The sequence below is a fragment of the Sporolactobacillus mangiferae genome (assembly GCF_023336505.1).
Taxonomy (GTDB): domain Bacteria; phylum Bacillota; class Bacilli; order Bacillales; family Sporolactobacillaceae; genus Sporolactobacillus; species Sporolactobacillus mangiferae.
In genome coordinates, this window is sequence record NZ_JAMAST010000002.1 from 173015 (window position 1) to 288357 (window position 115343).

Annotated in this window: 104 protein-coding genes, 2 pseudogenes and 2 other annotated features (2 of these 108 running past the window's edge); of the genes and pseudogenes, 31 read left to right on the forward strand and 75 right to left on the reverse strand. The window is 44.0% G+C overall.

Annotated features, from left to right (window positions below; all coding sequences use genetic code 11):
- The 8 genes from rsmD to cyoE all read right to left on the reverse strand — a co-directional run.
- Window positions 1-380 carry the 5' portion of a 16S rRNA (guanine(966)-N(2))-methyltransferase RsmD gene (rsmD, locus tag M3N64_RS03250; RefSeq protein WP_249097646.1) on the reverse strand. 190 nt of this gene lie to the left of the window's left edge, so only the first 380 of its 570 coding nucleotides appear in the window; the start codon lies at window positions 378-380; its stop codon lies off the left edge, out of view.
- A 412-nt stretch (window positions 381-792) separates the two neighbouring features.
- Complete coding sequence (locus M3N64_RS03255; protein WP_249098555.1) at window positions 793-1059, reverse strand: YlbG family protein; 267 nt, start codon at window positions 1057-1059, stop codon at window positions 793-795.
- A 46-nt stretch (window positions 1060-1105) separates the two neighbouring features.
- Window positions 1106-1594 carry a YlbF/YmcA family competence regulator gene (locus M3N64_RS03260; RefSeq protein ID WP_249097663.1) on the reverse strand — a complete coding sequence of 163 codons (489 nt, stop codon included), beginning with the start codon at window positions 1592-1594 and terminating at the stop codon, window positions 1106-1108.
- Between the two features lie 52 nt (window positions 1595-1646).
- The gene (locus M3N64_RS03265; RefSeq protein ID WP_249097666.1) at window positions 1647-1931 is read right to left on the reverse strand and encodes a YlbE-like family protein; all 285 of its coding nucleotides are present in this window, start codon (window positions 1929-1931) and stop codon (window positions 1647-1649) included.
- Between the two features lie 2 nt (window positions 1932-1933).
- Complete coding sequence (gene ylbD / locus M3N64_RS03270) at window positions 1934-2380, reverse strand: spore coat protein YlbD (protein ID WP_249097669.1); 447 nt, start codon at window positions 2378-2380, stop codon at window positions 1934-1936.
- 216 nt (window positions 2381-2596) lie between these two features.
- Window positions 2597-3649 carry a CAP domain-containing protein gene (locus tag M3N64_RS03275; RefSeq protein ID WP_249097673.1) on the reverse strand — a complete coding sequence of 351 codons (1053 nt, stop codon included), beginning with the start codon at window positions 3647-3649 and terminating at the stop codon, window positions 2597-2599.
- 98 nt (window positions 3650-3747) lie between these two features.
- Window positions 3748-4287: a CAP domain-containing protein gene (locus M3N64_RS03280; protein ID WP_249097676.1), complete on the reverse strand. Its 540-nt coding sequence runs from the start codon at window positions 4285-4287 to the stop codon at window positions 3748-3750.
- A gap of 315 nt (window positions 4288-4602) precedes the next feature.
- The gene (gene cyoE, locus M3N64_RS03285) at window positions 4603-5526 is read right to left on the reverse strand and encodes a heme o synthase (protein WP_249097696.1); all 924 of its coding nucleotides are present in this window, start codon (window positions 5524-5526) and stop codon (window positions 4603-4605) included.
- 379 nt (window positions 5527-5905) lie between these two features.
- Here cyoE and M3N64_RS03290 point away from each other — a divergent pair, with 379 nt between their 5' ends.
- Complete coding sequence (locus M3N64_RS03290; RefSeq protein ID WP_249097700.1) at window positions 5906-6826, forward strand: COX15/CtaA family protein; 921 nt, start codon at window positions 5906-5908, stop codon at window positions 6824-6826.
- Window positions 6827-7049: 223 nt separating this feature from the next.
- Here the strand turns inward: M3N64_RS03290 and M3N64_RS03295 are convergent, their stop codons facing one another.
- The 3 genes from M3N64_RS03295 to M3N64_RS03305 all read right to left on the reverse strand — a co-directional run bounded on the left by M3N64_RS03295 (window position 7050) and on the right by M3N64_RS03305 (window position 12354).
- Window positions 7050-10493, reverse strand: a complete 3444-nt coding sequence (locus M3N64_RS03295) for a pyruvate carboxylase (RefSeq protein WP_249097717.1) — start codon at window positions 10491-10493, stop codon at window positions 7050-7052.
- Entirely contained in the window at window positions 10474-11640 is a 1167-nt protein-coding gene (locus M3N64_RS03300) for an FtsW/RodA/SpoVE family cell cycle protein (protein WP_249097722.1), read from the reverse strand. Before M3N64_RS03300 ends, M3N64_RS03295 begins: the two co-directional genes overlap by 20 nt.
- Before the next feature lie 411 nt (window positions 11641-12051).
- Complete coding sequence (locus M3N64_RS03305; RefSeq protein ID WP_438270990.1) at window positions 12052-12354, reverse strand: Fpa/YlaN family protein; 303 nt, start codon at window positions 12352-12354, stop codon at window positions 12052-12054.
- Window positions 12355-12510: 156 nt separating this feature from the next.
- On the opposite strand from M3N64_RS03305, the gene M3N64_RS03310 reads away from it, so the two are divergent.
- Window positions 12511-12732, forward strand: coding sequence for a YlaI family protein (locus tag M3N64_RS03310; protein ID WP_249097728.1), 222 nt, complete (start codon window positions 12511-12513; stop codon window positions 12730-12732).
- A gap of 167 nt (window positions 12733-12899) precedes the next feature.
- Here M3N64_RS03310 and typA read toward each other — a convergent pair whose 3' ends face one another.
- A complete protein-coding gene (typA, locus tag M3N64_RS03315) occupies window positions 12900-14753 on the reverse strand; it encodes a translational GTPase TypA (protein ID WP_249097747.1) in 1854 nt (617 codons plus the stop codon).
- A gap of 745 nt (window positions 14754-15498) precedes the next feature.
- On the opposite strand from typA, the gene M3N64_RS03320 reads away from it, so the two are divergent.
- Complete coding sequence (locus M3N64_RS03320; RefSeq protein WP_249097753.1) at window positions 15499-15672, forward strand: hypothetical protein; 174 nt, start codon at window positions 15499-15501, stop codon at window positions 15670-15672.
- Between the two features lie 17 nt (window positions 15673-15689).
- On the opposite strand, the gene M3N64_RS03325 is transcribed toward M3N64_RS03320, so the two are convergent.
- Together M3N64_RS03325 and M3N64_RS14280 are read right to left on the reverse strand one after the other, a co-directional pair.
- Complete coding sequence (locus M3N64_RS03325) at window positions 15690-16520, reverse strand: inositol monophosphatase family protein (RefSeq protein WP_249097768.1); 831 nt, start codon at window positions 16518-16520, stop codon at window positions 15690-15692.
- 124 nt (window positions 16521-16644) lie between these two features.
- Window positions 16645-16854 carry a YkzI domain-containing protein gene (locus tag M3N64_RS14280; protein WP_497007932.1) on the reverse strand — a complete coding sequence of 70 codons (210 nt, stop codon included), beginning with the start codon at window positions 16852-16854 and terminating at the stop codon, window positions 16645-16647.
- Between the two features lie 201 nt (window positions 16855-17055).
- Between M3N64_RS14280 and M3N64_RS03330 the strand changes: the two genes are divergently transcribed.
- On the forward strand, window positions 17056-17730 hold the full coding sequence (locus tag M3N64_RS03330; protein ID WP_249097770.1) for a DUF1054 domain-containing protein: 675 nt from the start codon (window positions 17056-17058) through the stop codon (window positions 17728-17730).
- A 112-nt stretch (window positions 17731-17842) separates the two neighbouring features.
- Here M3N64_RS03330 and lpdA read toward each other — a convergent pair whose 3' ends face one another.
- The 4 genes from lpdA to pdhA all read right to left on the reverse strand — a co-directional run bounded on the left by lpdA (window position 17843) and on the right by pdhA (window position 22738).
- On the reverse strand, window positions 17843-19252 hold the full coding sequence (gene lpdA / locus M3N64_RS03335) for a dihydrolipoyl dehydrogenase (RefSeq protein ID WP_249097800.1): 1410 nt from the start codon (window positions 19250-19252) through the stop codon (window positions 17843-17845).
- A gap of 2 nt (window positions 19253-19254) precedes the next feature.
- Window positions 19255-20541: a dihydrolipoamide acetyltransferase family protein gene (locus tag M3N64_RS03340; protein WP_249097818.1), complete on the reverse strand. Its 1287-nt coding sequence runs from the start codon at window positions 20539-20541 to the stop codon at window positions 19255-19257.
- A gap of 125 nt (window positions 20542-20666) precedes the next feature.
- Window positions 20667-21647, reverse strand: coding sequence for an alpha-ketoacid dehydrogenase subunit beta (locus tag M3N64_RS03345; RefSeq protein WP_249097821.1), 981 nt, complete (start codon window positions 21645-21647; stop codon window positions 20667-20669).
- Window positions 21644-22738 (reverse strand): pyruvate dehydrogenase (acetyl-transferring) E1 component subunit alpha, encoded by a 1095-nt coding sequence (pdhA, locus tag M3N64_RS03350; RefSeq protein ID WP_249097824.1) that lies wholly within the window; start codon window positions 22736-22738, stop codon window positions 21644-21646. The genes M3N64_RS03345 and pdhA overlap by 4 nt, the downstream gene beginning before the upstream one ends.
- A gap of 365 nt (window positions 22739-23103) precedes the next feature.
- Between pdhA and def the strand changes: the two genes are divergently transcribed.
- Window positions 23104-23661, forward strand: coding sequence for a peptide deformylase (gene def / locus M3N64_RS03355; RefSeq protein ID WP_249097843.1), 558 nt, complete (start codon window positions 23104-23106; stop codon window positions 23659-23661).
- Between the two features lie 97 nt (window positions 23662-23758).
- Here def and M3N64_RS03360 read toward each other — a convergent pair whose 3' ends face one another.
- Window positions 23759-24547, reverse strand: coding sequence for a Cof-type HAD-IIB family hydrolase (locus M3N64_RS03360; protein WP_249097861.1), 789 nt, complete (start codon window positions 24545-24547; stop codon window positions 23759-23761).
- A gap of 250 nt (window positions 24548-24797) precedes the next feature.
- Here M3N64_RS03360 and M3N64_RS03365 point away from each other — a divergent pair, with 250 nt between their 5' ends.
- Together M3N64_RS03365 and rnjA are read left to right on the forward strand one after the other, a co-directional pair.
- Complete coding sequence (locus M3N64_RS03365) at window positions 24798-25007, forward strand: DNA-dependent RNA polymerase subunit epsilon (RefSeq protein ID WP_249097863.1); 210 nt, start codon at window positions 24798-24800, stop codon at window positions 25005-25007.
- 4 nt (window positions 25008-25011) lie between these two features.
- Window positions 25012-26721 (forward strand): ribonuclease J1, encoded by a 1710-nt coding sequence (gene rnjA, locus M3N64_RS03370; protein ID WP_249097866.1) that lies wholly within the window; start codon window positions 25012-25014, stop codon window positions 26719-26721.
- 127 nt (window positions 26722-26848) lie between these two features.
- Here the strand turns inward: rnjA and M3N64_RS03375 are convergent, their stop codons facing one another.
- The 5 genes from M3N64_RS03375 to ccpC all read right to left on the reverse strand — a co-directional run bounded on the left by M3N64_RS03375 (window position 26849) and on the right by ccpC (window position 31959).
- Entirely contained in the window at window positions 26849-27859 is a 1011-nt protein-coding gene (locus M3N64_RS03375; RefSeq protein ID WP_249097881.1) for a cytochrome d ubiquinol oxidase subunit II, read from the reverse strand.
- A gap of 395 nt (window positions 27860-28254) precedes the next feature.
- Entirely contained in the window at window positions 28255-28803 is a 549-nt protein-coding gene (locus M3N64_RS03380; RefSeq protein WP_249097900.1) for a peroxiredoxin, read from the reverse strand.
- A gap of 346 nt (window positions 28804-29149) precedes the next feature.
- Window positions 29150-30259, reverse strand: coding sequence for an N-acetyldiaminopimelate deacetylase (locus M3N64_RS03385; protein WP_249097902.1), 1110 nt, complete (start codon window positions 30257-30259; stop codon window positions 29150-29152).
- Window positions 30260-30297: 38 nt separating this feature from the next.
- Entirely contained in the window at window positions 30298-30999 is a 702-nt protein-coding gene (gene dapD, locus M3N64_RS03390; protein WP_249098558.1) for a 2,3,4,5-tetrahydropyridine-2,6-dicarboxylate N-acetyltransferase, read from the reverse strand.
- 84 nt (window positions 31000-31083) lie between these two features.
- Window positions 31084-31959 (reverse strand): transcriptional regulator CcpC, encoded by an 876-nt coding sequence (ccpC, locus tag M3N64_RS03395; RefSeq protein ID WP_249097905.1) that lies wholly within the window; start codon window positions 31957-31959, stop codon window positions 31084-31086.
- Window positions 31960-32109: 150 nt separating this feature from the next.
- On the opposite strand from ccpC, the gene M3N64_RS03400 reads away from it, so the two are divergent.
- A complete protein-coding gene (locus tag M3N64_RS03400; protein WP_249097908.1) occupies window positions 32110-32319 on the forward strand; it encodes an aspartyl-phosphate phosphatase Spo0E family protein in 210 nt (69 codons plus the stop codon).
- 332 nt (window positions 32320-32651) lie between these two features.
- Here the strand turns inward: M3N64_RS03400 and M3N64_RS03405 are convergent, their stop codons facing one another.
- The 6 genes and pseudogenes from M3N64_RS03405 to M3N64_RS03430 form a co-directional block, all read right to left on the reverse strand.
- A complete protein-coding gene (locus M3N64_RS03405) occupies window positions 32652-33659 on the reverse strand; it encodes an inorganic phosphate transporter (RefSeq protein WP_249097911.1) in 1008 nt (335 codons plus the stop codon).
- A 203-nt stretch (window positions 33660-33862) separates the two neighbouring features.
- Window positions 33863-34483: a DUF47 domain-containing protein gene (locus M3N64_RS03410; protein ID WP_249097914.1), complete on the reverse strand. Its 621-nt coding sequence runs from the start codon at window positions 34481-34483 to the stop codon at window positions 33863-33865.
- A 452-nt stretch (window positions 34484-34935) separates the two neighbouring features.
- On the reverse strand, window positions 34936-36066 hold the full coding sequence (gene yfkAB / locus M3N64_RS03415) for a radical SAM/CxCxxxxC motif protein YfkAB (protein ID WP_249097917.1): 1131 nt from the start codon (window positions 36064-36066) through the stop codon (window positions 34936-34938).
- A gap of 107 nt (window positions 36067-36173) precedes the next feature.
- Entirely contained in the window at window positions 36174-36440 is a 267-nt protein-coding gene (locus tag M3N64_RS03420; RefSeq protein WP_249097920.1) for a hypothetical protein, read from the reverse strand.
- A 257-nt stretch (window positions 36441-36697) separates the two neighbouring features.
- Window positions 36698-36766 (reverse strand): annotated as a pseudogene (locus M3N64_RS03425) (YjcZ family sporulation protein); the annotation flags it as partial.
- 578 nt (window positions 36767-37344) lie between these two features.
- Window positions 37345-38571, reverse strand: a complete 1227-nt coding sequence (locus tag M3N64_RS03430) for a coiled-coil domain-containing protein (protein WP_249097922.1) — start codon at window positions 38569-38571, stop codon at window positions 37345-37347.
- A 330-nt stretch (window positions 38572-38901) separates the two neighbouring features.
- Here M3N64_RS03430 and M3N64_RS03435 point away from each other — a divergent pair, with 330 nt between their 5' ends.
- From M3N64_RS03435 to M3N64_RS03445, 3 genes are all read left to right on the forward strand, one after another.
- Complete coding sequence (locus M3N64_RS03435; protein WP_249097925.1) at window positions 38902-39405, forward strand: hypothetical protein; 504 nt, start codon at window positions 38902-38904, stop codon at window positions 39403-39405.
- A gap of 560 nt (window positions 39406-39965) precedes the next feature.
- Entirely contained in the window at window positions 39966-41930 is a 1965-nt protein-coding gene (ltaS, locus tag M3N64_RS03440) for a lipoteichoic acid synthase (RefSeq protein ID WP_249098561.1), read from the forward strand.
- A gap of 330 nt (window positions 41931-42260) precedes the next feature.
- Window positions 42261-42926, forward strand: coding sequence for a metallophosphoesterase family protein (locus tag M3N64_RS03445; RefSeq protein ID WP_249098565.1), 666 nt, complete (start codon window positions 42261-42263; stop codon window positions 42924-42926).
- Between the two features lie 88 nt (window positions 42927-43014).
- On the opposite strand, the gene M3N64_RS03450 is transcribed toward M3N64_RS03445, so the two are convergent.
- From M3N64_RS03450 to M3N64_RS03495, 10 genes and pseudogenes are all read right to left on the reverse strand, one after another.
- A complete protein-coding gene (locus M3N64_RS03450) occupies window positions 43015-43248 on the reverse strand; it encodes a YtxH domain-containing protein (protein ID WP_249097956.1) in 234 nt (77 codons plus the stop codon).
- Window positions 43249-43394: 146 nt separating this feature from the next.
- Complete coding sequence (gene tyrS, locus M3N64_RS03455; protein WP_249097974.1) at window positions 43395-44645, reverse strand: tyrosine--tRNA ligase; 1251 nt, start codon at window positions 44643-44645, stop codon at window positions 43395-43397.
- A 67-nt stretch (window positions 44646-44712) separates the two neighbouring features.
- Window positions 44713-44931, reverse strand: a binding site (T-box leader).
- 275 nt (window positions 44932-45206) lie between these two features.
- Window positions 45207-47405: an ATP-dependent Clp protease ATP-binding subunit gene (locus M3N64_RS03460; RefSeq protein WP_249097977.1), complete on the reverse strand. Its 2199-nt coding sequence runs from the start codon at window positions 47403-47405 to the stop codon at window positions 45207-45209.
- Window positions 47406-47570: 165 nt separating this feature from the next.
- Window positions 47571-48008 (reverse strand): universal stress protein, encoded by a 438-nt coding sequence (locus tag M3N64_RS03465; protein WP_249098568.1) that lies wholly within the window; start codon window positions 48006-48008, stop codon window positions 47571-47573.
- Between the two features lie 142 nt (window positions 48009-48150).
- Window positions 48151-49359, reverse strand: a pseudogene (locus tag M3N64_RS03470) (CDP-glycerol glycerophosphotransferase family protein); the annotation flags it as partial.
- A gap of 273 nt (window positions 49360-49632) precedes the next feature.
- Window positions 49633-50796, reverse strand: a complete 1164-nt coding sequence (locus tag M3N64_RS03475) for a CDP-glycerol glycerophosphotransferase family protein (protein ID WP_249098007.1) — start codon at window positions 50794-50796, stop codon at window positions 49633-49635.
- Complete coding sequence (gene tagD / locus M3N64_RS03480; protein WP_249098009.1) at window positions 50789-51187, reverse strand: glycerol-3-phosphate cytidylyltransferase; 399 nt, start codon at window positions 51185-51187, stop codon at window positions 50789-50791. The genes M3N64_RS03475 and tagD overlap by 8 nt, the downstream gene beginning before the upstream one ends.
- A 190-nt stretch (window positions 51188-51377) precedes the next feature.
- Window positions 51378-51806 (reverse strand): GtrA family protein, encoded by a 429-nt coding sequence (locus tag M3N64_RS03485; RefSeq protein ID WP_249098025.1) that lies wholly within the window; start codon window positions 51804-51806, stop codon window positions 51378-51380.
- Window positions 51807-51824: 18 nt separating this feature from the next.
- Window positions 51825-52787, reverse strand: a complete 963-nt coding sequence (locus M3N64_RS03490) for a glycosyltransferase family 2 protein (RefSeq protein WP_249098042.1) — start codon at window positions 52785-52787, stop codon at window positions 51825-51827.
- A gap of 228 nt (window positions 52788-53015) precedes the next feature.
- Entirely contained in the window at window positions 53016-53651 is a 636-nt protein-coding gene (locus M3N64_RS03495) for a hypothetical protein (protein ID WP_249098570.1), read from the reverse strand.
- A gap of 345 nt (window positions 53652-53996) precedes the next feature.
- Between M3N64_RS03495 and M3N64_RS03500 the strand changes: the two genes are divergently transcribed.
- Together M3N64_RS03500 and M3N64_RS03505 are read left to right on the forward strand one after the other, a co-directional pair.
- Window positions 53997-54173, forward strand: a complete 177-nt coding sequence (locus tag M3N64_RS03500) for a YjcZ family sporulation protein (RefSeq protein ID WP_249098057.1) — start codon at window positions 53997-53999, stop codon at window positions 54171-54173.
- A gap of 149 nt (window positions 54174-54322) precedes the next feature.
- Window positions 54323-55645 (forward strand): hemolysin family protein, encoded by a 1323-nt coding sequence (locus tag M3N64_RS03505; RefSeq protein WP_249098061.1) that lies wholly within the window; start codon window positions 54323-54325, stop codon window positions 55643-55645.
- Between the two features lie 208 nt (window positions 55646-55853).
- Here the strand turns inward: M3N64_RS03505 and cydC are convergent, their stop codons facing one another.
- The 5 genes from cydC to M3N64_RS03530 all read right to left on the reverse strand — a co-directional run bounded on the left by cydC (window position 55854) and on the right by M3N64_RS03530 (window position 62857).
- Entirely contained in the window at window positions 55854-57632 is a 1779-nt protein-coding gene (gene cydC / locus M3N64_RS03510) for a thiol reductant ABC exporter subunit CydC (RefSeq protein WP_249098078.1), read from the reverse strand.
- Window positions 57629-59356, reverse strand: a complete 1728-nt coding sequence (gene cydD, locus M3N64_RS03515; RefSeq protein ID WP_249098573.1) for a thiol reductant ABC exporter subunit CydD — start codon at window positions 59354-59356, stop codon at window positions 57629-57631. Before cydD ends, cydC begins: the two co-directional genes overlap by 4 nt.
- A 76-nt stretch (window positions 59357-59432) precedes the next feature.
- Window positions 59433-60449 carry a cytochrome d ubiquinol oxidase subunit II gene (cydB, locus tag M3N64_RS03520; protein WP_249098082.1) on the reverse strand — a complete coding sequence of 339 codons (1017 nt, stop codon included), beginning with the start codon at window positions 60447-60449 and terminating at the stop codon, window positions 59433-59435.
- Window positions 60433-61836: a cytochrome ubiquinol oxidase subunit I gene (locus M3N64_RS03525; RefSeq protein WP_249098101.1), complete on the reverse strand. Its 1404-nt coding sequence runs from the start codon at window positions 61834-61836 to the stop codon at window positions 60433-60435. Before M3N64_RS03525 ends, cydB begins: the two co-directional genes overlap by 17 nt.
- A 688-nt stretch (window positions 61837-62524) precedes the next feature.
- Complete coding sequence (locus tag M3N64_RS03530; protein WP_249098103.1) at window positions 62525-62857, reverse strand: MerR family transcriptional regulator; 333 nt, start codon at window positions 62855-62857, stop codon at window positions 62525-62527.
- A gap of 190 nt (window positions 62858-63047) precedes the next feature.
- Between M3N64_RS03530 and M3N64_RS03535 the strand changes: the two genes are divergently transcribed.
- Window positions 63048-63206: a Fur-regulated basic protein FbpA gene (locus tag M3N64_RS03535; protein WP_249098107.1), complete on the forward strand. Its 159-nt coding sequence runs from the start codon at window positions 63048-63050 to the stop codon at window positions 63204-63206.
- Between the two features lie 108 nt (window positions 63207-63314).
- On the opposite strand, the gene M3N64_RS03540 is transcribed toward M3N64_RS03535, so the two are convergent.
- Both M3N64_RS03540 and M3N64_RS03545 read right to left on the reverse strand, forming a co-directional pair.
- Complete coding sequence (locus tag M3N64_RS03540; protein WP_249098122.1) at window positions 63315-63887, reverse strand: RBBP9/YdeN family alpha/beta hydrolase; 573 nt, start codon at window positions 63885-63887, stop codon at window positions 63315-63317.
- Window positions 63888-63994: 107 nt separating this feature from the next.
- Window positions 63995-64600: a phosphatidylglycerophosphatase A family protein gene (locus tag M3N64_RS03545; RefSeq protein WP_249098125.1), complete on the reverse strand. Its 606-nt coding sequence runs from the start codon at window positions 64598-64600 to the stop codon at window positions 63995-63997.
- Between the two features lie 373 nt (window positions 64601-64973).
- On the opposite strand from M3N64_RS03545, the gene M3N64_RS03550 reads away from it, so the two are divergent.
- Window positions 64974-65660 carry a DUF421 domain-containing protein gene (locus M3N64_RS03550; RefSeq protein WP_249098128.1) on the forward strand — a complete coding sequence of 229 codons (687 nt, stop codon included), beginning with the start codon at window positions 64974-64976 and terminating at the stop codon, window positions 65658-65660.
- Window positions 65661-65902: 242 nt separating this feature from the next.
- Here the strand turns inward: M3N64_RS03550 and fabI are convergent, their stop codons facing one another.
- Window positions 65903-66679 (reverse strand): enoyl-ACP reductase FabI, encoded by a 777-nt coding sequence (gene fabI, locus M3N64_RS03555; RefSeq protein ID WP_249098131.1) that lies wholly within the window; start codon window positions 66677-66679, stop codon window positions 65903-65905.
- 284 nt (window positions 66680-66963) lie between these two features.
- Between fabI and M3N64_RS03560 the strand changes: the two genes are divergently transcribed.
- Window positions 66964-68130: an FtsW/RodA/SpoVE family cell cycle protein gene (locus tag M3N64_RS03560; protein WP_249098134.1), complete on the forward strand. Its 1167-nt coding sequence runs from the start codon at window positions 66964-66966 to the stop codon at window positions 68128-68130.
- A gap of 146 nt (window positions 68131-68276) precedes the next feature.
- The gene (gene prpE, locus M3N64_RS03565) at window positions 68277-69017 is read left to right on the forward strand and encodes a bis(5'-nucleosyl)-tetraphosphatase PrpE (RefSeq protein ID WP_249098137.1); all 741 of its coding nucleotides are present in this window, start codon (window positions 68277-68279) and stop codon (window positions 69015-69017) included.
- Here the strand turns inward: prpE and M3N64_RS03570 are convergent.
- From M3N64_RS03570 to yjbM, 3 genes are read right to left on the reverse strand one after another with little or no spacing between them, the layout of a single operon-like run.
- Window positions 68998-69921 carry an RluA family pseudouridine synthase gene (locus M3N64_RS03570; RefSeq protein WP_249098139.1) on the reverse strand — a complete coding sequence of 308 codons (924 nt, stop codon included), beginning with the start codon at window positions 69919-69921 and terminating at the stop codon, window positions 68998-69000. The two genes, prpE and M3N64_RS03570, sit on opposite strands and share 20 nt — an antisense overlap.
- A 48-nt stretch (window positions 69922-69969) precedes the next feature.
- Window positions 69970-70812, reverse strand: coding sequence for an NAD kinase (locus M3N64_RS03575; protein ID WP_249098152.1), 843 nt, complete (start codon window positions 70810-70812; stop codon window positions 69970-69972).
- Window positions 70813-70868: 56 nt separating this feature from the next.
- Complete coding sequence (yjbM, locus tag M3N64_RS03580) at window positions 70869-71495, reverse strand: GTP diphosphokinase (protein WP_249098155.1); 627 nt, start codon at window positions 71493-71495, stop codon at window positions 70869-70871.
- A gap of 165 nt (window positions 71496-71660) precedes the next feature.
- On the opposite strand from yjbM, the gene M3N64_RS03585 reads away from it, so the two are divergent.
- The 3 genes from M3N64_RS03585 to M3N64_RS03595 are packed head-to-tail and all read left to right on the forward strand — an operon-like array spanning window position 71661 to window position 73157.
- On the forward strand, window positions 71661-72245 hold the full coding sequence (locus tag M3N64_RS03585; protein WP_249098157.1) for a CYTH domain-containing protein: 585 nt from the start codon (window positions 71661-71663) through the stop codon (window positions 72243-72245).
- Between the two features lie 5 nt (window positions 72246-72250).
- Window positions 72251-72973, forward strand: coding sequence for a lytic transglycosylase domain-containing protein (locus M3N64_RS03590; protein ID WP_249098161.1), 723 nt, complete (start codon window positions 72251-72253; stop codon window positions 72971-72973).
- A gap of 31 nt (window positions 72974-73004) precedes the next feature.
- Window positions 73005-73157, forward strand: a complete 153-nt coding sequence (locus M3N64_RS03595) for a hypothetical protein (RefSeq protein WP_249098163.1) — start codon at window positions 73005-73007, stop codon at window positions 73155-73157.
- Between the two features lie 236 nt (window positions 73158-73393).
- Here the strand turns inward: M3N64_RS03595 and M3N64_RS03600 are convergent, their stop codons facing one another.
- A complete protein-coding gene (locus tag M3N64_RS03600) occupies window positions 73394-75088 on the reverse strand; it encodes a M3 family oligoendopeptidase (protein ID WP_249098166.1) in 1695 nt (564 codons plus the stop codon).
- Window positions 75089-75578: 490 nt separating this feature from the next.
- Between M3N64_RS03600 and M3N64_RS03605 the strand changes: the two genes are divergently transcribed.
- Complete coding sequence (locus tag M3N64_RS03605; RefSeq protein ID WP_249098168.1) at window positions 75579-76457, forward strand: LysR family transcriptional regulator; 879 nt, start codon at window positions 75579-75581, stop codon at window positions 76455-76457.
- 41 nt (window positions 76458-76498) lie between these two features.
- Here M3N64_RS03605 and M3N64_RS03610 read toward each other — a convergent pair whose 3' ends face one another.
- Window positions 76499-77479: a YitT family protein gene (locus M3N64_RS03610; protein WP_249098170.1), complete on the reverse strand. Its 981-nt coding sequence runs from the start codon at window positions 77477-77479 to the stop codon at window positions 76499-76501.
- Between the two features lie 518 nt (window positions 77480-77997).
- Here M3N64_RS03610 and M3N64_RS03615 point away from each other — a divergent pair.
- Complete coding sequence (locus M3N64_RS03615; RefSeq protein ID WP_249098172.1) at window positions 77998-78903, forward strand: DsbA family protein; 906 nt, start codon at window positions 77998-78000, stop codon at window positions 78901-78903.
- Window positions 78904-79707: 804 nt separating this feature from the next.
- Here M3N64_RS03615 and pepF read toward each other — a convergent pair.
- From pepF to mecA, 3 genes are all read right to left on the reverse strand, one after another.
- The gene (gene pepF / locus M3N64_RS03620; protein WP_249098175.1) at window positions 79708-81522 is read right to left on the reverse strand and encodes an oligoendopeptidase F; all 1815 of its coding nucleotides are present in this window, start codon (window positions 81520-81522) and stop codon (window positions 79708-79710) included.
- 101 nt (window positions 81523-81623) lie between these two features.
- Complete coding sequence (locus M3N64_RS03625; RefSeq protein WP_249098178.1) at window positions 81624-82841, reverse strand: competence protein CoiA; 1218 nt, start codon at window positions 82839-82841, stop codon at window positions 81624-81626.
- 564 nt (window positions 82842-83405) lie between these two features.
- Complete coding sequence (gene mecA, locus M3N64_RS03630) at window positions 83406-84095, reverse strand: adaptor protein MecA (RefSeq protein ID WP_249098180.1); 690 nt, start codon at window positions 84093-84095, stop codon at window positions 83406-83408.
- 783 nt (window positions 84096-84878) lie between these two features.
- On the opposite strand from mecA, the gene M3N64_RS03635 reads away from it, so the two are divergent.
- Window positions 84879-85562 carry a TerC family protein gene (locus M3N64_RS03635; RefSeq protein ID WP_249098183.1) on the forward strand — a complete coding sequence of 228 codons (684 nt, stop codon included), beginning with the start codon at window positions 84879-84881 and terminating at the stop codon, window positions 85560-85562.
- Window positions 85563-85618: 56 nt separating this feature from the next.
- Here M3N64_RS03635 and spxA read toward each other — a convergent pair whose 3' ends face one another.
- On the reverse strand, window positions 85619-86014 hold the full coding sequence (gene spxA / locus M3N64_RS03640) for a transcriptional regulator SpxA (RefSeq protein ID WP_249098186.1): 396 nt from the start codon (window positions 86012-86014) through the stop codon (window positions 85619-85621).
- Between the two features lie 390 nt (window positions 86015-86404).
- Entirely contained in the window at window positions 86405-86530 is a 126-nt protein-coding gene (locus tag M3N64_RS14085) for a hypothetical protein (RefSeq protein ID WP_283163281.1), read from the reverse strand.
- 307 nt (window positions 86531-86837) lie between these two features.
- On the opposite strand from M3N64_RS14085, the gene M3N64_RS03645 reads away from it, so the two are divergent.
- Entirely contained in the window at window positions 86838-87005 is a 168-nt protein-coding gene (locus M3N64_RS03645) for a hypothetical protein (protein WP_249098187.1), read from the forward strand.
- Window positions 87006-87281: 276 nt separating this feature from the next.
- Here the strand turns inward: M3N64_RS03645 and M3N64_RS03650 are convergent, their stop codons facing one another.
- From M3N64_RS03650 to M3N64_RS03670, 5 genes are all read right to left on the reverse strand, one after another.
- Window positions 87282-88277 (reverse strand): ABC transporter ATP-binding protein, encoded by a 996-nt coding sequence (locus M3N64_RS03650; RefSeq protein WP_249098190.1) that lies wholly within the window; start codon window positions 88275-88277, stop codon window positions 87282-87284.
- The gene (locus tag M3N64_RS03655) at window positions 88270-89298 is read right to left on the reverse strand and encodes an ABC transporter ATP-binding protein (RefSeq protein WP_249098194.1); all 1029 of its coding nucleotides are present in this window, start codon (window positions 89296-89298) and stop codon (window positions 88270-88272) included. The genes M3N64_RS03650 and M3N64_RS03655 overlap by 8 nt, the downstream gene beginning before the upstream one ends.
- Before the next feature lie 15 nt (window positions 89299-89313).
- Entirely contained in the window at window positions 89314-90321 is a 1008-nt protein-coding gene (gene opp3C / locus M3N64_RS03660; RefSeq protein WP_249098197.1) for an oligopeptide ABC transporter permease, read from the reverse strand.
- Window positions 90322-91248, reverse strand: a complete 927-nt coding sequence (locus M3N64_RS03665; RefSeq protein WP_368389886.1) for an ABC transporter permease — start codon at window positions 91246-91248, stop codon at window positions 90322-90324.
- Window positions 91249-91441: 193 nt separating this feature from the next.
- Window positions 91442-93127 (reverse strand): peptide ABC transporter substrate-binding protein, encoded by a 1686-nt coding sequence (locus tag M3N64_RS03670; RefSeq protein ID WP_249098202.1) that lies wholly within the window; start codon window positions 93125-93127, stop codon window positions 91442-91444.
- Window positions 93128-93407: 280 nt separating this feature from the next.
- On the opposite strand from M3N64_RS03670, the gene M3N64_RS03675 reads away from it, so the two are divergent.
- Complete coding sequence (locus M3N64_RS03675; RefSeq protein ID WP_249098205.1) at window positions 93408-93797, forward strand: DUF3899 domain-containing protein; 390 nt, start codon at window positions 93408-93410, stop codon at window positions 93795-93797.
- A gap of 93 nt (window positions 93798-93890) precedes the next feature.
- Window positions 93891-94148: a binding site (T-box leader), on the forward strand.
- Window positions 94149-94196: 48 nt separating this feature from the next.
- Window positions 94197-95189, forward strand: a complete 993-nt coding sequence (trpS, locus tag M3N64_RS03680; RefSeq protein ID WP_249098206.1) for a tryptophan--tRNA ligase — start codon at window positions 94197-94199, stop codon at window positions 95187-95189.
- A gap of 64 nt (window positions 95190-95253) precedes the next feature.
- Here trpS and M3N64_RS03685 read toward each other — a convergent pair whose 3' ends face one another.
- From M3N64_RS03685 to M3N64_RS03700, 4 genes are all read right to left on the reverse strand, one after another.
- Entirely contained in the window at window positions 95254-96123 is an 870-nt protein-coding gene (locus M3N64_RS03685) for a helix-turn-helix domain-containing protein (protein WP_249098209.1), read from the reverse strand.
- A gap of 343 nt (window positions 96124-96466) precedes the next feature.
- Entirely contained in the window at window positions 96467-97216 is a 750-nt protein-coding gene (locus M3N64_RS03690; RefSeq protein WP_249098212.1) for a DUF3603 family protein, read from the reverse strand.
- Window positions 97217-97586: 370 nt separating this feature from the next.
- Entirely contained in the window at window positions 97587-98825 is a 1239-nt protein-coding gene (fabF, locus tag M3N64_RS03695; protein ID WP_249098215.1) for a beta-ketoacyl-ACP synthase II, read from the reverse strand.
- Between the two features lie 71 nt (window positions 98826-98896).
- Window positions 98897-99832, reverse strand: coding sequence for a beta-ketoacyl-ACP synthase III (locus M3N64_RS03700; protein ID WP_249098217.1), 936 nt, complete (start codon window positions 99830-99832; stop codon window positions 98897-98899).
- Between the two features lie 193 nt (window positions 99833-100025).
- Between M3N64_RS03700 and M3N64_RS03705 the strand changes: the two genes are divergently transcribed.
- Window positions 100026-100376, forward strand: a complete 351-nt coding sequence (locus tag M3N64_RS03705) for a YppG family protein (RefSeq protein WP_249098220.1) — start codon at window positions 100026-100028, stop codon at window positions 100374-100376.
- 109 nt (window positions 100377-100485) lie between these two features.
- Here the strand turns inward: M3N64_RS03705 and M3N64_RS03710 are convergent, their stop codons facing one another.
- Together M3N64_RS03710 and M3N64_RS03715 are read right to left on the reverse strand one after the other, a co-directional pair.
- Window positions 100486-101139: a hypothetical protein gene (locus M3N64_RS03710; protein WP_249098222.1), complete on the reverse strand. Its 654-nt coding sequence runs from the start codon at window positions 101137-101139 to the stop codon at window positions 100486-100488.
- 215 nt (window positions 101140-101354) lie between these two features.
- Complete coding sequence (locus M3N64_RS03715) at window positions 101355-101684, reverse strand: metal-sulfur cluster assembly factor (protein WP_249098223.1); 330 nt, start codon at window positions 101682-101684, stop codon at window positions 101355-101357.
- Window positions 101685-101842: 158 nt separating this feature from the next.
- Here M3N64_RS03715 and M3N64_RS03720 point away from each other — a divergent pair, with 158 nt between their 5' ends.
- Window positions 101843-102100: a NifU N-terminal domain-containing protein gene (locus M3N64_RS03720; RefSeq protein WP_249098226.1), complete on the forward strand. Its 258-nt coding sequence runs from the start codon at window positions 101843-101845 to the stop codon at window positions 102098-102100.
- 338 nt (window positions 102101-102438) lie between these two features.
- Here the strand turns inward: M3N64_RS03720 and nagE are convergent, their stop codons facing one another.
- Entirely contained in the window at window positions 102439-104349 is a 1911-nt protein-coding gene (gene nagE, locus M3N64_RS03725) for an N-acetylglucosamine-specific PTS transporter subunit IIBC (RefSeq protein WP_249098229.1), read from the reverse strand.
- Between the two features lie 616 nt (window positions 104350-104965).
- Here nagE and M3N64_RS03730 point away from each other — a divergent pair.
- On the forward strand, window positions 104966-106885 hold the full coding sequence (locus tag M3N64_RS03730) for a S53 family peptidase (RefSeq protein ID WP_249098232.1): 1920 nt from the start codon (window positions 104966-104968) through the stop codon (window positions 106883-106885).
- 91 nt (window positions 106886-106976) lie between these two features.
- On the opposite strand, the gene asnB is transcribed toward M3N64_RS03730, so the two are convergent.
- Window positions 106977-108827, reverse strand: coding sequence for an asparagine synthase (glutamine-hydrolyzing) (asnB, locus tag M3N64_RS03735; protein ID WP_249098236.1), 1851 nt, complete (start codon window positions 108825-108827; stop codon window positions 106977-106979).
- Window positions 108828-109025: 198 nt separating this feature from the next.
- On the opposite strand from asnB, the gene M3N64_RS03740 reads away from it, so the two are divergent.
- Window positions 109026-109625: a lysozyme family protein gene (locus M3N64_RS03740; RefSeq protein WP_249098239.1), complete on the forward strand. Its 600-nt coding sequence runs from the start codon at window positions 109026-109028 to the stop codon at window positions 109623-109625.
- A 34-nt stretch (window positions 109626-109659) separates the two neighbouring features.
- On the opposite strand, the gene abc-f is transcribed toward M3N64_RS03740, so the two are convergent.
- The 3 genes from abc-f to M3N64_RS03750 form a co-directional block, all read right to left on the reverse strand.
- Window positions 109660-111264: a ribosomal protection-like ABC-F family protein gene (gene abc-f / locus M3N64_RS03745; protein WP_249098242.1), complete on the reverse strand. Its 1605-nt coding sequence runs from the start codon at window positions 111262-111264 to the stop codon at window positions 109660-109662.
- A 235-nt stretch (window positions 111265-111499) separates the two neighbouring features.
- Entirely contained in the window at window positions 111500-111646 is a 147-nt protein-coding gene (locus M3N64_RS14170) for an RAxF-45 family protein (protein WP_368389887.1), read from the reverse strand.
- A 162-nt stretch (window positions 111647-111808) separates the two neighbouring features.
- Complete coding sequence (locus tag M3N64_RS03750) at window positions 111809-112669, reverse strand: YitT family protein (RefSeq protein WP_249098244.1); 861 nt, start codon at window positions 112667-112669, stop codon at window positions 111809-111811.
- 334 nt (window positions 112670-113003) lie between these two features.
- On the opposite strand from M3N64_RS03750, the gene M3N64_RS03755 reads away from it, so the two are divergent.
- Window positions 113004-113534, forward strand: a complete 531-nt coding sequence (locus M3N64_RS03755) for a hypothetical protein (RefSeq protein WP_249098247.1) — start codon at window positions 113004-113006, stop codon at window positions 113532-113534.
- Window positions 113535-113702: 168 nt separating this feature from the next.
- On the opposite strand, the gene M3N64_RS03760 is transcribed toward M3N64_RS03755, so the two are convergent.
- On the reverse strand, window positions 113703-115343 hold the 3' portion of the coding sequence (locus M3N64_RS03760) for an efflux RND transporter permease subunit (RefSeq protein WP_249098249.1). It continues 1572 nt past the right edge of the window; only the last 1641 of its 3213 coding nucleotides appear in the window; its start codon lies off the right edge, out of view; the stop codon is at window positions 113703-113705.

Sequence of the window (115343 nt, forward strand, 5' to 3'; positions counted from 1 at the left end):
TGCTGTTTTGCATAGGGCGGATCAATAAAGACAAGTGTGAACTCTCGATTTTCCACGCTCAACTGTTCCAATGCGCGAGCCGCCTCAAGCTTCATGATTTTTGCACGCTCTTTATAACCGCACGCGGCCACATTTTCACGGATGATGTTACAAGCCGCCGCTGCGCGGTCAACAAACACAGAAAACGCACAACCTCTGCTCAATGCTTCAATACCAAGCCCGCCGCTTCCTCCATATAAATCCAAAACCATTCCCCCATCAAAAAAAGGGCCGATCATATTAAAAATGGTTTCTTTAACTTTATCTGTTGTTGGCCGCGTCATTCTGCTATTAACTGTTTTTAATTTTCTTCCTTTATTTTCCCCTGAAATTACCCTCATCGCTTGTCCTCCCAGAAGATGCCTGTGCAAAACAGGTGACATGGCCCGCAATGCTTTCAATCAGACAGCATCTTGGGTTCAATTTGCTGATCAAATGTATAGAATTCATTCAGCACGTAAATACTAGCTGCTGGCAACATCCTTAATGATGTTGGCCCAACCGCGGATACTTACGTTTCCCCATAAGTTTTCCGCCGGTTTCTCCTCTCCCATTGTCTTGCATCTTTTGATGCGTAAAGACGGCCCGCAGTTTGCCTGCGGGTTTTTTTCATACTATAGAAAGTATAAAATTCAGCGATTATAGTAGCATAAGTGCAGCGGTGCAAGATGATTAATGAATTTAGATAAAAGAACGATCGTCTGAAGCTTTTGAAACACCGCCGGACATAAGATAAAGCTGTTTTTCTCCGACTTAATTGTAAATTTCATCCTTTGCTTCCGCTTTCGATTTTCCTTTTTCATATGTTGTCCGTATTTCCTGCATATGAGATAAATCAACCGCTTTAACAAATTTCATTTTTGAGAGCTGACTCATGGTTAACTCTGTTTGCTCATGATTGCAATATAAAATGGCGTATTTCATTCTCTTTGATATATAGTGCACATAGCCATAACGCCTGAGCAACCGAAAATACTTTGTATGGTACAGCCATACAATAATACTGTCTCTTTCTTGCATGTCCAACGAAACGGCCACCCCTTTTGCTTCCATTATCCATTCAGCTTCAGGCCTGAATTTTTTTTGATTCCTTATTCTTCTTATGCTGACTTTTTCGCGAATGGCATCCACACGCACCGCCCGATCCACATCCGGTTCCACAGGACCGATCGAAAAAAGGATCGCCAGTCGGCACTTTTATCGATGATGAAACCGAGCTTGCGAGCAGCGCACTGACCTCGCCAAGCAGTTCATTCAATCTTTTTTCTTCTTTTTTATATTCAGCAATGAGTGGATACAGATCCAATTCACGTTTACATACCATCATTTCTTTCATAACCTGCTTAAAATCCGGATGATAGCGTCCAAAACGCTGAACTTCATCATATTTATCTCTAACCTGTAAAAAGTGCTTAATCAATTGCTGCGCACGCTGATCGGATTCAGCTTTCTTTTTGCTTTCCTGATACGACGTGTAAACTTCTGATTCCGCAATTAAAGAGGCCAATTCTTCCGCGTCATCCAATATTGATGCATTTTCTAATGTCCCAATCACAGGATCACCTCCGATTCTATTAAAATATACAACAAATCCTCTTTTTACGCCATTATGCAGTGCGGTCGGGATTCAATGTGCCTTCCCGCTGCGCTGACTTTTGTTCACTCATCGCCTGTGCCATCGCGACAAGCATACTCATCATGTTCACCCGCTGATTGAATCGATCCAGTCGCTGGCCAAACGTTCGCCCATAGTATTGATCTGACACAGATTTAAGCCTGCTGATCGCCTGTGGATTCCGTCCAAGCATCCGGTACCATTCCGGGTGCATACGCACAAAGAGCTTCTCCTCCGGACGCTGGTCGAGATACATTTGTATTTCTGCACGCATCATATCTAGTCCCTTCGAAAGAAGAATGGATTTTGCGGTCGTTCACCGTTCAAGGGCGGCCGGTCAGTACCTTCTTGTGTGCGGGTTTGATCTGGTGTGTTTGAATCATTGGTCTGCTGAAACTGACCGATGAACGACTGAATACCATTCAATGCACCGCTTATTGTTTCAAGACGGTTCTGCCATTGTTTGGTATCAATCGTGTCAACCGCTTTTAGTATTTTATTCAGAGAAAACGGCACATTCTTTTTCTTCTCGTTTTTTTCTTCAGTTTCCACTGACTGGACACCATATTTTTTCCAGATCTCATGGTTTTCCCCAAAGATGACCCAGTTATCAAAGACGTCGTTCCATTTAATGCCGTTCTTATGAACATAGTCGACAATTTCCGGATGACTGCGCAAAAAATTTTTAAATCGTTTGATCGCTTCATTTGTTTTTGATACCGCCAAAGAGCACACCTCCCCGTTCTTTAACTATAATCATCTTAAGCAGAAACAAGGTCAGATGTGCAATGAAAAATCATTGCTTATAATAGATGAAGACTTTGTTAAAATCTTTCGTTGTTTTTAATCGTTTGTCGCCTCGGGCATGCTGCGCGCTCAGCTATGATGAAAAAATTCATTATTGAGTCGGATATCCTTTTTCTGAAAAACACCTCTTTCAATTTATTGGAGCAGAGGTTTCACAAAGTCCTGTGTATAGTAATTCTGATAAGAACCGACACCCAGTTCTGTAAATGCATCATTCAGCAGATTTTTCCGATGATCTACGCTGTTGAGCCACCCGAGACTAACAGCAGGCGCATCCGGATATTGGGCAGCTATGTTTTCACCTGCAGTTTCAAAGCGAATCTGCTCCTTTTCTAATCGCTCTTTAAGATCACCCGACCACCTGGAATCATGTGAAAAATAATTTTTCACTTTCATTTCCTTGCTGTGCTTATAGGCGGCCTGATGCGCTTCACGATTCCACTTCAGCATTTTTTTGTCGAATCGTAAGCGAAAGATATTGCTGATATCATAAATTTCCTGATCTTCTCCCTGATTGACCGCCGACCACTCCTTGTCACTAAGTTTCGAAATCTGTGGCAATGTTCCTTGATAAGTCATGGAATACGGATGCTGTGTCGCAAGTACGGAGGTTGTCATATAGCGAACGCCAACCAGCCGATCCGAAAGATGATCGAAGTTCAACTGTACCCAATTGTCTCCGAATTTCATCAATGGACGTGTCATCATATCCTCTTCATTCAATTCAAAGTCAATCTTTGCTCCTTTATAACTTAAAGAAATTTCATCAGAAACAGGCACCTTGGCATAGATATTTTGCGATTTTTCTCCAATGGTAAACGGTTTGGTTGCTAACTTTTTTCCGAGCACATAAATCGTAGTCACACGATTACTTTCTTGATCGATGCCAATCTGCACGTAACGTTCACTTTCTCGGCCGTAAATAAACCATCGGTATCCAAATTTTGTCACGTCAATGCGTTCGGGCTTTCCGAGCACCCGGCGTATTTCCTGTTCCGTCTTTCCCATGAATGTGTGCATACCTTTTTTGGGAACTTTAAATGATGTATGCGACGGCATTGTCATCGGATGATCATTTATTGAGGAGCTGTTATCGTTATTTGAAGAGGGACTGACTAAACTAATCAAAAACGTGCCTGCAAAAACAATAATCGCTGTAATAAAAATAATGACGTTCGTTTTTCTCACTGCAATCCCCCCTCTTGTCCAGAGCATTTTCTTACATTATACCAATCCAATGATAAAATCATGGCTCGCCTTCCAAAGAACGTATTTACAAAAGCGGCTCACTCGTCATTAGTTCCTTTTGATACGCCGGCCAGCACGACAACCCAGATCCTGCCTTTTTTACCCGTCGCGTAGCCCGTACCAATCTGACAGGGTTTCTTAATCTTATTAACGATTGCGGCTTGTGCTGAAGATTGCCACAGGCGCCTGGACGTTTCTTCGTTATTATCTGTATGCAGAACGATCACCCGTATATTTCTGCTATTGTACCCTAATGACTTAAGTATTTGGACAGCATTCGTTTGCCCATCCTGGTTCGAAGCAAGCTGCCTGGCCTCGATTCTTGCTGCTCGAAAAAGATTCCAGCTCGGAACAAATGAAACAACTCCTCGTTTCTCCCGTTGCTGCATGATCAATTGATAAAGCTCGCGTTCTGAATGGGTAACCGGAGAAATCTGTCGCGTTTCATTCACTTTGCGCTCATTCTGCGCTGAAGCTGACTTCCAGGCATTCAAGACGCACAGACTTCCAATCGCAAAACTAATCAAAAGAATAATGATTAACGTGCGGTTTGCTTTTAACGAGACTGGTAGTTTCATTAAGTAAATACCTCCTTGAAAATCCAGTCCCATCATATCCAAATTCGCCTGTTCGTAAACCTTGGTACATAATTCGCATTGCCTTATCCATTTACTTCAATTTCAGCGTAAAGTTCCCTGTTTTTTCTTATTTTTGTTTTCTGCATGACGCAATCAGTGACGTTCCTCCATCCACGGAAGTTCTTCACTTGTCCCCCAGCTGAACGATTCATCCGTTTACCAGGTCCGAATGTAAAAAAGAGATGTCACGCTGCCTTTTTTATTGTACAAAAAAAGCCGGAAGAACAATCTTCCAGCTACATGATCGTGCTGCGCCTAGAAAATAATTGAAATCACCATAAGCAGAAATAACAGAGTCATATAATTTAACGAATAAACAAACATCATTTTTGCCCATTTAATTGTTTCTTTGGTTTTCAATCCGTAAATTGCCAAGCCAAGCCACGCGAATCCCAAAAGCGAAGCCCCGATCGTATAGACAGGACCGAGTGAATAAAGTAACAGTGAGGTTGGGATGAGCACAGCCACATAAGAAATCATCTGCCTCATTGTCACATCAAAGCCTGCAATCACAGGCAACATAGGAATTCCGGCACGCCTGTATTCCTCAACACGCTTCATTGCCAGCGCCAAAAAGTGCGGCGGCTGCCAAAGAAATAAAACCAAGAATAAGATCCACGGCACCGGTGAATTCAGGGACGGATCAATCGCGGCCCAGCCAATAATTGGCGGAACCGCACCCGCTGCGCTTCCGATTACTGTATTCATCGTCGTGCTTCGTTTGAGCCAGAGCGTGTAAACCAATACATAGACAAGCAGGCCAAACAGACCAAACCATCCAGCGACTGCCGAAACCGCAAACAAAGCAAGCAGACCAACAATTGACAAAGAAAAACCCATGATCAGCACTGTCTTTCCCCGCAATTTTCCCGTCGCTGAAGGCCGTTCCTGAGTCCGCTCCATCAGTACGTCAATATCCCGATCGATAAAATTATTTAAGGAACATCCTCCTGCAATCACCATCGCCGTACCGATTAAAACTAAGAGTATGGAAGAAAGTGATGCACGAAAATCCGCCCCTGTAAGAAACAACGCCAGCCATACCCCGGTGAAAGCAGTCATTAAATTTGAATTCACAATGCCTATTTTAACTGTTGTCAACACGTCGTGAACGATTGCTTTTTCAGGCATTGCTGCACTGGATTCAAGCAACTGACCATCTGTTAACATTTTTTTCATCAAATCGTTCCCTCTTTCTCTTACCAAGCATCATTTAATCATTCATTTTGCATACTTGCGTCCAAATCTATGATTGTTCATTCACTTTATACATAAGATTTACCCTTACATCCATTATATATGAACAATAATTTTTTGTCTTATATCGCGTGCAGTGATATTAGTCACGTTATAATTTATTTGTAAATCGATATTGTGATCAATCTGTGTTTTTTGGGAGATTTTCATGGCACATTTCCTATCAGAGGGGCACTCATTTTTAAAAAATCTTTTTTATCAGAGCTAATTATTCCGGATAATCGGTTGATTCTGTTAAAATAGTGATTGCGTAGCTGAGCATTGAACAGCAACGCCAACTTCAGAATAAGGTGATTGATTTATGAACGATAAATATCTCAAGCTTTTAAGCGTCACAGGAACGATCTCAGTACTTATTGTTGTCCTTATGGGCGCGCTCGTGACGAACACCGGGTCTGCTTATGGATGCGGCAACAACTGGCCCCTGTGCAATGGACAAGTCATTCCGAATGCCGAAACCCATCAAACATGGATCGAATTCAGCCATCGCGCAGTTTCCGGCATCGCTTCTCTGCTCGTTGTTATTCAGGCTGTCTTGCTGTGGTTTCGTTTTAAGAAAGTCTGGAGCGGACGCTTTCTTGTCCTTGCTTCTGTATTTTTTATTTTCCTGCAAGCGTTTCTCGGAATGGCTGCGGTTGTATGGGGACAATCTTCTGTCGTGCTTGCGCTTCACTTCGGAATTTCGCTGCTTTCCTTTGCCAGCATGCTGCTGCTTACCTGTCTCGTTTTTGAAACGAGCAAAGCGAATCGCCATTTATTTGCATTTTCAGTCCATACACCAATGAAATGGAATCTCATACTTCTCGGTATTTATTCATATCTCTTAATTTACTCTGGCGCGTTCGTCCGCCACACCGAATCCAGTCTGGGCTGTACTGATTTCCCCTTATGCAATGGCCGTGTCCTTCCTGATCCATTAATCAGCAAAGCAGGGGTTCAATACTTGCATCGTTTGCTTGCACTTGGCTTGATCATATGGTTGATTGGCACACTGATTGTTATACTACGCAAATACAAAAACCAGGTTAAGCTTTCCAATCTGCTCTTTTTTGCAATAATATGTATTGCGTTGCAGGCTGCGTCCGGCGTTTTTATTATCACGACAAAAATGAACCTTCTCTTTTTATTGCTGCATGCTTTGTTTGTAACGGGGTATTTCGGGATCTTGACCATTCTGATACTCTTTGGCCTGCGCCCGGACAAATATGTCCCGAAGCATTGATCATCTGTTAATCAGTAGAACCATAGGTTGTTGATCTATGCTTTTTGAATTGCATCATTGCTGCGGGGTTCGCTGGCACGCATCAGCTGGAACAATCCTGCAGGCGTTTCGCACCACAGCTTTGATTCAGTGAAATATGGTTCTGCCTGTTAATACAGGAAAAGAGCAACGTAAAAAGCGAACCGGGTTCGGTTCGCTTTTTTACGTTGCCTGTAATGGAAAATCAGCTTAACTCAATCATTAAATCGCCAGTTTCAATGACGTCATTTTCACTGACATAAACTTTTTTAATGACACCATCAATGGGTGCCTGTACCGTAGTCTCCATTTTCATCGCCTCAGTGACCAGTAAATGGTCACCCTTCTTCACGCGCTCGCCATTTGTCACCAGAACTTTAACTACTGTACCTGGCATTGAAGCCCCAATCTGATTTGGATTGTCTTTATCCGCTTTGGCATGTGCAACTTCCGATGCCTGCACATTAATATCCTTAATTGTAACTTCTCTTGGCTGACCGTTTAATTCATAATACAGAGTCCGCGTCCCGTCTTTCTGTGCGTGTCCGATCGAAATCAGTTTTACAACAAGCATTTTGCCTTCCTCAATGGTCACGGACACTTCTTCACCAAGCCGCAGTCCATAAAAGAACACCGGCGTAGTAAATATGGTTGTCTCTCCATACATGTCACAGAAATGAAGATAATCCGTGTACACTTTTGGATAGAGCGCCGCAGACAGTACCTCATGGAACTTAAATTTACGTTCAAACTTTTCTTCAAGACGGGCCTGGATATCCGCAAAGTTCACCGGTTCGAGATGTTTGCCCGGACGATCAGTCAGCGGTTTTTTCCCTTTCAGGACAATACGCTGCAGTTCCTTAGGAAATCCCTGATAGGGCTGACCGAGTTCCCCCATAAAAAAGTTAACTACGGAATCCGGAAAATCCAAGGTCTGGCCCTTTTCATAAATAGTGTCTTCGTTTAAATTATTCTGGACCATATACAGGGTCATATCCCCGACAACTTTTGATGAAGGGGTTACTTTCACAATGTCACCAAACATAAGATTGACGCGACGGTACATATTCTTGACTTCCTCAAAACGATCGCCAAGTCCAACAGCAATGGCCTGCTGCCTGAGATTGCTGTACTGTCCGCCTGGCATTTCGAGCTTATAGATTTCCGCATTGGAAGTCTTCATACCACTCTCGAACGGAAAGTAATACGCACGTACCTTTTCCCAGTAGTGGCTTAGTGATTCGAGCGCATCAATCTGAGTTTCCGGCTTCCGATCATTTGCGGCAAGCGCGTAATACAGTGAGTTGGCACTCGGCTGTGACGTCATTCCGGACATTGCCTCAACAGCAACGTCCACAATATCAACACCGGCTTCGATTGCCCGGACATAAGTGTAAATGCCATTGCCGCTCGTATCATGAGTGTGAAGATGAATCGGGATGGTCACCGCATCCTTCAATTCAGAAATCAGCTGATAAGCGGCTTCAGGTTTAAGCAATCCAGCCATATCCTTAATACCGAGAATATGGGCACCGGCAGCTTCCAGATCTTTTGCCATTTTTTTATAATAATCCAGATTATACTTTGTTCGCTGACCATCAAGAATGTCGCCTGTATAGCACATGGTACCTTCAGCGATTTTGCCGCTTTCCAGTACGGCATCCAGTGAAACACGCATTCCTTCAAGCCAGTTTAAACTGTCGAAAACCCGAAAAACATCGATACCATGCTTCGCCGCTTCTTTGACAAAAGCTTTGATTAAATTATCAGGATAGTTTTTGTAACCAACCGCATTAGAGCCGCGAAGCAGCATTTGTAAAAGTATATTCGGCATTTTCGCCCGTATTTTCCTTAATCGTTCCCACGGATCTTCTCTTAAAAAACGGTAAGAAGTATCAAAGGTCGCGCCGCCCCATGCTTCTTCAGAGAACAGATTCGGCAGCAGATGCGCTGTCTGCGCGGCCACGCGAATGATGTCCTTCGTTCTCATTCTTGTCGCGAGCAGGCTTTGATGCGCATCGCGGAATGTTGTATCCGTCAGCAGCACGTGTTTTTGTTCCTTAACCCACTCCGCGACGCCCTTAGGACCCTTTTGTTCCAGAATCTGTTTGGTACCGCCAGGATAAGGTTCGGAAAGTTTCACATCCGGAATTGGCGGCACATCAAAAACAGGCTTTTTGTTTTTAGGAATTCCCGGATATCCGTTGATTGTAATATTTCCGATATAGGTCAGCATCTTCGTTCCGCGATCAAGCATTTTCTCAAAAACGAACAGTTCCGGAGTCGCGTCAATAAATGTAGTTGATACATTGCCCTCAAGAAAATCCGGATGCTGAACAACATTAATCAAAAACGGAATGTTCGTCTTGATACCGCGAATTCGAAATTCTTTTAAATTGCGAAGCATTTTCACCGCTGCGCTTTTGAAGGTACGTGCATTTGTTGAAAGCTTTACCAGCAAAGAATCATAGTACGGGGTTATGACCGACCCGGTAAACGCATTGCCTGCGTCAAGCCGAACACCGAAGCCCCCACCGCTTCGATAAGCAACAATCTTCCCTGTATCCGGCATAAACTGATTGCTCGGATCCTCAGTTGTCACGCGGCATTGAATGGCATAGCCATAAGTACGAATATCTTCCTGCTTTGGAATAAGGACCGGATCTTCGTGCAATCCGAAACCTTCGGCAATCAGGATTTGCGAGGAGACAATATCAATGCCCGTAATCAGCTCCGTTATGGTGTGCTCAACCTGAACACGTGGATTTACTTCAATAAAATAGAACTCGCCTGACGGCGTCACAAGAAACTCAACCGTCCCTGCATTGACATAGTCAACGCTTTTCATCAGGCGGACTGCGGCATCACAGATTTCATGGCGTAATTTTTCACCCAGCCCCCGGCTTGGCGCGACTTCAACAACCTTTTGATGGCGCCGCTGTACCGAGCAATCGCGTTCATAAAGATGCACAATATCACCGGTTTGATCGGCCATGATCTGTACCTCGATGTGGCGCGGATGATCGAGATACTTTTCAACGTAGACATCTTCTTTGCCAAATGTCTGCTTTGCTTCCGAAGTTGCCCGCGCATACGCTTCATCGACACCCTGAGCGCTGCGCACAATACGCATGCCTCGTCCGCCACCGCCCAGCACGGCTTTAATGATGATCGGATAGCCATGCGCGGCACCAAAAGCTTTCACATCGTCAACTGATGAGACCGGGCCTCCTGATCCTGGAATAACAGGTATGCCTGCGTTAACCGCAGCCGCTCTCGCAGCCGCTTTATCTCCAAATGTAGTCAAATGTTCCGGTTTAGGTCCGACAAAAATGATGCCTTCCTCTTCACAGCGACGTGCAAAGTCAGCGTTCTCCGAAAGAAAGCCGTACCCAGGATGAATGGCGTCAACATGACGTGCTTTCGCAACTTCAATAATACTTTCAATATCCAAGTAAGCTTCAATCGGACTTTTCCCTTTGCCGACCAGGTAGGACTCATCCGCTTTATAACGATGATAAGAGCCAATATCTTCTTTAGAATAAATAGCAACCGTACGTATGCCGAGCTCCGTACAGGCACGACAAATTCGAATGGCTATTTCGCCGCGATTAGCGATGAGCAGGCGCTTAATTTTTTGCTTCAACATTCTCTCTCTTCCCTTCCATTCTGCTGGTTGATCGATTCATGTTAACAAACGCTGAAATATTCAGTAATACACATATTGAGAAAACCATCATGATTAGCGATGAGCCGCCATAACTGACAAACGGCAGGGTCACACCCGCAATCGGCAGCAGTCCTGTTGCAGCGCCAAGATTGACAAAAGTCTGCACAGCCACCATACTGGATATCCCGATAGCAAGTAAACTTCCAAAAACATCCTTGCAACGGATCGCCGTCACAAAACCTCTGAAAACGAGATAAGCAAGGCACAGGATCACAAACAAAATACCAAGCAGCCCGAGCTCTTCGCCGATTATGGCAATAATAAAATCGGTTTGCGGTTCCGGAAGAAAACCTGTCTTTTCTATGCTTTGCCCAAGCCCTCTTCCGGTCAGCCCTCCGGAGGCAATGGCTACATAGGAATTAATCAGCTGGCGCCCCGTATTGTCTGCAACAGAAAAAGGATCATAGGCTGCGGTAAAACGGCCAAGCTGATTGCTGCTCAGGAACATTTTATAGAAAAGAGCGACAAACCCGGCAGCAACACTGCTCAAAATCAGGATATGCCTGGCCCTTAACCCGGCACAAAGAACCATAACCGCAGAAATCAGCATCAGAATCATTGCTGTACCAAAATCAGGCTGAGCAGCAATCAAACAAAAGAAAACAATGACAACAACCAGTGGAGGAGCAACCGAAGTTTTAAAATCGGCAATGGCATTCTGTTTGTTTGAAAAAACAGAAGCTAAATACAAGATTACGGTTATCTTTACAAGTTCCGATGGCTGAATGTTAAAAGAGCCCAGACGAAACCAGGACTGGGCATTATTTACCGTGTTTCCCAATACAAATAACGCACCCAGCAAAAAAATAGATACGGCAATCAGTGGTTTAACAAGCTTTCTGTACACAGGATAGGGCAAGAGCAGCCCCACTGTCCCAATCGGAACCGATAATACAAACCATGCCAGCTGATGTGTAAAGAAATAACTTGGCGGCTGCGGACGTTCAAAGAAGACACTTGCCCAGACAGAGCCCGCACTGTAGACCATAATTAATCCAAAAGCGATTAACAGCAGCATAACCGTAAGTAAAGAATAATCAAAATGACGGAACATTTTTTTTATCATAGGTTTCACCTGTCTGAATCCAGACCGCTATTCAACTCAGCATCAAAGCTTCAGCCGAATCCATTAAAATTTTGTTCACTCATCCCACTCCAACTACGTCCCTTTATCATCCTCTGCCTCTTCAAGGCAAAGAAACCCTTTGGACGCAGATTGAACTTCAGCAACCCTTACAAGTTTTAGAAAACTTGCTAATTGGCAAGCCTTGTTCAGGCGGACGCCGCATTGCACACACACTGAGTTCCACTGAATCTTTATACTTTTCTTATTTGTGTTAGAGAACTTCACTTCGTCAGTGCTCTGGTGAGGGTGCCGTCGCACTTATACTACAATTCTTAAAGATATAATTGCTTATAGTATAAAAAAGCCCAAACCACACCCCTTCATCCGGCTGTGGGTTTGAGCTATTCAAAATTATTTTCGTGTAGACGCTTCATGAAGTGCAGAGACCTGCCTCTCAAGCGAACTGAGCAATTCTCTGCCTTCATCGGCACGAACAACACCAAGGCGAACCGCGAAGTCAATTTCACGGGACAAACCGAACATTTGTGTATCCAGAACTTCTTCATACAGGGGGCATTGGGGCATCGTCAAATTTTCCATCTGCACCCCTATCAGCTTCAATATTTTCTGTGCATCGGCCTGCAAAAGTTCATAGGCTTTTTCACGTTTGCCTATCTTTATTTCAACTGACAACCTGCTCCCCCCTTGTCTCATTACTTGCCTAAATTTTATCTTACCCTCTGTTATGGTAAATTGCAAGATTAATCACAGCAACTGCACGCATCATCCGAAACAATTGATCATTCATCACTTTCAAGTCTATGGTGCCATAAAACCTGTTATACTATAAATAGCCAAGGAGGGATTTTTATGCACGTTCATTGCGCTTTATGTGATAAAGTCTGCTACCTGGACGACCAGTCCGCCATTGCCAAAAAGCTTAGAAATCGTCCCATTCATACGTATTTGTGTGATGCCTGCGATAAAAGAATCGGCGAACGAACCCGGGCGCGCTGGGCAACCGGAAAATTCACACTGCATTTTCCAAGCAGTGATAAAAAAAATAGCAAACATACGTCAAAGAATCAGTAAATTCTCTTTAAGCGATCAGGAAGTTAAGCAATGCTGTTAAACTTTACTGCTGGTTTTTAGCTCATTTTTCGCTGGTTATGATGTTTATACTCTATTTCGAATATACCTTTAGTGCAAATGAAAAACGTCTGCAGCCAGTTCGGCGCAGACGTTTTTCCATTCATAAATCAGCCATTAAATTTTGGAATCTTGCTACCTCGACGTTCAAAGCGTTCACGTTCGCCTTTATTCAGGATTTTCTTCCGCATGCGCACGCTCTTCGGTGTAATTTCACAATATTCGTCATCATTCAAATAGGAAAGTGAGTCTTCAAGTGACATTTTCCGCGCTTCTTTCAACGTAACCGTCTGATCCTTGGTTGCAGAACGGACGTTTGACGCGTGTTTTGCACGTGTCACATTAACGGTCAAATCATTTTCACGATTGTGTTCGCCTACAATCATGCCTTCATAGACATTGACACCTGGTCCGACAAACATTTCGCCGCGATCCTCAAGTGAGGCAAGTGAGTAGGCGGTCGTCTGTCCCTGATCCATTGAAATCAACACTCCGCTTCGACGTCCGCCGATCTCTTCCTTGATAAACGGAGCAAAGTGATCAAACGTATGATTCAAAATGCCATATCCGCGTGTGTCCGCCATAAATTGGCGGTTATAGCCGATCAGACCGCGTGAAGGGATTATGAACATGAGACGGGTCTGTCCCGGCTGCTCCTGCCTCATATCCTTCAGCTCGGCTTTCCGTTTTCCCATCGATTCGATAACAGATCCCACATATTCTTCGGGAACATCGATTTGAACGGATTCATAAGGTTCACAAAGTTTTCCATCGATTTCCTTTGTGATGACGCTTGGCTTTGAAACGGATAATTCAAAACCTTCACGCCGCATTGTCTCAATTAAAATAGACAGATGAAGTTCACCGCGTCCGGATACAACCCAGGAGTCATGTGAATCAGATGCAGACTCAACTTTCAGGCTGACATCGCGCTCCATTTCGGCCATCAGGCGATCTTCAATTTTTCTGCTTGTGACATATTCGCCTTCCTGTCCGGCAAAAGGACTTGTATTCGGCAGAAAGGTCATTTTCAACGTCGGTTCATCGATTCTGAGCGGTGCAAGCGGATCAATCTTGTCGACATCATTGATCGTATCGCCAATGTCGATATCCGAAACACCAGTAATTGCGATGATATCCCCCGAACATGCTTCATCAATTTCCGTTCTTTTCAGTGCGTGATAGCCGAAAAGTTTGGTAATGCGGAATTTTTCAACACGTTCTCCGCCATTTTTCACAAGTGCTGCCTCTTCGCCCACTTTAATCTTGCCGCGATAAATGCGGCCGATGCCAATGCGGCCAACGTAATCATTATAATCAAGCATCGTTACCTGAAATTGAAGCCCCTCATCCCGATTGTCAGCAGGAGCCGGAACATAGTTCAATATCATATCAAGAACAACACTCATATCCTGATCGACATGTTCCGGATCGGTCCCGGCCACTCCGTTGACAGCCGATGTGTAGACAACCGGAAATTCCAGCTGATCTTCATCTGCGCCAAGATCAATGAACAGATCGATGACTTCATCAACAACCTCGGCTGGACGGGCCATCGGCTTATCGATTTTATTAACAACAACAATAGGCTTCAGATGCTCTTCCAGTGCTTTCTTCAAAACAAAACGTGTTTGTGGCATACACCCTTCATAAGCATCGACAAGCAGAAGTACACCATCAACCATTTTCATGATTCGCTCTACTTCACCGCCAAAATCTGCGTGTCCGGGAGTGTCCACAATGTTTATGGTATGATCCTTGTAAGAAAGGCTCGTGTTTTTTGCCAGTATAGTGATCCCGCGTTCTCGTTCAATTGCGTTTGAATCCATTGCCCGTTCATGAATGTGTTGATTCTTGCGGAATGTGCCGGACTGCATCAGCAGCTTATCAACCAACGTTGTTTTTCCGTGGTCAACGTGTGCAATGATGGCAATGTTCCGCAATTCTTCCCTTAATTTTGTCATTTATTCCTTACTCTCCTCATAATTTCCAATCGCTCATGTAAGATAGCCGCAACTACATATGCAAGTCATTTTCTCACACGTACGTATTCGTTGTCAATTTTTTCTTCATACCTTTAGAAAAACCGGGCAAAAAACACCCAGTCCTTACTTCCGCAGGATGCGGTGGCTTCCGCGTTGCATACAGGACGTACTTTCACAGGATGCGGTGGCTTCCGCGTTGCATACAGGACGTACTTTCACAGGATGTGATGGCTTTCGCGTTGCATACAGGACGTACTTTCACAGGATGTGATGGCTTTCGCGTTGCATACAGGACGTATGCCCCTTAGCGAAAGTTCCTTTATAGTTATTGGAAGTTCCTTTTCAACCAGCGAAAGTTCCTTATAGTTATTGAAAATTCCCTTACATTATTAGTGGAAGTTCCTTTTACACTGTAATCGAACTGGCTTCGTGTCTTTTACAGTACTGAATCGACGCTTCAGCTGCTCGCTTGCCGCGGGCGATCCGGAGGCCCCCTCAGGCAGGCCAATTTCTGCGGGGTCTTCCCTGGCTCGCTGATCAACAGGAACGCTCCGCAGGCGTCTCGCACTCCGCTTTGATTCTCGATAAGACACTGGTTATTGGTTTTCATATGGGTCAAAATGATATACTTTCTTATAGTACAAAAAATACGTGGAGGCTCTGATGCTGATTTTTGTACTTTTTTAATAATCGCCTTATTGTAAATTATGGAGGTGAGCCTGTTATGCGCGCATTATATTTTTTCACAATTTTTCTCGTTGCCATAAGCCTGATCGTTCTGTGCACAGGTATGGTTACCGGCAATCCGCTGATGACTCTATTGTCCGCATTTGCCGTTATTCTGTTTATGTGGATTGGATTTATGCTTAAAGCCGCCGAGCAAAGGAACCGTCTGTAATGATGGGACAAAGCTAATCAGCTCGGTTCGCGGATAAATTTTCCTTGTTTTACCTGATCCCTGATATGCGCGGCCATATACTCGTACAGTCCGGGCCGGGCTGCCAAAACCGATGTCTTTGATAAAATGTCAATCTGCGCACCTTCCGCCGTGGAATAACTGCCGCCTACTTCATTCAATAAAATCAGGCCGGCTCCATAATCCCAAGGTGAAAGTCTCATTGTAAAATAGGCATCTAAATAACCGGCAGCCACGTAGGCAAGTTCAAGTGAAGCAGCTCCGTACGCACGTGTTCCACTGCAACGTCTGACTAAGTCGGTCATTATATTTTCATCGATTCTTCGATTTGGTTTCAGCCATGTTGCACTTAAATCAAGCAATGCATCATCAATAGAAACTTCCGTCAATCTCAGCAGTTGTTTATCATTTTGAAACGCACCTTTTCCCGAAAGACAGTGAAACAGTTCATCCGACATTACGTCATAGATAAACGCTGCTTTCCCAAATCCATTTTCATAAACACCGATTGAAATGGCAAAAAAACGTTTCTGAAGGACAAAATTCAACGTACCATCAATGGGATCCAGCAACCAGAGCACGCCATCATTTGTGTCAGCTGCGTCTCCGAATCCTTCCTCTGAAATAATTTTATCATCAGGATAGGCCGATCTTATTTTATCGATCAGAAACTGCTCAACCGCTCGATCCATATTAGTGACCAAATCATTATGTGCACTTTTTTCGCTGACTTCAAGCGGTCCTGATAATGAGGCACGCAATTGATCGGCTGCTTCTTTAATCCATTGCATCACCTTTACTTTGAGTGCTTCCCAGTCTCGTGTTGCCATTCTCTAATCACTCCGCTTCTGGGAGATCAAGTAACTCCGTACAAGATTCCCTTGACTGTTTCTATAGGTAATACTACATCATTTACCGATAAAAAGAAAAATCACCCCCTCTGCAGCGGTGATCCTAGCCTGGATGGGACGCATTTTTAAATCTCAAGAAGCAGCATCTCACGGCGTAAATGTTCAAGTTTTTTTTGCTCTGAATGATTGATTTTGCATCGTTTTTTTTCAATGCACGATGAAGCACCATAAGTTCCATGTCAATAGCAGCACGTACTTGAGGAATGCGCCTTTCCGCTTCGTTCCTGCTTAGTATTTGCTTAATCCGTTTCATGATTAAAGACCACGTCCCTTCAGTGTATCGTTCAAAGAAGGTCAAAGGTGCAAAAATGCCCACCTAACGGCCGCTTCCAATCGTTTTCTTTAAAATTTATGCCGCAGGACCGTACATCTTGCCAGACATTTCGGTTGTAATCATAGCATGCTGTGGTACACTAAGCAGCAGAATAGATTCATCTGAAATGGAGGCAGTCAAATGACACAAGAGGGTTTGTTTACCCGCGATGATTTCGCATCGATGCAAACACCCGGACTCGAAAACAGGATGTATGCCATTCGCAGCCAGATACAGCCAAAGTTTCAGGCAATTGCTGATCATCTGCTCCCCTTCTTCAATACATATGATGCTGCACAGGATTCGCCTTTTTTCCTGCACATTGCCCGCCATGCACGACGAACCGTTCATCCACCGGACAGCACATGGATGGCGGTCGCTCAGAGCAAGCGCGGGTACAAAAAATATCCGCATTTTCAGTTTGGCATTTGGCCCGATCACCTTTTTTTCTGGCTTGCTGTGATTGAGGAGTATCCTGATAAAGTTAAACTGGGACAGACGTTGCTCGAACACGTGCCGCAAATCCAGCAGTCGATACCGCCCTATTTTGCATGGTCGGCAGATCATATGAAAAATATATTTACTCGCCATCAGAACCTGAACAAAGACGACCTGAACAAATTATTTTTTCGTTTGGAAAAGGTTAAGAAAGCCGAACTGCTCTGCGGAGTAATTATTTCTAAAGAAGAAGCAACAGCAAAAAATGAAAATGATCTTGTATCACATTTAAAAGAACAAATTAAAATACTGATGCCGCTTTATGAAACCGCGTGTGCCTGCGAAAAGACTATGGTTTCTGAAAAAAAGTCACGTTAAAAAGTTCTGCCGAAATTAAAGATTGTATCCTTTTCCTTTATATAAATGACAAGAGTGTCCGAAAGTCAACCAGACTTTTGGACACCCTCTCTCCATAATCAGTTCATTTGTGTTATTTTGCAATATGAATGGGGTGCCCAAGCACAGCTTCTGCCGCTTCCATTGCCACTTCACCAAGCGTTGGATGTGCGTGGATAGTGAGTGCAATGTCTTCAACGGTCATTCCCGCTTCGATTGCCAATCCGAATTCAGCAATAAGGTCACTGGCATTCGCCCCCACGATTTGCGCACCAAGGACAAGCCCGTCCGAAGCACGTGCAACCATTTTCAGAAAACCGTCTGATTCACCGAGTGATAATGCACGCCCATTTGCTGCAAACGGAAACTGTCCCGTTTTGACTTCAAAGCCTTCTTTAGTCGCTTCGGCTTCAGATAATCCCACGGAAGCAATCTCAGGATCTGAAAAGACAACAGCAGGCATCGCGCGATAGTCCACTTCCGAAGCCTCACCGCTGATCGCCTCGGCAGCAATTTTCCCTTCATAGGAAGCTTTGTGAGCGAGTGCAAGCCCGGCAACAATGTCGCCTATGGCATAAATTTTCTCGTTGGATGTTCTACCTTGTTTATCGACTTTGATCAGGCCGCGTTCCGTTACTTCGACACCCGCCAGATCCAAACCGATTTCCTTTGTGTTCGGGCGGCGTCCGACCGTTACCATGACATAGTCCGCATCAAACACTTGCTGCTTCCCTTTGACTTCGGCAGTAACCGAAACACCGTTTGCTGTTTCTTCAACACTTTTGGCTAGTGCCTCTGTATAGATTGTTACTCCTTTTGCCTTAAGCTTCTTTTTTACAGGAGCAATCAAACGCTTTTCAAAAGCGGGCAAAATCGAAGAGGTGCCTTCCAGAATAACCACTTCGGTACCGAACCCGGCATAGGCTGAGCTTAATTCAATGCCAATATATCCGCCACCAATAACGACCAGTTTTTCAGGTATTTCTTTTAAAGCAAGTGCACCCGTTGATGAGAGGACGTGATCGCTCCATTTAAAGCCGGGAATTTCAATTGGACTTGATCCAGTAGCCACAATACAATGATTGAACTTGTATCTGGATGACTCATAACCGTGATTGACGCGCACAACATCCGAATCGACAAACAGTGCTTCGCCTTCAACGCATTCGATGCCATGGGCCTTAAAAAGTCCTTTGACACCGCCTGTCAATCGATCAATCACTTGCCCTTTCCAATCCTGCACTTTTTGAAAATCAATACTTATATTTTCGGCCTTAATGCCAAAATCCTCTGAATGGGCCATTTGTTCGAAACGATGACTGGCAGAAATCAAAGCTTTCGAAGGAATACAGCCGACATTCAGGCAGACACCTCCTACATGCTCTTTTTCAATAACAATGACTTTCTGACCAAGCTGAGCGGCCCGAATAGCCGCTACATAGCCACCTGGACCTGCACCGATAACGACTGTGTCCACCTCTGTGGTAAATTCCCCTACAACCATATTTACCCCTCCAAAATAAGGCGTTGCGGATCAGACAACAGCCTTTTTATTTTGTTCATTGCCCTTTGAGCCGTTGCACCGTCAATCAATCGATGATCAAAGCTCATGGACAGAGCAAGCGTAGGTGCAGCAACGATTTTTCCATCACGAACAATTGCCTTCTCAGAGATTCTTCCAACCCCAAGGATCGCTGATTCTGGCTGATTAATTACCGGAGTGAACCATTGACCGCCTTCGGACCCTATATTGGAAATCGTGCATGTCCCGCCTTTCATTTCCTCAGCGGCCAGTTTCCCCGTACGTGCTTTTTCAGCAAGCTGCTCGATCTCTCTGGCAATTGAATACATGGATTTCGCTTCGGCATGCTTCACAACCGGGACAACAAGACCGGCATCTGTATTAGTAGCAATACCGATATGATAATAATGCTTATAGATAATTTCCTGATTTTCTTCATCCAGTGACGCATTGAGCACCGGAAATTCTTTAAGTGCCGCAACAAGCGCTTTAACAAAATACGGGAGATAGGTTAACTTGATCCCAAGCCCCTGTGCCTCTTCTTTAAAATGTTTTCGATGCGAAACAAGTTTCGTAACATCCACATCGTCCATAATCGTTACATGAGGTGCCGTTTGCACGGAATGCGCGGTTGCTTTGGCAATGGCTCTTCTTATGCCAATGAATTTCTCGCGGGTCTCCTGTGAAGGCTGCATCGCTGAAAACTGTTCATACGCCTTCTCAGAATGATTGGAAGCACCGGTGTCCTGACGATTCAGTTCCTCCGAATTTTTAACCGGTGTCGAAAGATAGTCGTCAACATCCTGTTTTGTGATCCGTCCGTTTCGTCCGCTGCCGATCACTTTTTTCAGGTCAATTCCCTTCTCACGGGCATATTTTCGAACCGACGGCATAGCAATCACCGATTCATCTGCATGCTCCGAATGTGTTTCGATCTGTTCCTTGACCAGCAGTTCTTTTTGTTCTTCATGCTGTGCAGGAACGGCATCCTTTTCTGGATCTGGCACTGTGTCTTGAACATCATCGGCTGCTGCATCCGATTGGAGTGTCACGATAACGGTGCCCACTTCAACCACCTGTCCTTCTTCTGCATTCAGTTCCAAAACTTTACCGTTCACTGGAGAAGGAATTTCAACAACAGCCTTATCATTTTGAACCTCGGCAAGCGGATCATCTTCACGAACCGAATCACCGGGCTTGACGAACCATTTCAGAATCTCTCCTTCATGAATTCCTTCACCGATATCCGGCAGTCTGAACAAATAGGCCAATGGCATTCACGCTCCTTTATCTCTCGCTGTGTTTACTGCTTGATCTTTCATTGCCGTGCTCGCTTGTCTCGGCTTAGAGGAGCAATATTACATTTAAACATTATTGCTCTCTGGCCCTTTAACGATTAAAACGCAATAACCTCTTTTACCTTATTCTTAATATCGTTTTCATTTGGCAGCCAGACATCTTCTGCTGCTGCAAACGGAAAAACAGTATCCGGTGCAGTGACTCTTCCGACAGGCGCATCCAAATAAAGCAACGCACGATCATTGATTTCCGCTATGATCTGGGCGCCAATACCTGCCTGTTTCTGAGCTTCCTGCACAACAACTGCGCGATTCGTTTTTTTAATCGAATGAGCGATCGTCTCTGTATCGAGGGGGCTGATTGTCCGCAGATCAATCACTTCACACTCTATATTATTATCCTTACTCAACTGTTCAGCAGCCTTCAATGCCGTCTGTACCATGGCACCATAAGTGATCACGGTTATGTCTTTTCCTTCACGCGCAATGTTTGCTTTCCCAATGTCGATTGTATAGGCTTCTTCAGGAACTTCCGCTCTGAATGAACGGTACAGCTTCATATGTTCCAAAAAAATAACCGGATCGTTATCGCGAATAGCCGCGATCAGCAGCCCCTTGGCATCGTATGGATTAGAGGGGATAACCACTTTCAGACCCGGGCACTGCGCAAATAAACCTTCGAGATTATCTGCATGCAGTTCGGGCGTCTTTACTCCGCCGCCAAAGGGTGAACGAATGGTGACTGGAGCATGGTATGCACCACCGGAACGATATCTCAGTCGTGCAAGCTGAGAGGCAATGCTGTCCATCGCCTCAAAAACAAAACCGAAAAACTGTATCTCCATGATTGGTCGGTAGTTTTGCAATGCAAGTCCGAGTGCGAGTCCGCCGATGCCCGACTCAGCAAGCGGCGTATCAAAAACGCGCTCTTCTCCGAATTCATCATATAAACCTTCCGTCGCACGAAACACACCGCCGTTTTTGGCCACGTCTTCACCAAAAACAAGCACATGTTCATCATTGCGAAGCTCAATTCTCATCGCGTCTGTAATTGCCTGTATCATTGTCATCTGTGTCATTGCTGAGCTCCCTCCCGAGCGCCGTAAAACTCGAGCTGCTCTTTAATTGCCGGTGTCGGATTTTCATACATAAAGCCAAGAAGATCCGTGACTTTCTGCTTAGGCACGCTATCTGCTTCTTTGAGCGCTTCGGCAACATCTTTCTTCGCTTGTTCGGCCGTACGTTCTTCATCTTCACGCGCCCATAGCCCGAGCTTTTCAAGATAAAGGCGGAAACGAATAAGCGGATCTTTTTTTTCCCATTCATCCGTTAATTCGTCCGTCCGATACCGCGTCGGGTCATCGCCTGCCATAGTATGGGGCCCATATCTGTACGTCAATGTTTCAATCAATGTCGGTCCTTCGCCGGCCAGCGCGCGCATCCGTGCATTCTTTGCTGCCGCATAGACAGCCAGAGGATCCATGCCATCCACCTGGATCCCTCTTATTCCGGCCGCCACCGCTTTTTGGGCAAGCGTTTCAGATGCGGTCTGCTTTTCAACCGGTACCGAAATAGCAAAGCGATTGTTCTGACAGATAAACACAGCAGGCGCTTTATAGATACCGGCAAAATTCATGCCTTCATACACGTCCCCCTGTGAGGTCGCACCATCACCAAAATAGCAGAAAGCAATTTGCTTCTTCTTTCTTTTCTTTAACCCCAATGCAATACCCGCCGTTTGCGTCGCCTGCGCACCAATAATGATCTGAGGCATAACCGCATGGAGCTCCCGCGGATACTGCCCGCCCCCGAAATGACCTCTTGAATAAAGAAATGCTTTATACATAGGAAGTCCATGCCAGACAAGCTGGGGAATATCACGATAAGAGGGCAGCAACCAATCTGCCTGATCCATGGCAAATTCACTGGCTAGCATGGATGCTTCCTGGCCGGCTACCGGTGCGTAGAACCCAAGTCTGCCCTGCCTATTTAATGAAAGCGCGCGCTGATCCCAGATCCTGGTATATACCATGCGCCGCATTAATTCCTTTAGCTCCTCGTTCGTCATTTCAGGTTTCTGCTGCTCGTTGACAACATGTCCCTGTGTGTCCAAAATACGCAGCATTGGAAACATTTTTCTGATCTCTTCAGAACCGTATTCAGGAACCATATCTTTCACCCCTTCTTCCAATCAGTATGTGCCATTTCGCCCCTTCTGCAATGAGATTAATATCACTTAACCGCTTACAGTTAAAAATTACCTGAATTATTTATCGGAGATACATTGCAGATGGCAAAAAAAGTGATTGGTTCGGTATTTTATACTTGATATATCTCTTTTTTCAGTTTATATTACCTTATTCAGTGAAGTCAAACGTAAGGAACTGCAGGCGTCAACGTTCCTCGGCGTCCGCACAATAAGCGCCATTTGTAAACAATCTGCGTATTTAATGATACACTAACAATAGAACAAGATAAGGCAGGCAAGGAAAAAATGAAGTTCCTTATTGAACGGTTTGAAAGGTGGCTCATTTCATGATTACCATGGATGATATTATTCGGGAAGGCAATCCCATTCTCAGGCAGGTGGCTAAAGAGGTCCAGTTGCCGGCTTCGGATGAAGAAAAAAATACATTGAAAGCGATGCTTGAATTTCTGAAAAACAGTCAGAATGAAGATCTCGCTAAAAAATATCACCTGCGTGCAGGCATTGGTCTTGCCGCTCCTCAAATCGCATTAAGCAAACGAATGATCGCGCTGTATCTGGACGATGACAATGGCAAACATTACGAGTATACGCTTTTTAATCCCAAAATTATCAGCCATTCGATCGAAAGCACTTATTTGGAAGGTGGAGAAGGCTGCCTGTCAGTTGATCGCGAAATTTCCGGTTATGTCCCTCGACATGCACGTGTAAAAGTAAAAGCTTTTGATCTTGAAGGCAACCCGGTAACGCTCCGGCTGAAGGGTTACCCTGCCATTGCCATTCAGCACGAAATCGATCATTTGAACGGCATTCTCTTTTATGATCGAATCAATAAAGAGGACCCTTTCAAAATACCGGATCATGTAGCTGAGAAAAATATATATTAATCAATACCGACAGAAGAAGGACGGCTTTCGCGAGCCGTCCTTCTTCTGTCGGTATTGCCCTTTTGAACAGGACTGAATGTCGCACTTCCTTATCTTGTTATAAAAGCCCGATCTGTTTTAAGCCATGATAAATACCGTCTTCATGTACGGATGTTGTCACAAAGTCCGCGGACTGCTTGGCTGCATCCACGGCATTGCCCATTGCAATTCCCGTTCCCACAAAGGAAAGCATCTCAATGTCATTATTTCCGTCTCCGAAAGCGCATGCTTCACGCGTCGAAATATTCAAAGTGTTTAAAAGCTGCGCAATTCCCGTGGCCTTTGATCCGGTTGATGGCAGGACATCAACCCCGAACTCATGCCAGCGTACATAGCGAAAGATATTGCATGGGGGGGTCTCAAGAAAATGTGCATCATCCTTTTCGGAATAGAAAAGCAGCCCCTGGTACACGTCATGATGGTCTAAAAAATGCTCATCCGTCTCAGGGAATGGCATCGGAAGCTGCAAGCTGTCCATACTGAGACGTGCTTTTTCATCAATATATCTATCCATTTTTATTGTATCGGCACTTTCATAAGCAAAGGACCAGCCAACTTTTCTTGCCTGTGCTGCAAGTGCACGCAAGGGTTGTTCGGGAAGCGGATTCGTATAAACCGGCTCATCGTGGTCAACCACATATGCGCCATTAATGCTGACATAGGTATGAATATTCAATTGCTTCCTCAGTTCCGCAAACATAACCGGTGTACGTCCCGTCGCAATTGCGGTAATCACCCCCCGCCTCTGTAATTCTGAAATTGCTTCCACAGTCGAATCCGGAAGCGATTTATTTTTATCAAACAAGGTATCATCAATATCAAAAAAAACGATCTTCGGTCTGGTCATAAACATAATCCTCTCTTTCAGACTGACTGCCACTGGATTTAGTAGTACGTCCCTTTCTCAGCTTATTATAACAGCTCTATGTACCCAATAAATGAACAGGGTATGAAATTCTAATGATTGCCCATGCTATTTCTGACATTGCACAGAGAAATCCACCATATTTATCAGTACCCAAAGCTTAAAAGTGAAAAAGCACGCCATTTCATATATAATGATCTGTAGAACATTTTTTTGGGAGGAGTATGAATCAATGATTTATAAAGTACTATATCAACCATCGAGTGACGAGGTCCCGGTACGTGAGCAAACAGAGATCCTCTATCTCGAAGCAGGCGACGTTCGCGACGTTCGCAGAAAACTTGCAGACAAACCCTATAATGTGGAATTTATTCAGCCGCTGACTGGTAAATTTCTCGAATATGAGCAAAAGTCTGCTGAATTTAAATTGGAGAAGCTGTAAACATATGAAATTTGTGAAAAACCATCAGACAGCTGTTTTCTCCCTTGGCGGGCTTGGAGAAATCGGTAAAAACACGTACGCTGTTCAATTTCAGGATGAGATCATCGTGATTGACGCGGGAATTAAGTTTCCGGAAGATGAACTTCTCGGCATTGATTATGTCATTCCTGATTACAGCTATTTAGTCAAGAATGCCGACAAGATTAAGGGATTATTTATTACGCACGGACATGAAGATCACATCGGCGGCGTTCCTTACTTGCTGCGTGCAGTTAATATTCCTATTTATGCCGGCAAACTGGCCGCAGGGTTAATTCGAAACAAACTGGACGAACATAATCTTCTGCGTCAGACGGTCATCCACGAAATTACAGAAGATGATGTCATTAAATTCCAAAAAACATCCGTCAGTTTTTTCAGAACAACGCACAGTATTCCGGATTCATATGGTGTCGTTGTGAAAACGCCCCAGGGCAACATTGTCGAAACCGGAGATTTCAAGTTTGATTTCACACCGGTAGGCGGTCAGATTGCCAATCTGACGAAAATGGCGGAAATCGGCAAGGAAGGCGTACTTTGTCTCATGTCCGACAGTACAAATGCTGAGGTGCCCGGTTTTACCATGACCGAACGGGAAGTCGGCGAAAATATCAAAGATATCTTCCGCAAAGTGAACGGACGCATCATTTTTGCAACCTTTGCATCCAATATTCACCGTCTCCAGCAGGTTGTCGACGCCTCAGTCGACACAGGAAGAAAAATTGCTGTTTTCGGGAGAAGCATGGAAGCTGCGTTCACAATTGGCGAAGATCTGGGTTATATCCAGGCACCAGGCGACACGTTCATCGACCATCAGCAAATTAATCACTTGCCGGATCAGGAAGTGACCATTCTGTGTACCGGGAGTCAGGGTGAGCCGATGGCCGCCCTGTCTCGAATCGCGAACGGTACCCATCGTCAAATTCAAGTCCAGCCTGGCGACACGGTCATTTTCTCTTCCTCACCGATCCCTGGAAACAGAGTAAGTATCAATCGCACGATCAATCAGCTCTATCGTGCTGGTGCTGACGTCATTCATGGAAAGCTGAGCAACATCCATACTTCCGGCCATGGCGGTCAGGAGGAAGAAAAATTGATGCTCCGCCTTCTGAAGCCTAAATTCTTTATGCCGATTCACGGTGAATACCGAATGCTGAAAAAGCATGTGGAGACGGCACATACTTGCGGTATTCCTTATGAAAATTCATTTATTATGAACATTGGCGATGTTCTTGCATTAGACCAGAACTCTGCAGCCGTCACCGGTAAAATCCCGTCCGGTTCCGTCTATATCGATGGCAGCGGAATCGGCGATATTGGAAACATTGTCCTGCGTGACCGCAAAATTCTTTCAGAAGAAGGTTTGGTCATTGTGGTTGTCAGCGCAGATATTGCCGCCCACAAAATTTTAGCGGGTCCAGACATTATCTCCCGCGGATTTGTCTACATGCGCGAATCAGGAGACTTGATCAATGAGGCACAGAATCTGCTCTCTGCACGTCTTCAGGAAATTATTCAGCGGGATGCGCTGCAATGGTCGGAAATCAAAAGCACGGTTACTGATCTTTTGTCGCCATTTCTCTATGAAAGGACACGCCGCAAACCAATGATTCTGCCGATCATCATGGAAGTTGATGAGAAAGCGGCATACAAGCAGGTCGAAAGCAGCAATTAACGCTGCAGTCAATAGAAAGAAAGAGGCTGTTCCCCGATTATTCTTGATCGCGGAGCAGCCTCTTTCCTTGTGTTAAATCATGACAAGGCCTGGATTGCCATATTCCTCCATCAAATTTTTCTTGCGTTCATTCATTCTTTTCCTGATCAGCAAGTACACGCAAAACAGTCCGTTCCCGTCTGCTCAAAAACCATAAAAATAAACTGGGAGCAAGCAGCAAAGCAGCAAGGAAAAACCATTCAGAATGAGCCCAATCGTCAAGTTCCCCGCTAATCACAATATCCGGATAAATCAGATAAGGCATATGAGAGGCGGTATAACCGAAAAATGCGAAAAAATACTGCAAGGCAACAAGAGTCAAAACACCACGATATCGCCTGATAAAAACAAACGTAACTGAAAGCAGTAAACAAAATAAAGATAGCATGAACAGCCACCACAAATCCAATGTACGCATAAAATGGTCCGGATTCTGCCGTTCAAGTCCAAGAAAAACCAGACCACTGGACACTACCATCGGCATACTTAAAAAGAGGGCCAGATTGCGAAAATGTTCAGTCATTGCCTTGCTACCGATCCGTGAAGAAAAATGGACAAGATGCATGGTGCTTATGTAGAAAATACTGACAATAACCAGAACCATCACAGACCAGAAATAGACATTACCGATCAGCGCAAGCACAAATGAACCCGGTTTCCCGGTCCCGATCGATGAGAATCCACCCTCGCTGATGACAAGCACAATGCTCAAAGCCAGTGGAACGAAAATCCCCGCAATGCCATTTCCAGCCAAAAACAGGCCGTTTTTCTGCTTTGGCATCAATTCAGATAATGCAAAAAAAGTGCCCTTAAAAACGGTTAAAAAAAGAGCTAGAACGCCGCATATAACAAGCGGAGTCTGAAAGTTGAGCACCAGCTCAGGAAACCAGCCAACCAGTGCCGTGAAAAGTAAAATAAAGCCAATATTCATCAATTCAGAAACAGGAGACTGCCAGCTCTTGAGCGGTTCGTACAACCAGGCCATCTTTTTAAGATGGTATCCGTAAAAAATATAAAAGCTAATGCCGAAATCAATCGAAGCGGCAATCATATAGCCATAAATAATCGTCCAAAGTGCAGTTAAAATGAATGCTTCCATGATGTTTTTCCTCTCTGACTGGCGGACTCCTATTTATTATAACAAAGAAACTCATTTTATAAGACTGCAGATCAGCAGGATACACGATTTACCACGAATAAACGGTTGAATGATTACAGCATGGTTTTAACTTCATTAATCCTGCTATACGGCATTTCAGCTGCCCGCTTGCTGCAAAGTATCTTGCATCTTCACGAACATTTCGGTCTGCACAACCACCTACTGAAGCTTCGTAAAACGCGCAACGCACTTCTGTATCCTTGACCCTTTTTGAATGTTCCAAACCTTTACTTCCTTATCCTGAAATAAGAGACAGGATGCATGTTCGCTCATCCTGCCTCTGCAAGAACAGACCGGAGTCTGCTCATTCCCGTTCATTTTTTCAATCTATTTCATCACACGTGAAGCGTTTCATCGCCAGGGTGCCAGTTAGCAGGACAGAGTCCGCCAGACTGAAGTGCCTGAAGTACACGTAAGGTTTCATCGACATCACGACCAATATTGTTGTCATTAACAACCGAATACCGGAGATCACCTTCCGGACTGATAATGAACAATCCTCGAAGCGCAACTCCTTCTTCAGGAATCAGCACACCATATTTCTCTGCCACTTCATGTGTATGATCCGCAGCCAGACTGAAATTGATTTTGCCGATGCCGCCTTCTTTTCTCGAAGTTTTCATCCATGCCTGGTGCGTATAAATCGTATCACAGGAACAGCCAATAATGTCTGCGCCAAGTGCTTTGAATTCATCATAGCGATCACTGAAAGCCGTAATTTCAGTTGGGCATACAAACGTAAAGTCCATCGGGTAGAAGAAAAAGATCGTCCACTTTCCAGCTTTAATATTCTCTTCCAGATTTGCCTTTCCAAATGAGCCATCTGCATTGACGCAGTCAAGATCAAACAAGGGGGCCTTCGCACTCACAAGACGTTCTACCATATTTTAACCATACCTCCTGAAATTTTTGCTTTCCTCATTTGCCATGAGGTTATAACCTATTATAATATTCACTTTATTTTTAGTCAATATTAGTTAATAATTAATTTAAAATAAATGATACACGTTATTACCAAGGAAGATATAATAATTATTGAAAATTAATATTATCATTTAAAACTGCAATTATCAAATAAAATGCCATGTCTTCATCAGTGAACATAATACATTTATAATCATAGCAAATCTCTGACTGATTACCTATGAATATGCCTATGCGAAAAATCACAGCCATCCATTGGGAAGGTGGCTGTGATTTAATAAATCTTTTCATTCCTTAAATCTATATTCAAATGCCCTCGCGAAAATATGTGCTGACCACTCGGACTCCCTGCTCCAGTGCAGATTCATCCGGCTTAAAATCCGAAGAATGAAGGCTCGATGTTTTTCCGACGCCCAGCCAGAACATGAAGCCCGGCAGTTCTTTCAAGAAATAGCCAAAGTCTTCACCGGCCATTGCATCTTCACAAAGAACAAATGGGAAGGCTTTCTTCCTGCAAAAATCAATAAATGGATCAATGTAAATTTTCCGATTGAAAACCTGATAATAATTAGCACCAAAGTCAATGTCGCCCTGACATTGATAAGCCATTTCAATAGCCCGAACATGCCGTTTAATATCATCCTTTATTAAAGTCATCGTATCCTGGCTCAGCGTTCGAATCGTTCCCTCGACACGCGCAGATTCAGCAATGATGTTTTGTTTAAATCCGCCGGACATTTTCCCAATGGTCAGAACCGCAGCGCGCAGCGGATTCACCCGACGGGCAACAATTGTCTGAAGGCCTACAACAAAATGACTGGCAGCTACAATGGTGTCATGTGTCAGATGTGGATTTGCTGCGTGTCCGCCTTTTCCATGAAAGTCGATAAACAGTTCTGAAGTATTCGCGAACAGGCTTCCTTCTTTTGTTGCAACCGTGCCCGCAGGAAAATCCGGTGACACATGCAAAGCAAAGATCAAGTCGGGTTTCCATGCTTGAAATTCTTCGCTGTCCATCATCGGCAGGGCGCCTCCTGGTCCTTCCTCGGCAGGCTGAAAGATAAACAGCGCGTCTTCTTTTATAGGATAAAGCACAATGTTTTCCAGGGCTCCAAGCGCTATGGTCATGTGAAAATCATGTCCGCAGGCGTGCATGTTTCCTTCATGCCTGGACTGAAAGCTATAGCCCGTATTTTCTTTTACCGGCAATGCATCGATATCCGTACGAAAACCGATCAGCTTTGAAGGGTTTGTCCCTGTGACGCGAACCAGCAAACCTGTTCGCCACTTTTTAACCTGTATGCGCTCCTGAGGCAGTTCGCTAATCTGTTTCAGCAGAAACGCCTGTGTCTCCACCTCTTCAAAACCCAGTTCCGGTATCTGGTGCAACGCGCGCCTGATCGCTATATAATCCATAATTCTTTCCTCCTGATGCAGGCAGACAATCTGCTCTTTTATAACTCGCGAAGTTCCTGCATCAATTCAGTTTTTGAACGTGTCTGATCATCAATTCGCTTCAATATTTTTGCCGGGGTTCCGGCAACTACCGTATCTTCCGGAACATCTTTCGTTACAACCGCACCTGCGGCGACAACTGCACCTTTGCCGATACGGACGCCTTCAAGAACAACAGCATTTGCACCTACCAATACATTGTCTTCAACAATGACCGGTTTTGCAGAAGGCGGCTCTACAACGCCTGCAAGCACCGCGCCGGCACCAATATGACAGTTTTTGCCCACCGTTGCACGTCCGCCGAGCACGGCATTCATATCGATCATTGTCCCTTCACCAACGACAGCGCCTATGTTAAGCACGGCTCCCATCATGATCACGGCCTTTTTTCCAATCTCAACTTTCTCCCGGATCAGCGCACCCGGCTCAATACGCGCTTCAATTCCTTTAAGGTCAAGCAGTGGTACTGCCGTATTACGTGCATCGTTTTCGACAATATAATCAACAATTTTATCCCTGTTGGCGCTCAGTACCGGTTCAATCTCCTGCCAGTCGCCGAAAAGTGTGCCTACTTCTCCGTTTATAAATGTGTGGACATTTTCTCCGAAAGATAAAGACGTCAGATCGCCTTTTATGTATACTTTAACGGGCGTTTTTTTTACGCTGTTTTGCAAAAAAGAAATAATCTCATAAGCATCCATTTGCTCCACTATGATTCCTCCACATATTTTAGATTTGGACTGATCCATTTGTGAAAAGTGCGTTCACTCTTTTAATTATCTTAGCTAATTCTCTTTGAAAAGTCTATGTTTTATCAATTCAACAAAGGCCTGAACCTGATTTAATTTAATGATCTCCTGGTCATAAAGCAGCCAGTTTTCCCTGACGATAGCGTTCCCCTGGCGATCGTGCAGCGGAATGCAATGCACATGATCTTTTTCTGTGAGACTGATTGATGGGAGTACTGCATAACCAATGCCGTGTGTCACCATCTGTTTACAGGTTTCAATCTGGTCAACCATGATTGTCCGCATCGGTACTCTTAAGTTCTGTGCGTGCCACCAGCCCTGAATAATCTGATCATAGGAAGAATCGCTGCGAAACTGGATATACGGTCTGCCATCATCTCCCAGTTCCTTCAAAGATTCAATTTTGGAATCAACGAAGTTCAGAGGATCTGAAAACAGATGAATCTTCCCCCCTCCCCATTTTGGCATCCCACGAACAATGGCACAGTGGCATTCAGCCCGATATAATTGTGCCAAAAGCTCACTGGACCAGCCCGTCGTCAGAGAAATTTTAACCAGCGGATGCTGCTGTACAAATGCTTTCAGTACGTCAGGCATCCAGTATTGACCATTTACCGATGATACAGCAATCTTTAATGTCCCATGAATTTCCGATGCATGAGCCTGAATCTCAGCACGTGTCTCAGCAAGTTTTTCTAATGTTTCACGTGCAAAACGCAAGAGAATTTCTCCTTCAGCAGTTAGAGAAACACCACGTTTAGAGCGTACAAACAATTGTGTATTCCATTCGTTCTCAATAGATTGTAATCTCTGACTGAGTGCCGGCTGCGAAACAAACAGCTTTTCTGCTGCTTTCCTCATATTTCCTTCGTCTGATAGCACCATAATCAGTTCAAGATCTGACAGTTTCATCGCTCTATCCCTCCAAAGCTTACTTATTCGACAAAAACACGCATAAACATAGGTGTCAGCGAATTTTGCAATCGGTAGACAAAAAAAAGAGAGATGCTATAATAAGAATAATATTGATAGACTATCCGAGTCGAGGAGGGCTTTGTGTTCATGGCTGAGTTTCCAGAGGTACCTATGGCCCAGGAAATGAGCAGCATTTATTCAGAAGCTGTTGAGAAAAAAAGGCAGAATCTTTTAGAAACTGCCAAGAAATATGGACTGTATGCCGAACAGACATTACGCTGCAGTCAGGAACTGGATATGCTTATTATTGAAATACAAGAGCAGCATTTTCCGCAGCCATTGCGCGCGCAAATGTAAGCAGGTCAGATAAGGCTTCATTATTCTGTATATAAATGAATGATTGTGCCGGCAAAAGCCGGATGCACTTTTTTTATTTGCCACTTAATGTAAGCGTTTTAAATTAAAGTTTCTCACTACACACCGTTTATTAATCGCCCTCTTCAATGATTTACAGAGTCAAGTTACAATAAACATCCTGCCTGAAGACCATTGTACGTGAATCCGTATTTGTCCTTCAACTTTTTTCAATTTCACACGCGGTCCTCCCGGCTGTCTGCGCGTGAGAGCCGGATGGACTTCACGGCGACCACTGCATCATACGCAAAATGAAAGGCAGCAGATGATTAATATCAGAGAATAACGTTCAAAATCCGGAAAATAATAAAAGCGATTAAAGCAGTGAGTGGTAATGTAATCACCCAGGTAATCACAATATTTAGTGCCATTCCCCAGTTTACACCACGTACACGCTCTGCAGAACCGACACCTAAAATTGAGGATGTGATCACATGTGTCGTACTGACCGGAAAATGGATGAAAGTAAATCCAAAAATGATTGAAGCCGAAGATAAATCAGCTGCTGCACCATTAATCGGTTGTATTTTCATAATTTTGCTGCCTACCGTATGAATAATTCTCCATCCACCAAGTGAAGTACCCATCGCCATTGCAAAACCCGCTGCTATACGCACCCACATTGGAATTTCAACCTTGGTTAAATAATTCGATGCGACTAATGCCATGGTTATAATCCCCATTGTTTTCTGGGCATCATTGGTCCCGTGGGCAAAGGACTGCAATGCGGCAGTAAAAATCTGGAAAATACGAAAATAACGATTGGTTTTTACGAGTGAAAAGTTCTGGAAGATGATCATAAAGAGTTTCATTACGATAAACCCAACAGTTACTGCAGCAATCGGTGAAATAATTAACGCTTCAAAAATTTCAATAAAGCCTTTATAATTCAATGCTCCAAATCCAAGTGCCGAAATTCCGGCACCGGCAAGAGAGCCGATAATCGCATGTGAAGAGCTACTGGGCACGCCAAGATACCACGTTGCAAGATTCCAGATAATAGCACTGATCAACGCAGCCATCACAATAATTAGCCCAATGGTCTCATCATGAATGGAGAAAGGGTCGATGACTCCTTTGCTAATTGTCTGAGCAACACCTGTAAACGTAATTGCGCCCAAGAAATTCATTGTCCCTGCCAGAATGATTGCCATTCGTGGACGTAACGCACGAGTCGAAACAGACGTGGCAATGGTGTTGGCCGTATCGTGGAACCCGTTGATAAAATCAAAACTAAACGCCAAAAAGACAATCATCAGTGTCAGCGCAAACAAGCTTTCCATATTTTTTAAAACCCTTTCTTCGTAAAAATGAATACGTATTGCAGAGCTTCCAATCAATGAGACCCGTTATCTTTTACTGCTTATTTAATCCGAAAGACATGGACGTCAATCACTTTTATCACGAACAAGGGGGTCCGTGATAAAATATTGCCTATAAAATAAATGAATGCCAATAATCGATCTTTTCATAGCATAAGTACAAATTACGCGTTACGCATCATAATGGTTTCCAGTGTATCCGCCACATCTTCACAGCTATCGGCAACGCTCTCAAGCATTTCATATAGTTCTTTGTATTGTATAATCTTGATCGCATCTTTCTCATTTTTGAACAAATTCGTAATACACTTGACAAGCAAATCATCGCATTGAGTCTCATAATCATTAATTTTAATGACACTGTTGCGAATACCAGACAGATTTTTTTTGCTCATCAGCGTAATTGCCTGATTGATTTCCTTGCAGGATTCATAAAGCAGACCGACAAATTCAACCATGAATTCATCAGCATGAGAAATGCCATAGATCTCAAGACGCATGGACCATTCTTCGAAACCGTCCAGAACACTGTCCATTTTCATTGCTAATTCCAAAATATCTTCGCGTTGGAGCGGTGTCACAAAAGTCTTATTCAAGGCAATAATAAGTTCGTGAACGTAAGAATCTCCCTTTCGTTCAAAGTTCTTCATTTTTTGTGAAAACTCATGCAGATCAGCTTCGTTTTTAATTTTGCTTTCATCAAAAAATTTAGCAGAATCCTGCAAGTTCAAAGAAATAATCGAAAGCATATTCAAAAACTTGTCATTTTTCGACAAAAAGTGCACAAAGTCCACCTCTTCATTTTATTGATATTAATGAACAATCATGTGCCCATGGATAGCATTACCCATACTCTGGTTCATTTTCCAGCAAGCCTGAGAACCGAACCACAGCTGAAGAACAACATGATTCCTTAACAGGATCAAATAAAGAACCCAGATTTCATTCTAACAGAAGATCACAAATTTACAATCTGTTTTCATCACATTAAAAAAAGCTTAATATATTTTTCGACATCCTTCGCTTAATCATGGACAGTAATCGATGACTCACATTCCACTGCTTTCTATGTATTCAAAGGATCGAGCTGCCAAATGGCTGTTCAGATCACTTCATGATTCATGACAAATCGAGAGAATATCTCACTTTTGACGTTGAGGCATTCTCTCGATCTACATGGCCTGCTGATCATTTGTTTAATGGGCAAATCTGTAAGCAGGGAACAACATTCCCGAACTCATCGTGCAATGAGCGCTCGCCGCTTCGTAAAGTCAACGTTTTTATAATAAGTATTTTTAACGAGTACATTCGGACCCAGGCATTTCACTGCGGGGCAATGGCAGTTCAGCGATTTAGCCAGTGGTGTGGTCAGCCAATGCTGATAAGCTTCTTCCAAGGTCGTCGACTTTATATTGCCAAGTGCTGGTGCATCACCAAAATCTGTTACAATGATGTTTCCATCAAAAATATTAACATTCAGCCTTGAACGTCCATCCGGGTCATTTCGGACGGTAACATTTTTTTCATGATACAGACGCTCAAGGAGGGCCAGATCCTTTTCATTCTTATTACACGGATAAAAAGGCAGCGTACCAAATAACATCCATACCTCCTGATTGCGGCAGTCAAGCAGCCGATGAATGCCATTGCGTATCTCATCGAGTGAAGCTACTTGAAGGCTGCTTGCAAAATCACTCGGATACATCGGATGAATCTCATGACGCTGGCAGCCCATTTCAACCACTTGTTTATGAATACGTTCAAGATGCGGCAACGTACGTTTATTGATCATTGTCTCCGCCGACACAATAACACCGCGTGCGGTTAATTCCCGGGCATTTTCAATCATTCGTTGAAAAAACAAACGTTGAGTTTCGATTTTCGGTTTTTTATCCATTACAGCAAATCCTATATTTGAATAATCTTCAAAACTTCCATAGTTAAATGAAATATGAAGAACATCAAGATACGGAATAATCAATTCATAACGGGCAAGATCAAGCGTTAAATTAGAATTAATCTGCGTTCTCAGCCCTCGCTCATGCGCATATTTTAAAATGGGCACGACATACTCTTTCACCGACTTTATAGAAAGCATCGGCTCACCACCGGTAATACTTAAAGCATGCAGATGCTTCGCCTCATCCAAACGTTTGAAAATTAAATCAAGAGGCAAAGCATTCGGGTCATGCTTCTGCAAAGTATAACCGACCGCACAATGTTCACATCTCATATTGCAAAGAGTTGTCGTCGTAAACTCCACATTTGTCAGCGCTAAATGTCCATAATGCTCCATATCAAAATAGGCTTCCCAAGGATCATTTTCAGGGCTGATCGGTGTCTTGCTTAAATGTTCTATCAATATCATGCAACTCTCATCCCTTCAAAATTAAATAGGCAATACACATACTATATCATAATGAAGGGATTTTTCACGATTCTGTCACATTTCCCATGCAGATAAGTTCATGTTATCTATGCTGTCTGCACATTTTTTAAATTTTTACTGATATAATCTCTTGTTTCATTGATTCCGCTGCCTTCAATGACAATCAAACATTCTTCATCATGGGAGAACAGAATAAATGACAGCAGTTCGGACAGCCGATGAACTTTTTGCGCTTCATTTTTTCCATAGACATAAATGTTTTGATTCCATTGCGAGCAGAATCCATAAAAATCAATAAATTTATTCAGCTTCAGAGTCGTTGGGTTAAATTTGAAAGAAATGATGTTTGGCATAGCAGCAGGCACTCCCTTTCAGAAAATTTGATACTTCTATTGTCACACACTTCATGCAAATTCTGAACGGGGTTTTTTTGTCGACTAAGCACTAGTTTAGATGAAGTATTTCACAAAAAATTGTTTGACAATGATCAGAACGATGTAAATTTGAATTTTCAGAGAGGATGCCAAGCATTGATCTTGCCCGCAAAAAAACCGGAATTCACTTAGAAAATGAAAAGCCGGTTCATATCTGCCTTTTCCGAAACCGTCTGTCAATAGAAAAGGCCCACAATGACAAGGAGAATAAACATGACAACGATCAGAATAAACACATTGCATCCTCCTCTATTTTTCTATAGCATATGCAACCGAGCTGGTCTGTGAGTTGGCAAGTACACAAATTTCAACAAATTCTTTTCTTCTGGCAAATCGTTTTTGCACATTCCTTAATCATAGCTGACCAATAGAAAAAATCGATGCTTAGTAAAATTGAGGGCAATAAAATTTTGCAAAATTAGAAAACTTGGCTTTGCCAAAGCTGCCGCCGCACTTATATTATAATCTGCTGAATTTTAAACTTTCTTATAGTATTAGAAAAACCGGGCATAGCCCGATCCACAATCTCCAGCCACATGTCATGGGTTCGTGTCTTTACAGTGTTGAATCGGCGCTTCAGTTGCTCGCTTGCCGCGGGCGATCCGGAAGCCTTCGCGGGCAGGCCAATTTCTGCGGGATCTTCCCAGGCTCGATGATCAACAGGAACGCTCCGCAGACGCCAGCGCTCCTCCGCTTTGATTCTCGGTAAGACACTGGTCTATTGGTTTTCATCTGGGGCAAAATCCTATACTTTCTTTACCTGCAAAAAAGGTATGGGCATTTAAGCGCCCATACCTTCATCATTATTATATTCTGTTTTGCATCAATCAAGAATTCTGCGAACAACACCGGCAAATTTTGATTTCCAGTATGGGTTGCTCATACTTACAACGGCGACACCCGTACTGCTTTGTGAACCAATAAAACGTCCACCGCCAAGGTAGATACCAACATGGCCATTTGTTTTATATGTATTAAAGAACACGAGATCGCCAGGCCGTGCTTCACTAAAACTAACCGCACGCCCCTGACTCACAAGTGCGCCCGTACTGCGACCGACACCAATACCGTTTGCAGCAAATGCAGCATGCACAAAGCCTGAGCAATCGAACTGACCTGTAGCAGGATTGGATGCACCAAATACATAAGTAGAATGACCGATAAATCTGTTCCCGTAATTCAAAATACCTGAAATACCGCCTGAAGATACAGAAGCAGACAGGCTGACAGCCTGAGACCGAGAACCTGAACCGGTTGCTGAACCCTTGGAATTTGAACTTCCGGAACTTGAAGTGCTTTCCGAATTACTGTTAGCTCCCGATGATGACACGCTGAATGAAACATTTTTTACGGAAGCACGTTTCAAATCTTCTGCCGCATTTGCCAGCGAAGTCAGCTGATCGGATACACTGGCCTGTTTACGGTCCAGCGCACTGACCGCAATTTTTTTCTGATCCTGCAATGCATTGACTTCAGCCAGGGTTTTCTTCAGTTTCTCAAGCCGTGCAACATTTGCGGCCTGTTTCTTTTGAACACTTGCCTTTTTTTCTTTTACTGCTTTTTGATCATTTTTCTGATCCGTAATAATTTTTTGGTCTTGATTTGTAATTGTTGTCAATGCAAAAGTACGATCAATGAAATCACCAAAGTTTTTAGAACCGAGCAGGACATCTAAATAATTTACCGATCCGCCATTCTTATAAATGGAGACAAGCCGATCTTTAAGCAACGACTTACGTTCTTCAATACGCTTATTGATGGTTTCAATTTCGGCCTTCAGTGCATTGATTCTATCATTCGTTTTATTAATTTCTGCCTGTCCATTACTGATTTCAGTAGTCAATTTCAATTGTTTTTTATTCATTGCATCAAGTTCACTTTGAAGTGCTTTCTTCTGTACTGCCAGCTTACCACTCAATGATTTTTGTTCCGCAGTTTTTGAATTGATTTCACTTAAAGAAGGTGAAGCGTATGTAACAGATGGCGCAATCGATGTGTATGTCAGTCCGAACGTCAGTGCCAGTGTAACGGTCGCTTTTTTCTTACTCATTTTCATGGTCAGCCTGGTTCCTCCCCAAAACATTTAAACTCTTTTTTTACCGTACATTTTTTATCTATTCTCTAATTCTCACATTATCGACTTTTTCATTATAGCACCGCAAACTTTGCAACAGATATTAAGCTTGTATGTCGCAATGAAATATATTTGTAACAATATGGCGATATCGCGTGAATAAACACGTCTTTCTTTGTAATCTTTTTGTAATTTAATGAAATTTTTTAGATAATTTATAAATTCATTTCTTTTATGAAGGAATAGGACAATTCGTTGGCATCATACATTGGCTGAGTAGATAAGAACAGATGGAGGTGGATCATTTTGTTTCTTGTACTTGGATCCATTTTGATGATTGCTGTACTGATTAATCAACTCAGGGAAAAACCTCTGACCGGACGCCTCTACAGGCAGCCAATTGCACTTTTGCTTTGCGCAGGTTGTGCACTCTCAACAATGCTTCCTCTCCCTATGATTGATTGGATGATGTTATCGGTGATATTCATTTTCTCATTTGCTCTTGGCCTGATTCAGGGACGTTTCACCTCACTTCTCAACCGTGACGGTGCCTGGTTTCTGGCTGGATCAATCATGTCAGTCTTCATTTGGTCCTTATCTGTTCCCACGCGAATGGTCCTGCGCACCCTATCAATCCATTATCTGTCTATGACCCCCTCACTCAATGGATCTTCGAGTTTCATTGTCTATCTTCTATTCATTTCAGGATTTTTGTTTGGAAGATACAGCATGCTGATGGTACGCTATCCTTTTTTGCTGAAAAACATGGGGAAAAACGAACGAAAGTTGAGACGTCTGCGTGTTCGATAAATAGAGGTACTTTGATTCTTCTCTGTTCCATGAATCCGTTTTTTGTACTTGGCACATCCAACGCATACGTGAAAAAATATTTTCTTCCTATAATATGGTCAAAAAACGAACATGACAGGCTTGCAATCTCTGGTCATAATTTGTTGATTTATGTCTATCGTGTTATATCATCATTGCGGCTGCTCCTTGGGGAGCACACCCTTGCTTTAATGATCGGCCATGGATTGTTTGGTTTATTGGATATGGAGCAAAATCATACACTTTATTTGCTCTGTAGAAAATAAATTTTCTGATGGACAGGCCCAACGATCCCTTTCATTCTAAATCGTAGTAAACAATGCATACTTTTCTTGACTTTTGCTTAAAAAGACTTAGAATTATTAAGGCTTAAGTGTCTTTTTTTTTACACATTTTTAACAAACCGTTCATTTATCGATATGATATAGCTTAGAATTATGATGAGAAAAATGAAACATTCTCAGATTATCCTCATTTGACCGATTCTTGCAGACTTCAGGAGGTTGAATACTGTGAAACGTTTAGTTACCACGGGAAAACAGATGATGGCAACAAAATATACATTGTTCTTTCTTACTGTTTTATTATTTTGGCTGAAAACATATCTGGTTTACATCACTCAGTTCAGCCTTGGCGTCAATGACAAAATGCAGCAGTTCCTGCTCTTCATTAATCCGATCAGTTCATCGCTCTTGTTTTTGGGGATTGCGATTATTTTTAAAGGTCGGCTTCAGCAATGGCTGCTTATCATCATTAATTTTATTTTATCGTTCTGGCTGTATGCAAATGTTGTATACTATCGGTTTTTCAGTGACTTCATTACTTTATCTACAATGACACAATCAACAGGTAATGCCGGCGATTTAGGTGGAAGCGTTGTTTCATTAATGTACGCATACGACTTTTTATTTTTCACTGATACTCTCATTATTCTGCTGCTTGTGCTTTTTAAAATTGTACGTCCGTCAGCCGAGCGGTGGAATATTCGTTCCATTTTTACCGTGTTTGTTTCCGCCATTATGGTTTTCATCGTCAATCTCAGTTTAGCGGAAACGGATCGCCCGGAGCTTTTAAGCCGGACCTTTGACCGAAATTACATTGTCAAATATTTGGGTGCTTATAATTTCGCCATATACGATGCGATCCAGAGTGCGCGCTCCAATGCACAGCGGGCAATGGCGGACAGCAGTGATATTAATGAAATCCAGAATTTCACAAAATCAAATTACGCTGAGCCGAATCCAAGTTATTATGCAAAAGGAAAAGGCATGAATGTCATTTATGTGTCTCTTGAATCACTGCAAAGCTTTATCATCAATTATAAAATGCCTGATGGGACCGAGGTCACCCCTTTCCTTAATAAGCTTGCTGCTGGTGCGGACGACACCACCTATTTTAAAAATTTCTTTCATCAAACCGGATCCGGAAAAACATCCGATGCTGAATTTATGATGGAAAATTCACTTTTCCCGCTTTCTCAAGGTCCGGTTTTTCAAATGAAAGGATTCAATACCTATCAGGCTGCACCCGCAATGATGAATCAGCGCGGTTATGAGACAGCCGCTTTTCACGGAAACGTTAAATCGTTCTGGAACCGTGATCAGATGTATAAAGCTCTGGGCTATGAGCGTTTCTTCGATTCCAAGTATTACGATATGAGCCAGAAGAACACTAAGAATTATGGAATGAAGGATAAACCGTTTATCAAAGAAACCATGCCTTATCTGACGTCATTGAAGCAGCCTTTCTACAGCAAATTAATTTTGCTTTCCAATCATTTTCCATTTGGCATGGACAAAGAAGATACGACTTTTAAACCCGGTGATTTTGGCGACAGCGTTGTTAATAATTATTTTCAATCTGCGAACTACATGGATCAGGCCATCGAACAATTATTTACAGATCTGAAGAAAGAAGGATTGCTTGATAAATCCATAATCATTATGTACGGTGATCATTACGGCCTCTCCGAAAATCATAATGACGCAATGGCAAAGGTACTGGGTAAGGATCAGATTACGCCGTTTGATAATGCCCAGCTTCAACGTGTACCGTTGTTTATTCACATCCCGAAAATATCCGGTGGAACTGTTTCAACATACGGCGGAGAGGTAGATGTACGCCCAACATTAATGAGCCTGCTGGGTATTGATACGAAAGACTACATTCAGTTCGGTACGGATCTGTTCTCAAAAGAGCATCGTCAGATTATTCCATTCCGTAACGGCGATGTCATTACGAATAAGTATTCGATTGTCGGCGGTGTCGTTTACGATAATGGGACTGGAAAAAAAGTTGATTCATCTCTTGGCAAGCCATATGAGACGCAAGCGAAGAAACTGCTTGACTATTCCGATAAAGTTATTTTCGGTGACCTTCTTCGCTTTTACAAACCAAAAGGATTTGTTCCTCCGGATATCTCAAAAATTAATTACAACACAGATCAGAAGATCCAGCCGGATTCAAATTATGGCGCATCAACCTCAACCGAAAAAGAGGGAAAATGAACAGTACTTGGCATGTAATAAACGTTCAATAATTAATAGAGGCTGTCTCAATGTCACAGTATGACTTTTGAGACAGCTCTTTTTATATTTTTCAGCATTGACTCCTTCGTGAAAACTGATTTTCACATCTATGAAAAATGAATCAACAGTCAAGCGTTACATGGCATATATTTCTGAAAACCTTTTTTCCGTATGGTATCATGCAGTGCGCACGAAAATCGGGTTATCCTTTATTTCTATCAAATGGTTGCATAATAGAAAACAACTTGTCTATGATAGTAGTTAGAAAGAGAGGTTTTTGGTTTGCAGACAGTCAAACGTTTGCTCGTTATGAGTGACATGCACGGACAAATTGATGCATTTAATGCATTGCTTGATAAAGTAAATTTTACAATGGAGGAAGATTTACTTTTTCTTCTGGGTGATTATGTCGATCGAGGACAAGATCCTCGGGCAGTCATTAAAAAAGCACGCGCGCTTGAGAAGCAGGGGGCAATTCCACTTAAGGGCAATCATGAGGACATGATGGAAAAAGCACTTGCCGGGGAGGATACACAGGCTGTACTGCACTGGGCTGCAAATGGAGGAGCGCAAACCCTGTCGAGCTATGGGTTATCCATGAAAAAAGTGTACAATGACATTCAGAACCATGCACTTGAGCTTCCGGAAGATTTGCAGCAAGACTTGCAATGGGTCCAACACTTAAACATTTATGCAGAAACTGAAAACTATTTTTTTGTCCATGCCGGTGTTGATCCGGAAAAACCATTTGACGAAACGGATGAAGAAACATTTTTGTGGATCCGGACCCCTTTTTTTGAAGGTTATCATGGTGACAAAACCGTCATTTTCGGTCATACGCCAACGATGAATCTCCATGAATCCAGCGACGTCTACTTTGGTACCAATAACATTATCGGTATCGATGGTGGATGCGTTTTTGGCGGACAGTTAAACTGTCTGGAGCTGCCTTCAAAAACAGTGTACACAGTATAAAGCTGTAGTTTGTTTTGTCATTGAAAAGCCTTTCATAAATCCGGCGGGATTCATGAAAGGCTTTTACTATTACTTTATTCAATGCTTTTCAGCTGAACGGTTCACTGTCTTTATTGAAAAAATATGCCGCTGTATCCTTAACCTTGTCTACACCATTATTTACGAGCTCTTTTACTGAGAAATCTCTGCGTGTTTCCGCACCTGTTTTTGGTGCAAGGAGCAAGGCAAGTGAGGCCCCGATTGCGCCTCCAATAATACCTCCGATAATCATTTCTTTAAAGCCGACCTCGTCGCATGAACTTTTCTCATTTTTTGAGTACATCTGTGAACCCTCCTTAATACTGATTAATGAAAGAGTGGTGAACATGAGCCAGTGCCTATACTAAGTATACCATGTTGTACCCGGTTGATTGTTCTTCAGCCTTATTTTGTGTGTATCAAGGCCACAGTTATTCAAATACAGAGCCATCAGAATTGAATTAATGTATATTTTTTCTTGCCCCTCCGGATAACCATATACTCATTATCGATTCGATCATTCTGTGTGAGCACTTCGTCCAGATCGTTACGCCTTGATCCGTTCACATAAATAGCGCCGTTTGTAATGTCTTCCCGCGCCTGTCGCTTTGACGGCACAATGCCTGCTTCAACAATCAAATCAATCAATTTGACAGAATCTTTAGAAGATGCCTGATACGTCGGTACATCCTTGAATCCCTGCCTGATCTCCTCACCATTCAGCTGGGAGATATCCCCGCTGAACAGTGCCTGTGAAATATGCTCAGCTTGCTTGAGTGCCGCCTCTCCGTGGACAAGAACGGTCATCTCACGAGCCAGCGTTTTTTGTGCTTTGCGCGCTTCTGGATGGCTCTCGACTTCATTTGCCAAAGCTTCAATTTCACTTTTAGACAAAAATGTAAAATATTTCAAGAAATTAATCACATCATCATCGGATGCGTTATACCAAAATTGATACCACTCATACGGTGTTGTCTTTTCTGAATCAAGCCAGATTGCTCCACCCATTGATTTACCGAATTTTGTTCCATCACTTTTTGTAATTAATGGAAAGGTCAAAGCAAACGCCTGTTCCTCATGCCCACGCTTGCGAATCAGTTCCAATCCTGCGGTAATATTCCCCCATTGATCACTGCCACCCATCTGCATCCTGCAGTTTTTCAGTTCATAGAGATTCAGATAATCGTAAGCCTGCAACAGCATATACGAGAATTCTGTAAATGAAATACCAGCTTCAAGCCTTGTCTGAACAGAATCTTTAGATAACATGTAGTTTAACGTAAAATATTTGCCGACATCACGCAGGAATTCAATTGCGGAAAGTGAATTCAGCCACTCTGCATTATTCACAAAAGTCGCATTCCCCTGATCAAAGTGCAGGAAACGATCCAACTGATTTTTCAGCGATTCAGCGTAGCCTTCGACAACTTCCTTTGTGTTCAACTGACGTTCCGTTGATCGTCCGCTTGGATCGCCGATCATGCCGGTTCCCCCACCAACTAGTGCTATTGGATGATGGCCTGCCTTCTGAAGGCGCATCATGATGACGATCATCAGCAAATTGCCCGCATGCAGGCTGTTTGCAGTCGGATCAAATCCGCAATAGAATGTTATTGGTTTTTTCAGTGCCTCCCGAAGCCCTTCCTCATCGGAAACCTGATTAATTAAACCGCGATACTTTAAATCATCAATGATATCCATAAAATAAGATCCCTTCATAAAATATTGAACGCCGATGTCCGAGCCGGAAAAATAAAAAGCACTCCTGAAAAGGAGCGCTTATCGCACGGTACCATCCTTGTTTAACTGAACAAGTGTCAGTCACTTAATTAACGGTTAACGGCTGCTGCCGTCCTCCGCTACTTGGAAATGTTCACGGAAGATGCTCAAGGAGGTAATTCGCTGCAACGGTGCCTGCAGGCTCGCACCCCCCGCCTGCTCTCTTAAAAGCGTACCGACCGCTACTTAATCCCATCATCACTTGTTACTGTCTTATTGTACCGTTATTTTGCCATTTTTTTTTACTGATGTCAAATTGTTTTAAGTTGTTAAGGAAGACCGGCCTATCCTTACTCATCGATCATGATTCATTGATTGATGCTTTTTGTCTGCATCGCCGCTGCCGCCACCCGCTTGCCGCGGGTGCACCGCGAGCCTCCTCAGGCAAGCTATCTGCGGGATCTTCTTATATGATCAGACCCTGTAAAAAGATGGCCAGAAGTCTATTTGACTTGTGGCCATCTCTTATTCGGTGCGGCTTGTTTATTCAGCTGTCACTCTAATTTCACCGTTTACTTCGTCAACAACCATCTTTTTCGCTCCGTTGTGATCCAGTAAAAGGTCGGAAATTTGATCCTCGACTTTTTCTTCAAGAACCCGGCGCAGCGGCCGAGCACCAAATTCCGGATTATAGCCAAGTTCTGCCAGTTTCTTTTTGGCATTTTCCGTTACTGTAAGCTCAATGTTCTGTTCCGAAGCAGCCAGGCGAATGTCACCAAGCATCAGATCAACAATCGAAATCAGATCATCCTTCTTCAGAGAATTAAATTTGATAATTCCATCCAGACGATTTAAAAATTCCGGCTGGAAGTAATCTTCAAGTTGCTTGATCAAATCCTCTTTGCTGCTGGTCGTTCCAAAACCTACTGATGCAGAGCGATTCTTGATCCCCGCATTGCTCGTCATGATAATCACGGTATCTTTGAAACTTACCGTTCTGCCCTGACTGTCCGTCAAACGGCCATCGTCCAGAATTTGAAGGAAAATGTGCATAACATCAGGATGTGCCTTTTCAATTTCATCCAGCAAAATGATGCTGTATGGTTTGCGGCGCACTTTTTCGGTTAATTGACCGGCCTCATCGTGTCCAACATAGCCTGGAGGCGCACCGATCAGCCGTGACACTGAATGTTTTTCCATATATTCGCTCATATCAAGACGAATCATGGCACTACGGTCACCGAACATCTCTTCAGCCAGTGTTTTCGCCAGCTCCGTTTTACCGACGCCTGTAGGACCGACAAAAAGGAATGAGCCGATCGGTCGTGTGTTTTTTCTGAATCCTGTACGGTTGCGGCGGATCGCCCGTGAGACTTTTTCAACAGCTTCGCTTTGACCGATAACCTTTGCATTCAAGCGATCAGCCAAATTACGCATTTTATTCTGTTCATCTGACTGCAGCTTACGAACAGGTATGCCCGTGCGTGTTTCGACAATCTGCTGAATGAGTTCAGCATTGACCACCGCTTCTTTTCCGGATACCGGCAGTTCAGAACCGTTTGCTTTAATCTTTTCCAGTTGTTCCAATTGTTTCTTATAAGCGTGTTCCTGGTCGCGCAACCGTGCAGCCGTTTCGAACTGCTCATTTTTTGTTGCTTCCGCTTTTGCAGCAGCAATTTCTTCAATTTTCTTTTTAACACTTTCCGTATCAACAGGCGTAAGGTTCAAATTGACTTTCGAGCCGGCTTCATCCATCAGATCAATAGCCTTATCCGGCAGAAAACGATCCTGAATATAGCGGGCGGACAAAGAAACACAAGCTTTAATGGCCTCATCCGTATATTGAACGTGATGATAGTTCTCATATTTTGACTGAATGCCCTTTAAGATCTTGATGGTTTCCTCCTGTGTCGGTTCATTAACGATTACCGGCTGAAAGCGGCGTTCCAGTGCAGCATCCTTCTCAATTTTGCGATATTCGTTCAATGTCGTTGCACCAATAATTTGCAGTTCTCCGCGCGCAAGTGCTGGTTTCAATATGTTGCCTGCGTCCATTGACCCACCTTCTGCCGAACCAGCACCGACAAGCAGATGTACCTCATCGATAAAGACGATGCAGTTCCTTCGTTTTTCCAGTTCCGCCATCAATTGTTTCATACGCTGTTCAAACTGACCTCTGATTCCTGTTCCGGCAACCAGAGAAGAGACGTCAATAAGATAAATTTCTTTATTGGCAAGTTTCGCCGGTACTTTGCCTTCAACAATTTTCAGTGCAAGCCCTTCGGCAATCGCCGTTTTACCGACGCCTGGTTCACCGATCAATACTGGATTGTTTTTATTTCTACGGTTCAGTGTTTCGATAACAAGCTGAACTTCTTTGTCCCGGCCAATAACAGGGTCAATTTTCCCCTGTCGCGCAGCTTCGGTTAGATTCCGGCCGATTTGTTCCAGAAGACCATTACGGTGATTCCGTCCTCCACCGGTTGTTTTGCCATTCATTCCGTCAAAATGCATGCCGTTTTCCTGCGCCTTATTCTCGCTGGCGGCCATTGATGGCTGAATGAGACTTCGAAACAAATCATCAAATGGAGATCCGCTGTTTTGAAAAAAAGAAGGCATTCCGAAATTATTTTTCATTTTTGAATAGCACTCCTCACACAAGTGAAGATGTCTTTGCTGACCATTAATCATAACGTTCATTTCTATGACTGCTTGATTTAACTTACATTCATCACACAGCATAAGATCAAACCTCCTTCATATTGATTTGATCATTAGATCCATGTTTATTTGACCTTATTTGACCTTATGCTCTTATTATAGTCTGACCTTTTTTGACTTTCAAGTATTAAGCAAAAAAAATTTGCAAAGCCGCGACTTTGCAAACAAAAGCAGATACACTGTACATTATTTTACAATCATGACCGGACATTTTGCGAGATGGAGCACTTTATTGCTGACACTGCCTAGAATGACTTGTCCAAATGCGCCCATGCCGCGGTTTCCCATCACAATTAGATCTTTTTTCGTGTCATTGGCATAATCGCAGATTTCTTGAGCAGCGATCCCATAGAGATGCTTTTTTCGGAACGTCACTGATGCATTTGGAGATACCTTCCGGATGATGTCCTCCAGCATTTGATTTCCTTCTTTTTCTTCAATTTGCTTGACATCTGCATCCAGTGACGGACCAACCATGGAATAAAAAGGGAAATAGACAGGAGAAGGACTCACGTAAATTAATGTGATCTCAGCATCTTTTTTTCCTGAAGCAATGGATACTGCCTCCTGAACCGCACGGAAAGCCGGTTCCGAACCATCAACAGGAACGAGAATTCGATACATATTCACCACCAACCTTCCCAAACTCATGAACTTCATTACACTTATACTATACCACTTTTTGGCTCAATGTAAGCGCATATTTTCTGAATTTATCGTACTATAATCCCCCTTTTCCCTCGCTCGGGTAAAAGGAATACGGCAATTATTTAAAAACGGTTTTAACTGCTTTCTCAGAGGAACGCCCGCTTTCAAGCGAACAGAATTTCTGGAAGAAGGCATCAAAACGGTCAGATACGCGAAAATTGGAAGCCGCAATCTGCTCAGCGGCCTCAATAACCTGCTCTGTTGTCAGCACAATTGGACCGGGCGCTTTCTTTTCAAAATCAAAGTAAAAACCACGCAGATGATCACGGTAATCTTCAATATCGTAGGTAAAGAAAATCATCGGCCGCCTCAAGTTCGCATAGTCGAAAAATACTGATGAATAATCCGTAATGAGAAGATCAGCAATCAGGTACAGTTCACTGATATCTTCATAATGAGAGACATCGTAGGCAAAGCCTTCAAACTCAGACAGATCCAATTGATCGGCAATCAGATAATGCATACGCAAAATAATCACAAATTCACAGCCAAGCTTCTGCCTCATTTGTGCTAAGTCAAGCGCCAGATCAAACCGATAGCGGCCTTTTTCGTAAAATTGATTGTCCCGCCACGTCGGTGCGTACAAAATCACTTTTTTGTCTTTTGGCAAACCGATACGTTCCTTAATCAAGTCAATGGTTTCCTGATTGTTTTGCTGATACAGAAAATCATTTCGAGGATAACCGGACTCGATCATTGTATTTTCAAAACCGAATGCGCGGGCAAAGATTTCTGAAGAATAGGCATTTGGTGAGATCAAATAATCCCAACGTGCCGTTTCTGCGAGAAAATTATGTTTGTACTTTTCAGCATTTGTTCCGGGCATATGCACTTCTTCCATATCAAGCGCTAGTCGCTTTAAGGGTGTCCCATGCCAGGTCTGCAGATATACCGTATGCTTTGGCTTTGACATCCATAATGGGAGACGTACATTGGTAACCCAGTAATTTGCACGTGTCATCAGCATCAGCCATTTCAGTGAAAAGCGTTTGACATAAGGCACTCTGTGCCGCTCAAACAACTCCGTGCACTTGGCATTCGCACTCCAGACAAGCTGGTACTCCGGGCAGTGGTCGCGCATATACTCGTAGATTGCACGCGGATTGCAGCTGTACTGACGCCCGAAGAAGCTCTCAAACATGACAAGATTTCTTTTCACTGGAAGATGAGCCATCACTTTAAATGTGCGATGATAAATCCCGATGAATAACCTGCTTTTTCCCAAAATTTTTATGCCATGCTTTATTTTCCTTTTAATTTCTTTTTTTAAAGCTTCAACCACGTCTCGAGAAGACAGGCGATTCACAGACCATTTATATTTATGGCGTAGAACTTTGTACCCTTTTTCTGTCATCTTAGAATCCGCACCAGTCGCTCGGGACTTTCCATTCGCCATCCCACTGATTTGATTTTTTCCCGCATTTTCGCCTCAGTATGCTTACTGATCATTTCCCCTGCTCCTTCTATATGTAGTAGGATCTGTTTTTAAGATTATTCGTTGTCTCTTTTTGTCTTTCAATCGCTACCTGATTAAAAAGAATTATTCATTCAGAACATTAATCAGATAATCAGCCACTCTGTTACTTGATTGTCCCGTTGAGTAGCAATTCCATTTATTTGAAAAGCTTTCAATTCGGTTCAGATCGAATTGGTTGTCCTCAATGCACCGAATTACTTCCTGGGTGGACACGGCAACCGGACCAGGTACCATTTCTTTGTATTTTCCCCACAGTCCCCTGTTTTTTTCATAAGAAGCCAAATCGTATGGAAAGAAAATCATCGGCCGTTTTAACAAGGCAAACTCGAAAGGGATTGATGAATAATCTGTAATCAGCAGGTCAACGTTTAACAAAAGTTTATTCACATCCGTCCACCCAGAACCATCGAACACAAAATTCGAGTTAAAAACCGCTTTGTCAAGAGTTCTTTGATCAGCAGGATGAAGCCTCAGGATGAGCACGTATTCATCCGATAAAGCGTCTTCCATCTGTTTAAGATCTATTCCTGATCCCATTTGGTCATTTGGCTGATCACGAAAAGTCGGCGCATATAAAATGACCTTTTTCCCGTTCCATAGCTGTTGCTTTTTTTGACTGATTTTTTTCTGCAGCTTCTGATCAAAAAAAAGATCGGTTCTTGGAATTCCCAAATGAACAAAACGGGTTTCATCTAAACCGAATGAGTGCATAAAAATCGTTTGCATTGCATCGGAACCGACAACAATTTTATCAAAGTGCCGATAAACAGCAATGAAGCGTTTGCGTGCACGGTTGGTTCTGAACTTAACTGAATGATCCATCAGGCCAAATGTCTTAAATGCACCGCATGCATGCCAGAGCTGAATGCACTGTACACCTTTTTTAAAAGAAGCCACGGACAGAAAAGCGAAATAATTATCGATCACAACCAGCTTTGCTGTTGCCAAATGATATGCAGCACATGCAAGCAGGAAAGGATTTGCAGATTCAACAGGGAGCACATGCTCGCCCAGCTGCACAAAATGGTCAGTCGCTCCTCGCCCTCTGCACAAAAAGACAAACGTACACGAAAACTGCCTGCGTCTCATTTCTTCCAGAATACAATGTATGTTCTCCGGATAAGAGCAGACAAATACGATTTTTTTTTGCAATGCAAAGCATTTGCAAAGCACAAAAAAAGCCTTAAAAAAGAGAAGATAAAGATCAATAAAAAATTCCTTAATCATTTTTCACGGTAAATAAATCATGTTTGATTTTTGTAGTTGAAATACCGACCGTACGCGGCAGATAAACGACTTCGCAATAATCTTTAAGAAAATCGAATTTTCCCTTCCAATCATCGCCCATAACGAAAACATCAACATGATTATTCTTCACATCTGCAATTTTCTGATCCCAATCTTTTTCCGGTATTACTTCGTCGACATACCGAATGGCTTCAAGGATCAGCTTTCGGTTTTCGTAGCTGTGATAAGCTTCTTTATGTTTGACCGCGTTGAATTCATCCGTTGACAGTCCGACAATCAGATAGTCGCCAAGTTCTTTGGCGCGGCGGAGCAAATTGATATGCCCGTAATGCAGCAGATCAAAGGTTCCGTATGTTAAAACTTTTTTCATTTTAAACCGCTCTCCTGTAAGATAATCATGAATCATTGATTCGACCCACGAGCTATTTATTTTCCTGTGATCTATTGTTAAGAAACAATGCGTCAAGTACCCATACCTTTTATCATTCTTTCTGGCGGGGCACCTATGAATACAAAAATTCTACATTCAGCACCTTAACTTGTCAATGAAGGCAGCACATTCAAATCCGAAACACCCAAAGTTTGCTCAGCAGGAAATTAACGGTCATGCCAATCAGCGTGCTGAACAGTTTATTTACATATAACGGAAGAAAAAGCAACAGATGCATGGAGATAAGCGTTATCCCCAATACTGCTACATTCAGCAAAACAAATCGAATGATTCGCGTAAATGATCCCGTTGATCCGGAAAATGTGATTTTTGAATTCCACAGATAGCTGTTCAGCATTCCGGAACTGTATGACAGAACCTGAGCGGGTGCATAGTACAGATAAAGAAAATGTGTCAGCAAAAAGAAAACAATAAAATCAACGGCAGTGTTGCTGACTCCGATGAGGCCGAAAGAAATGGCCTGTCTCATCCAATTTCCCTTTCTTACTGCAGGTTCCGTCAATTGATCCATAATTTTTTCTTTGCTTTGAGTGCCCATAAGACGTAATCCTTTTCATTATTTTTTCTGATCAGCTGTATGCGTCTCAATACTGTATCTTGGCCGTTTTTTTGTTTCTGTAAATATTTTGCCAATGTACTCACCAATCACACCGATCGCCATCAGCTGCATACCGCCGACAATCCAAATGGATAGTATCAGTGATGTCCAGCCACTGATTGTATTGCCCAGCAACCAGCTGACCAAGGCGTAGACAGCAATTCCGATCCCCGCAATAACAATCATAAATCCACAGCCCATCACGACTTTAATCGGCGCAACACTGAATGAAGTAATCCCGTCTGCTGCAAAAGCAATCATTTTTTTCAATGGATATTTCGATTCTCCGGCGAATCGTCTCTGGCGGTCATAATATACCACTGTTGTCCTGAAGCCAAGCAGAGGGATAATACCGCGGATGAACAGATTACTTTCCTGATAGCGCATCAATTCCTGTACCGCTCTTTGGCTGATCAGACGATAATCTGCATGGTCAGGGATAAGCCGAACCCCCATTTTACCCATCAACTTATAAAAAGCGGAGGCTGTATGCTTTTTGAAAAATGTATCCATGTCGCGCCGCTTTCTCACACCATAGACAATATCAAAGCCCTCATGGTACTTGTCTACGAACACATCCATAAGCCGAACATCATCCTGCAGATCCGCGTCAATGGTAATGACACAGTCTGCCACATCACTCACCGTTTCAATCCCCGCGATCAGTGCATTCTGATGTCCAAAATTTCTGCTCAGCTTCACGCCCCGGATGATTGAACTGGTCACAGCCTGTTCAGCAATCAGCTGCCACGTCCGATCCGCACTGCCATCATCAACCAGAAGAATGAAACTGCGGTCGCTGATCTTTCCAGACTGAATTAACGACTTCAAACGGTTAATCAGTACTTTCATCGTCTCCGGAAGTACAGCAGCTTCATTGTAGCAGGGAACGACGATGCTGAGCAATGTTTCGCTGCTCATAGCCCTCAGCCCAGCTTTCTCAAAAAATGTATAAGAAATTATACCTCGTTGTCACTCATTTAACGGTAAAATGAAATTCTTTTTACATTGGGCAGCGATTTTTGGGCAGGATAAACCATTCTGGCGAAAGAATATGAATTCTGCGGTCATCCTAATCATTTTTGTCCACTCTGGTTTATCAGCAGGATTTAAAAAGAGCTTTTACTTTCCTGAGTGCCCGTTCTGCCATTATTCAACTGCCGTTAATGCATCAATCGCAAAACAGGACCAGCTTTCCATACGATCAAACACAGCTGTATTTTTTAACTCGCTTAACGTCTTCCAGCTTCCTTCAAGTTTATCTTTTTCGCGGACCGTTACTTCTGCGTTGCTTGGGAGACTTAATACGGTCAAAATGCCGATATGAACTTTGCCCACCTCTGTATTGTCATCGTTAATTAATCCGATGGTCTCAATAGCTGCCTGTTCTCCGTGCTCTATTCTTAACTCTTCATTTATTTCCCGCTCTAAATTCAGAGCAAGCACCTTATGAAAATCATTTGCATCACTTATTTTGTTCATATGTCCACCGACACCGATAGATAATTTTCCATGCAGCCGCTTCTCTCCTCCGCCACCTAATCGCTGATAAGTAAAATAACGGTCACCCTGTTTCAGCACAGCATAAGGGATTGGCTGTTTGTATTCTGTGTTCTCTTCTGCATCACCGCGGCGCATAATTAAGTATGAGTCCGCCATTTTTCTAATGATTTGATTGACCCTTGCCCTGGATCGCTCTGTACCCTGAAAAGCCGAAGGCATTTCTTTATCGCCGAACAGATCCGCTTTTTTAACAACAATAATTGGTTCGTCCATTTTCCCCATAATCAATCGTTCCTCCATCATTATAAGCCTCTTTCAATAATCGAGTGAACCAGTGCCCGTTGTCAAGCGAATTTTAGAAAAACCGGTCTTTAATCTTCAATCATGAGTCGGTTGCTCTGTTCCTTTTGCTTGTGTCATCGTCGCGAGCGCGCTGCAGGATCCCGCTTTAACGCTTAAACATGATATGGGGAGAATCGGTGCTTTCTTTACCCCTGTTAAAAAGATGGGGTGGATTTTCGGATTTTCCGGAGGATAGATACGTGGCAAGGATTGGGCGTTTAATTCATCGCCAAATGCCTTCAGCTTTCATAGAATATCATATCTCGAGATAAAGGAGTGACTTGAATGGGCAACTTTGGTTTCGGCGGCTATCCGTCTAATGCTCCATACGGTGGCGCAAGTGAAGGATGCGGCGGCTATCCATCATATCCGGTAGGCGGTTATTCCTGCGGCAACAGTTTTGCGCTGATTGTCGTATTGTTCATCCTGTTAATTATTGTTGGCGCTGCCTTCGTCTGCTGATGAATTGATACTGAAATACCCGGCTGACCTGCCGGGTATTTTTCTATATATTATTGAGTTTTGATGATGCGGCAATCATTCATATATTTGTGTATAATAAGTATAGTGTTCAATTTTAATTTGGAGGTGACGCCTGAGTATGGTTAACCATGCTCAGGGATCATTTGGACGATACTATTGGTATATTAATGGTCATTCTGTTAATTTTTTTAACTGCTTTTTTTGTTGCGGCCGAGTTTGCAATTGTTAAAATCCGCGCCACACGTTTGGATGAATTGATTAAGCAGGGAAACAAACGTGCTTCAGCCTCAAAGAAAATCGTAGACGACTTAAATGCCTATCTTTCAACAACGCAGCTGGGTATATCTGTCACAGCACTTGTTCTTGGATGGATTGGTGAACCTGCGGTTGCCCACCTCTTTAATCCTGTTTTTCAATGGTTTGGTTTAAATGATGCAATGATTCACACATTTGCGGTGCTTACCGGATTTTTCTTTATTACATTTGCCAGTGTAGTGCTTGGTGAATTAGCACCAAAAGCCATCGCCATTCATAAAGCCGAACAGATTACCTTATACATCGCCTACCCGCTCATCTGGATTCATCGACTGCTTTTCCCGTTTGTATGGCTGCTAAATACAATGTCAAATGGTGTTGTCCGCCTTTTAGGAATCAAAGATAACGGCCATCATGATACCGCTCTGACTGAAGGCGAACTGCGGCTGACACTTGCCGACAGTTATAAAAGCGGCGAAATTAGCCAGGGCGAGCTGCGCTATATGACACGTATTTTTGATTTTGACGAACGGACAGCACGCGAAATCATGGTTCCGCGTACGGAAATTGTCTGCATTTATAAAGAAGATCCGTTTGAAGAGTCACTTCAAACATTGCATAATGAAAAATTCACGCGTTTCCCGATTGTCGAAGAAGATAAAGACCATGTTGTGGGTATGATTAATATTAAAGACATGTTCAACGATGTTCTTAATAAAGATCTCCAGCCGATGGAGCACTACATCCGGCCGATCCTTTCGGTCCTTGAAACAATGCCGATTCGCATGCTTCTGGAACGCATGCAGAAAGAAAGTATCCATATGGCAATATTAACTGATGAATACGGTGGTACATCCGGTCTGGTGACGGTAGAAGACATTTTGGAAGAAATTGTTGGAGAAATCCGTGATGAATACGATGAGCGTGAAGAACCGCTTATCCGGCGCATCAGCCCGGATCAGGCACTGGTGGACGGGAAACTGCTGATTTCGCATGTGAACAGACAGTTTCAGATTGATATTGAAGAAGAAGGCGTTGACACAATCGGGGGCTGGATACTGGCCGAAGAACCGAATGTCACCGTAGGTTCAACTCTGAACTATGATCATGTTGCCTTTGAAGTGAAAGAAATGGACGCACATCAAGTCAGAAAGATTATGATTACCAAAGTGAAAACACTAACGAACAATTCCTGACACAAATCATATTTTAAGCAATGTAGCTTCTCTGGAAGCACAGACTGAAATGAAAGAAAGAAGCGGCACATGAATCCGCTTCTTTTTTGTCTCTGAAGTATATAAATTTTAAGGAAAATCGTATAAGTGCGACAGCGGCTTTGCCATCGCCAGATGCTGGCAAAGCTTCATCGGATTCACTGAAACCAATCATAAACTTATATGCCACTTATTTACTTTCGGTTTTCATCACAGTCCTTAATGCATGAGGGACATCCATATCATAAAGACGGCGATACCTTTGTGAATGGGCAATCAGTTCATCGTGGCTCCCCTGAAGCGAGATACGGCCGTTTTCCATAAAAATGATCTGATCCATTTTTTCAGTCCCGGTTAAATGATGAGTGATCCAAATCAGCGTACGACCCTTCAGCGTTTCGAAAATCTTGTTTAGCAAATCGCGTTCAATGATCGGATCAAGTCCTACCGTAGGTTCATCCAAAATAACAATCGGCGTCTGACGTAAAAGGATACGTGCCAAGGCGATTCGCTGACGCTCACCACCTGAGAAGATGGAGCCCGCTTCATGCATCTGAGTGTGATAACCGTCTGGTAGCTGTTCAATCAACGAGGTAAGCCCTACTGCATGCACGGCGTGCACGATTTCATCTTGTGCCGCCTCCTGACTGCCCAATGAAAGATTATTCAGCACAGAAGTGTCAAATAAATGCGGATTCTGGCTTAAGACCGAAATCATGTCCGCTCTTGATGTGCCCACTTTCCAAGAGGGCACCCCATTTAACGTTACAGTCCCTTCGTTTGGAAAAAGCGTTCCATAAATCAGTTGGGCGAGTGTCGTTTTTCCCGCACCACTTCGACCGATAATCGCCAGCTTTGACCCTTGAGGAATATTCAGTGACAGATCGTGGACAGCCCAGTGCTCGGATTGTTCATATCTGAAAGAGACATTTGCAAGCTTAATATGAATAACCGGCCCGCAATGCCCCTTGTCCTCGCGAAATCCTTCAATCCTTCCAGGCGGATTCATCCGTCTATTGATCGTTGGATCATTCAGCTCATCTAAACGTCTCAATGACTGATCATATTGCGGTATCCGTTCGACGGCTTCTGAAACCGAAACAAAGGGCTCTGAGACCGTGAATACGACAAGTGTAAACGCAGCGATCAGTGTCGGATTCATCACACCAGCATCCGAAAGGCTGCCCGCCCAGATTACTACTGCCATGACGCAGATACCAATCAATATCTGAGCCGCGAAATCCCGGCGCTTTCTGAAAACATGCAAAGCACGTTCCATCATCCTTGATTTTTTTTCAAGCTGCTTGTACTGCTCAAGAAATCGCTGCTGGCGGCCTGACATCATCCAGTCCGCTGAGCCAAAAACAGCATCTGTCAGCTGCCCGTACAGTTGCTGGCGGGTTGTCGAAATTTGCTGATATTTCTTGCTCATTAACCGTAGCGAAAAAACCGGGAAAACGGCAATAAGAAGCAGAAGATACAGGGCCATCAACAACGCAAAAGGCCAGTCAAAAAGACCGATGGCACCGATCCACAGCCCATAAATAATCAATGCAGTGACACAAGGCAGTATTGTGCGCAAAAAAAGATCCTGAAGATGTTCTATATCATCTGAAAGTATGCTCAGAAGATTGCCGATTTTAAAAGTCGATTGAATTTTCATGGCCGACGGTTCAAGCTTTCCATAGAGATGTGCCCGCATTTCGGAAAGAATTTTCAAAATGGTGTTATGGCTGGCCAGACGGCCGGCATAATTAAAAACGGCCCGAAACGTACCAAAAGCGCGGACGCCGACTATCGGTACATAAATCATAAGAATGTTTTCCGGGCGCAGAGCTGCTTTGGAAATCAAGTAACCGGATGTAAACAGCAGTCCCGCAGCACAGAGCATAGCCGCCAGGCTGACTAGTGCGGAAAACAGCAGTCCGCGCCAATGTTTTTTTAATGAAGGGCGCAGCCATTCGCTCATTCAATCCCCTCCAATTGTGCCTGAATCATCGCGCGGTAAGCACCGTTCATGTGAATCAGTTTCTCCTGACTGCCTGATTCCACGAGTTTTCCATTCTGAATAACAAGAATCCTGTCCATTTCCTCCATCCAATGAAGGCGGTGTGTCGCAAACAGTACCAGTTTATTTTTAAACAGAGAAAGCATTGTCTTTTTTAATTCATATTCTGTCTCAATATCAAGATGTGCCGTCGGTTCGTCCAGCAGCAGAACAGGGCGTTGGCAAAGAAAAGCTCTCGCAAGTGCCACACGCTGTTCCTGACCTCCGCTCATTTGCCTTCCGCCGTTTCCTATGCATTCATCCAGCCCGTGAGGAAGGCTGCTGACAAAGCGAGCTAAACCGGATGCTGCAATCGCCTGATTAATCTCTTCTTCAGATGCCTCCGGTTGATAAAATGCAACGTTATCACGAAGCGAAGCACTGAAAATATACGGATGCTGCGGAATATAAGTTACTTGCTGCCGCCACTCGCGTGAAGAAAACGTGATTCGCGTTCCGTTAATGAACACCTGACCCGCCTCCGCATCAATAAATCCGCCGATAAAATCAATCAGGGTTGACTTTCCCGCACCGCTTGGCCCAATGATGCCAATTTTTTCAAATCCAGAAAAATGTACATTCAAATTTTTTATGGCAGCTTTCTGCGCACCCCTGTAAACAATTGAACTGTCTTCAATGGTGAGCAGACTTTTCTCATGCCAGCGTCCCATGTTGTGCCCGCTGACATGCTCAGGATCACCTGGTTCTTTCATTTTCACATAAGCATTGAGTTTCTGTGCTGCCTCTTTTCCGTCAAGCGTTGCATGATAGTCCTGGCCAAGTTCACGTACGGGAAGAAAATATTCAGGTGCCAGAATCAACACCGTTAATGCTGGCTCAAGCATAATATGACCATCAATTAAGCGAATGCCGAGCGCAACGGCCACGAAGGCAATGGACAGCATCGTAAAAAAATCAAGTGCGAAAGATGACAAAAAAGCAAGCTTCAAAGTGTTCATGGTCATCACTCTGTATTTATCACTGACGCGATTAATTGTTTGCTGATGACGTCTGCTTATGCCCAGATAGTAAAGCGTAGGTAGCCCTCTTAGTGAATCAATAAAATGGTTGGACAATACCCGATAAGAAGCCCAACGATCATCCATTTTCTTTTGGGCAGCAAAACCAAGCAGAATCATGAAAAGAATCAGCACCGGCATTGTCACCAGCATAATGATGCCGGACATCGGATCTTTCCAGAATACATAAAGCAAAATCAGCACGGGGACAATGCCGTTCGCAGCCATTTTGGGAATGAACAATTCAAGATAACTGCGCGTCTGGCTTACACCCTCAAGAGCAAGTGACACGAGCGAACCGGTGCCCTCTTTTTTTAACGCTTTGGATCCGATTTCAAAAAGCTTTTCAATAAATGCTTCTCTTAAGTCAGAACTTGTCCGATCCGCAAAATGATAACAATTGCTTTTAATGACATAGGCAGTGAAATGTCTGGCCAGGAGGGCAGTGAAAAAAAAGAGCAGATCGGAGCTCACGCTCACAATCTGTTTTCCGGAAAAAAGACCGGCAACCGTCCGACCTAAAAATAAGGCTTGCAGAATAATACACACCCCTTGCACAAATGTTAGCAGTGCAACGAATGCAAAAAGCAATTTAGCCCCTTTGTACGATAACAGGTCACGGTCCATATTTCGGCTTGGCGACAACGACGACTTTATTGCCGTGCGCAGGCCAAGCACTCACATCCTTTCTCTCTCTCGACGCTCAGTATTCTAAATGCTCTTCTTTAGAGACACGCTTTCTGAAAACATAGTAGCTCCAGATTGAATAGCCAAGCACAAACGGCAGTAAAGTAATGGCTACAATCGTCATTACGGTCAGTGAATAGGAGCCTGAAGCGGAATTATATATTGTCAGATCATAGGCCGGTTTAATATTGCTGATCATCAATCTTGGGAATAGGCCGACAAATAATGAACTGACTGTCAATAGTATAACACCGGCGTTCATGCCAAATGCCCATCCGTCGCGTTTTTTCATCAGGAACAGGGCGGATAAAAGAAGAAGGAGCACATCCAGTATATAAATAGGATACAAAAACGAGCCCCGTTTCTCAAACAGATCGGTAACAAAGAAAGTCACAATGACAAAGGCAATCGCCGCAGCGGCAAGCAGCCAGAATATTTTTTTGGCTAACTGACGTGCACGGTTCTGTATCTCTTCTGTTGTTCGCAGACACAAATAGACAAGCCCATGATAAAGACACAGCAGCAGAATTAACAGACCACCGAGTACGGAATACGGATTGACAATACTGGTGAACGTCGCATGCATATTCATCTGCTTATCTATTGGAAGCCCCAAAACAAGGGTTGAGAACACAACACCCCACAAGAACGGACAAAGCAGACTGGCTGTAAAAATCGCCCAATCCCATGCAGCCGCCCATTTTGGATGCGCAACCTTTGCACGATACTCAAATGCAGTGCCTCGCGCAATCAGAAGCAGAAGCATAACGACAAGCGGCACATAAAATCCGCTGAACAGCGTCGCGTACCAGTTTGGAAATGCGGCAAACATCGCGCCACCTGCAGTAATCATCCATACTTCATTGGCATCCCAGAATGGTCCGATGGTGTTAATCAATACACGACGTTCTTGTTCATTATGAGCCACAAATCGTGTGGCCATGCCAACACCAAAATCATACCCTTCCAGAAAAAAGAAACCGATAAATAAGACTGCAATGAGCAGAAACCACAGTTCATTCAGTGACAACATGATACGCCTCCCCGTCAAACGGATCGTTGGTTTGCAGCGTTTCTTTTTCGTCCAGCGATGGTCCTTCTTTATATGTGCGGACAAACAGATAAATCATGACAACGGCTAAAATAGAATACATGCCGATAAACGCGATAATTGAAAATAACAGCTCACCGGCCGTGACGTTTGGCGATACACTGGCAGCGGTCTGCATATAACCGAACACAGTCCACGGTTGGCGGCCTATTTCAGTCATGAGCCATCCGGTTGTCGCGCCAATATAAGGAACAGCAATTGCCGCGACCATTAGACGAAGAAACCACTTGCTTTTCACTAATTTTTTTCTCCAGGCAAGAAGCGTCCCAACGATACCAAGCAGGCAGAGTACACCGCCCATGGCCGTCATCACGCGAAAGCTCCAGAATGTCGTCTTAACCGGCGGAATATAATTGCCCGCACCATATTTTTCCGTATACTCCTTTTGCAGCGTCTCAATACCTTTTACATTGCCGCTGAACGTTCCATAGGACAGGAAGTCAAGCAGATACGGGATTTTGATTTCATGATCGTTTTTATGATTCTTTGTATCAATGGAAGCGGCAACCGTCCAGGCAGCAGGGCTGCCACTATCTTTCCATAGTCCTTCACTGGCTGCCATTTTCATCGGTTGTGTCTGAACCAGATATTGTGCCTGAGCATGACCGAACAGCGCCAGAAGAACACCGGAAAACAAACCGATAATAATGGCAATCTTAAATGACTTGACATAAAACGCGACTTGCTTCTTCTTTAAAAGCGCGATGGCACTGATACCGGCGACGACAAAAGCACCGGTTGCAAATGATCCAAAAATCGTGTGCGGATATTCAACCCATAGTTGCGGATTCGCAAGCAGTGCCCAAAAATCATCCATTTCCGCTCTGCCATTGTTAATATGAAAACCTACCGGATGCTGCATAAAAGAATTCGCCGTCAGAATCCACAATGCGGATAAACTGGTCCCCGCAGTAACCAGCCAGATACATGCCAGGTGTGCCTTTTTGGATAAACGATCCCAGCCAAACAGCCAGATCCCGATAAAGGTCGATTCCATAAAAAAAGCAAGCAGTGCTTCAATCGCCAGCGGTGCACCAAAGACATCCCCCATGAAGCGTGAATACTCAGACCAGTTCATCCCAAACTGGAACTCCTGCAAAATACCGGTAACGACTCCGATTGCAAAGTTAATTAAAAAGAATTTCCCCCAAAATTGAGCCATTTTCTTGTAGATTTCATTGTTTTTCACAACATACATCGTCTCCATGATTGAAACAATCAGAACAAGACCGATGGACAGCGGCACAAAAAAGAAATGGAAAATAGTCGTTGCCGCATACTGAAACCTCGCTAAACTCAATACATCCATATGCTCTCCTCTTTTCAAATTGATGACTTGCCCTTGCCGTCACCTGTCTCTGTAAATAATGTATGAATGGCTAACCCGACTCGGTTTATCGGGTTTAAAAGTGTAACAGATGTCACATTCCAATTAATACTTTACAACTTCCACGCCTGATCTAACCGATATGTAAGTGACGATTCTGTGAACAAAAAGAACGAATTTTTTTTGACAATGTGATATAATTCATGGAATTCAATTCGCTAAATGGCTTGCATAAATTTATTTTCACAGGATGCGGTGATTTTCGCATTTAAAAGCAGGGCATATGCGCATCGAACAAGAGTTCCTGTACCAGCCTTCTTCAATCATGCAGCGCTGATTTATGTCTTTTTGGAGCATCGCCGCTTTGGCCGCTCGTTTGCCGCGGACATTCCAGGAACCTCTTCAGACAATCTGGAATCTGCGAGTTCTCGCTGACACCTGATCAACAGGAACGCTCCGCAGGCGCCAGCACACCTCCGCTTTGATTCTCGGCAGGACACTGGTTTATTAGTTTTCATATGGGTCAAAATCATATCTTTCTTTACTTGTTAGAAAACCTGGCTTTGCCAGGCCTCTGGCGAAGGCAAAGAAGCCGTCGCACTTATAATATAAGCCGCTGAATTTTAAATTTTCTTATAGTATAAGAAAAGACCGGCACCTGCCGGTCACGTTAGTCCCTTTTATTAAAATACGCATTGAGCTGCCCTCTTATCATGTGCTCTCTAAGCTTATTGTCGTAACGTTTGCGCTCTTTTTTCTGCATTTCTTTTCGCAATTCAGAAGTCTGCATACCGTCTTCCATCTTATTTGCGATATCCATAAGCGTTTCAACATCTGAGAAAGAGTATTTTCTGTTTCCCCGTTCGGTCCGTTCTGGAAAAATCAGTTTTCTCTTTTCATAGTATCGAATCTGCCGCTCGCTTAATCCAGTCAATTCACATACTGTTCCGATTGTAATGACCTTTTTATATAAATATGCATCTTTTTGCGAATGTGTTGCCACTCCCAGTTCCCCCTCTCTTCACAGCCAAATTTAAATTTTCGCTCAAAATCAATTGTAAGATAATATTACATTAATAATTGAGCTGATTCAATCTGTATGTCAGAAACTTTAACAAAATACCCGTTTTAATTTTATTCATCAGCTAAAATATAACTATAAAAATTTATTTTATAATCAAGGAGTATGTGAAATGCCTGATACGCTCAAAACAGAGGATGAACAGAAAAAGGATGCATTGATTAGCGTGCTTCTGGAACATGGTGTCTTCAAGTCAGAGAACCATCAGCTCTATGAATTGACGCTAAATGAACTTGAAGATGTCTGTCGCCACTATCTTCAAACCGATTGAAAGGATCAGGAAACCGGACACTCAGTCGTTAATTTTCAATCAGAGAACGCCCGCCCAAAGAAAAAACCACCCGAAGTAACAAACTTTCGAGCGGCGTGCAATCCCTTTTCACAGTACCGGCCATTCCAACGATCCTTCCAGGAGAAAATGGAGCATCCATGGCCACGGACCGTATCCTGCTCTGGTGTTGATATGTCCCTGTTCAGGAAAAATAAAACATGGAATACGATAGGCAAAATACTGCTTCATCTCATCCCGAGGAAGAAACGGATCGTTGCTCGATAGAATGAGCATCGATTGCTTTGCGATTCGCTTTATCGATGTTTTATCTTCCGGGAGTGGAAAGAAGTTTTGAATTTCTGGTTTTTTTACATGTTCAGAAGGCGGACAAACCATGATCAGCTGTTCTACGGTCCTGACGTTTTTCCTCGCCGCATAATGGAGCCATAAAATACAACCCAGACTATGTGTAATCACCGTCAGCGGTTGATCCGCCGGAATCGCCCGCAATTCCTGATCGAGCACTGCAAGCCACGTCTCCTTAACCGGATGATCCCATTGCGGAAATTGAGGGAACCATACTCTCCTGCCCTCATTTTTCAGTGAATGAACCAGCCATTCCTGCCAATGCCCGTCCGTACTTCCACCGAGACCGTGAAGCACAAGGAAACCTGTCATCATCAGCACCTCATCAGTAATCCTGCATTTTTCGTTCGTTTAATCCGGCCTATCCGGATAATGCATTTATTATACCATCAAAATAAGCGGATCCAAGAGATCGGATCCACTTATTTTCCACTCGATTGTGCGACTCGCTTTTCTTCCGCGTCACGAACGCGATGCGCGAGTCTGCTTGATGCGTCTGCCGCAATACTGGCAATCAAATCATCAAGAAATGTATTGACCTTGCCTTCTTTCTCCAAATCAAGCCGTCCGATGATTTTCGGTTTGACTTTATCCAGGTAGCCAAAAGTCGTCGCCGCGATGCTGCCGAAGCTTGACACCGCCCCTAATGCAATGGTCTCATCAACCCCGAATAAGCCTTCATCCTGATCAACCAGTGACTGAAGCGGTTCAGAAAGCATGTTCTTCTCAGCAAGACGATCCAGTTCGATCCCTACAAGGATCGCATGCTGCAGTTCTCTTTTCGCGAGGACCCCACGGACGTTCTCTTCACAAATTTCCATAGTCAGTCCCGACATAAATGGCTTCTGCAAATCAAATACGATCTCAGCAATATCTTCGATTTTCACACCTCGTTCAGACAAAGCTGTTTCAGCCGCCGTTTTCACGGCCCGAGAAGTGACTCTTTTTTTATTTGCCGAATAAAAAGTAGCATCCTCCGGAAGTGCGGGTGCGTAGGTTGCGCGTTTTGAAAATGGTTGCTCACTCATTGATCATGTCTCCTTTCAATACCGCATACCACAAAGCAATGATGGTTCAAAATCTTTCTGACAAAAGCAGTAACTGTTCAGCCACCGTATTCGCCGTTCAGACAAAGCCGTCAATCTGCCCGCTTTCATTTTATGCAAGCTTAAGAAAAAAATGACGAAACTTTGAAAATAAATATGCCGGCTGCCAAAAAAGGATCTGGTTAAAAAGCAGAGCCCATTCAGCAGAGGGCTGCATCGCTATCATAGCTCAAGTGCCCACCCCCAGGCAAGCGGAAACGCGCCGATCATCATGTGAATAAAACGCAGGCCAGTCTCCTAAACTAAACACGTGCTTTTATGACAGCAAATGAACGGATGAAAGGGAGATATACCTATGCACGAACTGCTCTCCATTGGCATTGAATTAAGTATCGGTTTATTTGCCTTGCTTTTGCTGACCAAAGTGATGGGCAGAGAATCGCTGTCTGAATCTACACCGTTCGACTTTATATCGATGATTGTTGTCGGCGATTTTGTCAGCGACGCAATCTATGATCCGGAAACTCATATTTTTAAAGTTATTTTCGCTATTCTGTTTTGGGGGATGCTGATCTATATCATTGATCTGATCACACTAAAGGTTCATCAATCGCGGAGCTTCTTTGAAAGCCAGCCCGCTCTGGTGATTAATAAAGGGCAAATCGACCGAAATATTTTGAAAAAAAATCGTGTCGACATGAACCATCTGCAAATGCTTCTTCGTGACCGAGGTATTTTTTCTTTCCGCGAAATTGAGTATGCCGTTCTGGAACCAAACGGAAAAGTGTCCGTCATTCGTAAATCGGAATATGAACAGACACAGCGCAAAGACTTGAATCTTTCAACGCCAACCCTCTCTTTTCCGGTGACCTTAATTAGTGACGGCATAATCCTCAAGAAAAATTTACAAGCTGTGCGGAAAACTGAGCCATGGCTGCTTGATGAATTAAAAAAGCACGCCATCGATGATCCAAAACATATCATGATTGCAGAGTGGCGGGATGAAGATGGGCTGTTTATTCAAAAAAAGAGTTCGTCATGACCTTTAATCATGCTGTTAAGCTGCACTGATAATGTGTCGGTTCATTTTTACCGGTTAAACAGAACACTCGTTTTTTACTCGAATAGCCCCAACTACCGAAAAGACCACATTGCTGCAACCCTTAAGCATCTAGCGTCATCCTTTGTCATCTAAAAACAAAAAAGATGCCCTCCGCCAATTTCTTGGAAAGAGAACACCTATACCGCCATAAAAAGGATCAACAGCCAAGTGTTTACCCTTTTTCAGATACTGATAATATTGAATCCGGCATCAACGTGAATGGTCTCACCAGTGATGTTACGCGAAAGATCGCTGAATAAGAAAAGTGCGGTGTTTCCGACATCTTCGGGACTGATCGAGCGACGAAGCGGTGCCTTTTCTTCAATGACTTTCAGTACACCGTTGAAATCAGAAATACCTTTCGCTGACAGCGTACGAATCGGACCCGCTGAAATGCCATTAACACGAATATTGTCTTTTCCCAGATCGTTCGCTAAATATTTCACACTTGCATCCAGGCTGGCCTTGGCAACGCCCATGACATTATAATTTCTGACGACACGTTCACCGCCAAGATAGGTCATAGTCACCACACTGCCGCCCTCCGTCATTAACTTTTTGGCTTCTTTCAATACTGCGGTCAGCGAATAGGCGCTGACATTTTGCGCCAGCAGGAAACCGTCACGCGTTGTATTCATGTAATCGCCGTCAAGTTCTTCTTTTCTGGCGAAAGCAATGCAATGTGCCAGGCCGTGAATGACACCGGCATCTTCTTTAATTTTTACAAAAGTATCTTTAATTTCTTCATCAACTGTAACATCGCAGGGATAGAAAAGACTGTCCTTCCCTTCAAGTGTTGCTGCAAGCTTTTCTACAGGTTCACGAAAACGTTCATTGTTGTATGTGAAGATTAACCGGGCGCCGGCACGGTCCAGAGCCTGAGCAATCCCCCAGGCAATACTTCTTTTATTGGCAACGCCCATCACCACATAGGTGCGTCCCTTAAGTGTTAAGTCCATATTTTTTATCCTCCTCGTACGTCAATCCAGAAATCATTATATCATGAAAGCGCATCTGCGTCCTTTTTCTCATCATGACCATCGTATTTTTGAACGCGGCACATAAATGAAAGACTTTGTCGAATAATTTATCTGGTCTATTGAAACAGTCAACAACGCGCCCGTTTTAATCCGCCCTTCTTGTTTCTTTTTTCTATACTTTACGCTATCATGATTAAGTACAGCAGGGCACTGCGCTTATTGACGACGATTGCAATTTTTAACGAAAGAAGAAGGACAGACACATGTTCAATAGAGACTCACTGGCAAAAATAGATTATACGTTATTTTTTATTATCTTCCTGCTCGCCTGCATCAGCTATATCTCCATCTCAATGGCCCCGCTGAAATCGGGGGCTCCCGCAGTCAGTCTTGCCCACCGCCAGATTGTATGGTACGTGGTCAGCACTGTGCTCGCAATAGGGGTCATGCTCTTTGATTATGACCGCCTGAAGCGAATGCATTGGATCTTTTACGGAATCGGCATGTTTCTGCTTAGTGGCCTGACACTGGCACAAATTGGTCTGCCTGTTCCTCTCGTTGACCAGTCGCACGGAGCAACCAGCTGGTATATGCTGCCGGGTGTAGGCCAGTTGCAGCCATCCGAATTTATGAAAATTTTCATGATCATTTCCATTGCAACAACCATTGACAGGCATAATGAAATATATCCAATTCGTGAACTGCGGGAAGACATGATTCTGCTCGGAAAAATTGCGCTTGTTTCTTTCCCGCCGTTCCTGCTTGTATTTGCTCAGCCCGATCTCGGCACGGCTCTGGTCATGTTCAGTATTATTCTCTCGATGACCCTGGTCAGCGGCATCAACTGGAAACTGGTCGCCGGCATTCTTTCAACCATTGTGTGCGGCCTTGCTTTCTTTACCGTCAGCTGGTTTCATTTTCCTGAGATCATTAATCTTTTTCTGAAGTCACACCAGAAGGATCGTTTTTTGGCATGGCAGAACCCCGAACGCTATTCGTCCGATGTCGGTTATCAGTTAATCCAGTCGATAAACTCAATTGGGTCCGGCGAATTCTTTAATCACGGCTTCAATTCGGCAATCACGCTGCCAGAGTCATATAATGATTTTATTTTTGCTGTCATAGGGGGCAGCTTCGGTTTCGTCGGGGCAGTAACGGTCGTTCTGCTCTTCTTCCTGCTGATCTCGCGTATCGTCAAGGCAGCAACAGAAACTCATGATCCGTTCGGAAGCTATATCTGTACTGGTATCGTTGGCATGATTATGTTTCAGGTTTTTGAAAATATCGGCATGACTATCCAGGTTATGCCGGTCACCGGAATTACCCTGCCGTTTCTCAGTTACGGCGGCAGTTCACTGCTTGCCAGCATGATCTGTGTCGGGCTTGTTCAAAGTGTACGGATTCAGACTCAAAAGTTTATGTTCTCTTAAAGAGCCCCATTAAGGGGGTATTTGTTTTTCTAACGCCATTATGAAAAGCCATCAGGAATCATTAAGCCTTTATCCATTAATTTCTTCGTAATTATGCCCCTCACTTTGGGAAAAATAATGATGATTAAATTCAAGGAATGATCGAAATGTTTGACATCATTGGCGATGTTCATGGCTGTTTTAATGAATTCAAACAGTTGACGAAAAAACTGGGTTATCAGTGGAGCGGTGAATTGCCTGTGCATCCAGAAAGAAGAAAAATTGTGTTTATCGGCGATATTACAGACCGTGGTCCGCTTTCTGTGTCCATGATTCAAATCGTCGTTACTCTTGTTGAGCAACATCTTGCTTTGTATGTCCCCGGCAATCACTGTAATAAATTATACCGGTTTCTAATTGGACGAAATGTCCAAATGATGCACGGGCTAGAAACAACGATACACGAATTAGAACAGCTGCCTGATCGCGAACGGTCACACATTTCAGAACAGTTTATCTCTCTTTATCAAAAATCGCCGCTGATCCTTTATCTGGATCAGCAGCGTCTGGTTGTCTGTCATGCCGGGATTAAGGAACAGGATCTGTTTAAACCAATCACACGCAAAATCAAAACCTTCGTGCTATACGGTGACATCACCGGAAAAAAAGATGCGCATGGTCTCCCTGAACGTCGGGACTGGGCAAAACACTACCATGGAAGACCTTTTATTGTGTACGGTCACACGCCGGTGAACAAACCGAGATGGATAAACAACACACTTAATTTGGACACGGGCTGCGTATTCGGCGGCAGTCTGACTGCACTCCGCTATCCTGAAATGGAAAGCGTATCCGTTCCCTCCTCCATGCCGAAAATGCCCGAGCATTTCAGATCGTTTCCAGATTAATCGGTTCTGTAATCAATCGAAGCATGTCTTCGGGACATGGCTGATGTAAGTGGATCATTTCGCTCGTAAATGGATGAACAAAAGAGACTTCGAAACTATGCAAAGCCTGACGGTCAATGAACGTCCGTGAACCGCCGTACAAATCATCTCCTAGCAGCGGATGTCCGATTGAAGCGAAATGTACCCGGATCTGATGCGTTCTGCCGGTCTGCAGACGCACAGCAACCAGTGTCCACTTTGTTGAACGCTGAAGCACTTTGAAGTGTGTTATTGATCTGCGTCCATTCTGCCAGTCCACTCTCCTCTCGATCGCGCTGCCCGCGCGCCGTCCGATCGGGGCATCAATCACCCCTTGATCTTCGGCAATGGTTCCTTCAACAAATGCCAGATACCTTCGGTGAATCTCTTTTTTCTTCTGCATTTTAAAAAAGCGCTCGTGGCCGAAGCGATGCTTGGCAACCAGCATCAGCCCCGACGTGTTGCGGTCCAGCCGATTAATGATATGCACCGTTGACGCGAGATCTTGCTTTCTTAAACAGTGCAGCAAGCCGTTTGCAAGCGTACCTGCTGGATATTGATGTGAGGGGATAACCGGGATCCCTGCCGGTTTATTGACCACCATCACCACGTCATCTTCAAATAAAATATCGAGCGGCATGGCTTCCTCCGCAAGAAATTCGCTGGGGGTTTCAGGAGGGAAAAGAACAGTCAGCTGCTCGCCATCCTGAAGCACATGACGTACCGTCCGTTCTTCCCCGTCCACAAGCAGTTTACCACCCTTATATTTAATTGCAGATAGTGTCCTTCTGGAAATTTTCAATTGTTTCTCTAAATAGTCACGCATGGTCAGCCCATGCTCCAACTGACTCATTGTTTTTACAATGCGATAAGTGTGTTTCGTCATGCTGCATGGAACCTGGGTTCCTCATTCACGTCCTTGCATGCTTCGTCATTATCCAATAAATGAATCGCGTACCCTGCGCCAAAACGGAAAACGGCGAAAGCGCGCGAAACGAATTTTCTCATCGGCGACACCAAATTCTACCTGTCTGATTTGGTGATGAATACTTGACAGATGATCTACAGTGACTTTTAACGATTGATCGGTGCCAGGAACCACCTGACAATAATGATGCCGCGGCAGTATGAGCGGTGATCCTACCGTTCGAAAGACACGATTATTAATCGACGCAATTTCCGTCAGCTGAAACGTGGCCAGAGATGGGTGGATGATCGCGCCCGACAGTCCTTTATTGTATGCCGTTGAACCGGTCGGCGTAGAAAAGCACAGTCCGTCTCCGCGAAAGCTTTCAAACTTTTCTCCTTTAATCAGCACGTCCGCGACAAGCAATCCATCAACACTGCGCACAGTGCACTCATTCAGTGCCAAAAAATGCTTTGCTCTTACCTGATCTTCATATTCAATAGCAACACTCAGCAATGGATAGGCCACAATATCAAAATTCCCGCTGACAATAGATTGAACAAGTTCGTCAACTTCCTCCGCCGTCCAGTCCGCATAAAAACCCAGATGTCCGGTATGTACTCCGACAAACGCTGTAAGATTCAAACGATTCGAATAATGATGAAAAGCCTGCAGCAACGTTCCATCCCCGCCAACTGAAATGACAAGATCCGGCTGCACTTCATCGTATATCAATTGATGTTTCTGCAGTTGCGCGCAAATCTGCGTTTGCAGTGCCTTTGAAAACGTATCACCTCTGTTTTCAATGGCGAATTTACGCAACCTTTTCCCGGATGCCGCTTCTTTCATCTGTTGCATATTTTGACTCATGTCTGCGAGAACTCCTTCCCATTGGCCAGTGATCCGTTCGATGATTCGGCAACCCGCTATTCTTCTTCATCAGCATTTTTCTGAAGAAAACGGATCTGTGCAACGCGAACCTCATCACGAATCTGAGACATCTCTTCATCCAGGCGAAACGCGGCTTCTGCTGCATTCAGCAGTCTTTTTTTTACATCCGCAGGTATTTTCCCTTTATATTTATAGTTCAGTGAATGTTCAATCGTCGCCCAGAAGTTCATGGCCAGCGTTCGTACTTGAATCTCAACCAGAATCTTCTTTTCACCGCTGACCGTCTGAACCGGATACTGGACAACCACGTGATAAGAACGATAACCGCTTTTTTTCTTTTCATTAATGTAATCACGTTCTTCGACCACAACCAAATCCGTCCGATTTCGAATTAACTGAACAACACGATGGATATCATCAACAAATTGACACATGACACGAATGCCTGCCAGATCCTGCATTTGCGTATTTAATTGTGTCAGCGGCATGCCTTTTCTTCGTGCTTTCTCCATAATGCTCGGAATCGGTTTGACCCTGCCTGTGACAAATTCAATCGGTGAATTTTCCGCAGTCACTTCGTAAAGGTCACGGTATCCGCGCAATTTTACCTTAAGTTCATCAACTGCCTGTCTGTAAGGCGCAAGAAATATCTCCCACTCCATGTCTATTCATCACTCCATTTAAACCAGGACAAGAACAAGGCATCATTACTATGCTGTTCGTCTGACTGAAAAATTAAAGTCAGTCTGTTGTTTCTTCTCCCTCATTATGTCATAATTTAAAAGAAGTTACGAGTATCAGATTCGGGAACAGGGCGGGAAATACATATGACTCAGCAATTAGAAATCGAATATAAGAACATGCTGACCGCCGAAGAATTTTCAGCACTTTGTACCGCATTCAGGATCAAAGCATCCGCTTTTATTAAACAAGTCAACTGCTATTTCGACACACCGACATTTGCTTTGAAAGCGAAGAAAACGGTTCTGCGTATTCGTGAGACCGGAAATCAGCATGACTTTACGTTAAAACAGCCTCATAACGGAATGATTCTTGAGACACATCAGCTGCTTGATGCCGCTGAAAGCCGTGCCATGATTCAAATGGGCATCGTTCCGTCCGGTGAAATCGAACAGGTCATTACACAATTGGGTGTCGACGCAGACAAACTCGTATTTATAGGCGAACTGATCACGAAACGCTGTCAGTTCCCTTATCAATCCGGGACGCTTTTCCTTGATCACAGTATCTATCTGGATCATGATGACTATGAACTTGAATACGAAGCTGCTGATCCATATTCCGGCGATGCGATATTCAGCGCTCTGCTTCGTGAACATTGCATCCCGCGCAGACCGTCCAAAAGCAAAATGATTCGACTCTTTCAAGCCATTCAAGAAAAAAGGGGATGAAATTGATGTCTGTTGATCCAAATACAATTGCTCAGCTTTTATCTCTGTCATTCACGACCGGCAATCAAAATGTTTCCGATCAGTCAAACCTTTTATCCGGCCAAACGAATTCCGCTTATTCCAATCTGTTTGGCACATTGCTCATGCTCATGATGAACAATGATTCAGGAAACTCAATGACCGCCCTTTCAAGGACGGCATCTGAGGCGGACACTGGTGCACTCACTGCAGGCGCAAGCGCCGATACAGACCGTTTACTCTGGCAGCAGCTTTCCTCCTCCGTCTCACCGCTTGGCCAGAGCAGCGCAGCTTCTGCTTCTTCATTAAGCGGAACCGGAAAAACTTCCGATTATGAACCCGCTATTCAAGCGATGAGCAAAAAGTATTCAGTTGACGCCAACTTGATCCGGTCAGTCATTGAAGCTGAATCTGGGGGAAACCCGAACGCAACAAGTGCGGCCGGTGCCGAGGGACTGATGCAGCTGATGCCCGGGACCGCCGCAGGATTAGGTGTCACCAACGCCTATGATCCAGTCCAGAATATCGAAGGCGGTACGAAATACCTGCGCAAACTGCTTGATCGTTACAATAATAATTATGCACTCGCTCTTGCTGCGTATAATGCCGGATCGGGAAATGTTGAAAAATACGGAGGCATACCTCCGTTTACCGAAACACAGGCCTACGTCAAAAAAATTATGAATAATCTTCAAACTGTTTCTGTCTGAAAGGCAGCTGGTTTCCATGGATGATGAACGCATGAAAGCAATTGAAGCGCGTCTTGATACATTAGAACAGCGTTTAAATGACTCACATGTGCAGCAACAGCACCGTCCCCTGATCGGATCGAATGTCTGGGTACTTGTACCGCTGGCTGCGATTATTATGTGGGGGCTGAGAGGGCTTTTTTAATGCGCTGACATGGTATCCCTATTTTTAAGGTACAGAAGCTATGTTATCAGCAACGCCCGATACCGGAGAATATCCGATATCGGGCGTTGCTTATCTATTTCTTCTTATATCGTTGGCGCTGTTCTTTACCCCGTGGATCATCCTGTTTGCTTTATTTGATACGCATGCGCCACTTTGCATTAAGCCCTCCCCCATGAGAGGGAGTCAGAAGCGGTAAAGTCTAAATGTGCCCGGTGTTACAGGGCACGGTCATCGATCTGATCCAGCCAGTCTGTCACTGCTTTGATCGTAGAAGCCACACACCCTTCATTAAAGGGGGACTCCAGACCTGCCGATTTCACAAGCTCCAGAAAAGACTTGCTGCCGCCAAGTCCACAGAGCTTCAAGTAGTCTTTCCATGCCGAATCATAGTCCTCCTGTGACTTCTTCCAGAATTCAAAGGCACAGACCTGGGCCAATGTATAATCGATATAGTAGAACGGTGATTCGTAAATATGCCCCTGACGTTGCCAGAAACCACCCTTTTCAAGAAAATCGATACCGTCGTAATCGCGATACGGCAAGTATTTCCGCTCAATCTTCTTCCATGCCTGTTTCCGTTCATCCGGCGTCATTTCCGGATGCTCATAGACGACATGCTGGAACTCATCAACGCTGACTCCATAAGGCAAGAACAAAAGCGCACTGCTCAGGTGCGAGAATCTCCGTTTATCTGCATCTTCTTTAAAAAATAATTCCATCCATGGCCAGGTAAAAAATTCCATGCTCATGGAATGAATTTCCGCACCTTCAAAAGTAGGCCACCGGTATTCAGGAATTGAGGTTTTCGTTGTATAGACTTGGAACGCATGTCCCGCCTCATGTGTCAAGACATCAATGTCATCAGCCGTTCCGTTGAAATTCGAAAAAATAAACGGTGATTCGTAATCAAAAATATACTCACAATAACCTCCTCCTGCTTTTCCTTTTGCGGATAGCAGATCCATCAGATGGTGGTCAAGCATAAATTGATAAAATGCACCTGTTTCAGGGGAAAGCTCCGTATACATTTTTTTGCCGTTCTCAATGATCCATTCCGCATCCCCCTTCGGCGTTGCATTTCCGGTAGTAAATTGGAGCGGCGCATCATAGAATTTTAAAGTTTCGACACCGATACGTCTGCGCTGGCGTTCATAGAGCCGGTTTGCTGCCGGCACCACATACTTCCTGATCTGTTCACGATAGTTTCTGACCATTTCCCGGTCATAACCAATGCGCGACATCCGATAATAACTAAGATCCGCGTAATTTTTAAATCCAAGTTTATGCGCGATTTCTGTGCGGATCTTAACCAGCTGATCATAAATTTCATCAAATTCCCGTTCATGATCCGCGAAGTAGCCGAAATAAGCTTCAAGTGCCGCTCGCCTCACCTTACGATCAGAGGACTGCTGAAATGGAGACAGCTGTACCAGCGTTCGTTCCTCGCCCTGAAAAGAAATTTTTGCAGCGGCAATTAATTGTGTGTATTTAGATGCCCACTTGTTTTCCTGCTGCATGAGTTCAATGGTCTCAGGGGCAAAAGATCTCAGCTGTGCCTCTGCCAGCGCAAACAATTGATGACCCCACTTATTTTCCAGTTCTGCTCGAAACGGAGAATCAAGCAGCAGCTTATAAAATTCAGTTGTCTTCCCTTCAAAAACAGGCATTGCTTCATCCGTAAAGTCATTTTCCGCTTTATAGAATGCATCTTCCGTATTAATTGTGTGCCTGATTTGGACCAGCCGGAACATCGTGTCTAAATGCACGCGCATATGATTAATTTTTTCTACAGACTGAACGGCTTCTTCAAGCGTTTTCGCCTGTTTCAATGCATCAAACGACTTTCGAAAAGCTTCTTCATACTCTGCGATATCAGGCCGTTCATACTTATAATTTTCAAAAACTGTCACTGCAAAACACCCCTTTTGAAGCCTTGTCTTATTATTTTCTGCCATTAATATCTTAACCATTATATTAGAAAAGCCAGGCTAAGCCTAGTCCTTACTTCCGCACGATGCGGTGGCTTCCACGTTGTTCACAGGACGTACTTTCACAGGATGGTGGCTTTCGCGTTACATACAGGACGTATGCGCCCTTAGCGAAAGTTCTTTATAGTTATTAAAAAGTTCCTTACATTAGTGGAAGTTCCTTCTACTCTGTAATCGAACTGGGTTCGTGTCTTTACAGTACTGAATCGACACTTCAGCTGCTCGCTGGCACGCGGGGTCCCGCCTGAGATATTCTTTATGATGGACTTCCCAGAAAACCTTTTATACAGGCGATTTTTCTGTGTATTTATGTTAAAATACAAAGGTTACACCATGAATTATCCAGGATCGTTTCCTGAAAACATCGATTAATCTTTTTGAATTTTTTCATCCCTTCTAGGAGTGGTCATTTATGGAGTGGCAACAGATTGAATACTTTCAAAAAGTTGCTCAGCTGCAGCATATGACGCAAGCTGCAGAAGCCTTGTCCATCTCACAGCCCGCACTCAGCAGGTCGATTGCCCGCCTTGAGGAAGAACTGGGGATCCCTCTTTTTGAGCGACAGGGCAGAAATATTATTCTCAATCAGTATGGGAAAGTATTTTTAAAGCATGTTAACCGGATTCTTAAAGAGATTGAAGAAACAAAAAAAGAAATCCGCTCACTGCTCGATCCGGAATACGGAGAAGTTTCACTCGGTTTTCTGCACACCCTCGGCGTTAATATGATTCCGAACATTCTTCGTGCATTTCAAAAAGAGCATGGCAATGTAAAAATAAAACTTTACCAAAACAATAATGTCTCCCTGCTCAAGCAACTCCAGGCAGGTGAGATTGATCTGTGCCTGGTGCATCATGCCTTTGACGACCCGCATATTCAGTGGGAAAGGCTATGGAATGAAGAACTTTTCTTGATGCTTCCTGCATCCCACCCGCTTGCAAGCAGAGCATCCATCACTTTAGATGAAATTCAGTCCGAACCGATGATCGCTCTTAAAAAAGGCTATGAATTACGCAAGATCGCTGATCGACTCTGCCGAAAGGCAAATTTCACGCCGAATATAACGTTTGAAGGAGAAGAAGTCACCACTCTGGCCGGATTAGTCGCTGCCGGACTTGGCGTCGCACTGCTTCCCGATCAAAAAGATATTGATGACACCAAAGTCGCTAAACTGCATGTTCGCTGGCCTACCTGCTCCAGGCAAATCGGCCTCTCCTGGTATGAGGACCGCACGCTGTCTCCCGCAGCAGCCCACTTTAAACGTTTCGTCTTCACGCATTATCGAGAATAGATAAAGAGCGGGGCCTGTGAGTCCCGCTCTTTGCTTTATAATTATTTTGCCGCAGGTTTTTTAAAGAGCTTTTCAAAATACTCGTAATCATGCAATCCGAGTGTCTTCCTGGCCTCTTGGGCAGGCACCCCGTGCTTCATCGCTTGAATCGCTCGTTGCTGCTCCTCGTTATGGAATGTTCCTATGACTTTATTGGTCTCCAGTATGTTTGTAAATGCATCAGGATCAATTGCCTTAATTAACCGTTCGATTTTATAAAGCTCATAGTGGCTGATGACCACCATCAATGTGCTTTTTTCTGTCCCGGTAAATCCGCCAAATGATGGAATAACAGTCATACCGCGATCAAATTGATCCTGAATCGCCTCTGTCATACGTTCTGCCTGATCGGTTACCGTCAGCACGGTGAGTTTCTGATATTTCGTATGAATCATATCAATGACATAGCTGTTGACAAAACGCGAGATAAGCGTATAAAGTGCAAACTGCCACTCATATACTGCTCCTGCAATCACAATAATAATACCGTTCAGTATTAAAAAATATTTTCCCGATGACGCATTGCGGTTTCTACGAGTCAGATAGATGGCGATAATGTCCAGACCACCTGTTGAGATACCATATTTTAGCGCCATGCCAACACCGACTGCTGAAATCATCCCGCCAAAGATCGAATTCAGCAAAATATCCGATGACAGCGGATAAACCGGCAGAACGGTCAAGAAAAATGACGTCAGAACAACGGTGATGAAACTGAAAAGTGTAAAGCTTTTACCAACCCTGAACCAACCCAACACAGCGATCGGCAGATTCATCGTCAAAACCAAAAGACCGATAGACAGATGGATGTGCAACCCGTCATGAACAATATCGGAGAGCAGCTGGGCCGCTCCATTTATACCAGCTGCATATACATGAGCGGGTACAAGAAACAGGTTCATACTGAGTGCACATAAAAAAGCGGCACATATCGAGATACATAGTTTTCTGGCCACTTCGCTGAAAACAGAAACTCGTAGCATATCTTTCTTCCTTCGTCAAATGAATTATTCATTGCCCCGGGTCTCAAATTATAACACCTCGACCGCTGGATTCAACCTCTGAAAGGATTTTCCAAACAATTTCATTTATCAAAATAAAACAATTATTCGGGCACTTATTTGAGCCGCTGATTTACACTTTTGGATTGCATCATCACCTGCCGCATACAGCACTTAATCAGAGCCAACAAGATTTCTTGAATGTGACTGCGCTTTATGTTTTCCTATAGTACATGCAAGAAAATACTCATTAAGTACTGATTAGTTGCCCTTCATGAACAGAACTTGTTACAATATAGAAAGTTTCAGGGCAATGAAAATGTGACGCTTTCATCCACTCACTGATTGAAATGGGCATAATAAGATAAAGGCAGGTTGACTTTCATTCATAATGAATACACATAAGGGTAAAATGGAAAGCTTTGGCTATCAGCAGTACCTACCTGCTGGCGCCATTTCGATGCCAATCCATTTAAAATTGCTTCCAGAGGTGGAATCCCATGACATACTTTGAAAAAGGAACAACATGCGAGGGAACACCAGGAAATGAGTTCTGTACAGTGAATCTTGGTCGGAAACGATCTTTCCAACGCGTTGAAATTCTTGCATTCATTGATCCGCTTTGTCCGGAATGCTGGGGCTTTGAACCCTTAATAAAAAAATTTATGTTGCAATATCATGATTATGTTACACTTCGTGTCCTGCTGACAACCAGACATGACACAGCAAATCGATGCCAGTTCCACCATGCGAAAAAAATTGCTGAAGAGTGGGATAAATATGCACGGCTGACCGGAATGTGCTGTGACAGCGATGTCTGGCTTGAGAATCCGCCGTCTCCGTATGCCATTGCCTATGCAATCAAAGCGGCAGAATTTCAGGGACGTGCGGCCGGCCTGATCTTTCTTCGCCGTGTTCGCGAACAGATTTTTTTGAGAAAACAGGGACTGAATCTTTTTGAAGAACTGCTTGACGTTGCTCGGCTTTCCGGATTAAATGAGCAGGAATTTTCAAATGATTATCATTCCTGCCGTCCAATCAAGGCATTCCAGTGTGACCGTAAACTGGCTAATGAAATGGCGATTACCGAATTGCCGACTTTGGTTTTTTCAACGCCCTGTAATGATTCGGAAGCCATTAAAGTCAACGGTCAATATCCCTATTCCGTCTATGTCGAAATATTGACCGATTTACTCGGAGAAAAACCTGTGCCTAGGCCGAATATCCCAATCTCTGCATATATTGAGCAGCAGCGTTTTCTAACGACCAAGGAAGTGGCCGTGGTTTATGACCTGACTGAGGAAGCGGCGCTAAAAGAATTACGCAAACTGCAGCTGCAGCAAATTATTGAACCGATCGTGCTTAAAAGCGGTGAGTACTGGTCCTACATCCTGAATGCCAAATAACATAGATCAGATTAACTATGACCCTGTTCCGATCCGGAGCAGGGTTTCGTACAAGATAAGAAAGTTTAAGATTTTGACCCATATGAAAACCAATAAACCAATGTCTTGCCGAGAATCAAAGCGAAGGTGCGCTGGCGCCAGCGGGGTGTTCCTGTTGATCAGCGAGCCTGGGAAGATCCCGCAGGAATTTGCCTGCCTGCAGAGGCTTCCGGATCGCCCGCGGCAAGCGAGCAACTGAAGCGCCGATTCAGTGCTGTAAAGATACGAACCCAGTTCGATTACAGCGTAAAAGAAACCTCCACTAGTGTAAGGGAATTTTCAATAACTATTCGGAAGTAAGGATCAGGCTATGCCCGGTTTTTCTTATTCATATGCCGTTAAATACGTGCTTTTCACGAATGAACCAATCCGCATTGAGGAACACCGTGTTTATCACTGCACCAAAATTAATAGGTGTTTCAGGGCATGTGATCTGCCAATCCTTCATACCCTATTTCTATGACTTAATTGGACGGAGGTTAAGCAGATCCATGAAATTAGTGCTTTTCTGCGGCTTGTTTGTTCTGACAGCCTTCTGTTATTACTATTTTTTGCTTGGATTACTGCATCTGAAATCTCTGGTGCTATCAAGTGCCATTTTTTTCACATTCATCTTCCTGATCGTACGCCTTCTCACGTGGCACAGGCAACGTCACGAATAGAGGCAAGGACACGATGATTTACGGTCCTTGCCTCTTTATTTATTCATTAGGCATTTTTGACAGGTAACTGCTGTTGCTTCGCCTTTTTATCAATTTACTGAATTCAGCTGAAAAGCAGCTGCTCTGTTTCGTCCAAAACATTGGCAAAGACATTCATAGCCTGTTGTACTGGCTGCGGCTCTGTCATATCCACACCTGCTTTTTTTAATATTTCGATTGGCGCATCAGAGCTTCCTGATTTTAAATAGTCTTTATAACGTGCTACGGCAGGTGCTCCCTCATTCAAAATTTGCAAAGAGAGTGCCAGCGCAGCACTGAAACCGGTCGCGTACTGATAAACATAGTAATTATAATAAAAATGAGGAATACGCGCCCATTCCAAACCAATTTCTTTATCAACGACAATATCAGTGCCAAAATATGTTTTGTTCAGATTATAATACGTTTCAGTCAGAAGATCCGCCGTTAATGCCTCTCCGGCACGTGCTTTTTCATGAATAATGTGTTCAAATTCCGCAAACATCGTCTGTCTGAAGACAGTCCCTTTAAAGCCTTCCAGCTGATTGTTCAGCAAATACAGTTTTCTCTTTTTATCATCTGTATGATTGAGCAGATAATGGTTCAGCAATGCCTCATTGCATGTGGATGCGACTTCGGCAACAAAGATCGAATAATCGGAATATGGGTATGGCTGGAATGTGCGTGAATAATAGCTGTGCATTGAATGGCCAAGTTCATGAGCCAGCGTAAACAGGCTGTCAACATTGTCCTGCCAGTTCAGCAGAATGTACGGCATTGTCCCATAGCTGCCGCCAGAATAACCGCCACTTCGCTTATTTCGAGTTTCACGAACGTCGATCCAGCGTTTCTTAAATCCGCCCCGAATCACATCAAGATAATCTTCTCCAAGCGGTGCAAGTGCCTGAAGCACAATTTGTTTGGCCTCATCATAGGTAACCTTGATCTTCGCATTTGGAACAAGCGGTGCATAAAGATCGTACATATGGAGTGCGTCAACGCCCAGTGCCTTCTTGCGCAAGGCCACGTAGCGATGCATCAATGGCAGATTTTCGTGGATTGCTGTAATTAAATTGTCATAGACCTTCTCAGGTATTTCATTGCCAAACAGCGCAGCTTCTCTGGCAGAATTGTAATGACGTGCATGTGCATAGAATGTGTCGCGTTTAATCTGTCCGCTGAGTGTTGAAGCAAGCGTATTCTTAAAAGCACCATAAGTTTTATAAATTCCTTCAAATGTATCTTTGCGCACTTGTCGGTTTTCGCTTTCCATAAGTGTCGCATACCGACCGTGTGTAATTTCAATTTCTTCTCCATTCTCGCCTTTAATCGTCGGGAACTTCAGATCAGCATTATTCAGCATGCCAAAGGTCGTCGAAGAAGCATCTGTGACTTCTTCTGCCGCGGCGAGCAGTGCCTCTTTATCGCTGTCAAGCACATGTGGACGCATACGCACGATCTCATCAAGCGCATGGCGATAGAGCTGCAAAGCTTTGTTTGACGAAAGGTATTGATCTAATTTTTGCTCATCAATAGCCAGAATCTCAGGGACAACGAACGCCAGCCTGCTTCCCGTCACGGCAGCAAGATTGCCCGCGCGATCATGTATTGCCTGAAAAACAGCATTTGCAGTATCCTCGTCATTTTTCATATGTGCGTAGACATAAACTTTGTATAAAAGTTCCATCAATTCATCCTGCTTTTTCAGCAACGCCAATAACGTGTCTGCCGAATCGCCGATCTTCCCTTTAAATTGCTCTGCTTCAGCGGTCAAATCCTTTATTTTCTGAAACGCACGTTCCCACGCATCTGTATCTGGAAAAATTGCTTCCAGATCCCATGTTTCTTCAACGGGAATATCTTCACGCTTCGGTAGCCCAGTCGTTTGTTCACCAGCCATTGCGGCACCTCCAATGTCATCGTTCTTCCAAAAAATGTATCAAATATATCGTACTTCTTTTTTCTTTTTTACGCAAAATTTAGCCTATTCATTTACGGATTTTATACATTCAAAGATTCCAGGCGTTCCAATACAGCACGGTCTTCTTTAAGTAATGCAGAAACAGAAATATTTTCCCATGGATGCTGATGCGGAATGATTCGAAAACAACCCCCCACTCGTTCTGCGACACGCAGATGGACAAGTTGCTCCAAATAGATGCTGATCAGCTGTTCTGCATCCATTGCTTCGCAGAGCGGAAGACAGCGCTGTTCAAAAAGTGTTTCCATTCCCCGATGTGTCGTTATTTTGATGATCTGTCGTGGTGAAAGGCCGTACTCGGAATAAATTACACCAATTAAAAGATACAGCCACATTTGCCACAAAACAGGCGGATTGAGAAAATGAATATATGATGGGTGAGGCAAACCGATATGCGGGGGAAAACAGGCAAAGTAACGCTGAAGCTGATAAACCTGTTCGCGCAGACGATGTTCTTCTCTCGACAGTCGCGTGGAGACTTCGAGGCGTTTTCTTTTTTTCATTGTCAGCCAGGATTGTTTGAAATGTTCCGGTACAAAGTTCTGAGGAGGATGCAGCAGCTGATACGGGCAACAATCAGCAAGTGCAAAGCTTCTTTCCTGGGAAATAAAATAAGTTTTCGACTGCGGAACCAGATGCAGTGCGTAATAAATTTGTTTTGCAGATGGATGATAAAAGCAAATATAGTATGGGGATGCAAATGGATGAGATGCCGATGATACCGCTGTCCTGCAAATTGCGGCAGAAACAAAGCCGGTTAAGCGAATCGCGCTGCCAAGCCGATGATGATGTTCCGGGCCGATCAGCCATACTGGCTTAATATGGGCACTAAGATAACCATGAGTCCTTGCTTTGAGCTTGTGTTCAGGAATCGTACTGCACTGATATTCAATCACTGCCGGGTCAATGCCTGGTAAATACAGATCCGGGCGTTGGCGAAGCAGCGGCAGATAATACTCCAGCTGGGGCAATCGCCCGGCATGTACACACCAATCAAAAAGGTCCTTCTTCCCACGTAAATGGACAGGCGTTTCGCGTTCATTGTCAATGAGGCAGCTGTGCTTGGGCTGGTGAGCAAAGTGCCATTGCCTTTTCTCGCCTGTTTTCAGCCGGACCGGCGCCAAGCAGACCGGACAATAAAATCCGAAATGTTTGTCGATTCGACGCAAAACATCGCGGGACCATATTTGTTCCACCAGCGACACACGTTTAAAATTTCGCGTTGTTGCGACAAGCAAAGAATCACCACCTGAATTTAGCATATATATCCATTCAACAAGGACCAGCATGTTTCCTGCCAGACTGATTATTTTAACATGAATCCATGATATTTGTTCACTTGAGAAAAACCGGACAAAAAATGTCCAGTCCTACTTTCACAGGATGTGATGGCTTTCGCGTTGCATACAAGGACTTCCTGTACTTATAACCGTGAGAATTTGCATCACCGCAGCGGCTGCTCGTTTGCCATGGACGCACCGCGGATCTCCTCGGGCAAGCTGGAATATGCAGGGTCTCGCGTCCCTCATGCGGGTCATGGATGTTTCTTATCTTACAAAAAAGGGCCTGCTGCCAGGCAGCAGGCCTCTTGAAATTTTTTTATTATACGATATAAGAAAGTATATAAATTTTAAGGAAAATAGTATAAGTGGTCCGAAAAAACGCCGCGTCCTGCGGCTTATCGGACACTAGGCCGTCCATGGCCGTCGCGACGGCGGCTTTGCCTTCGTCGGGGAGGCTTGGCAAAGCCAAGTTTTCTAAAAATCGCAGATACATTAATATAAAAAGAACAATACTTTAATCTATGCACGCAGAGGAAAATGTGACTTGATCGTCTGCAATGCATGAGTCTGTATCAATTCCTTTCCATATTCCTGCAGAACGTAAAGTGTTATGCCGGTATCAAGACCGAATTCGAGCATTTTGCTTAGATCATCGTCCTGACAATCATCTGACCATTCATCAGTAAAAATTACCTTTAAATAGTAATGGTCTTGATAGACATACAAGGCGGTATCCATCGCATCATGCGCTTCAAAGGCATGACTTAACGAAATCAAATGCTCCAGGTCATCAAACTCAATAATGAATGAAATAGGCTGTCCGTCTTCTTCATCAGGATCATCATCTTCTTTATCCGTATCCTTTTTTCGGTTCGCATTCGATTGATCGGATTTCTGATCCTCATCGATCGGTATATCCAAATGCTTATCCTCCGAAATCGGCAATTGAAGATTGGTTCCATCCTTCGATATCTGCGCCCGTGTAACAATGATCTCCATACCCTTTTCGAGCGCCTGAACCTGAATCCATAGCGGCCCTTCAAGTGAGAAAGATTCCTGGCTATGAGCCTCATCCATCATTTGCCAGAAAAGTTCTTCACTGCGATCTCGATTATACCAGATTTCCTCACGGTCAAAGCCGAGATCCTCAATGTCCAAGTAGCTGATATAGAATTTTAATGTGTTCTCATTAATTCGCTCGATTTTCATCGCTATCTCTCCCTTCTTCTTCACCAGGTTATGGGAGTGACCAACTTTCCGTGGGACAACATGTTTCCCGTATCTCTATTGTATGATAAAACCATTAGCATTGAAATAATTAATCACCTGTTTTTTCCGATTTCCGCACTTGACCTTTCCGCACGACCAAGCATGTCTGATTCATTCATTTTATTGAACGCAGGAACTATTTATGCAATGAAACTTAAAAAATGCATGGATTCTTGTCCGATTTAACGGAATGATTCAGGACAAGTCTGCATAAATTTTTATTAGAAAACTTGGCTTCGCCAGGCTTCTGGCGAAGGCGAAGCCGCCGTCGCGACGGCCATGGACGGCCTAGTGTCCGATAAGCCGCAGGACGCGGCGTTTTTTCGGACCACTTATACTATGTTCCTTAAAATTTATATACTTTCTTATAGTATAAGAAAAACCGGGCATAGCCCGGTCCTTACTTCCGCATAGTTATTGAAAATTCCCTTACGTTAGTGGAAGTTCCTTTTACGCTGTAATCGAACGGGTTTCGTGTCGTTACAGTACTGAATCGTCGCTTCAGTTGCTTGCTTGCCACGGGCGCACCTCCGCTTTGATGCTTAGACATGATGAAATTTTTGGGTTTGTTATCGAGGGAAGTCATATACTTTTGCACTAAAAAATACTCGTTGAATTCTTTATCACATAGTATTTTCGTTCAGGCCGTGTTCCCAGCTAAAGCGGATCATGAATGTTTCTTATAAAAATAGAGCAAAGGCAACGGAAGGGAGTTATTGACGGATGTCTTTTGATTTCAACACACTGTTCTTTATCGTGAAAATTATTTTTATAGATATCATTCTTGGCGGAGACAATGCCGTGGTCATTGCACTTGCCTGCCGCAGACTTGACGAAAAAAAACGAAATGAAGCCATTTTTCTGGGAACTGGCCTGGCAGTTATTGTACGTATCGGTCTAACGGCCATTGTCGTTTCTCTTCTAAATATTCCGCTTCTATTACTTATTGGTGGTATTTTCTTAATTTACATTGCACTCCATCTGATGACAAATCGTGAAGAGGAGCATCACGTACGCGCAGGAACGTCCATGTTTACTGCTGTACGCACCATTGTACTTGCGGATGTGGTGATGGGCTTCGACAACATGCTTGCCATTGCAGGTGCATCTAAGGGACACATCGGTTATATTGCCATTGGCCTTATCTTTTCTGTTCCAATTATTGTCTGGGGCAGCAAACTGATCTTAATTGCAATGGAGCGTTTCCCTGTTTTAATCTATGTAGGAGGCGGCGTGCTCGGATATACAGCTTCCGAGATGATTATGAGTGAACCAAAGATCCGCTGGTTGTTTGCAGCTTCTGATCACTTCGCCCATCTATTCCCTGTGCTGCTGATCGCCGCACTGATCACCACCGGATGGCTGACAAATCTCTATTCATCCTCCCGGATCACCAGAAAATCATAAAGAATGACAAAACGGATGTCCGATAAACGGACATCCGTTGATTCTCTTTTTTTTGTTCAATTAACCAAACGCTGAGCTTCCTGAAGCTGGAATGTACGCACTTTTCTCGGTAGAAAACGCCGGATTTCATCATCATTATAACCAACCTGCAACCGCTTATCATCAAGCATAATTGGACGTCGCAATAAGCCCGGATTATTTTTGATTAATTCAAAGAGCTGCTGAATCGACATCGTCTCAAGCTGAATATTTAATTCCTGGAATGCTTTCGAACGTGTCGAGATAATTTCATCCGTACCATTTTCGGTCATGCGCAAAATATCCTTAATCTCTTCAATGGACAACGGTTCAGAAAAGATATTCCGTTCTTTGAAGGGTATATCGTGTTCCTTGAGCCATGCTTTGGCCTTTCTGCACGAGGTGCAGCTTGGTGAGGTGTATAATGTTACCATGTGTCGCCCTCCTTTGGACAATAGAAGCATTCTATTCTTAAGAGCTGCTTTTATTATATAATAATTCTTATAAATTTCATACCCCTTTTTATGTAAAAATAATTCCACATTTCGCCGTCAAATAAGCTGTTTTTTCGACAAAACACGATGTTATCAACTTTTTTATCCATTCTCATTTCGGGATCATTGAAAGCGGAAACACAAAACAAATACCGTCTTTTCTCAATCAACATTAGAAAACTTGGTCTCGCGCCTCCCTCTTGCAAAAGCGAAATTCCCGCGGGATAGCCATCAGATTGGTCACGCAGATCTGTTTAACGATGCAAAAAGGACTTCCTTAACGAAGTCCCTGTTGATGAAATCAAGTATATTATGCGGCTCTGCTACGTTTTATGCCGGCAATTTCAGATTGGCTGACGGCGCATCTTGAGACTTTGGCTGCAGCTGTCCTAATGTCTCTTTCAACCATTTTCTGATTGAATGTTTCCGCTTCCGTCTGACTTCCTTCGGTTTCATCGATAATCGCCTCCTTGGTTGATTGACCTTGCGTCTTCTCCGTCGATCCCCTTAAGCATTTCCTCATCTGCTTTTATTCTCAACCCGGTGCGTCTGGTTGTCAAGGTCATTTTCTAACATGTTCGCGCGATCATCATTTTTTTACTTGCGCTTAACATAGACACAATCAAGCTTGGCCATCTGCATGAGCGGTTGCATCATTTTGATTCACCTCAATGAAAAGATGGCAATCCACAGACGCTCCTTTTATACTATACGTATGCGGTAAAAAAAGTATTCAAAAAGATGCACCTACGGAGCTGTTATTATGACACAAAAATTGACCGTTCTCCTGATTGGTTTGCTTGTCACGGCAATCCTTTGCAATTATTTTCTGGGTATTCCACCGTATCCGGTGGTTGTTATTCTGTTGATCCTTGCTTTAGTCAGCTATTTCACGCATCTTTTTGTCAAGTATAAGAAAAGCAGGGCATAGCCCGGTCCTTAATTTCGCAGGATGCGGTAACTTCGGCGTTGCTTGCAGGACTGCGTATTGAGCGAAAACGCCTTCTTCACTTTGATGCTCGGCTGAGCCAATGCTTTGTTGATTGATTTAACATAAATCATATTTTTCTTATCATATCAGAAAAAACTGGCCTTGTTGCGTACGAAGCAGGCAACACCTATAGGCTGGTGATACTTAAAATTATATAGCACAAAAAAATAATCCCTGTATCACTATTTAGTCAGACACAGGGATTATTATCTGTTTTCAAGCTTTTTCTGCCTTCATTTCCTCATCATGCAGATGGCAGGCAACCCAGTGCCCTTCTTCGACCTCATGCCATTTTGGCCGTACTTTGGCACAGACATCCATCGCGAAAGGACAGCGCGTTCTAAATCTGCAACCACTTGGCGGATCAATCGGGCTTGGCACATCGCCTTCCAGAATAATTCGCTCACGTGTGCGCTCCATTTCCGGATCCGCAACCGGAATGGCGGACAGAAGCGATTGAGTATACGGGTGAAGCGGATGTTCGTACAATTCGTCGCTTGATGCAAGTTCAGCCATATTGCCAAGGTACATAACGCCGACCCGGTCGCTGATGTGTTTCACCATTGAAAGGTCATGGGCGATGAAAAGATAGGTTAACCCCTTCTCTTCCTGCAGTTCCTGAAGCAAATTGACTACTTGTGCCTGAATGGAAACATCCAGTGCTGAAATAGGTTCATCAGCAATGATAAAATCCGGTTCAACAGCCAGCGCTCGGGCAATGCCAATACGCTGTCTCTGCCCGCCGCTGAACTCATGCGGGTAGCGGTTCGCATGTTCTCGATTCAATCCAACAGTCTCCAGCATTTTATAGACACGGTCCATGCGTTCTTTTGATGATTTTGCCAAATGATGAATATCCAAACCTTCAGCAATAATATCTTTGACCATCATTCTTGGATTAAGCGATGCATATGGATCCTGAAAAATCATCTGCATTCTGCGACTCAGCTTTTTCTTTTCTTTTGCTGATACTTTACCGCCGATATTTTCTCCATCAAAAATAACTTCGCCGTCCGTCGGTTCATAGAGACGTATTATCGTGCGGCCAGTCGTTGATTTTCCACAGCCGGATTCACCGACCAGTCCCAGTGTCTCGCCTTTATATACGTCAAAGCTGACCGAATCGACTGCCTTTAAAATTTCCTGCCGGGATATCTTAAAATATTTTTTTAAATGCTTAACTTCAAGTAATTTCTCTTTTGATTCAGCCATTTTTCGTTCCTCCTACACCGATAGTCTCCGGCGGATCTACCTTTGGTGCGCGTTCGTCGAGCAGCCAGCAGGCTGCTTTCTGCGTCGATGAAAGCTCCGTGTATTCAGGCATGTGATCCGTGCAGACCTTCATCGCATAAGGACATCTCGCCGCAAAAGGACAGCCTTTTGGCGGGTTAGCCAGATCAGGCGGAGAACCCGGAATCGCAAGCAGTTTGTCGGTTGTCGCATGCAGCTTTGGCATTGAAGAGAGCAATCCCCAAGTGTACGGATGTTTCGGGTTGTAGAAAATTTCGTCGATCATTCCAGTTTCAACAACCTTTCCCCCGTACATCACGGCAACACGCTGTGCCATATTTGCAACGACACCAAGATCATGGGTAATTAAAATGATTGCCGTTTTCGTTTTTTTCTGAAGATCCCGCATTAAATCAAGAATCTGAGCCTGAATCGTTACATCAAGTGCGGTTGTCGGTTCATCAGCAATGAGCACTTTGGGATTGCAGGCAAGTGCGATGGCAATCACAACACGCTGCCTCATACCACCCGAAAATTGATGCGGATATTCATCAACACGCACCTCAGGTTTCGGAATCCCAACAAGTTTCAGCAATTCAATGGCACGATTGCGTGCATCATGCTTGGACATTCCTTGATGTTTAATCAGACCCTCCATGATCTGCTTGCCGATTTTCATGGTTGGATTAAGTGCCGTCATCGGATCCTGAAAAATCATCGAAATTTCTTTCCCCCGCACCTTTTCCAATTGTTTCTCAGTATAGCTTACAAGATCTTTTCCCTCAAAAAGTATGCTGCTTCCCTTTACAATTTCACCCGGAGGATTAGGAATCAATCCCATGATGGCCTTGGATGTCACTGATTTTCCCGAACCGGATTCACCCACGATGGCCAGCGTTTCACCCTCATTCAGGTCCAGATCAACGCCGCGAACAGCCTGAACATGGCGCCCAATGAGATTAAAATGGACGCTTAGGTTTTTTATCTCTAATAGCTTGCTCACAATTTTCCCCTCCTGTTAGTGGCGTAATTTCGGATCAAAGGCATCACGAAGACCATTTCCAATTAGATTGAACGCAATGAGCAAGAGACAAATGAGCAGACCCGGATACACCGTCTGGTATGGATGAAGCTGCAGAACTTCATAACCACTGTTAATCAGTGAGCCAAGAGATGCCTGTGGATCTCTGATCCCTAGTCCGATGAAGCTTAGAAATGCTTCAAAGAAAATAGCGGCAGGAATTGAAAACATGGTATTGACAATAATCATGCCAAGCGAATTCGGAATCAGGTGTTTAAAAACAATCCGTGCGTTGCCTGCACCTAAAGATTTTGACGCAAGAACAAACTCCTGATTTTTCAATTTCATCATGGAACCACGGACAATTCGAGACATTGAAATCCAGCTGGTTGCGGTAATGGCAATCGTAATTGGAATGAGTCCCGGCTTCATGACAAGAATCAGCAAAATAATCCATACAAGATTCGGTATGCCCGAAATAATTTCCATAATACGCTGTAAAATATTATCCGTCAGGCCGCCAAAATAACCGGAAATACCGCCGTAAGTGACCCCAATTAACACGTCAACCAGTGCGGCAATGACGGCAATGATTAATGAGATACGCGTTCCTTCCCACGTTCTTGACCATAGATCACGGCCCAATTGATCTGTACCAAACCAGAAATCCTTCTTTATCCCCCGTTGCTGGTACACATCAATGCCATCTTCCTGACCGTTTAAAAAGGGAACCCAAGAAAGAGCAGATACCCTTGGTGGCAGGTTCGAACGATTCAGATCCTGGTGGGTTGGATCATAATTATGAGAATATGGGACAGAAACAGCCAGCAATACGATCAATAAGACGATGAAGATCGAGAGAAGTGCGCCCTTATTTTGGACAAATCTGCGTACAGCATCTTTCCATACGCTGACCACTTCGCCGCTTACCCGTTCGTTTTCTGTACGATCAATTTCAGCGGGTAGAAACATTTCCTTCGTTATATCCTGATTTGCAACTGCCATTTAAGCTTGACCTCCAGACACACGTATTCTCGGATCAATAACTCCATAAAGGATGTCAACAACAAAAATCGACAGAATAAATAGTCCAGCGTACAATTCAGTGGTCCCCATAATCATTGGATAATCGTTCGTTACAATTGAAGAAACATATTGCGAACCGATTCCCGGAATTCCAAATATATTTTCAATGACCAGCGACCCGGTAATAATGGCAGCCGTCAGCGGTCCTAATATAGTAACAACCGGAATCAGTGCATTTCGAATCGCATGCTTATAAACAACGGTAAATCTTGATAATCCTTTTGCCTGCGCCGTCACAATATAATCCTGATTAATCACTTCTACCATCTCTGTGCGCATGAACAGAGCGATTTCCGCAACCACACCGACTGCCAGAGAAACAACCGGTAAAAAATGGTAACTTGGTCCGTTCCACCCCGCAACCGGAAACGCACGAACATACACGCCTAAAAAGTATTGCAATACACCAGCAAAAATAAATGAAGGAATCGACGTCCCTATAGCAGCGAAAATCATTGTACTCCAGTCCATTGCCTTGCCATGATGCAGTCCGGCAATAATGCCCAGTAGCAGACCAATAACAGCACCAAGTATAATCGCTTCCAGGCCCAGATCCAATGAAACCGGAAATTTATTCATTAACAGTGCCGTCACTGATTCATTGCCAAATTGAAATGATCCACCCATATCGCCGTGCAGCAGATTCCACATATATTTTACGTATTGAACAGCGATTGGCTGATCCAGACCGTAATAGTGTTTCAGCTGATTAATTTGTGTCGGAGTCAGTTTCGGATTCTGAAACGGTGTTCCAGGCAGCATTTTCATTGATAGAAATGTCAATGTGATGACTACATAAAAAGTAATACACATATAGCCAATTCGCTTTAATATATAGCGTCCCACCAGGTTGGTCCTCCCTTTTTTTTGTAAAACAAGTGATTGATCTATAGTCACATTCATTATGTTCAGTAAAACATGTACAACTCATCAGACAATTAGATAGTTAATAATAATAATTAAGGAGAGCATATGCCTTATCAACATATACTCTCCTTTCAAAGCATCAAAAGTTCATACTTGCCATCCCGCACTCACATTAATGTTTCGTAATATAAGCTTGAGAAAAGTCCACTTGTGGGCCATAGGAAGGATAAGACAGACCTTTTACATATGATTTTTGTGCCCAAGTCTTGCCGCTCTGATAAATCGGAACGATCGGGTAATCAGCCATCATTGTTTTTTCTGCAGCCAGCATATCTTTCCAGCGCTGTGATGGATTGCCAGTTTCGCTCTGTGCATTCTTAATCAGTTCATCAAATTTCTTGTTTGACCATCCGGTCGTATTCTGCGGATTGCTCGTAGTCCACATATCCAGATAAGTCATCGGATCCTGATAATCCGGGAACCAGCCACTGAATGCGATATCAAATTTGAAGCTCTGTTGCAATTTCAGATAGTTCGCCCATGGTTGCTGGTTAATGGTTACCTTGACGCCAGGAAGATTCTTTTCAAGCTGATTTGCGAGATACGAATCCCACTGTTTGTATTGGGCACCATCAGAACTCATGAAAGTCAGCTCCAGTTTGCTGATACCCAGTTCTTTTTTCGCTTTGTCCCAGTATGCTTTTGCATCTTTTGCATCGCCGGCCGGGAATCCGTCAACCGGATTGTCACCGCGGAAGTCTTTGCCGTCAGGACCTTTTGAAAAGCCCTTCGGAACAACATAATTTGAACCCGTTGATCCGTCATTAAAGAGGACCTTGACGAAGCTGTCACGGTCAATTGCAGCGTTAATCGCTTTGCGAAGATTGAGGTTCTTCAGGTTTTTATTCGTCTTCTGGTTCAGGTACAGGAAGAATGTGCCCGAATCAAGAGCCGTGTGAATTTCACTTGCATTGGATTTTTTCAAAGAAGTTACATATTCTCCGGTAAGTCCGGCAGCGTCAATTTTATCCGTTTTATACAGATTGACGCGTGTCTGAAGATCCGTCTGTACCTGAACATTAACGGTGTCCAGTTTTGTTGCTTTTGCATTCCAGTAATTTTTGTTTTTCTTGTATGTCCAGCCTGATCCTTTATTCCATTTTTCGAGAACAAACGGACCGCTGTAGAGAAGGTTTTCTGCGCCCTGTGCATACTTTTTACCCTGTTTTTTTACAAAATCTTCTCTCTGAGGATAAAACTGCGGTTGAGAAAGAATGCTGTAAAAGAAAGGTGGCACTGGCTGTTCGAAGGTTACTTCAAGTGTTTTGCTGTCAAGCGCTTTAACACCTAATTTGTCATATTTTCCATAGAATTCTTTATTCGTCGGGTCTTCAATCTTGGCCGCATTTTTAATTCCTGAAGCTGCGAACAAGAAGTTGTAGGCAGGTTTTGCAGCCGGATCGTTCTGGCGGTGCCAGCCGTACACAAAATCCTGTGCGGTAATTGCCTTGCCGTCAGACCATTTAATGCCGTCGCGAAGCGTGAACGTTACCGTCTTCTTGTCAGCACTTACCTTGGGCGCACCCTTGGCAAGATCCCAGTGGTATTTGTTATTATGCATTCTTGTCAATCCGGCTTCAGTCAGATCAATAACGTTTGTCGACGTTGTATCCGTAGCAAGATTCGGATCAAGCGTCGGAATGTCTGCCGAGCTTGCCAGATTCAATGTCTGGTCTTTAGCCAGCTCTGAACCGCTTCCCTTACCGTTGTCACTGCTTTTTGAGCTACCGCATGCAGAAAGCACTAAGCTCAGTGCTAAGACAATGGACAACACGAGTGACCATTTTGCTTTTTTCATAAAAGCAATAACCTCCCCTAAATGATTATCTTTGTTCAGATGATCTTCCTTTCTTTTCTGAAAGTTCGAATCAACCTACAGATGCTATTATACAAGTTATTCTTTCAATTTGCATTGTTTTTTTTAATTTTCCATAGTTTTCTGTACTTCATTTTGTCAAAAATATTGGTAACATCGCCTTTTTTTCTAAAAATTTTTTTACTGATGTGTTATATTATCTGACATTATTGTTTGATTGGGAAGGTTTTTCTCTGTTAAAATCAGTTTGAGGTGGTACAGAGTGAAGAGATTATTTACGCATTCTCGAATATCATATTCGGTGATCGGCACGATCGAGCTCCTTCTTGGATTACTCGCTCAGATCTTTTACCCGCACCCGTTTTCAGTTCGTTCCTTATTGGATAGCTTTTCGACAATCAGTCTGCTTTTTTTCAGCGTGGGCCTGATCATTTTTTTAGTTCAGGATGGCGCATTCGACAGTGTTGTTTACGGGTTTAAACGGTTTGCCCGTGCGGTTAGAAGAAATCAGCTGGAGGACAGTGACGAAGAAGCCCCCCTCACCGAATTGAAACGTCATGACGGAAAAAAACGTGCCGCCTTGACTTGGCCGCTTATTATTGACAGTCTGCTTCTTTTTGCTCTTGCATTCAGTGTATCCCTTCTTATGTGAATCCTATATGTGTGCCTTTTTATTAACCACGTGCTGTTTGCATTTAACAGATAAACCAGCTATAATGATTGGCAATAATAAGTGCATTACATAGCTAATGTTATGAAGAAGAAAAGTACTTTGCAGGATAGCCTTCAGAGAGTCCGGAATGGTGGAATCCGGGTGGTGAAATGCAGGGGAATGGCCTTCTGAGCAGCAATTCCGAACACGGATTTCTTATAACCGTCAGTAGGCATTGACGTTCCCGCACGTTACAGCGGTGATGATTCTGTATATGCGTTCAGGATCAAAGAAGCTGTTTCTGTTTTTGCAGAAAAATCAGGGTGGTACCGCGGTCTATTCGTCCCTTGTGGATGGATAGGCCTTTTTATATTTATTTATTCAGGAAGGTGACGTTTTATGGCAAAAATATTTTCAGGTGTTCAGCCAACATCCATCCCTACGCTTGGCAACTATCTCGGAGCAATGCGCAACTTCGTGACACTGCAGGATGGAAACGAGTGTATCTATTGCATCGTTGATGAACATGCGATTACCGTGCCTCAGGATCCGAAAGAAATCCAAAAAAATATCCACAATCTGGCTGCCCTCTATCTGGCAATGGGGATCGATCCCAAGCGCTCAATTCTGTTCATTCAATCCGAGGTGCCCTGCCATGCTCAGCTTGGATGGATCATGCAGTGCGTCAGTTACATGGGCGAACTGGAACGCATGACCCAATTCAAGGACAAATCGAAAGGGAAGCAGTCGGTTTCCGCGGGACTGCTGACCTACCCACCGCTCATGGCTGCTGACATATTGCTTTATCAGACTGAGCTCGTCCCAGTCGGTGCCGACCAGAAGCAGCATCTGGAACTGACAAGAGATCTTGCCGAACGTTTCAACAAGAAATACGGACAAGTATTTACCGTTCCGGAACCGTATATTCCGCCTGTCGGTGCGCGTATTATGTCACTCGCCGAACCGACGAAGAAAATGAGTAAGTCAGATACTAACCGGAAAGCAACGATTTTTACTCTGGACAGTGAGAAAGAAATTCTGAAAAAAATCAAATCAGCGACAACCGATGATGAAGCATCCATTCGCTATGACCGCGAAGCAAAACCAGGAGTGTCCAATCTGCTGGATATTTTTTCACTATGTTCCGGCCGATCGGTCGACGAACTGGTCACCGCCTACCAGAACAAAGGATACGGAGAATTTAAGACCGATGTTGCAGAGTCCGTCATCAATGTGCTCTCACCGATACAAGAACGGTATCACAACTTGATTGAGTCTGATGAGCTTGACGAGATTCTGGATGAAGGTGCCGAAAAAGCATATGCGATGGCCAAGAAGACCTTATCTGAATCAGAACAAGCACTGGGGATCGGGCGCCGGAACCGGCATTAAATCGTTTGAAATGCAGTGAAGCCGACGGGGTAATTCAAACTCCGCCGGCTTCTTTGATTTGTCATCATTTTAATATAGTAGAATCCAGAACTTCCTGAAGGTATTTTGAGTGCGTGCTGGCCTGTGAGGTGCTCTCTAAATCTGTGAAAATTTGGATAGCTTTCAATGCCATTTTCTTGCCGCGTTCAATTCTTCCAAACTTTATATTGTAAATTCCTTTCAAAAATGTCCATTTAATTTTCATATAAGAATCTTTTTCCTGATTCAGTGATTCGCCCAGCAAAATCAAGAATGTGTTTGCTTCCGAAAGCCGATCATTCTCTAATAAAACGGCTGCGGAATTCAGTAAAATGTTTTGCTTCATCGATTCGCCTCTGCCAAGCGGATGATAATCCATGCTTTTTTCAAAAGCCATTCGTGAGAGTTCAATCATCTGATTCACAGGAAAGGCAAACAGTGAATTATTATAAATAACCAGTTCATAGTAGCCCCATACTTCGATATCTGTCAGGTAATCATTCAAGATTTTAATCACTTTCGGATCCTGCTTTTTCTTGGAAATACGCTGTATATAGAGACTGGCTATGGCTGAGAAATGGAGATAGTAATTTTTTTCCTTCATTATATAGAGGTCATTCATTCGTTCCTGCAAAACACGCAGCATATGCAGATTGTCTTCCATGACATACTTTTTTAGATCATTAAAAAATTTTTGGAAATCGCTGATCTCATAATTGTTATTGACGTATAAAAATTCATCAATAGTTACGTTTAATTTTTTTAACAGACTCAGTAAATGGGTAAAAGAAATATCGCAATCCCCACGTTCAAAACGTGAGAGAAAAGCAACTGAGACTTCACCATGAGCGAGTTTGGCAAGTGTCATTTTTTTTGATTTTCGGATGTAACGTAGTGTTTCCCCAGGATGATTCATGGCCGCACCTTTTTAATATATTAAAATTCAGTTGATACAATCACAGAGAATGAATCCGTGTTCAGCGCACAACTGTGCTATCCTTATTTTATCAGATTATACCGATACCGTGCATTGATAACCGTCGTTCCCAGGCCTCAACTGCGAATCATCAATCTGTACTTTTTGGAGTGTGCATCATCCATTATCGCTGCCACAGCACAGAATCATATACTTTTTAAGCTGGTATTAGAAAAACCGGGCAAAAAGCGCCCGGTCTCGAGTCTCCAGCCACGAGTCAACAATTTTCTGGGGTGCATCATCGCTGTGGCTGATCTCCCTGTTCCTGATAAAATATAAAAGATCACTGCACTTTCGATCCTTTTTCCAACTCCCATAATTTCTCGAAATACGATTGACCTTTAATCATCCGTTCACAAACATCGCTGTGCTTGTCCGACCATCCCCGCTGTATCCCCGAAACCAGCCCGTTCCAGGCTTCTTCAAAGCTCATGTGGCGACTTTCCTCATATTTGGTTGGGTACCATTCCGTGTACCAGTATCGTATTTCTTCGACGTTTCCTGATGCATGAAGCTGATCAAGCGCCATAAACAAAAGTTGCTTCAATTGCCTTTCTTTCCGCGTCAAGCCAACCATCCATTTCGGATGAAGCGACAGCATATGATACTCTTTTTGATGACTTCGTATATTGGGAACCAAAAATGCTTCAACATCCATCTTCCCGGCTTTTTGAAGTATTAATTGCTCCTGTCTCGGAATCAGTCTGCTTTTTCGTATCGGAACGGAATAACCTAATGTGTCAGTGGCGATACAGCGCTCACCGTCCGTTGCAATCAGACAATACTCAATAATTTCTCGCTGATTGTTTTTACAAATGACTCCGTGATTGCGTATTTCTTTCAACAGTTCTTCGGGAAGATCCTGCAAGTCATTTTCAATATAATTGAAAAGAGCCGTCTCCACCTTAACAAGCGGAATCTGGTCAAGCAGTTCAATGAAATCATGCTTGCGCCATTCATAAAATTCGCATACATTATAGCCGTTTTCTTCTCCCTCAAACCAATTCACCCAGATGTCACTGACAATCTCCATGAGGCTCCATCTCCTCCGTTTGATTTGCCAACATTATGGACATTATTGGAAGAATTTATTCGACCTTGATCTTTTTTAAATGAAAACCTTTATTCCATTATTGTATGACGAATCTATAAGTCTATTCGCTTGTTTATATAAAACTATCCTTAAATTTATATATTTTATAACGAACAAAAAAAAGACTGCCCGCACCAAAGTGAAGGGACAGTCTCTTATATGGATGGCACTAGTCAGGCCCGGCTGCTCTTTTTCGCCTCATTTTTTCATCGGTTTATAAACATGCTGCGTGTACACGCACTTCCTGAACGCGGCACACCAGTGAATGAGCCTATACTTTAACAAGCCAAATCATCGCATATGCACATTTTTATGCTTCGAACTTCTTAAAAGCAAGCGTCGCATTGTGACCGCCAAATCCAAATGAATTGCTGAGTGCGATACTTACATTTTTCCTGATGGCTTCATTCGGTACGTAGTTCAAATCACACACTTCATCCGGTGTTTCATAATGAATCGTTGGCGGTATGATCCCTTCCTCAATTGCCAGAATTGAGAGAATGGCCTCAACGCCGCCGGATGCGCCAAGCAGATGTCCGGTCATAGACTTTGTTGAACTGATAGCCAGATCATAAGCGCCCTGTCCGAAAACAGCCTTGATCGCTGCCGTCTCTGTCGAATCATTGGCTTCAGTACTTGTACCATGCGCATTGACATAATCCACCTGATCAGGCGTCAGCCCGGCATCTTCAAGTGCCGTTTGCATTGAACGAATGGCACCCTTCGCTTCCGGATCCGGGCGGGTGACATGGAATGCGTCACTGGTAGCACCGTAGCCCGCTATTTCCGCATAGATATGCGCACCGCGTTTTTGTGCGGATTCCAAAGACTCAAGTATAAGTACACCAGCACCCTCACCCATGACAAAACCATCCCGATTCTTATCAAATGGGCGGCATGCTGTTTCTGGATCCGGATTTGTGGAAAGCGCACGAGCCGATGAAAAGCCGGCAAAAGACATAGTGGTCAGCGGCGCTTCCGCTCCACCGCATATAATTACATCATTATCACCACGCTGGATTGCCTTGTAGGCATTCCCGATTGAATCGGAGCCTGTAGCGCAAGCCGTCACGGTGCACGAATTGATCCCCTTTGTTCCAAGCAGGATGGATACTTGCCCGGATGCCATGTCAGGAATCATCATCGGAACAAAGAATGGGCTCACGCGTCGATATCCGCGTTCCAGCGCCGTACGCAGCTCTTTTTCATAGGTTTCCATTCCGCCAATTCCAGAACCGATCCACACACCGGTTCGGTCCGCATTGGTTTCATCTATCGTCAAATCTGCATCGCTGACCGCCATTTTTGCTGCTGCAACGGCAAATTGTGTAAAACGGTCCATCCGAATCGCTTCTTTGTGGTCAACGTATTCTTCAGGATTAAAATCTTTAACTTCACCAGCAACCTTGGCGCGAAAATCATGGGGATTTACGCGCGTAACCGTATCGATACCGGATTTACCGGCAATAGCGTTCGCCCACGTGGTTGCCACGTTATTGCCAAGGGGCGTCACAGCCCCAAGTCCAGTAACAACGACTCTTCTTTTCATTAAATTCTCTCCTTCTGACCGGAATCGGATCATATCTTATACGCAAATGGTTTCACATCGGTTCTCTGAAGTTACCTGCCCCATTTGAGTGTCAGTGCACCCCAGGTCAATCCTCCGCCGAAACCAACCATGACGAGCAGATCACCGTCCCTGACCTTTCCCTCTTCCACCGCATCGATCAATGCAAGTGGAATCGAAGAAGCAGACGTATTGCCGTACTTGTGTATCGTTTTAATCATCTTTTCTTCAGGGATACCCAGCCGTTCACGTGATGCCTCCATAATTCTGATGTTCGCCTGATGTGGAATGAGGAAGTCAATTTCTTCTTTTTTAAGGCCAGCTTTTTCCACCACATGAACAGCCGACTCTCCCATTTGGCGTACCGCAAATTTAAATACTTCACGGCCGTTCATTTTAAGGAACCGGTCCTTCTGATAAAGATATTTACCACCGCTTCCATCGGCACCGAGTTCAAATGACAGGATACCTTTTCCTTCGGTCACCGGACCAAGAACAGCAGCCGCAGCTGCATCACCAAAAAGCACTGCCGTACTGCGATCATTCCAGTCTGTAATTTTAGACAGCTTCTCAACGCCGACAACAAGCACATGCTGATATGTGTCTGAATCAATAAACTGCTTTGCAGTAACCATTCCATAAATAAATCCGGAGCATGCGGCGCTGATATCCATGGCCGGTATGTGTCTTGCACCAAGCTTTTCCTGAAGCATGCAGGCAACCGTTGGGAATGGTTGATCAGGCGTTACCGTAGCAACAAGAATTAAATCAATGTCACGGGCAGATATCCCTGCATTCTGTATCGCTTTCTGCGCAGCAGAAAATGCCATATCCGACGTATCCGTCTCATCATCGGCAATTCTTCGTTCTTCAATCCCGGTTCTTGTTCGGATCCACTCATCTGAAGTGTCCATAACCTTTTCTAAATCCGTATTTGTAACGATGCGTTTGGGAATATACTTGCCCATTCCCAAGATTCCTGCGGACATCCGCATTCCCCTCTCAGATCTTAACAGTATATATAATGACTTGGTAACAATATAATACACTATAAATTATTTGTCCAACAAGCACGCAGTCAGACGCTTGTTCTTCTTTGTACGAATATGACACACAAAAAATACCCTGACATAAAATACATTAAAGACACAATGACAGGATACCTGGAAAGGAGTACATCAATTGGTACAGTCCTATTATAATCCGCGAGACAGTCACTTTGATCCGTTCACCTATCTTATGTTTGGCGCGCAGATGCCGCCTGCACAGCCATCTCAGCCCATGCAGCCGCCACAAACATTCTATCAAAACGGCACCTGGCAGGCAAGCGGAACACCAATCCCGCCCATGCAGAACGCGCATCAGCCTCTGCCATCCCAGCCTGGATTTCTCAAACCTTTTCTTGGGCAGGATGGCCATATTGACCTGACAAAGATGGTGAATGGTGCAAGCCAGTTAGTCAACGTGATTAACCAAACGGCTCCGGCAATCAAACAATTGTCGCCGCTGCTTAATTTTTTTAAAAAACCTTGAATAACGTAAGCAATGTCTCTCACAAAGCTGCCCGTTATATGGCAGTTTTTTTAATGGAAACAAGGCGGCATTTCAAACAGCCGCGCATTCGCAAAAAAGGCGCCGATATTCAAAGCCACCTCCAGTAACTTTTTGGCAACAATCTACGAAGCTTTTCGTTAACAGGATCATGCAAGTCAGAACGTTTTTGATAGCATACAACATCAAGCCCAGTATGATTCTCGCTCATTAAACCAGCAATCAAATGCGCCATTTTTTTACTGCTATCCTGCTCTGACAACATTTTCAAATCAATCCGGAAAATGAGCGCTTCTTTTCTCTTTATTTGACGGAGCCGCTCGACAAAGAAAAGCTCCATTTCATTTGCTGCTTTACCGCTTTCCGTCTCAGGATGCGGTGTACCGCTCAATGCGTCGGCAGATGCTGCCTGCACATCCAGTGAAGAAAGAAACAGGATACTCCGAAAATCCCGGGCATTCGCGATCAACTTATTTAATCGCCGTTTCAATAATTCATTTTTATCTTGTTCCAGCCGAAGTGTGTCTGCAAGAATAAGATGCGTGAACGTATGTGATTGTACTTTTCTCTCAGGACAGAATAGTGCATGCCGTCCAAGAAAAAGTTCGTGATCCTCTTCATGTTTTCTTTCTTCTTCGGTAACCGCCGAACTCAGACTGCCAGTAAACACACCGCAATCGAGCAAATGTTGAGATAAAGGAAAACCAACATCAGAAAGGCCTCCAAAAATCAATACTTGATCCATCCGGCTTTCACCCCCGCCGCATCCAGGTTTTATAACAGCCTATGCACAGAAAAGAAACCACATCACCGGCACCGCAGAAGGGCATGGAAGGTTTGGATTGCTCACGATGTACTCAGCTGCAATGCTAAACGGCCTAACTGCAGACCTGATGCCGCATCGTATACACGAAAATTCGGATTGAGCAGCTTGCCCCAATCCGAATAACAATGCTAATCTTATTCCGAAAGCCCAAGCGCGATACGTGCATACCGCGACATCCGATCCTTTGTCCACGGCGGATCCCATACGAAGTTAACCTCTACCTGGTTTACTTCTTCAATCTCGCCAAGCGCACGTTTCACATCATAGGAAAGCGACGCAGACAGCGGACAGCCCATAAAAGTCAGCGTCATGGTTACAATCACATTATTTTCTTCATCTATATCGACACCATACACAAGTCCCAAGTTGACGATATCAACCCCCAGTTCCGGATCGATAACCTCTTCAAGCGCCTCAAGTATGCGATCTTTCAATTCTTCGGAAGCACCGTTTTCATCAGCCACTGCGATTCCCTCCTTCCACTTTCAATTACACTCAGTATAACGGAAAGTGCGCTCTATTTCATCTATACGCATTCGCGCCGCACTCAGGTGAACTTCAAGGCACATAGTATATAATAAAAGCAGAAGCACAATTCACATCAGAAGAAGGGAATTAAATCATGCGAATGAAGATGCAACACACACCTAATCCTAATGCGATGAAATTTACAGCTGAACATCCGATTTTTTCAGAGCGAGTTGAAATTTTCAAAAACAGCCATACTGATTCACCGCTTTTAAAGCATTTAATTGAACTCAAGGGCATTGACAGCCTTTTTGGCTATAAAGACTTTTTGACGATCTGCAAAGTACCCGAGGCAGCATGGGAAAATCTGCTGCCGCTTATCGAAAATGAATTTGACCATTTTCAGCAATGATCACTGTGCCCGGCGAGCCAGCGCACCAATCAGTCATGCTGTCTGACACTTCATTCATACTTCTTGCTGATCAGTACATATGGCGGGCACGTAACCTTCTGATTTCGTCCATAAGTATGAACACCTGGCGCCAGCAGATAAGTCCTGCAAGCGCCTCTATTCTGACACCTCGTCTGCACAACAAATAAGGATGTCTCATTGCCGTAAGGCTTTTGAGACATCCTATTTGAGAGCATCAACTCACGTAAGATGTTGTTACTCGAATGGCCATTTTGCAATACTTTTTCACGGACGAATTCACTCTCGAATTCTATTATTTGAGCGATCAAGGGCATCGATCAGCCAAATGTGATAATATCTGTCTCTCCCTGATCCACCGATCCTTTTTTCTTGAGTACAACATGTTTTGACGGATCGAGATTTGTAAAAATAACAGGGGTGATCAGTGAAGGCACTTTATCTCTGATCGATGAAAGATCAAAGTGGATCAGTTTCTGCCCTTTTATAACCGGGTCGCCTTCCCTGACATAATTCGTAAAGCCCTCGCCGTTCAATTTTACCGTGTCCAGGCCGATATGAATGAGCACTTCCAGACCATCGCTGCCAGTCAGTCCGATGGCGTGTTTTGTCGGGAAAATACTGCTTACTTTGCCGTCAACAGGAGAAACAACCAATCCATCTTCCGGATCAACGGCAAATCCGTCGCCCATCATCTTCCCGGAAAATGCTTTATCGGGAACATCAGTAATAGGGACCAGATCCCCCTTAACTGGTGAACAGATCGACTCCGCGCCGACAGTTACGGTTTTAACGTCTGGCGCTGATGCGGAATCACTATCATCATCGTTTTCTGTCAGTACTTCGGAGGCATTGACAAGTGTCTTCATTGCATCGGCAACAAATTCAACATCCGTACCGATAACGACCTGCAGATTGGTTTTGTTCAATTTAACAACGCCGTGCGCGCCATGGCGTTTCATCGCGGAACTGTCTGCGATTGCTGAATCGTTGACCGTCAGCCGCAGACGTGTCGTACAGTTGTCTATGCTCGTAATATTCTCCTTGCCGCCAATATCATGAATCAACTGCAGGGCTATCGTTTCGTATTTTCCATTAGTGTGTCCGACCGCATCATTTTCCGTCACATCAGCAACAATCGCATCGTCATCTTCCCGTCCCGGAGTTTTCAGATCAAACCATTTAATTGCGAAATAGAAAACGACGAAATAAAGTGCTGCAAAAACAATACCGACTAGCAGAAGAAGAAGCGGTTTTTGTGCAATCCGGTAATTAATTAAGTAATCGATCGCCCCAGCAGAAAAGCTGAATCCGTCATGTATGCCTAATGCATAGGTAATCGCCATGGAGAGCGCAGTAAGGAAAGCGTGGATCACATAGAGCGCTGGCGCGAGAAACATAAATGAAAATTCAATCGGTTCCGTCACGCCGGTAACAAAAGACGTCAATGCAATACCAGCAAGCATACCGCTGACCGCTTTTCGCTTTTCTTTTTTGGCAGCGGCAATCATTGCAAAGCAGGCGGCCGGAAGTCCGAACATCATGATTGGGAAATACCCGGAAAGAAGCAGACCCGCATTCGGGTCACCGTGGAGAAAGCGTGTGATTTCACCATGAAAGCCTTTAAATGTACCAAATTCAAACCAGATCAGTGTATTAATGACATGATGCAGACCGAGCGGCAGAAGCAGGCGATTAAGTAACCCGTAGATCGCGGCACCGAACATGCCAGCGTCATACAGCCATGTGGCAAGATGCGAGATTAACAGCTGCACATAAGGCCACACGTAGCCAAAAAGAAATCCGATAACGAGCATCGTCCCTGAAGTGACGATTGGAACAAAGCGTCTTCCTCCGAAAAAAGCAAGCCAATCAGGCAGTTTAATATTATGATAGCGATTATACAGCAGACCTGCGATGATCCCGGCAATAATTCCACCAAGCACGCCAAGATTGATCGTCTTATTCAGTGAAGTTGCACAGGCACTGAGTACAAAAAATCCCATTGCCCCGGCAAGTGCTGCCGCGCCATTGTTGTCTTTGGCAAAACCGACAGCGATGCCAATTGCAAAAATCAGCGCAAGATTTGAAAAAACTGCATTCCCAGCTGCCGCAATAAAAGGGATATTGAGCAAATCCGGCTGTCCAAGACGAAGCAGCAGAGCCGCTGCAGGGAGTGCAGCGATCGGCAGCATCAGTGACTTTCCAATTCTTTGTAGAAAACCTAACATAATCTCTCTCCTCTGTTATCCATAATAAAAGTCATTCCACTCACCGTGAAGCAGCAGCAAGTTCTGCTCTGACGCCCCCTCCTCTATGTATTCATTTATCTACTATTCTGTCATTTTGGCACAAAACCATTCGGTTGTCTAGACATTTAGATAAATTTATTGTCTCTTTATATAACAATATATGTAATTTTATTTCACATTAAATCTGTTCTAAGTTACTCCTCTCTGTTTTCGATCCAATCAGAAATAAGGGACATAAGTATCATTTTTTCACTTGTGTTTTATCATGCAGACTCATAAATTGACGTATATACAGAACGATCAGTGACATTTAGCCTATTGCTGATAGATCGATATTCCTGCATTTTCCAAAATAAGTCGATTAATGTCAAATTATTTTAATTCAAAACATTTAATCTATTCATTCATAATGGAGTATAATCGTTGTGTTTTTAATAGAGAAACCGGGGAGCATTTTATGCAGAAGCAATAACGTCGTTCTTTTCACGGATTGGTTCATTTGTGAATGATGCGGACTTAGCGATCAAAAAAAGCTAGAAAAACCCGCAAAGTTTACTCTTTAATTTAACTAAAATAACGATAGGAGATGACCATGATGAAAAAGCAAATGAAACTTGTGCTCGCTTTCCTGTTATCTCTGCTGCTCGTATTTGGCTCACTGCCTGCGCTTGCAGCCGCGTCAGCATCAGGAAAAACGGATCATCAGCTAACAACAATTAATCAGGGCACAGGACGTGCGATTCTGGAAAAAGCAGATTATTTTGGCGATCTGCCAGACAGCACACCGGTTTCGGTAGATATTGTTTTAAAGGTGAGAAATGAAAAAAAGCTTCAGTCTTACATTGATCGAACCGTTAATCCGGGAAGCGCGTTCTATCATCGTTACATGCAAGTGACACAGTTTAAAAAGGTATTCGGTGCATCAGATCAAACCGTCAAAGCACTGACACAATATCTCAAACACTATCAGATCCGGACAAAGGTGTATGCAAACAATCTTATTATCTCAGCAAGCGGAACAGCTGGGGACTTTAATAAGGCATTCAGCGTCACTCTCCAGAAAGCAAAATTCAGAGGCAGAAGCTTCCATGCAGTTAAAAAAGGACCAAAACTTCCAGGTAATCTTGCGGCACACGTTCTGGCGGTACTAGGTCTGACCAACTATGCTGAACGCACGCCTCGCGCCGTGAAACGACCGCTTGATTTAACGACCAACGCAAGCGGCGGTCCACTTAATCTCGATCCCGCTGACTTAATCAAGCACTATAATGCTGCACCTCTGTACGAGCAGGGAGCGACAGGTAAAGGACAAACGATTGGAATTGTGACACTGGCAGATTTCAATACAGACGATGCTTACGCCTTCTGGAAACAGGAAGGTATTAATGTCAAGCCTGATCGAATTCATAAAGTACTTGTGGACGGCGGCTCTGACTGGAACGGCTACGAAGAAACCTCTCTTGACGTTGAACAATCCGGAGCACTCGCACCGCAGGCCGATGTCAATGTTTATATCGGTCCCAACACGGACGCTGGATTTGTCAACGCATTCGCTGCCGCGATTAACGAGAACAAAGCCTCACAGATTTCGGTAAGCTGGGGACTCAGTGAATCGGCAATTAACGCAGCCATCAGTGATCAGACGGAAGATCCGGCTTACGCACTCGTTTTCAATCAATTGTTCGAACAGGCAGCGGCACAGGGCATCTCGATGTTTGCCTCCGCAGGAGACGCTGGCGCCTATGATGCAAGCCGAGACCTTGGCACCTACAATTTATCCGTAGATAATCCGGCCGACAGCCCTTATATTACAGCAGCCGGAGGAACCACGCTTCCATGGACTTACACAACGAAAACAGGCGTACAGCTTAATGTTTCCGAGGAGCGCGCATGGGGGTGGAACTATCTCTATCCCTACTTCGATTCGCTTGGACTGCGTACAGCAGAAGGCTGGTCGAAGTATTATTTTGTCGGTGGCGGCGGCGGATTCAGCCAAGTATTCACAACCCCTGATTACCAGAAAGGGGTTTCGGGTGTGAACCGATATACTGCCGTGCAGCAATGGCAGCCAAGTTCTGATTTTGCTTCAGTCACACCGCTTACTGATTCGAAGATCGTTACAGGACATGCATCTGGCAGAAATATGCCGGATGTGTCGCTTAACGCGGATCCGTATACTGGCTATAAAGTCTTTACGTCCGATCCAAACGCCCCTGGCAGCAACTCAGAATTCAGCACATTCGGCGGGACAAGCGTTGTCTCTCCTCAGCTTGCCGGTCTGACTGCCTTAATGAACAGCGCGCAAAAGGATCGAATCGGTTTTTGGAACAGTCAGATCTATCGTTTCGCAAAGCAAAAGAATTCACCATTCCATCCACTTAACACAACCGGAACGGAAAATACAAATTTGTATTACACCGGTACAAAAGGAACGATTTATAACCAGAGTACCGGACTGGGCACGATCGATGTCGCATCGCTGGCTGAGCATTTTCACAATACATCTCGCCACTGAAAACAGAAAAGGAGAGCAGGCTTGCACAGTTTCTCTCCCTCCACTTTCGAATGCAACGAGCCACTCCGATTGGAGCGGCTCGTTGTCTGTTTCATCGATCAATAATATTGACATGATAGGTTTTCAGCCATTCATTCATTTGTGCCATATGCGCAATCAGCTGAGGGCCGGACATCAGCTGACCGAACCATGGAGCTTTAAATGAATTACCTTTGGTGTCGATCAATGCCTGTAACTTTTTCCTGTCAACCAATTCAAGCAAAGGTGAACTTGGTGTATCGATAACTTTCTGCAGCCATTGAGATACGGCCAAAGTATACTGCGGATGATAAGTTTTCGGATAGGGACTCTTTTTGCGGTAAAGTACGTCGTCAGGCAAGTAACTTTTTAGCGCCGCACGAAGAATGCCTTTCTCATAACCGTCCAGCATTTTCATGGCCCAGGGGACATTCCACATATATTGAACAATTCGATGATCGGCAAAGGGAACGCGCACTTCAAGGCTTGCGCCCATGCTCATTCGATCCTTACGATCAAGCAGCGCGGTCATAAACCAGTTCATATTCAAATAGAACAGTTCGCGCCGTTTTGCATCGATCGCCGATTCACCCTCGAGCTTAGGTGTTTCAGCGATAGTTTCATTAAAACGCTGCAATTCGTAATCCTTCAGACTCAGCCGGGCACCCCACTTCTCATTCAAGAGGCCCTGACGTGCGTCAATTGAGCGCATCCATGGAAAACCTTCCTTTGCCGAGGTTTCAGGACTGTGGAACCACGGGTAACCGCCGAAAATCTCATCGGCGCACTCACCGGAAAGGGCAACCGTGAATTCTTTGCGAATCCCTTCGCACAGCCACAGAAGTGATGAATCAACATCGGCATAACCAGGCATATCACGCACCACAATCGCATTTTTCAAATAGGAAACGAGATGCTCATTATCAATAATGAGATTATGATGCACGGTGCCAAGATATTTGGACACTTCCTCGATAAAAGGCGCGTCACTGTTCGGCTGGAATTTACTCGTATGAAAATATTTGTCGTTACCCACGTAATCAATCGAAAAAGTGTACAGCGGTGGCCGTTTCTGTTCTTTAAAATATTCAGCCGCAATCGCCGAAATACCGCTCGAATCGAGCCCGCCGGACAGGAAGGTTGCTACTGGCACATCAGCATAAAGCTGGCGTTTAACCGCATCGATTACGAGCTCACGCAAATGGCTGACGGTCTCTTCCAGACTGTCGGTATGAACATGGCTCTCTACATTCCAATAACGCCATATTTTCAGTCCATCCTTTGAATAGGTAAACGCATGCGCCGGACGGAGATCATGAATTCCACAGTACACGCCATGCCCGGGAGTTCGGGAAGGCCCAAGCCCAAAAACTTCGCAAAGCCCTTCACGATCAATTTCCGGCCGAACATCCGGATGCGCCAGAATCGCTTTCAATTCAGAACCAAACAACAACCTGCCATTGGACTCACAGTAGAAAAAGGGCTTGACCCCCAGCCGATCCCGTGCGCCAAATAAGACTTGGCGTGCAGCATCCCAAATGGCAAACGCATAAATTCCGTTAAAATGATCCACGCAGCTTTCCCGCCATTCAATGTAGGCTGTCAGAAGCACCTCCGTGTCCGAATGACCCCGAAAAGTATAGCCTTTTTTCAGTAGATCCGAACGAATTTCTTCTGTATTATATAATTCACCGTTATACACCAATACGTAGTCATCATGATTGACCGTCTTTTCCATTGGCTGACGGCCACCTTCCGGATCGACAACAATCAGCCGCGCGTGACCAAGCGCCGCCCTTTCCGACAACCATGTATTTAAATCATCCGGACCGCGATGATCCATCGTTCGCGCCATACGATTGATTGTCTTTTCCTGGCCACGCAAGTCCTGGTGCCAATCAATCCAGCCTGTGATTCCGCACATGAATCCTGTCATCCTTTCTTCCCGTCTTAGGCATTAGCCTCTTCACATCGTATGCAAAAGCGCAAAACACGTGAGCAGGCAACCTGAAGATTCATCGCAGCGGACGAAAAAAATACCAATTCACATCAGACGGACGGAAAACACCTTCCCTCTTTGAAAAATATAAATAACGCAGATTAAAAGGCAGAGAGATGACCAATGACCAAAATTATCAAATTAATTATTTCTTCCTCATTGCTCATCGGCGTATCTTTTGTTATTCTCTATATTCTCTCCACAATGTACAGTCCGCAGGCCGATCATGTGCCGCTGCTGAATGATCAGCGCGTGATCAGTCCGGAGGTTGAAAATTATCGCCCGATCATTGCCGAGACGGCAAAAGTGAATGGCATCGGTCAGTACACAGATCTGATTATGGCGATCACCATGCAGGAGTCAAAAGGAAAAGCCATTGATGTCATGCAGGCATCCGAAAGTCTTGGATTATCGAGGAATACGATTCAATCACCGAAAAAAAGCATCCAGGCGGGTACACGCTATTTCAAAAAAGCACTGGTCCGAGCGAATGGTGACGTGCCGCTTGCCTTGCAAAGCTATAACTTCGGTCTTGGATTCGTTGATTATGTCAAAAGTCATGGTGGCAAATATACACCTGAACTGGCCAGACAATTTTCAAAAGAAAAAGCAAAAGAACTTCACTGGAGCAGCTATGGTGATCCGAAATATGTGGAACATGTGATGCGCTACTACACCAATGAGAAACAGAAACGCGAACTCGCCAAACGCAACAGCGAATAAAACGCTCCCGAAAAAATGTTCGGGAGCGTTATGATTAATCAACCGAGAAATGATCGATTCGCTTCAATCGACCATTCTGCAGCCAATAGATTTGATTGAAACATTTGGCGATAAAGTAACGATCATGACTGACCGCAATAACCGTTCCTGAAAAGCGGCTGATCGCTTCCTCAAGCACCTCTCGTGATTCAATATCGAGATGATTGGTCGGTTCGTCAAGAACAAGCACGTTAATCTTCTTCATCATCAAGTCAGCCAACCGAACACGCACGCGCTCGCCGCCACTCAGTGAACTGATTTTGCGAAATACGTCCGCGCCGTAAAACATGAATTTTGCAAGTTCACGCCTTGCCTCGTCCTCTGTAAGCCGTGCGTGTTCCCGAAATACATCGATGACTCGGCGTTCTCTTTCTCCTGTTTGTTCAAACACATGCTGCGACAATAATCCGATGTTTAAATTGGTCCCACGCCGTACTTCGCCGCTGGTCGGCATTCGCTTGCCAAGCACCGTATTGAGAAAGGTGGTCTTACCCGCCCCATTAGGCCCGGCAATGGCAACCCGATCCTTGTAGCGTACAGCCAGATGCACATGTTCGAACAGTATTCGACCGTTAAAGGCGACGGAAAGATCTTTGCAGCTTAATACCTGGGTCCCGGTACGGGTGCTCGCTGCAAAACTGAGTCCCATTTTATCCGTTTCCAATTTCGGACGCTTCAATCGTTCGATGCGCGCCAATGCCTTCTCCATGCTTTTCGCTCTGCGGTGCATTGCCGCATTCGGCGGTTTTGCCTGATTCGCCCATTCTTTCAGCCGCTTGATCGCTTCCTTCATTTTTTTTATTTTCTTCTGCTGATCCTCATAAGCGGCAAATTCCTGCAGCAGCCGTTCCTGCTTCTCATGAACATAGTAAGAGTAATTACCATGATAGATGTTCATGTCACCTTCATCGATTTCGAGAACCTTACTGACTGTGCGGTCGAGAAAAAAGCGATCATGAGAGACCAGCAGAATCGTGCCTCTGTATTGATTGATAAATTGTTCCAGCCATTCAAGCGCTGGAATATCAAGATGATTGGTCGGCTCATCGAGCAGCAGCAGATCCGGCTCAATCAGAAGCTGCTGCGCCAGACCGATTTTGGTCCTCTCACCACCACTCAGCGAATCGAACGGGCGCTCCAGCAAATCAGTAATCCAGAGTCCTCTGGCTACTTGATTCATTTTGTAATCCATGTCATAGCCGCCCGATTTCTGAAATTGATCTTGCAGCCTTGCATATTCAGCGAGCAGCCGGCCAAGCTGCTGCTCTCCAGCGTCAGCCATTGCTTTTTCAAGCAGACTCATTTTTTTCCCAATGGCCGTGCTTTCGGAAAATGCATCCATCAGCACCTCACGTGCCAAGCGTCCGCTTCCTTCAGGCAGTTGGCGCAAGTAGCCAATCGAGGTTCCTTTTTTTATAGCGATTACGCCGTTGTCCAGTGAATCCGCTTGAGCAATTAATTGAAACAGCGTTGTCTTTCCACTTCCATTCGGACCAACCAGGGCTACCTTTTCATGTTCCAGAATAGAAAAACTGATATCATGCAAAACTTCATTTCCTGCAATATTTTTACGTACATGGTCTGCCTGACAGATCATCATCGTTTTCACTCCTTTTTATCTATGCAATGAGCGCACCAACTTTGCATGCCCTTCTCCAGAACGAAGCTTCCGCATTGTACTCATGATGTACTTGCATTCGGACGCATGCTCCTTCTGCACGTTGTCTCCATGCCACATCTTTCTCGTTTCTTATGCGCAAAAAAACCACAGGCACTGTGCACTGTGGTTCGGATTGATTTCTGTTCAAATTAAGGCCGAAAGAAAACCCATTCCGTTACGTGAGTCGGTGTCCGTTTACAAAATCTATGCTGTTTTCTAAAAAAGGGCAGACTGATCCCTTGAAGAAAAATACAGCAAAAATCGCACGGACAGTATAGAGAAACGACTCTAATTGCGCGCGACATTTCGTAAACATGGACATCGAACTCACCTCCTTAAGGCTATGTTAAAGGGGAACGGTGGGACTCACTCAAAAAGTGCTGATTTTTCACGTCTTTCCATTTGCTGAAAGACGCACCGATCTGCTGAAAAACAAAGCCAAATTCAAATACATTTTATCAGATTTAATCCTTATCTACAATCACTACTGTTCTTTTTTTCTCATAAATAATCCAAAAACGTCCGTTGTTTCAACGATATTGGTAAACGCATGCGGATCCACTGCTTTTATGATTTGTTTCAATTGATAAAGCTCATACCGCGTGAACACAATCATCAGCACATCCTTATCCTTGTTCGTGTAACCTCCTTTTGCCGATATTCTGGTAAGGCCCCGGTACATTTGTCTGGCAATCACCTGCTGCAGTTCATTCGCCTTATCAGTCACCACCCACGCGGTCAGTTTTACATAACTCGTATGGATCGCATCGACCACACGAATGCTGACGTAAAGCTGCAACAGTGTGTAAAGAGCGCGGCGCCAGCCAAACAGAAAACCGGCAGAAAGAATAATCACTCCGTTAAGCGCGAACATATAAAAGCCGATCGGACGATCTTTCACGCGAGTCAGGATCATGGCAATAATGTCCATTCCACCGCCGGACGCACCGAATTTAAGGGTAAGTCCTGACCCGATCGCCTGCACAACACCACCAAAAACCGCATTAAGCAAAATGTCATCGGTCAGCGGATGCAGCGGAATCAGCTCCATGAAAAGTGTGGTCAGGGCAACGCTGGCCGTACTGTAAAAAGTAAATCGACGTCCGACTTTGATCCAGCCGGCATAAACAACCGGAATATTCAAAAGCAGGAGCAGAATACCTGTACTAATGTGAAAAGAGGTCGGCTCAAGGAGTGCGGAAATCAATTGCGCAATACCCGTAACACCGCCTGCCAGCACTTTTGCCGGAATGAGAAACAGGTTCAGTGCGGCAGCATTCAGCAGTGCCCCGATAATAACAATGATGCTTATCTTCAACACTTGTTGGATCGATTGGCTTTTCATACAGAAGTTCCTTTCAACGCAGTGTTTTCACCGGCCCGGCTTAAAGCAATTAAGGATTCACCCGCCCGTTCACCATATATTATTAACAAATTAACATATCGCATGCCATCACTCAATCATTATGATGAATTCATTTAATGATTTCTGCGCACACTAGTCATTAAGAGAAAGATAAGGAACTTCCACTAAAGGCGTGCACGTCCTGTGAAAGTACGTCCTGTGTACAACGTGGAAGCCATCGCATCGTGCGGAAGTTATGTTGTCAGCGCATAAATTGCTTCATTTGTGAAGAGTGCGCTTAACAGCGGTAAAAAAAGAATATGGAGGTTTTTCTGTGAAATACTTTCGTTTCTCGGTTGTACTGTTTTTAATGATGGCATGGATGGCACCTCAAAGCATCTATGCGGCAGGAAACTGGAATCCGGATGGCGTTCCAGGACACGAAACGCACCATCAATGGCTGGTTCATGTTGCCGAACAGTATGCCCCTGCTGAACTGGCTACTCAGGTTAAAAATGACATGGACAAGCATCATCAGCTTATGACCCAATGGAAGCAGACTCCTGATTTTAAACAAACACATCAAAAATGTCACAAAAAACGGCAGGAAGTCTGCAGAAAAATTGACGCGATCAAAAAAGAACAGGCACAGGGTAAACTGTCAGCAAGAGAAGCACATGAAAAAATCAGATACTTATTCCGCAGCCATTTGCGGAGCAAGCGGCATCTGGCGATTGCAAATTTACAGGAAGCAGTAAAACATAATGATCGCCAGACTATAATCAAGGCATTGAAACAGATCGACCACCACATTCAGAAATCGAACACACATTTAACTGAAAAACTGAATAAAGCGAAGGGTTAAATAAAGCGTCTCAAATTTTGCTTAAATCAAGTTTAGAAAACTTGGCTTTGCCAGGCCTCTGGTGAAGGCAAAGCCACCGCACTTATATTATAATCCGCTGAATTTTAAACTTTCTTATTGCTAAAAAAACTGCCCCGGATTTGATCCGGAGCAGTTTTTAGCATTCTATCATGATTCTGAAAGTCTGTTTTTTCTTCGCCCTATTCTGTTCTTTAATTTCATTAATGATTCATAAACAATTGGTACAATCAGCAAAGTCAGAATCGTCGAGCTGGTGATTCCGCCGATCACAGTAACGGCAAGTCCTTTGGAGATGAGTCCGCCGCTGCCCTCCATTCCGGCCGCAAGCGGAATCAGTGCACAAATCGTTGCAATAGCCGTCATCAGGATCGGACGGATTCGCGTTCCCGCAGCTTCAAGCAGTGCTTCTCTCGTGCTCAGACCGCTGTTTTCTTTGTGGATCACGCGATCAATCAGAACTACGGCATTGGTAATGACGATGCCGATCAGCATCAACGCACCGATCATCGAAGAAATGCTGATTGTTTCACCGCTAATGAGGAGGGCGACAAGGCTGCCAATAATTGCAAACGGCAGTGAGAACAGAATTGCGAACGGGGCAAGTCCTCCGCCAAAGGTTACAACCAGGACAAAGTAGACGATCAGCACTGCGGCAAGCATAGCCATGCCAAGCTGGCTGAATGAATCATTCATTTGTTCAGTCACACCGGAAAATGATACGCTGGCGCCATCCGGTAAATCCAGTTTGTCAATTTTTTTCTGAAGATCCGTGGTCGCGCCGGATACATTCTTTGCTGTAACTTTAGCTGAAATTTCCGCATAAAGCTTGCCGTCCCGCTTCGTCACCGATTGTGGTGAAGTTCCTTTTTCAACTTTTGCCAAGTTGCCGATTTTGACTTTTTCACCTGTTGAAGAGGTCACCTGTTCATCGGTCAGATCATTTACGGATTTCAGGTTCGTATCGCCTGCGGACTTCAGGTACACGTCCAGATCATCGCCGTCACGTTTAATCGTCGTCAATGCCTGGTTGTTTGCCATGCTGCTTGATGCCATAAGCGTCTGAGCAATTTGCCCCGCCGCAATACCATGCTGGCCTAACTTCTCCTGATTCGCTGTGATTGTATATTGATTGTACGATTTTGAGAGGCTCGAATCCGCTTCTGCGAAATGCTTATCCTCTTTTACCTGATTCAGAATCTTGTTTGAGACAGAACGTAATTGATTCATTGAATCACCGTAAACATACAGCGTCAGTGTGCTGGAACTTGACCCGGAGCCAAAGTCCTGGAATTTGAACTGCCCTTGGTCTGCACGTTGATTAAGCTCTTTAAGCACTTTCTCCTGAAGCTTGTCAAAGTCAGGGGTACTGGTCTTATAGGTAACGAAGAACAGTGCCTGATTATCCGCGGATTGGAACATTGCTGTGGAACTTGATCCACCGATGGAGTATTGCATTTTTTCCATGTTCTTGTCAGATTCTAAATAGCGCTCTGCCTGTGCTGCGGCTTTTTTTGTATCGTCCACCGTCTGACCAGGATCAGGATTATAAGTGATAATTAACTGCTTTTCCTGATCGTCCGGCATAAAACTGGCCCCAATATGCGGTATGAGAAACAGACTGGCAGCAAAGATCAGAATCGCGGAACCGAAAACGATCAATTTATGATTTAACGCGCCATTCAGGACTCTGCGATACCATGAAGCAATTTTCCCTGGTTTTTCCTCACTGTGTGTCCTCTTTTTTAATCCGTTTTTAAACAGACTGCTTGAGAGCATTGGAACGATAGT

Bases quoted from the DNA above. Each gene is read 5' to 3' on its own strand.
- pepF (WP_249098175.1), bottom strand. From the start codon at position 81,522: ATGGCTGGTGAACAAACGACTGGGCTACCGAAGCGTGAAGATATTCCC.
- M3N64_RS03420 (WP_249097920.1), bottom strand. From the start codon at position 36,440: ATGCCAAACATCATTTCTTTCAAATTTAACCCAACGACTCTGAAGCTG.
- M3N64_RS03345 (WP_249097821.1), bottom strand. From the start codon at position 21,647: ATGACACAGATGACAATGATACAGGCAATTACAGACGCGATGAGAATT.
- M3N64_RS14170 (WP_368389887.1), bottom strand. From the start codon at position 111,646: ATGTCCATGTTTACGAAATGTCGCGCGCAATTAGAGTCGTTTCTCTAT.
- M3N64_RS03505 (WP_249098061.1), top strand. From the start codon at position 54,323: ATGCTCAGGGATCATTTGGACGATACTATTGGTATATTAATGGTCATT.
- M3N64_RS03670 (WP_249098202.1), bottom strand. From the start codon at position 93,127: ATGAAAAAAGCAAAATGGTCACTCGTGTTGTCCATTGTCTTAGCACTG.
- M3N64_RS03740 (WP_249098239.1), top strand. From the start codon at position 109,026: ATGACCAAAATTATCAAATTAATTATTTCTTCCTCATTGCTCATCGGC.
- M3N64_RS03575 (WP_249098152.1), bottom strand. From the start codon at position 70,812: ATGAGTCAAAATATGCAACAGATGAAAGAAGCGGCATCCGGGAAAAGG.
- M3N64_RS03730 (WP_249098232.1), top strand. From the start codon at position 104,966: ATGAAAAAGCAAATGAAACTTGTGCTCGCTTTCCTGTTATCTCTGCTG.
- M3N64_RS03430 (WP_249097922.1), bottom strand. From the start codon at position 38,571: ATGAGTAAGAAAAAAGCGACCGTTACACTGGCACTGACGTTCGGACTG.
- M3N64_RS03295 (WP_249097717.1), bottom strand. From the start codon at position 10,493: ATGTTGAAGCAAAAAATTAAGCGCCTGCTCATCGCTAATCGCGGCGAA.
- M3N64_RS03280 (WP_249097676.1), bottom strand. From the start codon at position 4,287: ATGAAACTACCAGTCTCGTTAAAAGCAAACCGCACGTTAATCATTATT.
- M3N64_RS03710 (WP_249098222.1), bottom strand. From the start codon at position 101,139: ATGGATCAAGTATTGATTTTTGGAGGCCTTTCTGATGTTGGTTTTCCT.
- opp3C (WP_249098197.1), bottom strand. From the start codon at position 90,321: ATGGCAGTTGCAAATCAGGATATAACGAAGGAAATGTTTCTACCCGCT.
- M3N64_RS03475 (WP_249098007.1), bottom strand. From the start codon at position 50,796: ATGATTAAGGAATTTTTTATTGATCTTTATCTTCTCTTTTTTAAGGCT.
- fabI (WP_249098131.1), bottom strand. From the start codon at position 66,679: ATGGACTTAACACTTAAGGGACGCACCTATGTGGTGATGGGCGTTGCC.
- abc-f (WP_249098242.1), bottom strand. From the start codon at position 111,264: ATGATGATCTGTCAGGCAGACCATGTACGTAAAAATATTGCAGGAAAT.
- M3N64_RS03495 (WP_249098570.1), bottom strand. From the start codon at position 53,651: ATGGGGAAAATGGACGAACCAATTATTGTTGTTAAAAAAGCGGATCTG.
- M3N64_RS03590 (WP_249098161.1), top strand. From the start codon at position 72,251: ATGTCTGTTGATCCAAATACAATTGCTCAGCTTTTATCTCTGTCATTC.
- def (WP_249097843.1), top strand. From the start codon at position 23,104: ATGATTACCATGGATGATATTATTCGGGAAGGCAATCCCATTCTCAGG.
- M3N64_RS03385 (WP_249097902.1), bottom strand. From the start codon at position 30,259: ATGGATTATATAGCGATCAGGCGCGCGTTGCACCAGATACCGGAACTG.
- M3N64_RS03380 (WP_249097900.1), bottom strand. From the start codon at position 28,803: ATGGTAGAACGTCTTGTGAGTGCGAAGGCCCCCTTGTTTGATCTTGAC.
- nagE (WP_249098229.1), bottom strand. From the start codon at position 104,349: ATGTTAGGTTTTCTACAAAGAATTGGAAAGTCACTGATGCTGCCGATC.
- tagD (WP_249098009.1), bottom strand. From the start codon at position 51,187: ATGAAAAAAGTTTTAACATACGGAACCTTTGATCTGCTGCATTACGGG.
- M3N64_RS03290 (WP_249097700.1), top strand. From the start codon at position 5,906: ATGAACGATAAATATCTCAAGCTTTTAAGCGTCACAGGAACGATCTCA.
- M3N64_RS03330 (WP_249097770.1), top strand. From the start codon at position 17,056: ATGACACAAGAGGGTTTGTTTACCCGCGATGATTTCGCATCGATGCAA.
- cyoE (WP_249097696.1), bottom strand. From the start codon at position 5,526: ATGAAAAAAATGTTAACAGATGGTCAGTTGCTTGAATCCAGTGCAGCA.
- cydD (WP_249098573.1), bottom strand. From the start codon at position 59,356: ATGGACCGTGACCTGTTATCGTACAAAGGGGCTAAATTGCTTTTTGCA.
- M3N64_RS03255 (WP_249098555.1), bottom strand. From the start codon at position 1,059: ATGCAAGAAAGAGACAGTATTATTGTATGGCTGTACCATACAAAGTAT.
- cydB (WP_249098082.1), bottom strand. From the start codon at position 60,449: ATGTTGTCACTGAATGAACTGTGGTTTCTGCTCATTGCAGTCTTATTT.
- M3N64_RS03325 (WP_249097768.1), bottom strand. From the start codon at position 16,520: ATGGCAACACGAGACTGGGAAGCACTCAAAGTAAAGGTGATGCAATGG.
- M3N64_RS14280 (WP_497007932.1), bottom strand. From the start codon at position 16,854: ATGAAACGGATTAAGCAAATACTAAGCAGGAACGAAGCGGAAAGGCGC.
- M3N64_RS03615 (WP_249098172.1), top strand. From the start codon at position 77,998: ATGACATACTTTGAAAAAGGAACAACATGCGAGGGAACACCAGGAAAT.
- M3N64_RS03700 (WP_249098217.1), bottom strand. From the start codon at position 99,832: ATGTCCGCAGGAATCTTGGGAATGGGCAAGTATATTCCCAAACGCATC.
- M3N64_RS03485 (WP_249098025.1), bottom strand. From the start codon at position 51,806: ATGGGCACTCAAAGCAAAGAAAAAATTATGGATCAATTGACGGAACCT.
- M3N64_RS03605 (WP_249098168.1), top strand. From the start codon at position 75,579: ATGGAGTGGCAACAGATTGAATACTTTCAAAAAGTTGCTCAGCTGCAG.
- M3N64_RS03535 (WP_249098107.1), top strand. From the start codon at position 63,048: ATGCCTGATACGCTCAAAACAGAGGATGAACAGAAAAAGGATGCATTG.
- M3N64_RS03405 (WP_249097911.1), bottom strand. From the start codon at position 33,659: ATGGAAAGCTTGTTTGCGCTGACACTGATGATTGTCTTTTTGGCGTTT.
- M3N64_RS03490 (WP_249098042.1), bottom strand. From the start codon at position 52,787: ATGAGCAGCGAAACATTGCTCAGCATCGTCGTTCCCTGCTACAATGAA.
- ccpC (WP_249097905.1), bottom strand. From the start codon at position 31,959: ATGAAACTGTCAGATCTTGAACTGATTATGGTGCTATCAGACGAAGGA.
- asnB (WP_249098236.1), bottom strand. From the start codon at position 108,827: ATGTGCGGAATCACAGGCTGGATTGATTGGCACCAGGACTTGCGTGGC.
- mecA (WP_249098180.1), bottom strand. From the start codon at position 84,095: ATGAAAATCGAGCGAATTAATGAGAACACATTAAAATTCTATATCAGC.
- M3N64_RS03300 (WP_249097722.1), bottom strand. From the start codon at position 11,640: ATGATAAAAAAAATGTTCCGTCATTTTGATTATTCTTTACTTACGGTT.
- M3N64_RS03585 (WP_249098157.1), top strand. From the start codon at position 71,661: ATGACTCAGCAATTAGAAATCGAATATAAGAACATGCTGACCGCCGAA.
- M3N64_RS03310 (WP_249097728.1), top strand. From the start codon at position 12,511: ATGCACGTTCATTGCGCTTTATGTGATAAAGTCTGCTACCTGGACGAC.
- M3N64_RS03610 (WP_249098170.1), bottom strand. From the start codon at position 77,479: ATGCTACGAGTTTCTGTTTTCAGCGAAGTGGCCAGAAAACTATGTATC.
- yfkAB (WP_249097917.1), bottom strand. From the start codon at position 36,066: ATGATATTGATAGAACATTTAAGCAAGACACCGATCAGCCCTGAAAAT.
- M3N64_RS03365 (WP_249097863.1), top strand. From the start codon at position 24,798: ATGATTTATAAAGTACTATATCAACCATCGAGTGACGAGGTCCCGGTA.
- typA (WP_249097747.1), bottom strand. From the start codon at position 14,753: ATGACAAAATTAAGGGAAGAATTGCGGAACATTGCCATCATTGCACAC.
- M3N64_RS03360 (WP_249097861.1), bottom strand. From the start codon at position 24,547: ATGACCAGACCGAAGATCGTTTTTTTTGATATTGATGATACCTTGTTT.
- trpS (WP_249098206.1), top strand. From the start codon at position 94,197: ATGGCAAAAATATTTTCAGGTGTTCAGCCAACATCCATCCCTACGCTT.
- M3N64_RS03305 (WP_438270990.1), bottom strand. From the start codon at position 12,354: ATGAGACAAGGGGGGAGCAGGTTGTCAGTTGAAATAAAGATAGGCAAA.
- M3N64_RS03540 (WP_249098122.1), bottom strand. From the start codon at position 63,887: ATGATGACAGGTTTCCTTGTGCTTCACGGTCTCGGTGGAAGTACGGAC.
- M3N64_RS03685 (WP_249098209.1), bottom strand. From the start codon at position 96,123: ATGAATCATCCTGGGGAAACACTACGTTACATCCGAAAATCAAAAAAA.
- M3N64_RS03635 (WP_249098183.1), top strand. From the start codon at position 84,879: ATGTCTTTTGATTTCAACACACTGTTCTTTATCGTGAAAATTATTTTT.
- M3N64_RS03265 (WP_249097666.1), bottom strand. From the start codon at position 1,931: ATGATGCGTGCAGAAATACAAATGTATCTCGACCAGCGTCCGGAGGAG.
- M3N64_RS03650 (WP_249098190.1), bottom strand. From the start codon at position 88,277: ATGGCTGAATCAAAAGAGAAATTACTTGAAGTTAAGCATTTAAAAAAA.
- M3N64_RS03375 (WP_249097881.1), bottom strand. From the start codon at position 27,859: ATGGAAGCATTCATTTTAACTGCACTTTGGACGATTATTTATGGCTAT.
- M3N64_RS03545 (WP_249098125.1), bottom strand. From the start codon at position 64,600: ATGAGTGAGCAACCATTTTCAAAACGCGCAACCTACGCACCCGCACTT.
- M3N64_RS03460 (WP_249097977.1), bottom strand. From the start codon at position 47,405: ATGCTGTGTGATGAATGTAAGTTAAATCAAGCAGTCATAGAAATGAAC.
- M3N64_RS03400 (WP_249097908.1), top strand. From the start codon at position 32,110: ATGGCTGAGTTTCCAGAGGTACCTATGGCCCAGGAAATGAGCAGCATT.
- M3N64_RS03465 (WP_249098568.1), bottom strand. From the start codon at position 48,008: ATGTATCGAATTCTCGTTCCTGTTGATGGTTCGGAACCGGCTTTCCGT.
- M3N64_RS03645 (WP_249098187.1), top strand. From the start codon at position 86,838: ATGACACAAAAATTGACCGTTCTCCTGATTGGTTTGCTTGTCACGGCA.
- M3N64_RS03525 (WP_249098101.1), bottom strand. From the start codon at position 61,836: ATGGATGTATTGAGTTTAGCGAGGTTTCAGTATGCGGCAACGACTATT.
- M3N64_RS03720 (WP_249098226.1), top strand. From the start codon at position 101,843: ATGCGAATGAAGATGCAACACACACCTAATCCTAATGCGATGAAATTT.
- ltaS (WP_249098561.1), top strand. From the start codon at position 39,966: ATGATGGCAACAAAATATACATTGTTCTTTCTTACTGTTTTATTATTT.
- spxA (WP_249098186.1), bottom strand. From the start codon at position 86,014: ATGGTAACATTATACACCTCACCAAGCTGCACCTCGTGCAGAAAGGCC.
- M3N64_RS14085 (WP_283163281.1), bottom strand. From the start codon at position 86,530: ATGAAACCGAAGGAAGTCAGACGGAAGCGGAAACATTCAATCAGAAAA.
- M3N64_RS03550 (WP_249098128.1), top strand. From the start codon at position 64,974: ATGCACGAACTGCTCTCCATTGGCATTGAATTAAGTATCGGTTTATTT.
- lpdA (WP_249097800.1), bottom strand. From the start codon at position 19,252: ATGGTTGTAGGGGAATTTACCACAGAGGTGGACACAGTCGTTATCGGT.
- rnjA (WP_249097866.1), top strand. From the start codon at position 25,012: ATGAAATTTGTGAAAAACCATCAGACAGCTGTTTTCTCCCTTGGCGGG.
- M3N64_RS03500 (WP_249098057.1), top strand. From the start codon at position 53,997: ATGGGCAACTTTGGTTTCGGCGGCTATCCGTCTAATGCTCCATACGGT.
- M3N64_RS03690 (WP_249098212.1), bottom strand. From the start codon at position 97,216: ATGGAGATTGTCAGTGACATCTGGGTGAATTGGTTTGAGGGAGAAGAA.
- M3N64_RS03750 (WP_249098244.1), bottom strand. From the start codon at position 112,669: ATGAAAAGCCAATCGATCCAACAAGTGTTGAAGATAAGCATCATTGTT.
- tyrS (WP_249097974.1), bottom strand. From the start codon at position 44,645: ATGGATATCATTGATGATTTAAAGTATCGCGGTTTAATTAATCAGGTT.
- pdhA (WP_249097824.1), bottom strand. From the start codon at position 22,738: ATGGTTCCTGAATACGGTTCTGAAGAGATCAGAAAAATGTTTCCAATG.
- M3N64_RS03450 (WP_249097956.1), bottom strand. From the start codon at position 43,248: ATGTACTCAAAAAATGAGAAAAGTTCATGCGACGAGGTCGGCTTTAAA.
- cydC (WP_249098078.1), bottom strand. From the start codon at position 57,632: ATGAGCGAATGGCTGCGCCCTTCATTAAAAAAACATTGGCGCGGACTG.
- prpE (WP_249098137.1), top strand. From the start codon at position 68,277: ATGTTTGACATCATTGGCGATGTTCATGGCTGTTTTAATGAATTCAAA.
- fabF (WP_249098215.1), bottom strand. From the start codon at position 98,825: ATGAAAAGAAGAGTCGTTGTTACTGGACTTGGGGCTGTGACGCCCCTT.
- yjbM (WP_249098155.1), bottom strand. From the start codon at position 71,495: ATGGAGTGGGAGATATTTCTTGCGCCTTACAGACAGGCAGTTGATGAA.
- M3N64_RS03595 (WP_249098163.1), top strand. From the start codon at position 73,005: ATGAAAGCAATTGAAGCGCGTCTTGATACATTAGAACAGCGTTTAAAT.
- M3N64_RS03560 (WP_249098134.1), top strand. From the start codon at position 66,964: ATGTTCAATAGAGACTCACTGGCAAAAATAGATTATACGTTATTTTTT.
- M3N64_RS03320 (WP_249097753.1), top strand. From the start codon at position 15,499: ATGCGCGCATTATATTTTTTCACAATTTTTCTCGTTGCCATAAGCCTG.
- dapD (WP_249098558.1), bottom strand. From the start codon at position 30,999: ATGGATGCTTATGAGATTATTTCTTTTTTGCAAAACAGCGTAAAAAAA.
- M3N64_RS03445 (WP_249098565.1), top strand. From the start codon at position 42,261: ATGAGTGACATGCACGGACAAATTGATGCATTTAATGCATTGCTTGAT.
- M3N64_RS03570 (WP_249098139.1), bottom strand. From the start codon at position 69,921: ATGACGAAACACACTTATCGCATTGTAAAAACAATGAGTCAGTTGGAG.